This is a genomic window from Streptomyces barringtoniae, from assembly GCF_020819595.1.
GTDB lineage: Bacteria > Actinomycetota > Actinomycetes > Streptomycetales > Streptomycetaceae > Streptomyces > Streptomyces barringtoniae.
On the sequence record NZ_JAJHNP010000025.1, the window covers coordinates 1 to 109973 of the forward strand.

A 109973-nucleotide genomic window follows, 5' to 3' on the forward strand; every position below is an offset into this window, starting at 1 on the left:
AGAGTTGGTCCATGCGCTACGACCTGATCATCTTCGACAACGACGGCGTGCTCGTCGACAGCGAGCCCATCTCCAATCGGCATCTGGCCGCCTATCTGACCGAGTTGGGGCACCCGACGTCGTACGAGGACTCCATCCGGGACTACATGGGCTCGGCGATGCACCGGATCCATGAGCTCGTGCTGGAGCGGACCGGTCAGCGGCTGCCGGACGACTTCGACGACGTCTTCCACGCGCGCGTGTTCGCCGCGTTCGAGCGGGAGTTGCAGCCCGTGGCGGGCGTGGCCGGCGTACTGGAGAAACTGGCCGCGGACGGAGTGCCGTACTGCGTGGCCTCCTCGGGGAGTCATGCGCGGATCCGGGTCGGGCACCGTACGACCGGGCTCGACCGGTGGTTCGCGGAGGAGCGGATCTTCAGCTCCGAGGACGTGGGGCGTGGGAAGCCGGCGCCGGATCTCTTCCTGTACGCCGCGGAGCGCATGGGGGTGGCGCCGGAGCGGTGTCTGGTCGTGGAGGACTCTCCGCTGGGCGTCCAGGCGGCTGTGGCGGCCGGGATGACGGTCTACGGCTTCACCGCGATGACGCCGGCGGCGAAGCTGGCCGGCGCCGGCCAACTGTTCTCCTCCATGGGCGAGCTGGCCGACCTGCTGGTATGACCTGAGCCACCGGTCCAGGTCTGACAATTGTCATGCGGACGTCCGGACGATCGTTTCTACTGGGCGACTCCCCGCGGCGGCGAAGCTGAGGGCATGACGAAGAACACGGGGACCCAGGGCCGGACCGAGCAGCAGCAGAAGCAGAACCCGAGCGTGCTGGACAACTTCAAGCCGTTGCTCCTGGACGTGGCGGTGCCGCTCGGCTCGTACTACCTCCTCAAGGACGCCTTCGGGATGAGCACCTTCGCCGCGCTCGCCTGGAGCAGTGTGGTGCCGGCGCTGCGGACCGTGTGGGGCCTGGTCAAGGAGCGCAGGACGAACGCGCTGGCCGGTCTCATCCTGGTCGTCAACGTCGTCTCGTTGCTGCTGAGCTTCGTCTCCGGTGACCCGCGGCTGATGCTCGCAAAGGACAGCGGGGTCAGCAGCGTCGTCGCCTTCGGCATCCTCGTCTCCGTCTGGCTGGGCAAGCCGATGATGACCGCGGGCATGAAGCCGTTCCTGGTCAAGGGCGACGAGGCCAGGGAGGCCGCCTGGGAGCGGCTCGTCTCCGGGGCGTCGGTCCGGTCCGGGGCCTTCCGGAGCAAGGAGAGGGCGTTCTCGGTTGTCTGGGGGCTGGTGCTGCTCGCCGAGTGTGTCGCCCGGGTTGTGGGTGCGTACACCATTCCTGTGGACACGATGGTGTGGCTCGGCAGCGTCTTCCTCGTCGGCGCGATGGTGATCGGGTTCGTGGTCAGCGGTGGCCTGGCCGTCGGGCCGATGGAGGAGATGCTGGCCGCCGAGGTCGAGGCCGCCGAGGGCGATGCCGCCAGCACCGGGACACCCGAAGTCGCTGTCGCCGCCTGAGCCGCCACTCGACGAAGCGGCACTCGGTAAAGCTGAAGGAAATTCATCTTTGGCTGGATCTACCCACAGGTAGCCCGGGGCCCTACGCTCGCCGCCATGACGGATGTGCTGCGGCGCGGTAGGGCCTCGCTGGCGTTCAGCTTCTTCGCCCAGGGCGCCACCTTCGCCCTGCTGGTGACGCGGATCCCGGCCATCCAGGACCGGTACGGCGTCTCCGACGCGCTGCTGCCGGTCTTCCTGGCCGCCGTACCGATCCTCGCCGGTGTCGGCAGTGTGACCACCGAACAGCTGGTGAAGCGGACACGGCCCAGCCGGCTGCTGCGCTGGTCCCAGCCGGTCGTCCTGCTGGCGCTGCTCGGCGCCGGGGCGGGCGGGCACGTCGCGGAGCTGGCGGTGGCGCTGGGCGCCTTCGGGCTGGCCGTGGGTGCGCTGGACGCCTCCATGAACATGCTCGGGGTGAGCCTGCAGCGGTCGTACGGGCGCAGCATCATGCTCAGCTTCCATGCCGCGTACAGCCTGGGCGGGATCCTGGGTGCCTCGCTGGCGTGGGTCGGGGCGCACTGGCATCTCGCGCTGTGGGTGTCGTACCTGCCGGTGGTGGCCGTCCTGCTGCCGGCGACGCTCGTGGGGAGCCGGTGGTACGTCGACGGGGATCCGGCGCCCGTGGGGGAGGACCAGGGCCAGGCCGGGGGCCTCGTCTTCAAGCTGCTGTTGCCGCTGTGTCTGGTGATGACCTTCGCCTACATCGGGGACTCGACCGTCTCCAACTGGAGCGCGAAGTACCTGAAGGACGTGCTGGGCAGTTCGGAGCAGTTGGCGACCGTGCCGTACAACGTGTACATGGTGACGACGCTGCTGGGACGGGCCATCGGGGACCTCGGGGTGCGGCGGTTCGGGGCCGTGGCGGTCGTACGGCTCGGGACGCTGGTGGCGGCCGGCGGGTTCGCGGTGGTGGCCTCGGCGCCCGGGGCATGGGTGGGGATGCTCGGGTTCACGCTGCTGGGTCTGGGGTTGTGCGTGCTGGTGCCGCAGACGTTCGCGGCGGCGGGGCGGCTGTTCCCCGGGGCTTCGGATGCGGCCATCGCACGGCTCAATATCTTCAATTACGTGGGTTTTCTGATCGGTTCGCCGTTGGTGGGTGCTCTGGGCGATGCCTGGAGCTATCGGGGCGCCATGCTCGTGCCGATGGTGTTGGTGCTGGTGACGCTGGTGTACGCCAGGTCGTTCGCCGCTCAACCGGACCGATACGGTGGCGGTCATGAGCGGCCGCGCACAGCTGATGTGGGACGAGGCAGTAACGGGCTATGACTTCGGCCCGGACCATCCGATGGATCCGGTCCGGCTGGCACTGACCCGGAAACTGGTGGGTGCCTTCGGGCTCGACCGGGAGATGGAGGTCGTCGCGGCCAAGCCGGCCGGGGAGTCGACGCTGCGGCTGGTCCATCGGCAGGACTACATCGACGCCGTGAAGGCCGCGTCGGCCGATCCAGCGGCGGCGGACCTGTCGTACGGGCTCGGGACCCTCGACGATCCCGCGTTCGCGGGCATGCACGAGGTGTCCGCGCTGATCGCCGGGCAGTCGGTGGGTGCGGCGGAGGCGGTGTGGCGGGGGGAGGCCGAGCACGCCGTGAACTTCGCCGGCGGGCTGCACCACGCGATGCCCGGGGGCGCGTCGGGGTTCTGCGTCTACAACGACGCCTCGCTGGCCATCGCCCGGTTGCTGGAGCTGGGGGCCGAGCGGGTCGCCTACGTGGATGTCGACGTGCATCACGGGGACGGGGTGCAGGCGGCGTTCTGGGAGGATCCGCGGGTTCTGACGATCTCGCTGCACGAGCATCCCCGTACGTTGTTCCCGCAGACCGGGTGGCCGGAGGAGACCGGGGCCGGGGCGGGGGAGGGCGCCGCGGTGAACGTGGCGCTGCCGGCGGGGACCGGGGACGCGGGGTGGGTGCGGGCGTTCCACGCTGTGGTGCCGGAACTGCTCGCGGAGTTCCGGCCGCAGGTGCTCGTGTCGCAGCACGGGGCGGATACGCACTTCGAGGATCCGCTCGCGCACCTTGCGGTGTCGCTGGACGCACAGAGGGCCGTGCAGGTGGCGTGTCATGAGCTGGCGCACGAGCACGCCGGGGGGAAGTGGGTCGCGCTCGGGGGCGGCGGGTACGCGGTGGTCGACGTCGTGCCGCGGTCGTGGACGCATCTGGTGGGGATCGCGGCGGGGAGACCGGTTGCGCCGGAGGCGGTGATCCCCGAGGCGTGGCGGCAGGAGGTGTTCGCTCGGACCCGGCAGATCGGTCCGCAGCGGATGACCGATGGGCGGTGGCCGGTGAGTTGGGCGTCGTGGGAGTCGGGTTACGACCCCGCCGATCGCCTGGACCAGGCCGTACGGGCCACTCGTCGGGCGGTGTTCCCGTTGCGCGGGTTGCTTGCCTGAAGCCGGGAGCGGGCCCGCGTGGCTCGGGTGGCTGAAAGGTAGCCGTCGCCTTCGTCCCGCATTACGCCAACCGTGCGCACTTCCCCGGTTTGCACCCCCGCTGCCGCCCCCATGCGTCACCATCGCACCCATGTCGACCGGCGGAGCTCTGCGCGCGCATCTGCTGGCTGTTCGGTTTGCCGGGGAGGTGGGGACCTCCCGGGAGGACAGTCTGCGGAGTTATCGGCTGTTCGCGGCCCGGGATCCCCGGGTGCTGATCGGAATCGATCCTGAAGGTGCCTGGGGCCAGCCGGAGTTGCTTGGGCTGATGGCGGAGAAGTGCGGGGTTTCGGCCGATCCGCGGCACACTTCGGGGCCGGACGTGATCGATCCGGAGCGCACGCTGGCCGCGTTGGACGTCTTCGCGGGCCGGATCCGGGAGGCGGCCAGGCGCGGTGCGCCCGTGCTGTTCGGGACCGGGCATCCGCAGCGGTTGCTCGGGTTCTACGCCGGCTTGGCGGACGCCCTCTCGGCGGCGGGGTGTGACGTGCTCACTCCCGCGCAGGGTCGCTGTGTCGACATATTGACCCGGTTCGGTCTACGTACGTGTGCAGTGGACTACGCACGAGGGGTCGGGTTGGTGCGGGAAACCGACGGTGGGCGCCCCGGTTGTGAGCCCGGCGTGCACAGTCATTCGCCGCTGCCGGTTCGGGTCGCGCTGGAGGCCGCGGCGGAGGGCGGAGGGCCGATGCCCGAGTTGGTCGTGGGGGACCACGGGTGGGTCTGCGGCGCTGGTCAGCTGGGGTTCGAGGCCATCGGTCTGGCCGACACCGACGATCCGGCGCTGTTCGTGGGGGAGGCAGAGGGGCGCGTGTCCGTCGCCGTTCCGGTTGAGGACGCCGGGCCGTCTGATCACTACCGGCCGCTCACCCGCTACGTACTCAAACGAGCATGTCTGTCACAGTAGGCCTGCGATGGGTGCACCTCTTCCCCACTTGCATCACCCGCCCCTACATTGGGGAGTGAGCACGCAACGACGAAGAGTCACCGGAAGGGGAAGCCGGTGGCCGTCGAGTGCGGAAGGTTCAGGTGTGTCATGGCTGCAGCTGACGAGAGGCCTCTGAACGAGGTCGTGTTCCTTACCGTGGCGGAGGTCGCCTCGGTGATGCGAGTGTCGAAGATGACCGTGTACCGCCTGGTGCACAGCGGTCATCTGCCCGCTATCCGGGTCGGGCGGTCGTTCCGTGTCCCGGAGCAAGCGGTACACGAGTACCTCCGTGACAGCTATGTGGGGGTGGAGACGGCCTGACGGCAACTCCAGGGTGACCCCGGGGTGACCCGGGGCAACCCCCTCGATTACGACCTTGGCGCTCGGTTGGGTAGGCTAGCCCCTCGTAGGTCGTGTGGGCCCATGGCGCCCAAACAACCGAGTGATGAGAAGTGAGCGAGGGTAGTCGTGGGCTCTGTTATCAAGAAGCGGCGCAAGCGGATGGCCAAGAAGAAGCACCGCAAGCTGCTCAAGCGCACGCGCGTTCAGCGCCGCAACAAGAAGTAAGCGGCGCCGCGAGAGCGTGTCAGCGCGGATCTGTGGCCCCCCATCGATACTGATGGGGGGCCACAGGCGTGTTCGGCGGCCTGGCATATTCCGATGAGTGAATTTCCGTCACTTCGTGCATCGGGCGGTCATCACAGCGCAACATCGACCCGCTAGGTTGGCCGTACGCATCACGTACGAGGGAAGGCGCGGATCTTGGGGAAGGTCGTGCTCGTCACCGGAGCGGCCCGGCAACTGGGCGGCCGGTTCGTACGGCGGATCCAGCGGGATCCCGAGGTCGACCGGGTGATCGCCGTGGACGCGGTGCCGCCGGCGCACCATCTGGGCGGCGCGGACTTCATCCAGGCCGACATCCGGCAGGCGACGATCGCACGGGTGCTCGCCGAGACCGGTGCCGACACGGTCGTCCACATGGACGTGACCGGCACGGCGCTGGGCAGCGGCAACCGGGCCACGGTCAAGGAGACCAACGTCATCGGCACCATGCAGCTGCTCGGCGCCTGCCAGAAGTCGCCGACCGTGAAGCGGCTGGTGGTGAAGTCCAGCACGAACGTGTACGGCTCCGCGCCGCGCGATCCGGCCGTGTTCACCGAGACGACCCCGCCGAAGTCCCTGCCGAGCGGCGGTTTCGCCAAGGACGCCGTCGAGGTCGAGGGGTATGTGCGCGGGTTCGCCCGGCGGCGGCCGGACGTCGCCGTGTGCGTGCTGCGGTTCGCCAACATCCTCGGGCCGGCCGCCGACACCCCGCTCGCCTCCTACTTCGCGCTGCCCGTCCTGCCGACCGTGTTCGGCTACGACCCGCGCCTGCAGTTCGTGCACGAGGACGACGTCGTCGAGGTGCTCAGGATCGCCTCCCACGAGCCGCGCCGGGGCACCCTCAACAGCGGCACGTTCAACATCGCCGGGGACGGTGTGCTGCTGCTCTCGCAGTGCTCCCGGCGGCTCGGGCGGCCGACCGTGCCGCTGCTGCTGCCCGCGGTCACCTGGGCGGGTTCGCTGGTGCGTACGCTCGGTATGACGGACTTCTCGCCGGAGCAGATCCGGCTGCTCACGCACGGACGGGTGGTGGACACCGTCCAGATGCGCGAGACGCTGGGCTACACGCCCAGGTACACGACGGCGGAGACGTTCGCGGACTTCGCGCGCGGCCAGGGTCCCGGACTGGTGCCGCCGGAGGCTCTCGCGGGGGCCGTCGACCGGGTCGCCGCGCTCGCCGCGAGGGGCGGCGGCCGGCCCACGACGCACAGCGCCGACAGCACCGACTGAGGAGAGCGGCAACAATGGCGGACGCCAAGGTCATTCCGTTCGACGACGACCGGTCCCGCGGGAGCGCCGCACAGCGCCCGGCGCGGCGCCGCGGCACGGGCAGCCGGCGCGGCGCCCACACCGAGTCCGGGACCGGGACCGGGGAGATGGGTGAGGTCCAGCCGCTGCCGGGCCGGGGCCGGGCACGGGAAGATGGGCCTGTGAGCCGTGAGGAGAAGCCGGAGCAGCCGCAGGAGCGGTCGTCGGGTGCCGACGGGCCGGGCGGCGGCCTGGAGCGGCGTGTGGCGGCCGGGCTGGCCTTTCTGCGGCGCCGGCTGACCGGGGACTACGGCGTCGACGACTTCGGTTACGACGAGGAGCTGACCGACCAGGTCCTGATGTCGCTGCTGCGGCCGGTGTACGAGAAGTACTTCCGGGTCGAGGTGAAGGGCATCGAGAACATCCCGGCGAAGGGCGGTGCGCTGATCGTCGCCAACCACTCCGGGACGCTGCCGCTGGACGGGCTGATGATGCAGGTCGCCGTGCACGACCACCACCCGGCCGACCGTCATCTGCGGCTGCTGGCGGCCGACTTGGTCTTCGTGCTGCCGGTGGTCAACGAGCTGGCCCGCAAGCTGGGGCACACCCTGGCCTGCGCGGAGGACGCCGAGCGACTGCTGGCTCAGGGTGAGCTGGTCGGGGTGATGCCGGAGGGCTTCAAGGGCATCGGGAAACCTTTCAGCGAGCGGTACAAACTGCAGCGGTTCGGGCGGGGCGGCTTTGTTTCGACCGCGCTGCGGCAGGGGGCGCCGATCATTCCGTGCTCGATCGTGGGGGCGGAGGAGATCTACCCGATGATCGGCAACGCGAAGACGCTGGCGCGGGTGCTGGGCTTTCCGTACTTCCCGCTGACGCCGACGTTTCCGTGGCTGGGGCCGCTCGGAGCGGTTCCGTTGCCGACGAAGTGGACGATCCAGTTCGGGCAGCCGATTCCCACGGACGGGTATCCGGCGGAGGCGGCCGAGGATCCGATGCTGATGTTCAACCTGACCGACCAGGTGCGCGAGCAGATCCAGCACACGCTGTACAAGCTGCTCGTGCAGCGCCGCTCGGTGTTCTTCTGACCGGTGTTCTGCCGGTCTGTTCTGCTGGTCTGTTCTCTTTGAGAAAGCCGAGTGGGGGCGCCCTGCTCGGAAAGGGCGCCCCCACTGTCGTAGGCCACTGCCGTGGTCGTACCGCCGCTAGTGCGTGTCCTCGCCTTCGATGCCCAGGCCCGGAAGGAGGCCGGGGAGGAGCGGGGGGAGGGTGACGGCGGGAGGCGTTGCCGGGGGCTTGCTGGCGGACGGGGTGCTGCTGCCGGTGCCGGTCTTCGGCGGCTCCAGCAGGCCGCCCGTCGACCCGCCGAGCAGGCCTTCGCCGCTGCTGTTGGTGGCCGATCCGCTCGGGTCGCCGGAGCGTGCGTGCTTGCCGGAGGACGGGGTGGTTCCGGAGGAACTGGGTGCCGTCGACCGGTGGCCGCCGGAGGAGCCGGTGGATGCCGAGCCGGAGCCCTGCCGCTTGCCGTCGCCGCCCTGGGCGGGCGAATGCGGGAGCAGCGACTGCAGCGGGGCGACCTCTTGGTCTATGGCGTCGAACACCGACGACACCTGCTCTTTGACGTCCCCGAGCTGTACGGGCAGCCTGTCGCTGAGCGCGGTCCACGCCTCCCGGTGGGAGCGGGAGAAGGTGGACAGGGCCTGGATGGGGCCCAGGTGGTCGGGGTTCGCCTCGTAGGCCTCGTGCAGCAGGCGGTGGCCCTCGCTGACGTCCTGCTGCATGCCGGAGAGCGTGCGGCGGATCTCGCTGATGGACTCGTGGTCGAGGTGGCCGCCGCGACCGCGCTCCATCAGCCGGCGGGCCTCGCTGAGCCGGGTGGAGGCCTGGTCGAGGTAGGTCTGGCCGCGCTGGTCGTCGCCGTTGGTCAGGTAGTTGAGCTTGAAGTCCTCGATGCCGCGTTTGAGGCCGTAGAGGGAGTCACCGGGCAGGGCGCTCGAGCTGGCGGCGGCGACCCCGCCGAAGGCTCCCGCGGCCACGCCCACGCTGAGTCCGCCCGCCGCGAGCCCCTTGGTCAGCCGGGAACGCGGGCGGAGTTTGCCCAGCGGGCTCGCCCGGTGCGCGCCCCGTGACCGGGACGCGCGCTGTTCCGGTACCGACGCGTCCGCCGCCCCCGTGCCCTCCTGGAGCATGGCCTCCATCGCGGCCACCAGCTGGGCGCGCTGCACGACCTTGACCTCGGGGTCGAGCTGCGGCTTGGGCAGTGCGCCGAGGCCCACTGCCAGGGCCAGCAGCTTGCCCCGCTCGGTCTGTTCCTCGGCGGTCGGCGGGGAACCCGCCGTGCCTACGGACTGCTCGGCCGCCGTGTCCCGGTCGGACTGCTCTTCCAGGGCCTGGGCGAAGGCGTTCGCCCGCCGGTGCGCCGAAACGTTCGCGATCACTGGCGGCACCTCCTCTCGTCATGACGGTCGACTCCCCAGGGGGTCCTGAGGGTTGCACGCCCGCGACCACTTCACACGATCGAGCGATCAGGGTCGGCCAGGACGTGACCACAGGGAGCCTGTATCCCGCACAACGACTGGCGCGGCACTTGGGTTACGGACGGCGGATGCCCGGATCGGAAAGGCAACGGGCGTTCACGGAACGTGAGTTGAGTGTTGCCGAGAGTCGCCGGTCTCAGCGCGCGTCGTCCGGCAGGAGACGGGCGAGCGTGCGGACGGCGCGGTACTGGAGGGTCTTGATGGCGCCCTCGTTCTTGCCCATGACGCGGGCCGTCTCGGCGACCGAGAGGCCCTGGAGGAAGCGGAGCGTCACGCACTCCTGCTGCTGCGGGTTGAGCCGGCGTACGGCGTCCAGCAGCGCGGCGTTCGACAGGGACTCCAGGACGGAGTCCTCCGGGGAGCGCTCGACCTCGTTGGCGTCGAGCATCTCGCCGGTGGTGACCTCCAGGCGGAAGCGGCTGGACTTGAAGTGGTCGGCGACGAGGTTGCGGGCGATCGTGACCAGCCAGGCCCCGAAGTCGCGGCCCTGCCAGGTGAAGGTGCCGATCCGGCGCAGGGCCCGCAGAAAGGTCTCGCTCGTCAGGTCCTCGGCGGTCGCGCGGCCGCCGACGCGGTAGTAGATGTACCGGTACACCGTGTCGCTGTACTGGTCGTACAGCCGGCCGAAGGCCTCGGCCTCGCCCGCCTGGGCGCGCTCGACCAGGTCCATCATCCGGGCGCTGTCGCTGTCCGCGGCCGGGCGGCGGGCGGTGGCGGCGCCCCCGGCGGAGCGCCCTCGTCTGCCGACCGCGGCGCCGCCGTCGGCCAGTGCGTAGCACGGGCCCACGGGCGCGGCGCCGGCTAGGGCGGGGACGGCGTACGCGGCGGGGGCGAGGCCGCGCAGCGTCTCTTTGACCGTCGCGACCATTGCGCGCAGCGTAGCCAGGCCCGAGGCGTCAACCCCGACGTGTGGGTACACGGGACTCCCAGAGGCAGAGCTTCCATCACGTGCAGTACGGAACCATTCACCCGTCGTAGCGACGGAGGGGTACCGGTTTGCGTCTGAGGAGAATAACGCTTCGTGCAGGCACTGCTACACCGAGTTGCTCAAATCATCGATTGCGTCGCTTCTGTTACCGGTTGAGGTCCTATCAAGTGCCGCAGCCTGATCACTTGTTGACCGAAATCTGGCCGGTTTCGGTGAGGTACAGGGCGTGTTGAAATGGCCGCGGCATAATCCAGGCGCGCGGGGAAGGGCCCCGAAGGGGTGCGGGGCTGTGTCGACATGCGGATCCGCCGCGTGGGGCGCGACCAGCGCCGGGCTACCGCCGCCGCCGGCTCAAGGCGATGGCCGCCGCAGTGCCACCGGCCACCGCTCCGACGCCCGCCGCCGCCGGAATGCCGACCTTCGCCGCCTTCCGGCCCGTGCGGTAGTCGCGCAGGCGCCAGTCCTTCTCGCGGGCGTGCCTGCGCAGCTTCGCGTCGGGGTTGATGGCGTAGGGGTGGCCGACGAGGGACAGCATCGGGATGTCGTTGTGGCTGTCGCTGTAGGCGGCGCAGCGGGAAAGGTCCAGGCCCTCGGCCGAGGCCAGCGCGCGTACCGCTTCCGCCTTCGCCGGCCCGTGCAGCGGCTCGCCGACCAGCTTGCCGGTGTAGACGCCGTCCACCGACTCGGCCACCGTGCCGAGCGCGCCGGTGAGGCCCAGGCGGCGGGCGATCACCTGGGCGATCTCCACCGGGGCCGCCGTGACCAGCCACACCTTCTGCCCGGCGTCCAGGTGGGCCTGGGCCAGGGCGCGGGTGCCGGGCCAGATGCGGTCGGCCATGTACTCGTCGTAGATCTCCTCGCCGATCGACTCGAGCTCGGCGACCCGGTGGCCCTTGACGATCGACAGCGCCGAGTCGCGCGCGTCCTGCATGTGCTCGGGGTCCTCGACGCCGGCCAGCCGGAACCAGGCCTGCTGCCAGGCGAACTTGGCGAGGTCGCGCGTCTCGAAGAACTTCCGCTTGTACAGGCCCCGGCCGAAGTGGAAGAGCGCGGCGCCCTGCATGACGGTGTTGTCGAGGTCGAAGAAGGCAGCCGCCTTCTCGTCGCCGATGACGGGGAACTCCGGCTCCTTGTGGGTGACGTGCGGAGTTTCCTGCGCCTCCTGCGAGGACTTGCGGGCAGCCTCCGCCGAGGCCTCGCCTGCCAACACGCTGCGCGCCGTGGCGGAGCGCCTACGGGGAGTGAGCCATCCGAGAGCGGCCATGTCGTGAGCATAGCCAGTCTGTTCGGTGCTTCCGTCGGAAGAGAGGTTGGGTGTGTGTGAACTCTCCGCGACCGAGCCGTTAAAGACCTGATCCAAAGCGTGCGCGGCACGCGCGAGAATGGCCGGTATGAGTCCACTTTTCCGGCGCAAGGCAGACCCGACCGACCCCGTCGCCCCCCGTGTCCGGCTGGTCACGCTGATCCGCAAGCCCGGCTGTCATCTGTGCGACGACGCGCAGGCCGTGGTCGAGAAGGTCTGCGTGGAACTGGGCGTGTCCTGGGAGCGGAAGGACATCACCGAGGACAGGGCCCTGCACGATCGGTACTGGGAGCAGATCCCGGTCGTACTGATCGACGGTGAACAGCACACCTTCTGGCGCGTGAACGAGGAGCGGTTGCGCCGGGCACTGACCGAGTAGTCCAAAGAGGTCGGAAAGTCGCTTAGGATCGACGGCGGAGTGATCTCGGGGGCGGGATTCGTGAGGAGAGTGTGCGATTTTGCCCCCAGTAACGAAGGAACGTCGGTGCGTATGCGCCGGTTCCCGTCAAGGGCGCGAAGGGCGCGTGACCCCGGTCACTTCTGCCGGGCAAATCGGACACCATCTTTGTGCACGCGTTCACAAAGACATAGCCTGCTGTCAACGGGGCGGTCCGGAGACGTACGACCGCCTACAGCCCCGCTCTACCCGCAGGAGCACCGTGGCAACTGGCCGAACACACCGACCGGCGACCCGTAGCCGAGGGATTCCCGAGGCCACCGTCGCCAGGCTTCCGCTGTACCTCCGAGCCCTCACCGCGCTGTCGGAGCGCTCGGTACCCACGGTCTCCTCCGAGGAGCTCGCGGCCGCGGCGGGGGTCAACTCCGCCAAGCTGCGCAAGGACTTCTCCTACCTGGGCTCCTACGGAACGCGCGGTGTCGGCTACGACGTGGAGTATCTCGTCTACCAGATCTCCCGTGAACTCGGCCTGACCCAGGACTGGCCGGTTGTCATCGTCGGTATCGGTAACCTCGGCGCCGCCCTGGCCAATTACGGCGGGTTCGCCTCGCGTGGTTTCCGGGTCGCCGCGCTGATCGACGCCGACCCCGCCATGGCCGGGAAGCCCGTCGCCGGTATCCCGGTGCAGCACACCGACGACCTCGAGAAGATCATCAAGGACAACGGGGTGTCCATCGGCGTCATCGCCACCCCCGCCGGTGCCGCCCAGCAGGTCTGCGACCGGCTCGTGGCCGCCGGGGTGACCTCCATCCTGAACTTCGCGCCGACCGTGCTGACCGTCCCGGACGGCGTCGACGTGCGCAAGGTCGACCTCTCGATCGAACTCCAGATCCTCGCCTTCCACGAGCAGCGCAAGGCCGGTGAGGAGGCTCCCATGGAGACCGCGGTGGGCGAGGGCGCGCTGCCCGCGTCCGCTCCCCGTGGCGCAGCCGCCGACGATTCCGCAGACCAGGGGCCCGACGGGGACGTACCCGCCGTGATGCCGGCATGAGTCTCCTCGTCGTCGGGCTGAGCCACCGCAGCGCGCCGGTCAGTGTGCTGGAGCGGGCCGCGCTGAGCGTGGACGCCCAGACGAAGCTGCTGCAGGACACGGTCGCCGCCGAGCCGGCCACCGAGGCCGCGGTGCTCGCCACCTGCAACCGCATCGAGCTGTACGCCGACGTCGACAAGTTCCACGCCGGTGTGGCCGAGCTGTCCACGCTGCTCGCCCAGCACAGCGGCGTCGGCCTGGAGGAGCTCACTCCCTACCTCTACGTGCACTACGAGGACCGGGCCGTCCACCACCTGTTCTCGGTGGCCTGCGGCCTGGACTCGATGGTCGTCGGCGAGGGGCAGATCCTCGGCCAGATCAAGGACTCCCTGGCCAGGGCGCAGGAGCTGCACACCGCCGGCAAGCTGACGAACGACCTGTTCCAGCAGGGTCTGCGGGTCGGCAAGCGCGCCCACTCCGAGACCGGCATCGACCGCGCCGGCCAGTCCCTGGTCACCTTCGGCCTGGAGCAGCTGGCCGTCGGCGGAGCCGTCGAGGACTGGGCCCGGGGCAAGAAGGCGCTGGTCATCGGCGCCGGGTCGATGTCCTCGCTGGCCGCCGCCACGCTCGCGCGGGCCGGGGTCGCCGAGGTCGTCGTCGCCAACCGCACCTTCGAGCGCGCCGAGCGGCTCGCGCAGATCCTCACCGAGGCCGACGACAACGCGGTGACCGCCCGCGCGGTACGGATGGACGCCGTGCCGGGCGAGCTGACACGTGCCGACGTCGTCGTCTCCTGCACCGGGGCCACGGGCCTGGTGCTCACGGCGCAGGCGGTCGCGCAGGCGGTCGAGGGCCGCACAGGCCGGCCGGCCGTCGCCGACACCGGTGTCACGGCCGAGAAGACGGCCCCGCTGCCCAGCACCGTCGGCAACGACGAGAACTGCCCGCTGGACCTGGCCGCCGTACAGCCCGGCTTCTCCCTCATGGGCGAGGCCGCCGTCGCCGGCATGGACGCGGCCACCCTGGAGCAGCACGCGGCCTGGGCCGCAGGCAAGACGATCGACCGCTCGGGCCGCCGCAGCCCCGAGGCGGACGCCGAGCTGATCACCGCGCTCGCCGCGACCGCCGCGAGCGTGGGCCGCATCCCCGAGCGGCGCAGGCCGGAGCCGCCGGCCGAGCGTCCGGCGCCCTTCCTCTTCCTGCTCGACCTGGCCATGCCCCGGGACATCGACGCGGCCGTGCACCGGCTGGCCGGGGTGCGGCTCGTCGACATCGAGTCGCTGGCGGAGGCTTCCGCCGACGCGCCGATGGCCGCCGATGTGGACCAGGTCCGGCGTATCGTCTCCGACGAGGTCACGGCCTTCGGGGCGGCACAGCGGGCGGCGCACATCACGCCGACCGTGGTCGCGCTGCGCACCATGGCCGCCGACGTCGTCGCCGGTGAGATCGCGCGGCTCGACGGCCGCCTGCCCGACCTGGACGAACGCCAGCGCGGGGAGATCCGGCAGGCCGTGCACCGGGTCGTCGACAAGCTGCTGCACGCGCCGACCGTACGGGTCAAGCAGCTCGCGGCCGAGCCCGGCGGCGCCGGGTACGCGGACGCGCTGCGCACCCTGTTCGACCTCGACCCCGAGACGGTCGCCTCCGTCTCCCGGGCCGGGGACAGCACAGACAAGAAGGACCGACCGGCATGACTGAGAAGGCACTGAGGCTGGGGACCAGGCGCAGCAAGCTCGCCATGGCCCAGTCCGGGCAGGTGGCGGAGGCCGTCCGCCGGGTGACCGGGCGGCCCGTCGAGCTGGTCGAGATCACCACGTACGGCGATGTCTCCCGCGAGGCACTCGCGCAGATCGGCGGCACCGGCGTGTTCGTCACGGCGCTGCGCGACGCGCTGCTGAAGGGCGAGGTCGACTTCGCGGTTCATTCGCTCAAGGACCTGCCGACCGCGCAGCCCGAGGACCTGGTCCTGGCCGCCGTACCGGTGCGCGAGGACCCGCGCGACGTGATCGTCGCCCGGGACGCGCTGAAGTTCACGGACCTGCCGCGCGGGGCACGCATCGGCACCGGCGCGCCGCGCCGCATGGCGCAGCTGAACGCGTACGCCCGCGCCCACGGCCTGGACATACAGACGGTCGCGATACGCGGCAACGTCGACACCCGGATCCGGTACGTCCAGGACGGCGAACTCGACGCCGTCGTACTGGCCGCCGCCGGACTGAACCGGATAGGCCGGATCGACGAGGTGACCGACTTCCTGTCGGTCGACACGGTTTTGCCCGCCCCCGGCCAGGGGGCCCTGGCGATCGAGTGTGCCGCGGACAACGCGGACCTGATCGCGGCACTCGGCGAGCTCGACGACCCGTTCACGCGGGCCGCCGTGACCGCCGAACGGTCACTGCTCGCCGCCCTGGAGGCCGGTTGCAGCGCCCCTGTGGGCGCGCTGGCCGACCTCCTGGCCGACGGGCAGATTGTCAAGGAAATGCGCCTGCGCGGCGTCGTCGGCACTCCCGACGGCACCCGCACGGTGCAGCTGTCCACCACCGGTCCCGTGCCCCAGACGCACGACCAGGCGACAGCACTCGGTCGCGAACTCGCCACCGAGATGCTCGCCCAGGGCGCGGCCGGTCTGATGGGGGAGCGAGCACATTGAGCCCCACCGCCCTTCCTGCCGCCGGTCCGGAACACGGGCACGTCACCTTCCTGGGTGCCGGACCCGGAGATCCGGGACTGCTGACTCTGCGCGCCGTGGAGGCGCTGTCGAACGCGGACGTCCTGATCGCCGAGCACGAGGTGCTCGACGTGATCCGGACGCACGCCCGACAGGGCGTCTCCGTCGTGCAGACGGACGCCGATCCCTCTTCGGTCTCGCCGCCGGGCACGGGCACGCCCCAGCTGACGGTCGTTGACGGCACGTCAACACCCGCCGCTGCCCCGGCTGCTGCCCGGGATGCCGTTCATCTTGTCATGGAGGCTGTGCGGGGCGGCAGGCGGGTCGTCCGTGCGGTGTCCGGGGACCCGGGACTTGATACGTACGCGGCCGAGGAAATGCTCGCCTGCGCCTCCGCCGGGGTGCCCTTCGAGGTGGTCCCGGGCGTCGCGGCGGCGGTCGGCGTGCCCGCGTACGCCGGTGTGCCGCTGCGGGACGCCGAGGGCGCGGACGTCCGCTTCGTGGACGCCCGTACGGCGTCGGACCGTTGCTGGACGGAGGTCGGCGCCTCGGACGGCACGGTCGTCGTCTCCACGACCCTGGACTCGGTCGCCGCGGCGGCGGGCGAGCTGGTCTCGGCGGGGCGTAAGCCGGACACCCCCCTGTCCGTCACGATCGCCGGTACGACGACCCGTCAGCGCACCTGGACGGCGACGCTCGGCACGATCGCGCAGACCCTGAAGCAGGCGAAGGTGCTGCCGTCCCCGGACGGCGGCCGGCCGGTGATAGCCGTGGTCGGCGAGCGTTCCGCCGCCGCCCGGCGCGACCAGCTGTCGTGGTTCGAGTCCAAGCCGCTGTTCGGCTGGAAGGTGCTCGTGCCGCGTACGAAGGAGCAGGCGGCGTCGCTCTCCGACCAGCTGCGGTCCTACGGCGCGGTGCCGCACGAGGTCCCGACGATCGCGGTGGAACCGCCGCGCACGCCCCAGCAGATGGAGCGGGCGGTCAAGGGCCTGGTCACCGGCCGCTACGAGTGGATCGCCTTCACGTCGGTCAACGCGGTGAAGGCGGTACGCGAGAAGTTCGAGGAGTACGGCCTCGACGCGCGTGCCTTCGCGGGCATCAAGGTGGCCGCGGTGGGCGAGCAGACGGCCAAGGCGCTGGTCGCCTTCGGCGTGAAGCCGGACCTGGTGCCGAGTGGTGAGCAGTCGGCGGCGGGCCTCCTGGAGGACTGGCCGCCGTACGACCCGGTGTTCGACCCGATCGACCGTGTCTTCCTGCCCCGCGCGGACATCGCCACGGAGACGCTGGTCGCCGGTCTGATCGAGCTGGGCTGGGAGGTGGACGACGTCACGGCCTACCGGACCGTGCGTGCGTCGCCGCCGCCGGCGGAGACGCGGGAGGCGATCAAGGGCGGCGGCTTCGACGCCGTTCTCTTCACGTCGTCCTCGACGGTCCGGAACCTGGTCGGTATCGCGGGTAAGCCGCACAACGTGACGGTGATCGCCTGTATCGGCCCGGCGACGGCGAAGACGGCCGAGGAGCATGGCCTGCGGGTGGATGTCATGGCCCCGGAGCCGTCCGTCCACAAGCTGGCCGAGGCGCTGGCCGACTTCGGCCTGAAGCGGCGGGCTGCTGCCGTGGAGAACGGGGATCCGGTGACGCGGCCGAGCGAGCGGCGGCCGGGTGCGCGTAGGCGTCGGTCGACGACCTGAGGTGTGGCGGGTGCCCTGTCCAGGGCACCCGCACGCTCAGTGGTCAGCGGCGTACGGCAGGAAGGTCGCCCACGCGGTGGGGGTGAGGGCGAGGCGGGGGCCGGTGGGGTTCTTGGAGTCGCGGACGAGGATCTGGTCGGGGACGGTGGCCACCTCGACACAGTCGGGGCCGTCAGGCGTGCTGTAGCTGCTCTTTATCCACTCCAGCTTCATGTCTCTCCAAGCACTTTCTCGATGAAGGCCAGTGACTCCCGAGGAGTGAGAGCCTGTGCGCGGATGATCCCATAGCGGATGTCCAGCACCTGAACCTCTTTCGGGTCGGTGATCACGCGGCTGACAAGTTGCACCTCGTTGTGTCCGACAGTGCTGCCGTCCCGCAGCCGCAACAGCCTGAACGAACCCGCCAGACCGGCGTTGTCCTCCCGGTCCAAGGGCAGGACCTGCAAGTCGACGTTTCTGAACCGACCGGCGTCCAGCAGGTGTTCGAGCTGCCTTCGCATGACCATCCTGCCACCGACAGGGCGCCGCAGCGTCGACTCACATTGGACGAAGCTGAACACTCGCAGCGGCGCTTCGGCGAGGATGTCCTGGCGCGCCAGGCGGGCGGCCACCTGCTGTTGCAATTCCTCCTCCGTGAACGGTGGCCTTCGGGTGGCCATCGACGCGCGCACGTACTCCTCCGTCTGCAACAGCCCGTGGATCACGGAGTTGTTGTAGGCGCACAGCTCGACCGCCTCTGCCTCCAGCTTTTTAAGGTCCCGTACCTTCTTCGGATACCGGACCTCTGCCAAGTCCGTCTTCATGGCGGTGATCTTCCCGGCCGCGTCCAACGCCTCGTCCGCCGCGGCCAGGTACTCCGGCCGGGGAATCCGCCGTCCCCGCTCCACCGAGGAAACCAGTTCCTCCCCGTACCCGATGGCCGCCCCGAACTCGGCCTGAGTGAGGCCGGCCGCCTCCCGCCACAGCTTCAGCTGTCGTGAGACCGTCCGGATCACCGCCCCGGCCTCGTCGTCCTCCAGCCCCGGATCCCAGTCGCTCACGTAAGCCGTCCTCCCGTCACCACTCACCCCGTACGGCCCGGACGGAACCGGACACCGCACGGACAGCCCCCGTCCGCACGGGCCGCCCTTCTTCACAGGCTAAGCACGCTTGGACACTCTGAGTGACGTGAACGAGCAAATCTCCACCCCCCACATCCCGGCGCGCCAGTTCTTTGTGCCTCTCTCCGCGACCCGGCGCGGCGCCCGCCTCGGCCGGCTGCTGGCCACCGAGCAACTGCGCTCCTGGGGTCTGCCGTTGGACCCCGCGCGGCTGATCGTCGCCGAACTGACGGCGAACGCGGCGCTGCACGGCCGGGTTACCGGCCGGAGCTTCCGGCTCGCTCTCGCGGTGACGGCCGAGGGCGTTCTGCGCATCGAGGTCACCGACACACGGGGTGACGCACTGCCCGTTCCACGGACCGCCGCCACCGTACCGGCCGAGTGCGGCTACGGCCTGCTGCTGGTCGAGGAGTTGGCGGACCGCTGGGGTGTGCGGCACGGGCCGGTGCCGTGCAAGACGGTGTGGGCGGAACTCGACTCGGCCGGTGCGTCGGCGCACTTCGCACCGGAGCCGGGAAGTGCGTGATCCGGTGGTGCCGCGGCCGGGGCTTCGGGCCGTAAAAGACCAAAGAACCCTGGGAAAAAACCAACCAACCAAACCAAACCCCGCGTAGGTCACTCGCGCGGGTGAAACGGGTCGGTCCGGCTGGCGCGGCGGCGGCTCGGGCGTGCAGTCTCACCCCGAGGCAATTGCCTCTGTCACAACTCCACATGCCCACACATGCATCGGCCCCCGCCGGGACGGCAATCCCAGTGCGAGGGCCTGACCAACGAGGAAGACGAGAGCCCTTCCCCATGGCTGAGAAGAAGCGTAACGCTGCCCTGCGCCCGATTCCGGGTGTTCGGCGATCCACCACCCACTCCGGTGTCACCCACGTACGCACGTACCAGTCCGGTCAGTACGTGGTCGTAGGCAACCACCTCGCCCAGCACCGCGAGCTGTCGCTGACGGCCATCGGACTCGCGACCCACATCCTGTCGGTGCCCGAGGGCACCCCCGTCGACATCCGCAGTCTCGCGGACCGCTTCCCCGAGGGACGGGACCGGATCGCGTCCGCGCTGCGCGAGCTGGAGGCGCACGGCTATCTGGCGCGGGTCCGCGAGCACACGGAGTCGGGCCGCCTGGTGACGCGGACGTACGTCCACCACACCCCCGCCACAGGTTCCGCCGCGCCCCTTCGTGTGGCCGGGCGCCCCGCGAAGACCCGTACCCGCGACCGTCGGCCCATGGCAGGTACGAACGTACTGGCAGCGCCCGAGGAGGACGACCGGGCCTCCGTCGTCTCAGAGGCGTCCGCACCGCCGAACCCGCAGAGCCCCGAGCCCGTCTGTGGCGGTCGGCATCACGACAAGGCCGTAACCCTCCTCGCAGGTTTACGCCGCACCGACAACCGGCTCCTCCTCTCCCGCCGCGACGTGGACCAGCTCGTGCCGGCTGTCGCCGCCTGGTTCGACAGCGGGGCGACGGCGGCCGTGGTCCACCACGCGCTGACCGCTGGCCTCCCCGCCGAGGTGAAGAACCCGGCGAAGCTGATCGCCTACCGCCTCGATGAGCTGCTGCCCGTACCGCTCCCCGCCCGCCCCGCGGTCTCGCCGCCCATCGAGAGGATGGTCGGGGCCACCGGTCGGGCCGCCCCCCTCCAGAACTGCGACGGCTGCGAGCGGGCCTTCCGTGCCCCACACCCCGGCGGCCGCTGCCGCGACTGCCGTACTGACCGGACGGTGCCGAGCGGAGGCGTATGCGTCGCATGAGCCTGCCGCACCGGCCTGTGGGCCTTGCGCAAGCCGCCTCTCACAGGGGAGCCGTTCCCCTTCTTCGTCATCGCGTGTCTGCGATGCTGACCGGCATGGGTGGGGGAGAAGGACGACGTGCGGCCCGCTGGTTGCGACGGCGGGCTGCGGCGGTGGCGTTGACATGCTTCGGGTTTGCGGCCGCTGTGTTGCATGTCCTGGCACCTGGGCTGAAGATCGACGGTGTCACGGCCGCGCTGCTCGCGGTGGCGGCGATGCCGTGGCTCGGGGATCTGGTCCGCAGTATCGACGTGCCGGGCTTGGGCAGGATCGAGTTCCAGGACATGCAGCGCCAGCTGGAGGCGGCCCAGCGGACGGCGAACGCGGCTCTCGTCGGTGATGGACCGGGCGGCGGCGCCGTGGACGGCACAGCCGCGTCGGACGCGGTCCGGGAACTGGCGGCCGAGTACGTGAAGGTGCGCGACGAGCTGCGCAGCGGTCCGGCGCGGACCCACCGGATGGATCAGATCTTCGCCCGCCTGGTACGGGCGACCCAGCGAGTGCGCGACTTCGACGCGGAGGCGATGCTGCGCTCGCAGGACGCCGGGCTGCGGCTCGCGGCCTACGCGCGCCTGTACGCGCTGCCCGAGCCGGAGCGACTGGGCACGCTGGTCGAGGTGGTGACCGCTGAACCGATCGCCTTCAACCAGTACTGGGGGCTGCGGGCGGTCGGCAGAGGGGTGGAGGAGACGGGAGCGGAGCACGTTCCGCTCGGCGTGGTCCGCCGTTTGGAGGAGTTCCGCTCCCGTATGCCGCGCGACAGCGACCGGGGCCGGCTCGCCGACCGTGTGCTCACGGAGTTCGGCGGAGGATGAGCCGTCGGCCGCTGTTCGGTCAGGCCGCCGTACCGCCCGCGTAGTCGCTGTTGAACGTCGTCTCGATGGTCTGCGCCACCGGCTGGGCCACGCCCGTGCCGGTGAGGATGATGCCCAGCTCCCGGTTGTTGCTGAGGGAGTTGCTGCTGATGTTCATGGAGCCGGCCTCGACCTCCTGGGTGGTCAGGCCGTAGTCGGCGACCATGGCCTTGGCGTGGATGTAGAAGCCGTTGGGGTCGGAGTAGCCGACGACCGTGCCGCCGGCGGCCTTGACGGCGGAGACCTCGCTGGAGTAGCTGGAGGGGTTCTCCAGGACCACGCGGACCTTCACGCCGGCCTTGGCGCGGGCCACGATCGCGTTGACCACCGTGCTGTCGCTGAACTCCAGCTCCTCCACGTCGAGGCTCTTGGTCGCGGAGTTGATGAAGGACACCAGGCGGTTGCGGGAGTCGGTGGGGGACCACAGCAGGTGGTCGCCGTCGGTGGGGGTGATCGAGGTCGCCGTGTAGTCGGCGTTGAAGACCTTCTCGATGGAGGCGACGTCGCGCGTGTCGTCGGTGAAGACGCCGTAGTCGCGGCTGGTCGTGTAGTACTGCGCCGTCAGATTGCCGGTCATCACCAGGGACTTGACGCCGTCGACGGTGATCGTCTTCTGGTGGGTGTAGACGAACGCCGAGGACGACCAGACCACGCCTATGCCCGCGTTGGTCAGGGACGTGTACGCCGAGTTGTTGGCGGTCTTGTGCTGGCGGTCGAGTATGACGCGGACCGTGACGCCCTTGTTCTTCAGGGCGATGAGGTCGTTGACGGCCGTGGTGTCCTCCAGCTCGTACATGGTCATGTCGAGCGTGCTGGTGGCCGAGTCGATGAAGTCGTAGATCGTGGGCTGGCTGCCGCTCTGGGAGAAGGCGAACGCCGAGTAGCTCGCGGCGTTCGCGGGGACGGCCGTGGCGACGACGGCGGTACCGGCGGTCAGGGCGATGGCCGCGCGGGTGAGGACCTTCCGCAGCATGCGTGACTCCTAGGCTCACGGGCGAGGAGGGGTGGCGCGGGCATGACACCACGCGCGTAGAACGCTGGGGAGGGGGTGCGGAGTGAACTCGGCGTTACCACCGGGGACTAGCGGCGGGCATTCCGGACACCGCGCAGGTGGGAGCGGTTCGAAGAATGGTCGGGCTTCCGCAAAATCTTCGTCCGGGGCAGGCCGGCCGCACCGGGCGGGGGCAGCCGACAGGGCGTCGGCAAATGTGGGGACCGGGCGGGCGTAGCGTAGAGGGATGACGAAGTACGGATCGTTTCCCGGTACCCGTCCCCGGCGACTGCGGACCTCGCCCGTCATGCGGCGCATGGTCGCCGAGACGCGACTGCACCCCGCCGACTTCATCCTCCCCGCCTTTGTCCGCGAGGGCGTGAGCGAGCCCGTGCCGATCGCCACGATGCCCGGTGTCGTCCAGCACACCCGCGACAGCCTGAAGAAGGCCGCGCTGGAGGCCGTGCAGGCCGGGGTCTCCGGAATCATGCTGTTCGGCGTGCCGGAGGAGGCCAAGAAGGACGCGCAGGGCACGGCCGGCACCGACCCGGACGGGATCCTGCAGGTCGCCATCCGGGACGTGCGCGCCGAGGTCGGCGACGACCTGCTCGTCATGTCCGACCTGTGCCTGGACGAGACCACCGACCACGGGCACTGCGGGGTCCTGGACGCCGAGGGCCGGGTAGACAACGACGCGACCCTGGAGCGGTACGCCGAGATGGCCCAGGTGCAGGCCGACGCCGGCGCCCATGTCGTCGGGCCCAGCGGGATGATGGACGGCCAGATCGGCGTCATCCGCGACGCGCTCGACCAGATCGGGCGCGAGGACGTGGCGATCCTCGCCTACACCGCCAAGTACTCCTCCGCCTTCTACGGCCCCTTCCGCGAGGCCGTCGCCTCCTCGCTCCAGGGCGACCGCAAGACCTACCAGCAGGACCCCGCCAACTGGCGCGAGTCCCTGCGGGAGCTGTCCCTCGATCTGGAGGAGGGCGCGGACATGGTCATGGTCAAGCCGGCCGGGCCGTACCTCGACATCCTCGCCCGGGTGGCGGACGCCGTGGACGTGCCGGTCGCCGCCTACCAGATCTCCGGCGAGTACGCGATGATCGAGGCCGCCGCCGAGAAGGGCTGGGTCGACCGCGACCGGGCCATCTTCGAGACCCTGACCGGCATCAAGCGCGCCGGGGCCCGCAACATCCTCACCTACTGGGCGACCGAGGCGGCACAGAAGCTGCGCTGACCTGGCCGACACGGCTCGCTGCGGCGCCCACCGGTGTGGGCGCCGTGCGAAGCGGAGTCCGGCACCGGCGTCGTCGGCACTGCCCGCCGCGAACGGGCCGTCCGGATCGCGGAATTACCGGTGTAGGCGGCATGCACTTCTCTAGCCTGACGGCTCCCAGAGCCGAAGGAGAGCCGTGCCATGACCGCCGCCGAGCCCGCCCCGAGATCCGCCACGACCGTCGCCGAGCGGGACCCGATTCCCGCCCCGGCTGTCCCCGAGCCGGACGTGACGCCTGCCCCGGCTCCCGCTCCCGTCCCGCCGCTCGCCGCGCGTGGTCGCAGTGTGGGGGGTTCGCCCGTGCGGGACATCCTCGCGGTCACCGCTCGACCCGAGGTCATCAACTTCGCGGGCGGTCTCCCGGCGCCCGAGCTCTTCGACCGGGAGGGCATCGCGGCGGCGTTCCAGGAGGTGCTGGCGACGGCCCCGGAGCGGGCGCTGCAGTACTCCACGACCGAGGGCGAGCCGGCGCTCCGGGCGGGCCTGGCCGCGCGCATCAGCACCCGTGGTCCGGTCACCGCGCCCGACGAGCTACTGATCACCACCGGCTCCCAGCAGGCCCTGTCCCTCCTGGCGACGGCCCTGCTCGAACCCGGCGACACGGTCCTGGTGGAAAGCCCCTGCTATCTGGCGGCACTTCAGGTCTTCGGCCTCGCGGGAGCGCGCATGGTGGCCGTGCCGGGCGACGCGGACGGCGTGGACCCGGCCGCGCTGGAGGAGGCGATCCGCCGCGAGCGTCCCAAGCTGCTCTACCTCGTCCCCACCTTCCAGAACCCCACCGGCCGTACCATGCCCGCTCCGCGCCGCGCGGAGATCGCCGCCGTGGCCGCCCGCCGGGGCCTGTGGATCGTCGAGGACGACCCGTACGGCGAACTCCGCTACGACGGCGGGCACGTCCCCTGGATCGCCGCGCTCCCGGGGGCCGAGGACCGCACCGTCCTGCTCGGCTCCTTCTCCAAAGTGATGGCCCCCGGCCTGCGCCTCGGCTGGCTGCGTGCGCCCGCCGACCTGCGCCGGGCCTGCGTCGTGGCCAAGCAGGCGGCCGACCTGCACACCCCGACGCTCAACCAGCTCGCCGCAGCACGGTACTTGGACGTCCTGGACGCCCATGTGGCCCGGGTGCGGGCCGTGTACGGCGAACGCCGGGACGCCATGCTGGCCGGGTTGCCCGACGCGCTCCCGGCCGGGTCGGTGTGGACCCGGCCCGAGGGCGGGATGTTCCTCTGGGCGCGCCTGCCGGAGTCGTACGACACCCTCGCCCTGTTGCCCCGCGCCGTCGAGCAGAACGTGGCCTACGTCCCCGGCGCGCCCTTCTACGCCGGCACTCCCGACCCCTCCACCCTCCGCCTGTGCTTCGTCACCCAGACCCCGCAGGAGATCGCGGAGGGGCTGCGCAGGCTGGGGCGGGGGCTCGGGGGCTGACGGCGGCCGGGGATCAGTCCCACCAGAAGGACCAGGTGGGGTTACCGACCAGATGCTTGGCGTAGTCCCGCAGACTGGTCGGGCCGCTCTGGGTGAGGTTGTCCGGGCAGAAGGCGAAGTGTTCGGCGGCCAGCACCTCCGCGTCCGCGAGCGTGCTGGGCGGGGCGGCGACGGACACGACCAGGATGTCGAAGCCGAGCCCCACCACCCGTATGCCGAAGCGGTCCTCCCACGTGCGGAGGACCGCGCACAGCCGGGCCACGTCGTTGTCGTGGTTCAGCGGGCCGGTCCAGCCGATGGCCGCCGGTATGTCGGCGGACCGGCGGGCCGGCACCAGGGCGAGCCGCGCCTCCTTGAACCACCCGGAGGCGGCTTCCGTCAGCGAGTCGGCCACCTGGGCCGCGCGGGTGTCGGGATCGGCGGTCGGGGTGGAGGCGGGCGCGAGCCCCGGCCAGGCGGACCCGAACGGCGCGAGCAACTCGGCCAGCTCGTCCTCCCCCTCGCCTTCTTCCTCGGCCGCTCCCTCCTTTTCCTCCCCTTCTCCCTCTTCCTGCTCTACCTCCTCTACCTCCTCTACCTCCTCTACCTCCTCTTCCTCGTCTTCCGTCCAGTACTCCCAGTAGTCGACGAGGACGTCCTCGGCGTCGTGATCACCTGGGTAAGACGCCAACCGGGGCATCAGATCCCACTCCGTGGGACCGCCCTGCCTCCCGCCGACGTCCATGAGCACCGGCAGCAGGCCGACCCGGGCGCCCGGCGCGCCCAGTGCCTTCCACGTGCCCGGCGCGGCCGGCTTCTCCGCCTGCCACAGCAGGGGTTCGTGCCAGGGGCCGTCGTCGGTTTCGTCGATGAGCCTGCCGGGAGGCAGCTGCAGCCCCAGGGAACGGCCGCTGGGATCGGTGGCCAGCTTGGGCAGCGGATTGGGAAGAGTCGCCATACCCGTGACTGTAAGGGCCGCCACTGACAACGACGTTGGCCTGCCGTCCCGAGGAACCCACGTCCGCCGCAGCCGCTCTTACCGGGTGGTGTTGTGATGGATGCGGACACGGTGACCGGAGGGACGGAGGAACGTGCGGATCGGGCGTTACCCGGTGCGGTGGCACATCGTGCTGCTCACCCTGTGGACCGCCGTCTGGTTCGTCGTGGCCGAACGCCACGCGGCCGTGTCCTGGCACTATCTGCGTGAGGGCGAGCAACTGCTCTTCGGCCAGGGCGACGGCGGCGGCCTCGCCCTCTACGCCAACCACCCCGAGCTGCAGATCGGCCCGGTCAGCTTCCTGGTCGCCGGACTCTTCGCACCCTTCCCCGCCGACCTCGGTGAGAAACTGGCCGACGCGTTCATGTCCGGCCTGGGCCTCTACATGCTCGTCCTGGTGGGCCGTGCGGCGGCCGACCACTACCTCGGCACGGGCGTCAACCACAAACGCCTCCAGCAACGCGTCCTGGTCGCCGGAGCGGCCTTCATGCCCATGTGGGTCGAGGTCTCGGTCCGTTTCGCCCACCTCGACGACGTCCTGGCCCTGTTCTTCACCACCCTCGCGGTCCGCGCACTGGTCCGGGGCAACGCGACGTGGGTGGGCGTCTTCCTGGCCCTGGCGGTCGACTCCAAGCCCTGGGCCGTAGGTTTTCTGCCGTTGTTGCTGGCCCTGCCGCGCCCGACCCGCCTGCGCGCGGCGGCCTGGACATTCGGCCTGGTGGCGGTGGCCTGGCTGCCCTTCTACCTGAGCCACCTGGAAACCCTGCACGCGGCCCGCTTCACCATCCCCAACCAGCGGGCCTCCTCACTGCGCTGGTTCGGCGTGAACGACCCCGCGACGCCTTGGTGGGACCGCCCCGCGCAGATGGCGCTGGGCATGGGTCTCGGTGCCCTGGCGGTACGACGGGGCCGCTGGCCGGCGGTGGTCTTCCTGGCCGCCGACGCCCGCATCCTCCTCGACCCCAGCGTCTACACCTACTACAACGCCTCGGTCCTTCTCGGCACCCTCATCTGGGACTCGATCGGCCAGCGCCGCCTGGTTCCGTGGGTCAGCTGGATCGCCCTCATCTCCCTCTACGGCAGCGCCCTGCTGGTCCCGTCGGACTCCACCCGGGGCCTCATACGCCTGGCGTTCTGCGTCGGCTCGGCGGCGTACGTCCTGTTCTGGCCCCAGCGGGCGCCGCGCGGCAGACGGGGCCGACGGTCACTTCAGGGAGGCGGTGAAGGCGACCCAGGTGGCGCGCGTGAGGTGCAGGGCGGGGCTCGCGGCGGGGCTGTTCTTTGAGCCGCGGATGTGCATGGTGCAGGCGGAGACGGCGACTTCGAGGCAGGCCCGGGCGTGCCGTCGGTGCGGGCTTCCCCTGCGGCTGCGATACGACGGCGCCCTCGTCCGGGCCGAGGTGCACGACAGCGGAACCGGTGTTCCCGAAACCGCGGACGAGCCGGACGAGGGCGGGCGTGGGCTGCTGCTCGTGTCGGTGCCGGCCGACAAGTGGGGCAAGGGGAACGGCTCCCCGGCAAGCTCGTGTGGTGCGGGTTCGTGCTGCCCTAGACCAGCGTCGTGATGCAGAACGGATGCCCGGCGGGGTCCAGCAGCACCCGCCACCGCTCCTCGCCCGGCTGGAACTCCGGCTTGGCGGCGCCCAGTTCGAGCAGCCGCTTCTCGGCGGCGTCCAGGTCGTCCACGCCCAGCTCGATGTGGGCCTGCTTCTCCTGCGCCGGGTCCGGCCAGGTGGGCGGGCGGTAGTCGGCGAGGCGGTTGAAGCCCAGGCCGGTCGCGCCCTCCTTGCCGAGGAGGACGAAGTCGTCGGTGGAGAAGAGGACGGACAGGCCGAGCAACTCGCCGTAGAAGCGGGCCATTTCGGCGGGGTCGGCGCAGTCGAAGGTGATGGCGGCGAAGCGGAACGCGGGTGCGGAAGCGGTCTCCGTAGTCATGAGGAGGACCCTAGGGCGCAACTAGGACAGTTGCTGTCCTAGTTGCGCTCCCGACCCGCGCCGAGTGCCCGTCAGGAAGTCAGAGCTTCTCCGGCGTCCGGATGCCCAGCAGGGCCATGCCCCGGTGCAGGGTGCGGGCCGTGATGTCGCACAGGAAGAGGCGGTTCTCCACCTGCTGCGGCGTCTCGGCCTTCAGGACCGGGCACTTGTCGTAGAAGGACGTGTAGAGGGAGGCCAGCTGGTAGAGGTACGCCGCCAGCTTGTGCGGGGCGTACTCCGCGGCTGCCTCCGTGACCGTCTCCGCGAACGCGTCCACGTGCAGCCCGAGGGCGCGCTCCGCCTCCGCCAGTGCCAGCTCCGGGTGCGCCACCGGGCGGGTCTCGCCGGCCTTGCGCAGGATGGACCGGATACGGGCGTACGCGTACTGCAGGTACACGCTCGTGTCGCCGTTGAGCGAGACCATCTGGTCCAGGTCGAACTTGTAGTCCCGGTTCGCCGACGTCGACAGGTCCGCGTACTTCACCGCGCCGATGCCCACCTGGGCACCCCGCTCGGCGATCTCCTCCTCGGACAGGTCCTGGGCCTTCTCCCGTACGACGGCCGAGGCGCGGTCGATCGCCTCGTCGAGGAGGTCGACCAGGCGGACGGTCTCGCCCTCACGCGTCTTGAACGGCTTGCCGTCCTTGCCGAGGACCGTGCCGAAGGCCAGCTGGAAGGCGGTGACGTCCTCGTTCAGCCAGCCGGCCCGGCGCGCCGTCTCGAAGACCATCTTGAAGTGCAGGGCCTGGCGGGCGTCCACCACGTAGACGAGGTTGTTCGCCTTCAGGTTGAAGACGCGGTCGCGGATGGCGGACAGGTCCGTCGCCGCGTAGCCGTAGCCGCCGTCCGACTTCTGGACGATCAGCGGGACCGGGTTGCCGTCCGGGCCCTTGATGTCGTCGAAGAAGACGCACAGGGCGCCCTCGCTGCGTACCGCGACACCGGACTCCTCCAGGAGGCGGCAGGTCTCGGCCAGCATGTCGTTGTAGCCGGACTCGCCGACGATGTCGGGGTCGCGGACCTCCATGTCCAGCTTCTCGAAGACGGAGAAGAAGTAGATCTTCGACTCGTCCACGAACTTCTGCCAGATGGCAAGGGTGCGCGGGTCGCCGGCCTGGAGGTCGACCACCCGGCGCCGGGCCCGCGTCTTGAACTCCTCGTCGGAGTCGAACAGCTTCCGCGCGGCCTTGTACAGGCGGTCGAGGTTCGACATCGCCTCCTCGCCGGAGGCCGCCGTGTCCTCGGTGGACGCCTTGTGGTCCAGCTCGTGCGGGTGCTCGTCCAGGTACTGGATCAGCATGCCGAACTGGGTGCCCCAGTCGCCGATGTGGTGGCGCCGGATCACGTTCTCACCCGTGAACTCGAGGAGCTGGACCACCGAGTCGCCGATCACGGCGGACCGCAGGTGGCCGACGTGCATTTCCTTCGCCACGTTCGGCTGGGCGTAGTCGATCACCGTCGTGCCCGGCTCGGCGGCGGTCGGCACGCCGAGGCGGCCGGTCTCGTCCGCGTACCGCGCGGCCAGGTTCGCGGTGATCGCCCGGTCGGCGATCGTGATGTTCAGGAAGCCGGGGCCGGAGACCTCGACGTCCTTGATCAGTTCCTCACCCGTCACCACCTGGGAGACGACCTGCGTCGCCAGCTCCCTCGGGTTCGCCTTCGCCTTCTTGGCCAGCGCGAGGATCCCGTTGGCCTGGAAGTCGGCCCGGTCGCTTCGTCGCAGCAGCGGGTCCGCGCCGGCGGCCTCCGGCAGGGTGGCCGAGAGGGCGGACGCGAGGTGCTGCTGGACGGAATCGCTGAGGGACGTGACCGAGGCCATAGGAATGGGTGCCGTTCTCCTCGTGGGGATGGATAGTCCCAGCCAGTATCCCACGGCGGGTAAAGCCGTTTTCGCGGGCGCGAGCCGGTCTGTGAGAATGGAGTGTCACCCCGATCAGACGGAGTGCCACCCCGTTCAGAAAGAAGGACGTGCCGATCGTGGCTCAGAGCACCGAGACCACCGACTGGGTCTCCCGTTTCGCGGATGAGGTCATCGAGGAATCGGAGCGCCGGGCCCCGGGCAAACCGGTCGTCGTCGCGTCCGGACTCTCGCCGTCGGGTCCGATCCACCTCGGCAACCTGCGCGAGGTCATGACCCCGCACCTGGTCGCCGACGAGATCCGCCGCCGCGGGTACGAGGTCCGGCACCTGATCTCCTGGGACGACTACGACCGGTACCGCAAGGTCCCGGCGGGCATCGCCGGGATCGACGAGTCCTGGGCCGAGCACATCGGCAAGCCGCTGACCTCGGTGCCGGCGCCGCACGGGTCGTCGTACCCGAACTGGGCCGAGCACTTCAAGGCCGCCATGATCGCCTCGCTGGCCGAGCTGGGTGTCGAGTTCGACGGGATCAGCCAGACCGCGCAGTACACCTCCGGCACCTACCGCGAGCAGATCCTGCACGCCATGAAGCACCGTGGCGAGATCGACGCGATCCTCGCCCAGTACCGCACGAAGAAGGCCCCGAAGAAGCAGCAGCAGAAGGCCGTCGACGAGGCCGAGCTGGAGGCCGAGGAGGGCTCGGGCGCCGCGTCCGAGGACGACGGCAGCTCCGGCTCCGCCGGATACTTCCCGTACAAGCCGTACTGCGGCAACTGCGAGAAGGACCTGACCACCGTCACCTCGTACGACGACGACTCCACCGAGCTCGCCTACACCTGCACCGCGTGCGGCTTCGCCGAGACGGTGCGGCTCAGCGAGTTCAACCGCGGCAAGCTGGTCTGGAAGGTCGACTGGCCGATGCGCTGGGCGTACGAGGGCGTCGTCTTCGAGCCGAGCGGCGTCGACCACTCCTCGCCCGGGTCCAGTTTCCAGGTCGGCGGCCAGATCGTCGGGATCTTCGGCGGCAAGCAGCCCATCGGACCCATGTACGCCTTCGTGGGCATCAGCGGCATGGCGAAGATGTCGTCGTCGCGTGGTGGGGTCCCGACCCCCGCCGACGCGCTGAAGATCATGGAGCCGCAGATCCTGCGCTGGCTCTACGCCCGCCGCAGGCCCAACCAGTCCTTCAAGATCGCCTTCGACCAGGAGATCCAGCGGCTGTACGACGAGTGGGACAAGCTCGCGGCCAAGGTCGCCGACGGCTCCGCCCTGCCGGCCGACGTCGCCGCGTACACGCGCGCCGTCGGTACGGCCGCCGCCGAGCTGCCGAAGACGCCGCGCCCGCTGCCGTACCGCACGCTCGCGTCCGTCGCCGACATCACCGCCGGACACGGGGACCAGGCGCTGCGGATCCTCTCCGAGCTGGACCCGGAGCAGCCGCTCGCCTCCCTGGACGAGGCCCGGCCCCGGTACGACAAGGCCGAGGCCTGGATCAACACGCACGTCCCCGCCGACCAGCGGACCATCGTGCGCGACGAGCCCGACGCCGAGCTGCTGAAGTCCCTCGACGAGGCCTCCCAGCAGTCGGTACGGCTGCTGCTCGACGGGCTCGCCGAGCACTGGTCGCTCGACGGGCTGACCCACCTCGTCTACGGCGTGCCCAAGGTGCAGGCCGGCTTCCCGGCCGACGCCACGCCCAAGGAGCTGCCCGCCGAGATCAAGACGGCCCAGCGCGCGTTCTTCGCCCTGCTGTACCACCTGCTCGTCGGGCGCGACACCGGACCCCGGCTGCCCACGCTGCTGCTCGCGGTGGGGCAGGAGCGGGTGCGGCGCCTGCTCGGGGAGTAGCCGGTACGCGTAACCGGTACGCGTAAGCGGCAACGGAAAAGGGGCCCTCGAAAGGGCCCCTTTTTCATGCGGTTCCTATGCGATGTGGTTCTCTTCCAGCTCCGCGTTGAAGCGGTTGGTGAAACGCTTGACCATGCGGTCGGCCTCGCGGCTGGGGAGCTTCATGCTGTACGTCGCCTCCACCGCCTCGCTGAACTGGTGCGGGGTGGGGAAGCTGCCGTCGATCGACTGACGGAAGACCTGGTAGTACGACTCCTCGTCGGGCTCCGGGGCGCCGCCGCCCTCACCGAGCTCGCGGGTGCGGTTCGGGCCCACCGGGATGGGGAAGCTGCCGGTCTCCTCGGAGGAGGGCTGCTGGAAGTCCTCCGGCTGCTGCTCCTCGTACCAGTCCTCGTACTGTTCGTCGGGGGCGTACTGAGGCTCCTGCAGCATCGGGTCGTAGCTCGGGTCGTAGCCGCCGTGGTAGTCGACCTGCCGCGGGGCCTGGAACCAGGGGCTCTGCTCGTCCACCACAGGTTCCTGGGGGCGCTGCTCGCCGGCAGGTGCCGCCTGCTGCGGGACGGATGCCGCTCCGACGGCACGACCGCCCGCGGCCACCGCGGTCGCGTCGGCCGCCGCCAACTGCAGTTGCTGGGGCACGGCCGGCAACAGGACCGGTTCAATGCCCGCCGCCGCCAGCCCCGCCGCGGCCGTCTCCGCCAGCGGGACGCCGTACCTCGCCAGCCGCAACGGCATCAGGGACTCCACCGGGGCCTTCCGGCGCCAGGCCCGGCCGAAGCGGGAACGCAGGCGGGCCTGGTAGACGAGACGTTCCTGCTCCAGCTTGATCACCTGGTCGTAGGAGCGCAGCTCCCACAGCTTCATCCGGCGCCAGAGCAGGAAGGTGGGGACGGGGGAGAGCAGCCACCGGGTCAGCCGGACGCCCTCCATGTGCTTGTCCGCCGTGATGTCGGCGATCCGGCCGATCGCGTGCCGGGCCGCCTCCACCGCCACCACGAACAGCACCGGGATCACCGCGTGCATGCCGACGCCCAGCGGGTCCGGCCAGGCGGCGGCGCCGTTGAACGCGATCGTCGCCGCCGTCAGCAGCCACGCCGTCTGCCGCAGCAGCGGGAAGGGTATGCGGATCCAGGTCAGGAGCAGGTCGAGGGCCAGCAGGACACAGATGCCCGCGTCGATGCCCACCGGGAAGACATAGGAGAAGTTCCCGAAGCCCTTTTTGATGGCCAGCTCACGGACGGCCGCATAGGAGCCGGCGAAGCCGATACCGGCGATGATCAAGGCGCCGGTCACGACCACGCCGATGAGAATGCGGTGCAATCGAGTCAACTGCAGTGGCGCGGCCACTCGTACTCCCCTCCCCTTGCCTGTTGTTGCGCGCAACAGGGTGGCACACGCGAACGGCGAACGTGGTACCGGTCGGGGCTTCGGACCCCTTCGGACCGGTCGGTCAGTTCTTCTTCGTCGCCGACTTGGACGGAGAAGCGCTGGAAGAGGCCGACTTGGACGGGGACTTCGACGCCGACTGCGACGGGGAGGCCGAGGTCTTCGCACCGGAACCGGTCGACGAGGACGAGTCGTTGGCGGACCGCACCGCCCCGACCGCCTCCTTGATCGCGTTCTCCGCCGCCTTCGTCAGGTCGTCGGCGTCCGGGGTCTGCTCGCCCGCGAGACCGGCGCCGTTGTAGTCGAGCGTGACGACCACGTTCTCGACCCGCGCGACCACCGTCTGCTGCTTGAAGAGGCCTTCCTTCTTCTTCAGGTCGTAACGCACCGCCGTCGCCTCCGCGCCCGTGCCGGACAGCGGGACCTCCTTGGTGTTCTTCGCACCGGGCACCGACTCGGCGTCCTTGACCTGCTGGGCGAAGTACGTGTGGGCCTGCGTGTCACCGGCACCGCGCGTGGCGTCCGAGTCGAAACGGATCAGGGACACGTTCAGCCAGCGGAACTGCGAGCCCTTCACACCGTTGTTGTCCAGGCTGCTCCAGGAGCAGGAGCCACGCGACGACGGGTCGTCCGAACCGCCCTTCCTGCCCGACGTGTCCTTCGGCACCAGGCCCGTCAGGGTCTTCTTCGACAGCACCGCGCACGCGTCGGGCAGCTTCTGGTACGCGGCCGCCTGCACGGTCGGGGACGCGCTCGCCGAGGACTGCGTGCCGCCGCCCGCGGACTGCTGCGCGCTGCTGTCGGTGCCCTTGCCCTTGGAGTCGCCCGAGCCCGACGAACAGGCGGCGGTGATCAGCACCGCCGGCACGGCTGCCGCGCAGAGAAGAACACGGCTCAGGCGCTTGCCACGCATCTGTCGCTGGGCACGGTCGTCTTGCTGGGCTGCTCGCTGCATGGTTCCTTCACTCATGACGCTCGGTGGTCGTGCGGGTTCCTGCGGGGCCCCACGGTACGCGGTGAAGGAGCTGTGCGGCTTCCGTTCGGGTGCTTCGCGCGGGGCGCAGCGAGCGGCTCCCGGGGCGGTCAACCGCCCAGCGCATCGTCCAGTTGAGAGGCCAGTTTACGGGCCTTGTCCTGCATTTCCTTGCTGTCCGGGACCGTACCGACGGCCGTCGGCTGCTCCTCGTACTCGATGGTGACGACGACGTTGGACGTGCGGAACACCACAGTCACCGTCCGCTGTTCGACGGTCGAACCGGACGAACCGAGCGTGTCGTCGATATACGCCTCGTCACCGAGATCGGACAGCACCCGCGGCTGCAGGGCCGCGGCGGAATCGGAGGGGGAGCCGCTGGGGGAACCGGAGGGACTGCCGCTGGGCGCGGACGAGGAAGAGGACGCCGAGGGCGAGGAGGACGACGGCGAGGGCGAGGAGGAGGCCGAGGACGACGACGGGGAGGCCGAGGACGTCGGTGACCCGCTCGTCCCCGCGGAGCCGCTCGGCTGGGGGAGGTCGGCGGCCGACTCCTTGCCCTCGAACAGCTTCTGCGCCTGGTCGTCGTCGCTGACCGAGTTGTCGTACGACACCACGCGCTCGAAGTCGACCGAGAGACGGTCGGTGGCGTCGGCGGACTCCACCTTCCAACGGCAGCCCACCTTGCGATCGGTGTCGTAGGTGAGCGCGGCCTGGCCCTGGTAGGCCTTGTCCCGCTGGACGGGGTCGGTGATCTGCTTGATGCCGGGCAGCATCGAGTCGAGCGTGTCGTGACCGAGCGCGCCGCAGGGTTCGGGGAGCGTGCGGTACTTGCCCGGCTGGGCGGCGACCGTGGCGGTGCCGGCCTCGCCCGGATTGGCGTTGTCCGTGGGGCTGTCACTGCCCGAGCCGCTCGTGCAGCCGGCCAGCAGCGCCGCGAGGAGGGCGGCGGTGCCGGTTACGTACGCCTTCCGCTGCACGGTCGGGCTCCTTCCGGGTGTGCGCTCGCTTGGTGGTCCAGTGTCCCCGCTGGTTATTCGCTTGCCGCAGCGGGGCGTCCCCTGGAGACAATGTGTATCGCACGCACTGCCGTGACCGCCGGTCCCATGTCCTTTTTCACCGGCTTCTGCGCTGCTTTTCCGCTTTGTTGCTTATAAGCCTTGCGTAAGCCTTTGTTGTCGTTTTCGGGGGAATGAGGAACGTATGTCGTACGTGGAGATGCCGGGCGCGAAGGTCCCGATCCGGATGTGGACCGACCCCGCGACGGTCGAGGACGTGGCCCTGCGTCAGCTCCAGAACGTGGCGACCCTGCCGTGGATCGAGGGCCTGGCCGTGATGCCGGACGTGCACTACGGCAAGGGCGCGACGGTCGGCTCCGTCATCGCCATGCGGGGCGCGGTGTGCCCGGCGGCGGTCGGGGTGGACATCGGGTGCGGAATGTCGGCGGTGAAGACGTCGCTGACGGCGAACGACCTGCCCGGTGACCTGTCGCGACTGCGGTCGAAGATCGAGCAGGCGATTCCGGTGGGGCGGGGGATGCACGAGGATCCCGTGGAGCCGGGGGACTTCCATGGCTTGGCCACGGCCGGGTGGGAGGACTTCTGGGGGCGGTTCGACGGGGTCGCCGATGCTGTGAAGTTCCGGCGGGAGCGGGCGGCTTTGCAGATGGGGACACTCGGGTCGGGGAATCATTTTGTAGAGCTCTGTACAGATGTGCAGGGTGAGGTGTGGTTGATGCTCCACTCCGGCTCCAGGAACATCGGCAAGGAACTCGCCGAGCACCACATCGGCGTGGCGCAGAAGCTGCCGCACAACCAGGGCCTGGTCGACCGTGATTTGGCGGTCTTCGTCTCGGACACCCCGCAGATGGCGGCCTACCGCAACGACCTCTACTGGGCGCAGGAGTACGCCAAGTACAACCGCACGCTCATGATGGCGCTCCTGAAAGACGTGATCCGGAAGGAGTTCAAGAAGGCGAAGCCGACTTTCGAGCCGGAGATCTCCTGCCACCACAACTACGTTTCGGAGGAGCGGTACGACGGCATGGACCTGCTCGTGACCCGCAAGGGAGCGATCCGGGCCGGCTCCGGCGACTACGGGATCATCCCGGGTTCCATGGGCACGGGGTCGTACATCGTGAAGGGCCTCGGCAACGAGAAGGCCTTCAACTCCGCCTCGCACGGCGCGGGCCGGCGGATGAGCCGTAACGCGGCCAAGCGTCGGTTCTCGACCAAGGACCTGGAGGAGCAGACCCGTGGCGTGGAGTGCCGCAAGGACTCCGGCGTCGTGGACGAGATCCCGGGCGCCTACAAATCCATCGACCAGGTCATTGACCAGCAGCGGGACTTGGTGCAGGTCGTGGCCAAGCTGAAGCAGGTCGTCTGCGTCAAGGGCTGACCTGCCGAGTCACTTCGCGTGCCGGACCGCGTAGATCATCACGAACGCCACGATGTGGATGCCGAAGAGGAAGTAGCCCAGGAAGTACCAGACCTTGCGTTCGTCCCTGGTCTCCTGGGCCAGGCGGCGCTGTTCCAGGCTTTCCGGGGAGTCGGTGGAGGCGGCGGTCTCGGGGAGCTCGGGCATCACGGCTCCCTGTGGACCTTGGTGTTGGAGGCCTGGGCGCGGGGGCGGAGGACGAGGAGGTCCACGTTGACGTGGCTGGGGCGGGTGACCGCCCAGGTGATCGTCTCCGCCACGTCGTCCGCCGTGAGGGGCTCGGCCACGCCCTCGTAGACCTTGGCCGCCTTCGCCTCGTCGCCGGCGAAGCGGGTCAGGGCGAATTCGTCGGTCTTGACCATGCCGGGCGCGATCTCGATGACGCGCACCGGCTGGCCGACGATCTCCAGGCGGAGGGTCTCGGCGAGGACGTGGGCGCCGTGCTTGGCGGCGACATAGCCACCGCCGCCCTCGTAGGTGCCGTGGCCCGCGGTGGAGGAGACGACCACGATCACGCCGTCGCCGCTCGCCACCAGCCTGGGCAGCAGGGCCTGGGTGAGGTTCAGGGTGCCGATGACGTTCGTCTCGTACATCGTGCGCCAGTCCGCCGGGTCGCCGGTGGCCACCGGGTCCGCTCCGAGGGCGCCGCCCGCGTTGTTGACCAGGACGCCGATGGTCTGGAAGGCGGTCGCGAACTCGTCGACGGCCGCGCGGTCGGTCACGTCCAGCTGGTAGGCCACCGCCGAGTGGCCCGCCCTGGTCAGCTGCTCCGCCAGCGCCTCGATGCGGTCCTTGCGGCGGGCGGTGAGGACGACGCGGTAGCCGGCCTCGGCGAGCTGCCGGGCCGTGGCCGCGCCGATGCCGCTGCTCGCACCGGTGACGACGGCGATGCGGGAGGCGGGGGCCATGGGCAGCTCCTCAGGGTCTGGTGGCTAAAGGCTCCCTCCAGCGTAAGTGAGGCTCAGGCACCGTTCCTCGGGGCCCACATGATCACGGCCATACCGGCCAGGCAGATCAGCGCGCCCACGATGTCGTAGCGGTCGGGGCGGTAGCCGTCCGCGACCGCGCCCCACAGCAGTGAGCCGGCGACGAAGATGCCGCCGTACGCGGCCAGGATGCGGCCGAAGTGGGCGTCCGGCTGGAAGGTGGCGACGAAGCCGTACGCGCCGAGGGCCAGGACCCCGCCGGTCATCCACAGCCAGCCCCGGTGCTCGCGTACGCCCTGCCAGATCAGCCAGGCGCCGCCGATCTCGAAGACGGCGGCGACGGCGAAGAGGGTGGCGGAGCGCAGGATCGACATGGGCAGCAGCCTCGCATGCGGGGTGCGGGAGCCTGTGCGCGGCGTGTCACCTGATGGACGGCGCCTGCGCCGTGGTCTGCGTGGCATACCTCCGTTCGGCAGTGGGATTCGATCGCGGGTGTGGAGTGGTGAGCGGCGTGCGGATGCGGACGTGGATGGTGGCGGGGGCCCTGGCCGGTGTGCTGTCGGCGTCGGGTGCCGCGGTGGCCGCTCCGGCGCCGGTGCCCGAGGCCGATCTGGCCTTCCACGGGACGGCGGTGATGAGCGGCGGCAAGGTCGAGGTGAAGCTGACCCCGCGCAACGGCGGTCCGGCCGCCGTGCCGGACGCGACCGTGCGGCTGCGCTGGTCGGTGGCGCTGGCCGAGGCGCAGCAGCTGCCGGCGCGGTGTGCCCGGGAGGGCGAGCGGACGGTGGTGTGCGGGACGGGTGCGCTGGCCGTGCACGGGGTGGGTGGGCAGCTGGACGTGCCGGTGCGGCTGAAGGAGACGTCGTCGGAGGTCACGCTGGAGATCGACAAGGTGTGGGGCGGTGGCACGACGGACAAGGACCACACGAACGACCAGGTGCAGGTGCTGGTCCTGGCCACCGGCGACGCGTACGCCTTCTGAGGCCCGCTGAGCAGGGGGTCAGGCGGGGTTCTCCGCGTCGTAGCGTTCGCGGGCCGTTCGTACCTCCTCGAAGTGGGTCTCGGCCCAGTCCTTCACGGCGGTCAGCAGGCCGGCGAGGCTGGCGCCGAGCGGGGTGAGGGCGTAGTCGACGCGGACGGGGACGGTCGGGGTGATGGTGCGGCTGATGATGCCGTCCCGTTCGAGGGTGCGCAGGGTCTGGGTGAGCATCTTGGGGCTGACGCCGGCGATCGTGCGGCCGAGGTCGCTGTAGCGCTTGGGGCCGCCGGACAGGGCGGCGACGACCAGGCTGACCCACTTGTCGCTGAGCCGGCCGAGCAGCTGGTGGGAGGGGCACGCGCGCAGGAAGGCGTCGTAGTCGGCGCGGGCCTGTTCGCGGCGCTGGGCGGCGGTCGTGGTCGCCATGGTCCCTCTCCTTCGGGTCAGCTACGCACTCTCAGGTAACTACTTTCGGAAGGATAGTAGCTCTCCTACGGTTGGTGCTGCGGCCGGAAAGGTGCCGCGAAGTCATCAACTGCCTTGTACATGGGGAGAGTTGTCATGCGTGCTGCTGTGGTGAGGGCGTTCGGCGGGCCGGAGAGTGTGGAGATCGCGGACGTCGCGGTCCCGGAGCCGGGAGCGCGGCAGGTGCGGATCAAGGTGGCCGCGGGCGCGCTGAACCCGGTGGACGCGGCCGTGCGTGCCGGCGTCTTCGGCGGGGCGGGCAAGACCCTCGGGCTGGGCTGGGACGTGGCCGGCACGGTGGACGCGGTGGGTGCGCCCGCCTCCTGGGAGGCCGGCGACCCGGTGGTGGCGCTGGTGGCGGGGGTTGCGGATCCGCTGGGATCCCATGCCGAGTACGTGGTCGTGGACGCGGAGGCCGTGGCCGCGGCGCCCGCCTCGGCGGACGCGGCGCACGCGGGCACCCTGCCGCTGAACGGGCTGACCGCGCTGCAGGCCCTGGACCTGCTGGACCTCGCGCCGGGCGACCGGCTGCTGGTGACCGGGGCCGCGGGTGCGGTCGGCGGGTTCGCGGTGCAGCTGGCCGCGCACCGGGGGATCGAGGTGACCGGGCACGCCCGGGCGGGCGACGAGGAGCTGGTGCGCTCGCTGGGTGCCGTGCGCTTCACGGCCGGCGGGGTGGAGCCGGGGAGGGTGGACGCGGTGCTGGACGCGGCCGTGCTCGGGGCGCCGGCGCTCGCGTGGGTGCGGGACGGGGGCGGGTTCGTTGCGGTCCGGGACGGGGCGCTGCCGGAGGCGGAGCGGGGGGTGCGCACGCAGAACGTGTGGGTGCGGGCCGACGGTGCTCAGCTCGCGGAGCTGGTCCGGCTGGTGGACGAGGGTGTGCTGACCCTGCGGGTGGCGGAGGCGTACGCCCTGGAGGAGGCGGTCAAGGCGCATGCGCGGCTCGCGGAGGGCGGGGTGCGCGGCCGGCTGGTGATCGTGCCCTGAGGGGCTGGAACAAACCAGGGGTGGGGTGCTGTTCGACGGGTATAGTTGAACGGTAAACAACCTGGAGGGTGAGCGACCATGCAGTTCGGGATCTTCACGGTCGGCGACGTCACGCCGGACCCCACCACCGGCCGTGCGCCGACCGAGGCGGAGCGCATCAAGGCCATGGTCGCCATCGCGCTCAAGGCCGAGGAGGCCGGCCTGGACGTCTTCGCCACCGGCGAGCACCACAACCCGCCGTTCGTGCCGTCGTCCCCGACGACCATGCTCGGCTATGTGGCGGCCCGGACGGAGAACCTGATCCTCTCCACGTCCACCACCCTGATCACGACCAATGACCCGGTGAAGATCGCGGAGGACTTCGCGATGCTCCAGCACCTGGCCGACGGGCGCGTCGACCTGATGATGGGCCGCGGCAACACCGGGCCGGTCTACCCCTGGTTCGGCCAGGACATCCGGCAGGGCATCAACCTCGCCATCGAGAACTACGCCCTGCTGCGCCGGCTGTGGCGCGAGGACGTCGTCGACTGGGAGGGGAAGTTCCGCACCCCGCTGCAGGGCTTCACCTCCACCCCGCGCCCGCTGGACGGCGTACCGCCCTTCGTCTGGCACGGCTCCATCCGCTCCCCGGAGATCGCCGAGCAGGCGGCCTACTACGGCGACGGCTTCTTCCACAACAACATCTTCTGGCCGGCCGACCACACCAAGCGGATGGTCGAGCTGTACCGGACCCGGTTCGCCCACTACGGGCACGGCACGCCCGAGCAGGCGATCGTCGGCCTCGGCGGCCAGGTGTTCATGCGGAAGAACTCGCAGGACGCGGTGCGCGAGTTCCGGCCGTACTTCGACAACGCGCCGGTCTACGGCCACGGACCCTCCCTGGAGGAGTTCACCGACCAGACCCCGCTCACCGTCGGCACGCCCGAGCAGGTGATCGAGAAGACCCTGTCCTTCCGCAGCTATGCCGGTGACTACCAGCGCCAGCTGTTCCTGGTGGACCACGCCGGGCTGCCGCTGAAGACCGTGCTGGAGCAGATCGACATGCTCGGCGAGGAGGTCGTGCCCGTACTGCGCAAGGAGTTCGCCGTCGGCCGCCCCGCGGACGTGCCGGAGGCGCCGACCCACCGGTCCCTGCTCGCCGCCGCACAGGAGGACGCGCAGCAGGACGCACAGGAGGAGAGCGCCGCATGAAGCTCGTCGTCGTGTCCGCGGGACTGAGCGTCCCGTCCTCCACCCGGCTGCTGGCCGACCGGCTCACGACCGCCGTGGCGCGGCAGGCGGAGGTGGACGTGGAGGTGGTCGAGCTGCGGGACCTCGCCGTCGAGATCGCGCACAACTTCACCAACGGGTTCGCCGGGAGGGCGCTCGCCGCCGCGCAGGACGCGGTGGCGGGGGCCGATGGGCTGATCGTCGTCACACCGGTGTTCTCGGCGTCCTACAGCGGGCTCTTCAAGTCGTTCTTCGACGTGCTGGACAAGGAAGCGCTGGTGGGCAAGCCGGTGCTGATCGCCGCCACCGGGGGTACGGCCCGGCACTCGCTGGTGCTGGAGCACGCGCTGCGGCCGCTGTTCGCCCACCTGCGGGCCGTGGTCGTGCCGACGGGGGTGTACGCCGCGTCGGAGGACTGGGGCGAGGAAGGACTGCCCGGGCGGATCGAGCGCGCGGCGGGCGAGCTGGCCGGCCTGATGGCCGGGCTGCGGGCGGCCGCGCCCGGGCGGGAGGCCGAGCCGCTGGTCGTACCGTTCGAGGAGCAGCTCGCCCGGCTCGGCGCTCAGGCGAGGTGAGAAGACGGTAGGGCGGCGGGCCGGGTTGCCCGTGTGACGGTGAGAGGCGGGTAAAAAGCGTGATCGTAGGTCCGCCCGCCCCGACCGAACTGGTTCAGCCTTGGCAAACTGGGTGCGTGCCCCAGACTGTGCTGCTCGCTGAAGACGACCGTGCCATCCGTCATGCCCTGGAGCGTGCCCTGACCCTGGAAGGGTACGAGGTGACGGCGGTGGCCGACGGCGTCGAGGCGCTGGCACAGGCCCACAAGACGCCGCCGGACGTCCTCCTGCTCGATGTGATGATGCCGGGGATCGACGGCCTCCAGGTCTGCCGGGTGCTTCGAGCCGAGGGCGACCGCACCCCGATCCTCATGCTCACCGCGCTCGTGGAGACCGCCGACCGCATCGCGGGCCTGGACGCCGGCGCCGACGACTACGTGGTCAAGCCGTTCGACGTCGAGGAGGTCTTCGCCCGGCTGCGCGCGCTGCTGCGCCGCACCAGCCCGGTGCCCACCGGCAGCGGCGCCGCCGGCGGCGGCGACAACGGCGGCCGGGAGCCCCAGCTCTCCGACCGGCAGATCGAGGCCGCCGGTATCCGCATGGACCTGCAGGCCCGCCGGGCCTGGCGCGGCAAGCGCGAGCTGGAGCTGACCCGCACCGAGTTCGAGCTGCTGGAACTGCTCGTGCGCAACGCGGGCATCGTGCTCGACCACTCCACGATCTACGACCGGATCTGGGGCTACGACTTCGGGCCCGGCTCGAAGAACCTCGCCGTCTACGTCGGCTACCTGCGCCGCAAGCTGGACGAGCCCGGCGCGCCGCAGCTGATCCACACCGTGCGGGGCGTGGGTTACGTGCTCCGGGAGGACTAGGTGAGCCGGCTGCGGCGGCTGCTGGCGCCCGGCCGGCCCAAGCTGGTCTCCCTGCGCACCACCTTCGCCGTCTCCTTCGCGGCCGTCACCGCCGCCGTCACGATCCTGGTCGGCATCCTGTCCTACGGCAGCGCCGCGCGGCTGGTCCGGGTCGACCAGCAGTCGGTGTTCACGCAGGTCGTGCAGGACGTCCGGGACGAGGTGCGGCAGCACGAGATGGTCCCCGAGGACTTCTCCTCCTCCCGCCCCGGGCACGACCTGGTCCGGCCCGCCCGCACCGATGTCCAGGTGCTGGGCGCACAGGGCCAGATCGTGGACCACGGCAACCCGAGCCTGCCCGTCACCTCCCGCGACAAGGCCATGGCGCTCGCCGTGACGGCCGGGAAGGTGGTCGAGCACAAGGACGTACTGGTGGACACGGACCTGTTCCGCGTCGCCACCGTCTCCCTCGGTGACGGGCGGGGCGCGGTCCAGGTCGCGCAGGAGTTCAGCGACACCGAGGACCTGCTGCGCACGCTGCAACAGCGCACGCTGATCCTGATGGCGGCGGTGGTGGTGGCGGCCGGTCTGTTCGGCTGGTGGCTGGCCCGCCGGATCACCCGGCGCCTGGTGATCCTCACCTCCGCCGCGGAGGACGTGGCCCGCACCCGCCGGCTGGGCATCGAGGTGCCGGTCGCGGGCCTGGACGAGGTGGGCCGGCTCGGCCGCGCCTTCGACCGCATGCTGGGCCGCCTGGCCCAGTCCGAGGAGGACCAGCGGCGCCTGGTGCAGGACGCGGGGCACGAACTGCGCACCCCGCTGACGTCCCTGCGCACCAACATCTCCCTCCTGCGCCGCATCGACGAACTGCCGCCCGCCACCCGGGAGGAACTGGTCGCCGACCTCAGCCAGGAGGCGCGGGAGCTGACCGACCTGGTCAACGAGCTGGTCGACCTGGCGGCGGGGCAGTCCGACACCGAGCCGCCGCAGCGGGTGGACCTCGCCGACATCGCCGAGGACGTCATGGGGCTCGCCCGGCGCCGCACCGGGCGGGAGATCGTGCTGCGCACCAGCGGTGAGACGACGACCGACGGGCGGCCCGGGATGCTTCAGCGGGCCATGTCGAACCTGGTGGAGAACGCGGCCAAGTTCGACCGGGACGGCAAGGGGCCCATCGAGATCAGCATCACCGGGCCGGCGCGGGCGGGGACGGTGCGGGTGGAGGTGCTGGACCGGGGGCCGGGTATCGCCGAGGGCGACCTCATCCGGATCTTCGACCGCTTCTACCGCGCCGCGGACGCGCGCTCCCTGCCGGGCTCCGGCCTCGGCCTGTCCATCGTCCGCGAGGTCGCCATGGCACATGGCGGGGCGCCGTTCGCCTTCCGGCGGGAGGGCGGCGGAGCGGTGATCGGTTTCACGGTGGGCGGATGAGCGCCGTGGGCCTGCCGGGTGCGGGTACCGCCTGATCGACACCGCCTCCCGCCCCTTCGTCATGCGCCGAGTACGGCTGCCCGGCCCCGCCGGGCCGAGTGGTGGTGGCGTTCGCGGGGTGTCGCCGGAGCCTGCCCCGGGGTGATGATCGGGGCCGGACCTCAGGAGGGGGAGGGCGGGGATGTTCGCCGATGCGGAGGCCGCTGCGCTCGCGTGCCTGGACGAGGCCGCCGTGGGCCGGATGCTGCTGGAACTGATCTCCGTGCCGAGCGTGACCGGGTCTCCGGCCGAGTCGGAGATCCAGCATCTGCTGGCCGGGTGGCTGGAACGGCTGGGGCTGGATGTGGACCTGTGGTCCATGGATCTCGCCGCCCTGCTCGCCGACCCGGGGTTTCCGGGGGCGGAGGCGGCCCGGGAGGAGGCCTGGGGGCTGGTCGGGTACACGGCGGACGGCGGGGACGGGCCGACGCTGATCCTGCAGGGGCACGTGGACGTCGTACCGCCCGGGGACCCGGCCGCGTGGGACGGGGATCCGTTCGTGCCGAGGGTCGTCGGGGGCGACCTCGTGCACGGGCGCGGAGCCTGTGACATGAAGGCGGGGCTGGTGGCCCACCTGGCCGCGCTCGCGGCGATCCGGGCGGCCGGAGTGCGGCTGCGGGGGCGGGTCGCCGTTCACTTCGTCGTGGGCGAGGAGGACGGTGGGCTCGGCGCGTTCGGGACGCTGCGGCGCGGGCACACCGGGGACGCCTGCGTGATCACCGAGCCGACGGCGGGCACCCTCGTCACCGCCAACGCCGGGGCCCTCACCTTCCGCCTCACCGTGCCCGGCAGGGCCGCGCACGCGAGCTCGCGGGACGCGGGGGTCAGCGCGATCGACGCGTACCTGCCGCTGCACCGGGCGCTCGGCGAACTGGAGGCGGCGCGCAACCGGGACCCGTCCCCGCTGATGGCCGAGTACCCGATCCCGTACGCCCTCTGCGTCGGCACCCTGCGGGCCGGTGACTGGGCCAGCAGCGTGCCGGACCTGCTGGTCGCGCAGGGGCGGCTCGGGGTGCGGATCGGGGAGGAACCGGACGCGGCGCGGGACGAGCTCGAGCGGTGGGTGGCGAAGGCGTGCGCCGCCGATCCCTGGCTGCGCGAGCATCCCGCCCAAGTGGAGTGGACCGGCGGGCAGTTCGCCAGTGGCCGGCTCGCGGAGGGGCATCCGCTGCGGCGGACCGTGGCGGATGCCTGCGTGGCCGTGGACGGCGGCTCCCGGCCGCGTGAGCGCGGCGCGCCGTACGGCAGTGACCTGCGGTTGTACACGGCGGCCGGGATACCGGCCCTGCAGTACGGGCCGGGGGACGTGCGGGTGGCGCACAGCCCGCGGGAGTGTGTGTCGGTGCGGGAAGTGGCGGGCGTGGCAAGGGCGTTGGTGGTTACGGCGCTGCGGACGGTCGGGGTGAAGTGAGCGGCCTCCTGCGGCTCAGGACTCCCGGCCGCCCATCCCCGGCAGCGTGAGGAACCCCTCCGCCCGGGCGCTCGCCAGACCGATCCTCGGGATGTCGCTGCTCTTGGCGAAGAGCAGGAAACGCGGTTCCCACACCGGGCGGTACTTGGCGTTGGCGCGGTAGAGGGACTCGATCTGCCACCAGCGTGAGAAGAAGGTGAGGGTCGAGCGCCACAGGCGCAGGACCGGGCCCGCGCCGAGGCGGGCGCCGCGTTCGAAGACCGAGCGGAACATCGCGAAGTTCAGCGACACCCGCTGGACGCCCAACTCCTTGGCGTGCAACAGGAGTTCCACGACCATGTACTCCATCAGACCGTTCTCGCAGTCGCGGTCGCGGCGCATCAGGTCCAGCGAGAGGCCGTGCTCGCCCCAGGGCACGAAGCTGAGCAGGGCGCGCGGCTCGTCGTTCGCGTCGCGGCACTCCAGCATCACGCAGCGGCCGTCCGCCGGGTCGCCGAGCCGGCCCAGCGCCATCGAGAAGCCGCGCTCGGTGGCGCCGTCGCGCCAGCGGTCGGCGCGCTCGATGAGCAGGGCCATCTCGTCGGCGGGAATGTCCTCGTGGCGGCGGATGCGGACGGTGTAGCCGGCCCGCTTGACCCGGTTGTGGGCCTGGCGGACCACGCGCATGGCGCGGCCCTCCAGGGTGAAGTCGGCGATGTCGACGATCGCCTCGTCGCCGAGTTCCAGGGCGTCCAGGCCGTGCCGGGCGTAGATGGTGCCGGCCTCCTCGCTCGCGCCCATGACGGCCGGGGTCCAGGCATGCCGGCGGGCCTCGCCGAGCCAGGCGTCGATGGCGCCGGGCCAGGCCTCGGGGTCGCCGATCGGGTCGCCGGAGGCGAGGGAGACCGCGCCGACGACGCGGTAGGTGACGGCGGCCTTGCCGGTGGGGGAGAAGACGGCGGCCTTGTCGCGGCGCAGCGCGAAGTAGCCGAGGGAGTCGCGCGCGCCGTGCTTCTCCAGCAGGGCCCGCAGCCGGGTCTCGTCCTCCTCGGTGAGCAGCTTCCGGCCGCGCGGGGAGCGGAAGCAGGCGTACAGGACCAGGAGGAAGGCCGCAGCGAGCAGGATGTTGACGATGATGTCGGCCCAGCGGGGCGCGTGCACCGAGTCGACCCGGTCGGCGAGCGGGCCGACGCTGATGCCGCGCAGCAGGGTGTAGGCGAGTTCTTCACTCCAGGGGGCGTGGGGCAGCTTGTTGGTGGCGTGCACGAGCAGCGTGCCGATGCCGCCGGTCACCAGGAGGCCGCCGGCGCCGACGGCCAGCGCGAGCTTCGGGTTGGAGGGGTCGCCGATGGCGTTGAACTCACGGCGGCCGATCAGCAGCGCGGCCACGAAGAGCCCGGTGAGGGCGGTGGAGACCCAGTTGAAGGCGTGGTCGCGGAACGGGTGCTGGGTGAGGGCGAGGACGTAGAGCACGAACAGGGGGCCCGCGCACAGCAGGTTGACCACCCAGGCGGCCCGCTTGCCGCGCCGCATCACCAGCGCCAGGAAGATCGCCGCCGCGGCCGAGACCAGGCCCGCGGTGGCCAGGTACGGCGTGAAGAACTGGCCGGCGTGGTGCGTGTGCGCGTGGACGTGGCGGGCGGTGAAGAGCTTGCCGTCGTTGTGTTCCTGCACCTCTTTGCGGAACGGCAGCGACATGACCGCGATGATGTTGAAGACGGCGATCAGCCGCAGGTACCACACGGTGGCCGAGGCCGCCCGCGCGCGCAGGCGTGGGCCTGGTACGGGCAGCTGGGGGATGCGCCGGGGACCGCGCTGGGCGGGGACCTGCGGGGAGATCATGGTCTGCTGCTGAGCGGGCATGGTGACTGGTCACCTTGGGGTGGTGGGGGACGGGACGACCCCGGTCGGGGCCGACCCTGACCCTACAGCTTGTAGGGTAGTCCGGTCGGGTCGTCTTCCGGGGAGGAGCGTACCGACAACCGCTCTTACCCGGCCCCTTCGGTGCCGAGCCTCTTACCCGGCCCTTCCCCTGCCGCGCCGGGCCGCCATCAGATGCCAGCCCAGGTTGCCCACCGCCGCGCCGGCCGCGACCGCGGCGACGATCACCCCGCCGGTCGCGAGCCCGTCGCTGAACAGGTGCGGCCGTCTGTCGAGACTGTGCAGCCCGAACCCGCACAGTTCGTACACGCCGACGGCGGCGATGAGAAGGCTGACGGCCAGCAGGGTCAGCGTCGGCGCCAGGCTGCGCACGCAGACCTCCCCGCCGGCCTCCGTTTCCGTGTCCTGCATGGATCCCCCGATGAACAGACGAATGAACGGCCCTGCGGCCGCTGGCGGTTGGGAACCTACAGTACGTAGGGTCGGTCGGGGGGACGGTGATGGCGCGGGGGCGGGTTTTCGCCCGGTCCCGCTCAGCCTTTTTCCCCCGTGCGGCCCGTCCGGCGGGCGTAGGCGCGGGCCGCGCGGGCGCGGTCGCCGCAGCGGGTGGAGCACCAGTGGCGGCGGCCGTGGCGGAGCAGGTAGCGGTTGCAGGGGGCGGAGCCGCAGGCGGTGAGGCGGTCGGCGTCGGGGCCGGTGAGCAGGTCGGCGGCGTCGGCGGCGAGGGCGGCCAGGGCGTGCTCGACGATCTGGGTGGTCGGGTGGGCCGTGGCGCGGTGCAGGCCCTGCTCGGCCGACCAGCGCAGCAGGGAGGCGGCCGGGGCGAGGGTGAGCGCCTCGTTGACGGCGTCGAGGGCCTCGGCGGGGGCGGGGCGGCCCTCGATACGGGAGGCGAGCAGCGGGCGGACGTGCTCCCGCAGTGACCGCAGCCGGCTCGCGCACGTCTCGCGCAGGTCGGCGCCGGCCGGAGCGAGCCCGCGGTCCACCAGCCAGCGCTGTGCCCCCGCGGGCGTGCCGAGGAGGTCGACCCGCTGGCCGCCGGGCAGGACGACCGCGCTGTTGGCGAGGTCGAGGGCGGGATGCTCGGCGGCGCCGGGCGCGGGCGGCGGAACCGCGCCGGCACTCTCCTCGGCAGGGATCACGGAACTCATGCTTCTCATGGTACGGCTTGCCTCCATCCGTGAGGCCGGGATAGTGTGTATCACGGATGACACCCTTTCTATCCGTGAGGTGAGAGTTCCATGGCTGCTGCTGCCGCCCGTGCCGGTGACTCCGGCGAGCAGATCCCCGTCCGCGTCCTCGGCGGCCCCACCGTCCTTATCGAATACGGCGGACTCCGCTTCCTCACCGACCCCACCTTCGACGACCCCGGCGACTACCCGTCCCCCAGCGGCCGCACCCTCACCAAGACCGCGCCGCCCCGCACGAGCGCCGCCGAACTCGGCCCCGTGGACGTCGTCCTGCTCTCGCACGACCAGCACGCCGACAACCTCGACCACTCCGGCCGGGCCCTGCTCGCGGCGACCCCGCGCACCCTCACCACCCCCGCGGCGGCCGCCCGGCTCGGCGGCACCACCGAGCCGCTCACCCCGTGGCAGTCCGTCGAGCTGGCCCGCCCCGACGGCGGCACGGTCACCGTCACCGCCGCCCCGGCCCTGCACGGCCCCAAGGGCTCCGAGCCCCTCGTCGGCGAGGTCACCGGCTTCCTGCTGACCTCCGCCGACCTGCCCGGCGTCTACGTCAGCGGCGACAACGCCTCCCTGGAACTGGTCCAGGAGATCGCCGACCGGTACGCCCCCGTCGACACCGCCGTCCTCTTCGCCGGTGCGCCCAGGATGCCCGTCCTCGACGACGCCCTCCTCGTCCTCGACGGTCAGGGCACGGCCACCGCCGCCCGGCTGCTCGCCGCCCGCCGGGTGGTCCCGGCCCACTGCGACAGCTGGGCCCACTTCACCGAGACCCGCGACGACGTCGTGAAGGCGTTCGAAGACGCGGGCCTGGCGGACCGGCTCCAGCTGGACTGAACCGAAAGACCTCTCTCAGGGCTCCAGGCCGCGCAGCAGCACCACGAGGCCGCCGAAGAACTCCCGCTCGGCGTCGACCCGTTGGGCGTGTGCCGCGGTCTGGGCCATGAGCGGGAACTCCTCGGGGTCCAGTGCGGAGATGGCCTGCGTGCCCGCGCCCGACAGGGAGCCGAGCTGTGCCAGCTGCAGGGCGCCGTTGACGTAGGCGACCAGGCTGCGCAGGGCCACGACCCGGCGCTCGCCCGCGAAGCCCGCGTCCGTGAGGATGCCGAGCACCGTCTCCGACCAGCGCAGCACTGCGCGGGAGTGGTGCCGGTGGGCGACCGACAGCGGGATCGCCGACGGATGCGCGCGCAGCGTGTCCCGCAGCCGCCGCACCATCACCTCGACGCGCTCGCGCCACGGCAGGTCCGCCGGCGGGGCTCCCGTGTCGACCGCGCCGAGCGTGAACTCCACGACGAGCAGCTCCAGTTCCTCGCGGTCGGCGACGTACCGGTAGAGCGCCATCGTGCTCATGCCGAGCTCCTTGGCGACCGTACGCATGGACAGCGCGGTCAGCCCCTCGCGGTCGAGGACGGCGAGCGCGGCCGAGGCCAGTCGGTCGGGGGTCAGGGAGCGGGGTCGGGGCATGGCGCTTGACAGCGTACGGCATACGCTTACGCTCGTAGGTGTACGACGTACGCCTACGTTCCGTGCCCACGAGGGAGACAGATGTCCATGTCCTCGTCCACGCCCCGGCGGCCCCTCCGCCCCGGCTCCCTGCTCGGCCCCCGCGAACTCACCCCCGTCTCCGGCCCGCCGCTCCCCGTGCCCGACCCGGATCGCCTGGTCCACCTCCAGTTCCGCCGCTTCGCGGGCTGCCCGGTCTGCAATCTGCACCTGCGGTCCTTCGTACGGCGGCACGCGGAGATCGGGGCGGCCGGCATCCAGGAGGTCGTCGTCTTCCACTCGCGCGCCGAGGAACTGCGGGAGCACATGGCGGACCTGCCCTTCGCCGTCGTGGCCGACCCGGACAAGCGGCTGTACGCCGAGTTCGGCGTCGAGTCGGCACCCCGGGCACTGCTGGACCCGCGGGTGTGGGGGCCGATCGTGCGGGCGGTGCTGCGCAGCTCCTGGGCGATACTGCGCGGCCGCGAGCGCGCCCCGTCCCGACCGCACGGCGGCCGGCTCGGCCTCCCCGCGGACTTCCTGATCGCGGCGGACGGCAGCGTGCTCGCCGTCAAGTACGGCGAGCACGCGTACGACCAGTGGGAGGTGGAGGAGTTGCTGGAGCTGGCGGGAACCCTACGAGGGGGCGACGCCGCCCGGGCCTGATCCCCGCCAGGGCGGTCAGCTCCTCGCAGGTGGCTGCCCGACGCCGAGGACCTCGAGCATCGCCCGGGTCGCCGGGCTGGGGTTGAACCGGCTCCACGCCAGGTACTCCAGCCGCCGCGGCCCGTCGACCACCGGAACCAGGACCAGCCGGGGATCGTCCTCGGCGAGCGGCCGGATGAACGCCGAGGGCAGCAGGGCGATGCCGAGCCCGCGCCCGATCAGCCGGGTGATCAGCTCCACGACCCCCGCCTCGTACGCGACGTCACGGGACAGACCCGCGGCGGCGAACGCCCGGTCGGACTGGGCGCGGGCGGGCGTTCCGGCCACGAAGTCCACGAAGGTCTCGCCCGCGATCTCCGCCAGCGTGACCCGGGAGGCGCCCGCCAGCCGGTGCCCGGCCGGCACCACCAGGACATGGCGGTCGTGATCGAGTACGACGGTCTCCACCCCGGCCGGCCGCTCGCCCTCCGGCAGGCCCAGGAAGGCGATGTCCAGCTCCCCGGCGCGGATCGCCGCCGCCATCTCGTCACTGCGTCCTGACCGCAGGACGACCCGGACCTCCGGGTGCCGGGCGCGGTAGCGCTGCAGCAGCTCGGGTACGTCGACGGCGGCCGCGGTCACGATCACGCCGACCGCCAGCCGTCCGCGCACCACGCCGGTCGCGGCCGAGGCGTCGGCGACCGCGCGGTCGGCGGCGGCCAGACACTCGCGCGCACCCACGAGGAACGCCGCACCGGCGCCGGTCAGCTCGACCCGGCGGCTGGACCGGGCGAACAGCCGCACGCCCAACTCCCGCTCCAGCGAGGCGATCCGGTGGCTCAGCGCGGACTGCACCACCTGACACCGCTGCGCGGCCCGGGTGAAGTTGAGGGTGTCGGCGACGGCGACGACGTAGCGCAGCTGCTGAAGGTCCACGGATCAATCGTGATCGTTCATGGCTGTGATGACAACCATGCTTTGGAATCATGGACGTCTCCCGCCAAGACTTCCTCCATGCACCCCATGCATTCCGTGCCTCCCACGCACCGATACCGGGCCCGGGCGGCGACCGTCCTGCTCACCGGGCTCGCTCCCGCATCCTGGGGCACCACCTACGTGGTCACCACGCGGCTGCTCCCGCCCGGGCACCCCCTGTTCGCGGGCCTGATGCGGGCCCTGCCCGCCGGACTGCTCGCGCTGGCGGTCACCCGGGTGCTGCCGCGCGGCGAGTGGTGGTGGAAGACCGCGGTCCTCGGCCTCCTCAACATCGGCGCCATGCCCCTGCTGTTCGTGGCCGCCGAACGCCTGCCCGGCGGCGTGGCCGCCACCCTCGGCGCCGCCCAGCCGCTGCTGGTCGCCGGTCTCGGCCTCGCGCTGCTCCACGACCGGCCCACGGCCTGGCGGCTGGCCTGGGGTGTCCTCGGCGTGCTCGGAGTCGGGCTCGTCGTGCTCGGACCACAGGCCCGGCTGGACGCCGTCGGCGTGCTCGCCGGTCTCGGCCATACGGCGACGATGGCCGCCGGTGTCGTCCTCACCAAGCGCTGGGGACGGCCGGCGGGCGTCGGCCCGCTCACCCTGGCCGGCTGGCAACTGACCGTCGGCGGGCTGCTGTTGCTGCCGCTCACCCTGGCGGTCGAGGGAGTGCCGCAGCGGATCGACGCGGGTGCCGCCGGCGGCTATCTGTGGCTCGGCAGCATGGGCGGGCTGATCGCGTACACGCTGTGGTTCCGCGGCATCGGCAGGCTGCCGGTCTCCGCGTCCGCGCCGCTGGTGCTGCTGTCACCGCTGGTCGCGACGCTCATCGGCAGCACGCTGGGCGAGTCGCTGAGCCCGCCGCAGACCCTGGGCTTCGCCCTGGCGCTGAGCGCGCTGGTGGCCGCGCAACTCGGTCCCACGGGACCCCGGACGAAGGAGGAGAAGCCCGATGAGGACGGGTTCGATGACGACAGCCGTGCTCGGGGCCACCGGGATGGTCGGCGCCCGGGTGGCAGGCGAGGCGAGGACGCGCGGACACCGGGTGCTGGCGCTGTCCCGGAAGCCGCCGGCGAGCGACGACCCTGAGGTGACACCGGTCGCGGTGGACGCGGCCGACCGGTGCGCCGTACAGGAGGCGCTGACCGGCGCCGACGCCGTCGTAGTGACCGTACGGACGTTCCCGGCCGACCAGGGGTTCCTCGTCGGCGCCACCCGCACGGTGCTGGACGCCGCCGCCCGGCTCGGGATCCGCGTCCTCGTGGTCGGCGGCGCCGGCGCCCTGCGCAGCCCCGGTGACCGGGAGCTGCTGGTCGCCGACGACCTCGCGTACGTGCCGGAGGAACACCGGGCCGTGGCGATCGCCGGGGTGGCCCAGCTGCGCGCCTGCCGGGCCCACACCGACGCCGACTGGGTCTACCTGAGCCCGCCGGCCGTACTGGAACCCGGCGAACGCACCGGCGGCTACCGGCGCGGCACCGGCACGCTGCTGACGGATGCCCGCGGCCGGTCCTGGATCAGCGCCGAGGACCTGGCGGTCGCCGTGCTGGACGAACTCGAACGCCCCGGCGCCGAGCGCCACTTCACGGTCGTGTCGGCGGACCGCTAGTCCATGTCCACCGGACCGTCGTCCGACTTGCGGTCCTTGTTGCCCGAGTGCAGCTGGAGCAGGCCCCTGCCGGCGTCCCCCTTGTTGTCCTTGTCCTGGCCCAGGCCCTGGCGGACCGAGTCGAGGATCGTCATGCCCTGGGACACCAGGCCGGCGGCGATCTCGCCGAGGCCGTCCGCGCCGTTCAGGACGTTGACGTTGGCGCCGGACAGGCCGCCGGCGGCCTCCTTCACGATCTGCGGGAGCTGGTCGATGAGCATCCGGTCGAGCGCGACCCGGTCGTAGGAGGCCGCGGCCTCCGCCTGGATCTTCATGCGCTGCGCCTCGGCGGCGGCGAGGATCCTGACCCGCTCGGCCTCGGCCTCGGCGGGCTTGACGACCTCGGCGACCAGCTGCTGCTGGCGCAACTTGGCCTGGCGCTCGGCCAGTTCCGTCTGGGCGGCGAGCACCTCCTGCTGGGCGTGGGCCTGCGCCAGCGGTCCGGCCTGCGCGGCCTGCGCCTGGGCGCGGTCCACCTCGGCGGAGTACTCGGCCTTGACGATGGCGGTCTGCCGGGCGTACTCGGCCTGCTTACGGGCCGCCGCCTGCTCCGCCTCGACCGCGGCCTGGGTGGCCTGGGCCTGGGCGATCTGGGCCTGCCGCTGGATGGCGGCCTTGTGCGGGGCCGACATCGCGTCGATGTAGCCGGTGTTGCCGTCGTCGATGGACTGGATCTGCAGCGAGTCGACGATCAGGCCGATCTTCGCCATCTCCACCTTGGAGGTGTCCAGGACCTCGGCGGCGAGCTTCTGCCGCTCGGTGACGATCTCCTCGACCGTCATCGAGCCGATGATCGCCCGCAGGTGGCCGGCGAAGATCCGGCCGGTCAGCACCGACATCTGCTCCTGGTCAGACAGGAAGCGCTGACCGGCGTTGATGATGCTCTCGTGGTCGTTGCCGACCTTGAAGGCGATGACCGCGCGGACGTGCAGCGAGATGCCCTGCTTGGTCACACAGGTCTCGGTGACCTCGGCCTCGCACATGGAAAGGGTGAGGAACCGGACCTTGCGAAAGACCGGGAGCACGAACTTTCCGTGGCCCGTCACCACTCGGAACGGCGCGCCGCCCAGTCCCCGCCTGCCGCCCGAGATCAGCATCGCCTCGTCGGGAGCGGGAACGCGGTATCCGAACATGCTTGTACTCCTCAGCCTGCGTCGGCGGCCCCGCCGCCGAGCGCGTCCAATGGATCCACCCACTCGATGACGCCGACCTCGCGGCATCCCCGTGATTCGATCACGAGGACCGTAGCGCCCGCGGGCAGGGGATCCTCGGACCACGCCAGGAAGGTCTCGGAGCCGCCTCTGACCCGCACCAGGACCTCCCCGGGGCCCGCGGATCCGCGCGTCCCGATGAGCACCTTGCCCGTACAGCCGACCACGGCCTCGTCCTGCGGCATCACCGGCCGTCCTCCTCGTCCTGACCTGAGAATTCCGACGATAGACCGACCGCGGCCGGTTCCCAACGGGTGGGAGGGCACCCGAGGTCCGCGGGATCAGGAGCAGCGCAGCAGGATCATGAACCCGTAGTCCATGTGGAGCTGCTGGTGGCAGTGGAACAGGGACAGTCCCGGCTGGTCGGCGGTGAAGTCCAGGTCGAGGCTCTGGTAGCCGCCGAGCATGACGACGTCCTTGCGCAGGCCGTGGGTGGGGGTGCCGGCGATGTGCGTGATCTCGAAGGTGTGCCGGTGCAGGTGGAGGGGGTGGATGTCGTCGGAGGCGTTGCGCAGCCGCATCCGGTACCGCTTGCCGCGCTCGACGTCCAGTACCGGCCTGTCGGTGTCCAGGGAGAAGGGGACGCCGTTGAGGGGCCAGACGTTGAATCCCCCGTCGGCGGCGTTTCGCTTTTCCACCAGCAGGTCGATCGTGCGGTCGGGCCGCTGCGCGGCGGGGCCGGGACGGGCGAAGGCGCGGTAGTCCCAGGTGAACGCGGGCGGCGCGCTCCACCGCGGGGAACCGCTGCGGCCGGCGTACTCCACCACGGTGCCCATGCCGGCGTTCCGGTCGTCGTCCGACAGGTCTCCCAGCACCCACACACCCGGGTGGTTCATCTCCACCAGTGCCGAGACGCGTTCGGCGGTGCCGATCCACAGCACCGGCACGTCGGCCCGGCGGGGTACCGGGTTGCCGTCGAGCGCGACCACGGTGAAGGTGTGGCCGGGCAGGGCGAGGCTGCGGATCTCGGTTGCGCTGGCGTTGAGGACGTGGAACAGCACGCGCTGTCCGGTCCTGACCCTGATCGGCGGTCCGTGGCCCAGTTTGCGGCCGTTGACGCTGAAGGCGCGGTAGCCGACTTCGTAGCCGCGCGGCATGCCCCGGGCCAGGGAGCCGGCCATCGCCTGCTCGCCCCTGCGTTTCAGGTCCGGCACCGGGGAACCGGCGAGGAAGGTCTGGGGGACGTCCCCGCCGTGGCTGAGGGAGGGCTGGAACTCCTTCAGCGTCAGGAACACTTCCTGGTCGTAGGACCCCGGGTTAGCCTTCGGCTCGATGTAGACCGGGCCGGCCTGACCGGAGTACGTGGCCCGGGTCAGGTCACCGAGCGCTGTCACATGGGTGTGGTAGAAGCGGAAACCGGCCGGTCCGGGGGTGAACGACAGGCGCCGCATCCCGTGCGCGGGGATGTACGGCGTGCCCTCCTCCGCGGACCCGTCGACGCCGGCGGGAACCCGCTGGCCGTGCCAGTGCAGCAGCTCGGGGGTGGCCGTGTCGTTGTGGACGTCGACCACGACCGGGCGGCCTTCGGTGAACCGCAGGAGCGGACCGGGGAAACCGCCGTTGTACGTCGTGGTGGAGACGACCGTGTCGGGCGCGAGCTCGACCCGACCGGTCGCGATCCGCAGCGTGTGGTCCGCCTTCCGCGAGGGACCGGCCTCGCTCGTCACCGCCCGCGCGTCACAGCCGACGACCGCTCCGGCTCCCGCTCCGGCCAGCACGGAAGCCCCGGCCAGCCTGAGGGCGTCACGACGAGAGAGGGGCACGGCTCCGCCTCCCTTTCCCGCCCCTGGGGGCAACCCCGGCGGATTCGGGTCGGTTCCTGCGTACGCGCACATCCCACTATGCGGCGAATGTGCCGGAGCCGGTAAACCGGGCCCGGTAACGGGGTGAACCGGACCGGCGGCTGCCGGAGGTGGCGGCGACGGCTGCGGCCGAGGTGCCGCCCAGGACGGTGGGATCTCCTGCCCGCAGACGATCAAGGCGTCCCCCTACGGGCCGGCGGCGCGAAACGCCGTTCGAGGCCGAACGGCGCCCCCTGCCGGAGGTTGCGCCATGGGGTGGGTATCGTCCGCCCCGATGACCTGGCCTGCGGTTCAGCGGCCGGCACGGAGGAGGATCACCATGGCCGGAGGCCGGCAGGGGACCGCGTCGGACGACGGAGCCGTACCGCGGGGGCCAGGGGCTCCGGAGGCGAGCGCTCACGACTCGGTGCGCCTCGCGCTGGTGATCGGTGCCCTCGGCGTGGTCTTCGGCGACATCGGCACCAGCCCGATCTACACCCTCCAGACCGTGTTCAACCCGAGCGACCCGCACCCCGTCCCGGTCAGCACCGAGAACGTGTACGGCGTGGTGTCCCTGGTGTTCTGGTCGGTGGTGATCATCGTCCTGGTCACCTATGTGCTGCTGGCGATGCGCGCCGACAACGAGGGCGAGGGCGGCATCATGGCGCTGATCACCCTGCTGCGGCGATGGACCTCGCGGCGGGCCGGACGGACAACCGCCGTACTGGCCGCCCTGGGCATCTTCGGCGCGTCGCTGTTCTTCGGCGACAGCATGATCACCCCGGCGATCTCGGTGCTGTCCGCGGTCGAGGGACTCAAGGTCGTCCAGCCGTCGCTGGGCGGCGCGGTCGTACCCATCACCGCGGTGATCATCGTGGCGCTGTTCGTGGTGCAGCGCCGGGGAACCGCGGCCGTGGGCCGGGTGTTCGGGCCGGTCATGATCGCCTGGTTCGCGGCCATCGGAGCGTGCGGCATCGCCGGCATCGCCGACCACCCCGACATCCTCCGGGCGCTGTCACCGACGTACGCCCTGGGCTTTCTGTTCGGTCATTTCGGCACCGCCTTCTTCGCCCTGGCCGCGGTCGTGCTCGCGGTCACCGGCGCCGAGGCTCTCTACGCGGACATGGGGCACTTCGGTCGCCGGTCGATCACCCGCGCCTGGCTGTTCCTCGTCTTCCCCGCCTGCATCCTGAGCTACTTCGGCCAGGGCGCCCTGATCCTCGCCGATCCGCACAACATCAGCAGCCCCTTCTTCCTGCTGGTGCCCGGCTGGGGACAGTGGCCGATGGTCGTGCTCGCCACGGCGGCCACCGTCATCGCCTCCCAGGCGGTGATCACCGGTGCGTACTCGGTCACCTCCCAGGCGGCCCAGCTCGGTTACCTGCCGAGGCTGCGGATCGCGCACACCTCGGAATCCACCATCGGCCAGATCTACGTCCCCTGGATCAACTGGCTGCTCATGGTCTCGGTCCTCACCCTGGTCTTCGCCTTCCGCAGCTCCACGGCGCTCGCCTTCGCGTTCGGCATGGCGGTCACCGGCACCATCACCATCACCACCCTGCTGTTCTTCTACGTCGCCCGCGCGAAGTGGGGTACGCCCAGGTGGCTGATCGTCGCCGGCGCGAGTGTGCTGCTCTTCGTGGACCTGCTGTTCGTGGCGGCCAACCTGACCAAGCTCGTCCACGGCGCGTGGCTGCCGCTGCTGATCGGCCTGACCGTGTTCACCGTCATGACGACCTGGCAGCGCGGGCGCGAACTCGTCACCGCCGAGCGGGCACGGCTCGAAGGCCCGCTGCCCGAGTTCATCGACGATCTCCGCTCGGGCAAGGTGCCGACGCGCCGCATCCCCGGCACGGCCGTCTTCCTCAACCGGGGCAAGCAGACCGCACCGCTGGCCATGCGGGCCAACGTCGAGCACAACCACGTGCGCCACGACCAGGTCGTGATCCTCTCCCTGGCGACCGAACCCGTGCCCCGCGTCCCGGCCGACCAGCGGATCGTCGTCGACGACCTCGGCTACGCCGACGACGGGATCATCCACGTCACCGCCCGGTTCGGCTACATGGAGACCCCCGACGTGCCCGGCACCCTCGCGATGCTCGACCCGTCCCAGACCGAAGGGCCGCTGCACCTCGACCAGGCGTCCTACTTCCTGTCGAAGATCGAGCTGCGGCGCGGAAAGGCACCGACGATGGCCCCCTGGCGCAAGCGACTGTTCGTCGCCACCTCCTACATCACGGCCGACGCCGCCGAGTACTTCGGCCTGCCCCGCGACCGCACCGTCATCATGGGCTCACACATCGAGGTATAGGCCCGCCGGACACCGAACCGACGCCCTTGCCGTCCGCGAGCGCCCGTCGGGCCGCGGGAACGGGATCGCTGCCCGGCCGGCGCCCGACTTCAGCCGGGTGCCGGTCACAAGCTCGAACCAGAAAGCGGTCACGGTGCTCGACGGCCATGCCGCAGCCGACGGCGTCCGATCGCCACCGCATGCGTCGCCGCCGCCGGTACCGCCACACTCGACTCGGCCGGCACCTACTGCGACCTCAGGGGCCCGTAGTCGAGCCACGGGTCCTGGAGGAACTCGTCTCGACGGGAGGCGTGGTCCAGGGCGCTGATCCGGAAGTACAGCGCACGTCGCGTCTGCTCGGATGCGTAGTTGCCGCCGATGTTGTGGCCGAGGAGGTAGTGCGCGAGCAGCAGGTCCCCCGCCCGTCCCTTGATCTGCTCGGGCTCGGGCAGGTCGACCGGCGGGTAGGCGCAGAACATCTGCGGGCCGTGGTCACGGAAGTATGCGGCGTGCGTGAGATGCGTGCCCGGCCAGACCCAGAGGTTGCCGGAGTTCTCCGTGAGCTGGTCGGTCATCAGGACACCGGCGAGGAGCGTGAACGTGCCGCTGACCGGCTCGCCGGTCGGCTCGGGGTTGCCGGCATCGATGTGGGGCAGGCCGGGACGGTGTGAGTACGGCGGGATGTTCAGCGCGACCTGGACCTGCCAGGGGACCTCCAGTGTTCCGGCCCCGGCCAGTTCCTCGGCGAGAGCGAAGGCGGGGCTGCCGGTCAAAGGCGCCATCAGCGCCGGCTCGTCCTCGGTCCGCAGGAAGTAGAAGTGGCTGCCGCGCTTGTCGGCGGCGGGTGGATCGGCGGCGACGACCTCATCGATCCGCCGGGCCGCCCGGTCCAAGAGATCGTCCCGCACCACCTGCGGAACCACGACGAAGCCTCGCTCGGCGAACTCGCTTGTCTGACTGTCGCTCAACACCGGCAGCACCCTAGAGCGACAGCGCCCGCGGCAGCGACGGGATTTCTGCGGTCATGAAGGTGCCTGGGACGCCGGTTCGTGAAGCGCTGCCGGGGTCGCTGAGCCAGATCAGGGCCAGACAAGGCAATAAGGCTGATGCCCCGCCTCATGCAGCCGATGGCTGAAGTCCTGCCATTCGTGCAGCAACTGGTACACATTGAACGCATCCCGCGGCCCGCCGCGGTCCGGGACCGTCGACCAGATGAAGGCTGCCGCGCCGACCGCTTCCTCGCCGATGCCGCGCAGGGGGTCGACGACGGTCATGGGGAGCTTGACGACGGCGTAGTCGGGGTGGAGGACGACCAGTTCCAGGGGCGGGACCTTGTGCAGGGGGACGCCCTCGATGCCGGTCAGCACCATCGCGGCCATGGTCTCCGGCTTGATCTTGGTGAACATGCCGTTCATGCCCAGCTCGTCGCCGCCGAGTTCCTCGGGACGCATCGAGATGGGGACGCGAGCCGCGGTCGCGCCGTCAGGCGCGCCGAAGTATTTGTACGTCACCCCCACCCGACCACCATTCCTGCTCCCCGCCCTCAGGCGGTCGGCCCGGTGGTCGAGCCGGCGGTCCGTGGGCCGGTCGAGCTGGCTCTCCAGCTGCCGGTCGGTCCGCCGGTCGTACCGCTCGGGCTCACCCGGTACATCCTGCGTCTGACGTGCGTCGCTCTGCCGTGCTTCAGTCGATTCCTCCGCGTCGCGCCGGTGCCTTCCCCGCCGGGCACGCCGAGGACCCAGGTCATCAGTCCCCTCGCCCAGTCCGCCACCGCGATGCATATCTCCACCCGACTGCTTTTCTAGGACGCGTGGCCCCCGCCGCGCAACCCGATCATCGTGTCAGTGACCTCCCCCACGCCCGCCCGCCGAAACGTGCGGTGGAACAACAGTCCACGGGTTCTTGTCCGGCCCCTGATCATTACGTGCGTAACAGCTGTGTGTATCAGGTCTCAGTCTCGCAGATGGCGCCCCCGTGGCGCTGCGGACCGGAGGTCGGCCGCCTCGCGGTCCGCCCGCGGCCTACCCTGAGGAGGTCACCCAAGTCACCGGAGTCCGAGAAGCCGGAGAAGTCGCACGCCATGAGTGCCCTGAGCGAAACGCCCTATCCCTACGATGCGCCGGCCTCCCAGGCGCTCTTCGACCGCGCCTGTGCCGTCACGCCCGGCGGTGTGAACTCCCCGGTGCGCGCCTTCCGCGCCGTCGGCGGCACGCCCCGCTTCATGGTGTCCGGCCGCGGCCCCTACCTGACCGATGCGGACGGCCGGGAGTACGTCGACCTCGTCTGCTCCTGGGGGCCCATGATCCTCGGGCACGCGCACCCCGAGGTCATCGCCGCCGTCCAGGAGGCCGTCGCCCGCGGTACGTCCTTCGGCACGCCCGGTGAGGGCGAGGTCGCGCTGGCCGAGGAGATCGTCGCCCGGGTCGAGCCCGTCGAGCAGGTCCGGCTCGTCAGCAGCGGCACCGAGGCGACCATGTCCGCCATCCGGCTCGCCCGCGGGTTCACCCGGCGGTCCAAGGTGATCAAGTTCGCCGGCTGCTACCACGGGCACGTGGACTCCCTCCTGGCTTCCGCGGGGTCCGGTGTCGCGACCTTCGCGCTGCCCGACACCCCCGGCGTCACGGGCGCCCAGGCCGGCGACACGATCGTGCTGCCGTACAACGACCTGGAGGCCGTGCAGGAGGCCTTCCACCGGCACCCCGGCGAGATCGCGTGCGTGATCACCGAGGCCTCGCCCGGCAACATGGGCGTCGTGCCGCCGGAGCCGGGGTTCAACCGGGGGCTCAGGGACGCCTGCCACAAGAACGGCGCCCTCTACATCTCCGACGAGGTGATGACCGGCTTCCGCACCAGCCGCGCCGGGTGGTACGGGATCGACGGGGTCAAGCCGGATCTGATGACGTTCGGGAAGGTGATGGGGGGCGGGTTCCCCGCCGCCGCCTTCGGTGGGCGTGCCGATGTCATGGCACACCTGGCGCCCGCCGGGCCCGTCTACCAGGCCGGCACGCTCTCCGGCAACCCCGTCGCCACCGCCGCCGGGCTCGCCCAGCTGCGGCTGCTGGACGAGGCCGCCTACGACACGGTGAACGCGGTGTCCGCGCAGATCCAGGCCCTCGTCACCGAGGCACTGAACAAGGAGGGCGTGGCGCACCGGGTGCAGACCGCCTCCAACATGTTCTCGGTGTTCTTCACCGACCGGCAGGTGCGCGACTACGAGGACGCCAAGCGGCAGGAGTCGTTCCGCTTCACCGCGTTCTTCCACTCGCTGCTGTCGAACGGCGTCTACCTGCCGCCGTCGTCCTTCGAGTCCTGGTTCGTGTCGACGGCCCACGACGAGCGGGCCGTACAGAAGATCGCCGACGCCCTTCCGGCGGCGGCCCGGGCGGCTGCGGAGGCCACCGCGTGAGCAACAGCATCAGCAGCAGCGACAGCAGCAGGGACAAGGACGTCACCGTCGTCCATCTCATGCGGCACGGCGAGGTCGAGAACCCGACCGGGATCCTGTACGGGCGGCTGCCCGGCTACCACCTGTCCGAGCTGGGGCGGCAGATGGCCGACCGGGTCGCCGAGCACCTCGCCTCGCGGGACGTGACGTACGTCTGCGCCTCACCGCTGGAGCGGGCGCAGGAGACGGCCACCCCGATCGCCAAGGCGCACGGTCTCGACCTGGACACCGACGAGCGCCTCATCGAGGCCGGCAACGTCTTCCAGGGCAAGACCTTCGGCGTCGGCGACGGCGCGCTGCAGCGGCCGGGGAACTGGAAGCACCTGGTCAACCCGTTCCGGCCGTCCTGGGGCGAGCCGTACGTCGACCAGGTCGTGCGGATGACGGGCGCGCTGAACGCGGCCAAGGACCAGGCGCGCGGGCACGAGGCGGTGCTGGTCAGCCATCAGCTGCCGATCTGGATCGTGCGGTCCTACGTCGAGCGGCGCCGGCTGTGGCACGATCCGCGCAAGCGGCAGTGCACGCTGGCCTCTCTCACGTCCTTCACCTACCTCGGCGACAGGATCGTGTCGGTCGGCTACAGCGAGCCCGCCATCGATCTCGTCCCGGTTCACCTGCGGGCCGGTGCCAAGCCGCAGAAGGGCAAGGGCACCGCGCAGGGGAAGGCCTTCGGGGCCTGAGGTCGTCCGACCGCGGTTTTCTGACGGTCCGTTTGACGTCACCTAGGGTGTCTTTGCCGCAACTATTGCGAAAACCATAAGAATTATCGGAACCCCCCCGATCGTCGTGCCCTCTGAATGGGTGACCACCAGAAGGCGCGATGAATCGGGGATTTCCATGCGCACCGTCTCCCGGACCCTCTCCCGCCGGGGAATACTCGGCCTCGGCGCGGGTGCCGCTGCCGCCGCCACCCTCGCCGGCTGCGGGAGCCACACGTCATCGGACGGCGCCGGGCGGTCGAACGGTTCCGGCGAAGGAAAGAACGGCCAGGACGGAGGCGCGAGCGGCGCCCCGCAGGGTCGGCTCATCGGGGACGGCTCCACGTCGTACACCGGCAAGCAGCCGCACCAGCCGGCCGCGCCCGAGCCGCTGCAGCCCGGCCAGACCCCGCCGCAGTTCGTGGTCTTCTCCTGGGACGGCGCCGGCGAGGTCGGCAACGGGCTCTTCCCGCGCTTCCTGGACCTGGCCAAGCAGCACGGCGCGAGCATGACCTTCTTCCTCTCGGGTCTCTACCTGCTGCCCGAGTCGAAGAAGCGCCTGTACGTGCCGCCGAACAACAGGGTCGGCGCCTCCGACATCGGCTACCTCGCCGACGACCACATCAAGGCGACGCTGACCAACGTCCGCCGGGCCTGGCTCGAAGGCCACGAGATAGGCACCCACTTCAACGGCCACTTCTGCGGCGATGCCCACACCTCGGTCAAGTGGTGGACGCCCCAGCAGTGGCACAGCGAGATCAAGCAGGCCAAGTCCTTCGTCAAGAACTGGAAGACCAACACCGGCCTCACCGACATGCCGGCCCTGCCGTTCGACTACGACAAGGAACTCGTCGGCGGCCGTACGCCCTGTCTGCTCAACCAGGAGAACCTGCTGCCCACCGCCCGTGAACTGGGCTGGCGTTACGACGCCTCCTCGCCGGGCGGTCTGCAGATGTGGCCGGTGAAGAAGCAGGGGCTGTGGGACCTGCCGCTGCAGGAGATCCCCTTCCCCGGCAGGAAGTTCCAGGTCCTCTCGATGGACTACAACATGATGTTCAACCAGTCGCAGAACTCGACCAAGGCGCCGGCCTACAACTACCCGGCCTGGCGCGAGCAGGCGGCCGGGGCGTACATCGCCGGCTTCAAGCGGGCATACTTCTCGAACCGGGCGCCGTTCTTCATCGGCAACCACTTCGAGCACTGGAACGGCGGCATCTACATGGACGCCGTCGAGCAGGCCTTCAAGCACATCGCCCGGGCGAAGGAGAAGGGCGCCGACGTCCGGCTCGTCTCCTTCCGGCAGTTCTGCGACTGGATCGACGTGCAGAAGCCCGAGGTGCTCGCCAAGCTGCGCACGCTGGCGCCCGGACAGGCTCCGGCCGGCGGCTGGAAGACCTTCCTCGCGTAGCGTCCCGAGCGCTTCCCCGCGCGGCCTCTCGCACGGCCCCCTGCCGGAAATGTCCCGTGTAAATACGCCCTGAAATGCGGTTTTCCGCCCGGCAGGGGGGTGCCACAGATCGCCGGAACGGACATGCGAAACTTTTCACATGAGTACCCGTAGCCGCGCCGTCCTGCTCGGCGCCGTGGCCGCCGTCGCGGCCCTGACCCTGTCCGCGTGCGGCAACGGCGGCACCTCCGGCGGCGGTGGCAACACCAACTTCGTCACCGGCAAGAACGGCATCGCCACGGTCCCGGCGGGCAAGCGCGCGAGCGCCCCGGACCTGTCCGGCAAGACCATCGACGGCAGGACCCTGGACGTCGCCGACTACAAGGGCCAGGTCGTCGTCATCAACGTCTGGGGCTCATGGTGCGGGCCGTGCCGCGAAGAGGCGCAGTACTTCTCCAAGGTGTCGAAGCAGTACGACGGCAAGGGCGTGAGGTTCGTCGGCATCAACACCCGGGACACCAGCACCACTCCCGCGGTCGCCTTCGAGAAGGAGCACGGGATCAGCTACCCGAGCCTGTACGACCCCACGGGCAGGCTGATGCTCCGCTTCAGGAAGGGCACCCTCAACCCGCAACTGATCCCCTCCACGCTCGTCATCGACAGGCACGGGAAGGTCGCCGCGCGGGCCCTGGAGGCGCTCGACGACACCGCCCTGCTGAAGATGCTCAAGCCGGTCCTCGCGGAGAAGTGACGTGAGCGCACTGGTGACTCTGGCCGCGACCGGCCCGAACGAGACGGTGCGCAGCGGCGCCCTGCTGATCGCCCTGCCGGTCGCGCTGCTCGGCGGGCTCGTCTCCTTCTTCTCCCCCTGCGTCCTGCCCCTGGTCCCCGGCTACCTCTCCTATGTCACCGGCGTCGCCGGCACCGACCTGGCCGAGGCCCGGCGGGGGCGGATGGTCGGCGGGGCCGCGCTGTTCGTGCTCGGCTTCAGCGCCGTGTTCGTCTCCGGCGGGGCGCTGTTCGGCTTCTTCGGCTCCACCCTGCAGGAGTACCAAGGCACGCTGTCCAAGGTGCTCGGCGTGCTCATGATCGTCATGGGTGTCTTCTTCATGGGGCTGATGCCCTGGCTCACCCAGCGCGAGTTCCGCTTCCACAGGCGGCCGGCCGCCGGACTGATCGGCGCCCCCGTCCTCGGCGCCCTGTTCGGCATCGGCTGGACGCCCTGCATCGGCCCGACCCTCGCGTCCGTGAACCTCCTTTCCATGGACCAGTCGAGCGCCGGACGCGGCGCGGTGCTGATGATCGCCTACTGCATCGGGCTCGGCGTGCCCTTCGTGCTGGCCGCCGTCGCCTTCCGCAAGGCGCTCGGCGCGTTCGGCTGGGTCAAGCGCCACTATGTCTGGGTGATGCGCATCGGCGGCACGATGATGATCGTGACCGGTGTGCTGCTGCTGACCGGCGCCTGGGAGAGTCTGGTGCAGCAGATGCAGACCTGGTCCGACGGCTTCACTGTGGGGATCTGATCGATGAGCACAACCGAAACCGACAAGAGCCGGGACCAGGCGGGCCAGGACCAGGAGGACCTCGGCGCGGCCGGCTCCCAGCTGTCCACCGCCCCGCGCGAGGAGCTGTCCGCCGCGCCCGGCCTCGGCGTCATCGGCTGGGCCCGCTGGTTCTGGCGGCAGCTGACCTCCATGCGGGTCGCGCTGCTGCTGCTCCTGCTGCTCTCGCTCGGCGCGATCCCCGGCTCGCTCATCCCGCAGACCGGCGCCGACCTGAACAAGGTCGACGACTTCCGCAAGGCCCACAAGACGCTCGCGCCGGTCTACGACAAGCTCGGCCTGTTCCACGTCTACAGCTCGGTGTGGTTCTCCGCGATCTACATCCTGCTGTTCGTCTCCCTCATCGGCTGTATCGTCCCGCGCACCTGGCAGTTCGTCGGCCAGCTGCGCGGCCGGCCGCCGGCCGCCCCCAAGCGGCTGACCCGGCTGCCCGCCTACACGATGTGGCGTACGACCGCCGAGCCCGAGCAGGTGCGTGAAGCCGCGCTCGCCCTGCTGAAGAAGCGCCGCTTCCGCGCCCACGTCGCCGGTGACGCCGTCGCGGCCGAGAAGGGCTATCTGCGCGAGCTGGGCAACCTGGCCTTCCACATCGCCCTGATCGTGCTGCTGATCGCCTTCGCCTCCGGCCAGCTGTACAAGTCGGACGGCACCAAGCTGGTGGTGGAGGGCGACGGCTTCTCCAACGCGCTCTCGCAGTACGACGACTTCAAGTCCGGCAGCCTGTTCCAGAACGACGACCTCGTGCCGTTCAGCTTCGACCTGAAGGACTTCAAGGGCACCTACGAGCTCACCGGCCCCAACAGGGGCACGCCGCGCACCTACGAGGCGAAGATCGACTACAGCGAGGGTGCGTACGGCAAGCAGAAGTCGACCACCATCGAGGTCAACCAGCCGCTGCACATCGGCGACTCCAAGGTCTACCTCGTCAGCCATGGCTACGCGCCGGTCATCACGGTCCGCGACGGCAAGGGCAAGGAGGTCTTCCACGACGCCGTACCGCTGCTGCCGCTCGACGGAAACGTCACCTCCAACGGTGTGATCAAGGTGATGGACGGCTACCGCGACGCGCAGGGCAGGAAGGACCAGCTCGGCTTCCAGGCCTTCTTCGTGCCGACCTTCGACCCGAAGAGCGGCACGATGCTCTCCCAGTTCCCCGCGCTGGTGAACCCGCTGCTCGCGGTGAACGCCTACCACGGCGACCTCGGCGTCAACTCCGGTATCCCGCAGAGCGTGTACCAGCTGGACAAGACACACATGAAGGCGTTCAAGGACAGCAAGGGCCAGTTGCTGAAGAAGCTTCTCCTGCCGGGCGACACCCTCACGCTGCCGAACGGCGCCGGGTCCGTCACCTTCGAGAAGGACATCAAGGAGTGGGCCGGCTTCGAGATCGTCCAGGAGCCCGGCAGCGGCTGGGCACTCGGCGGTGCCCTCGCCGCGATCTTCGGACTGGCCGCCTCGCTGTTCATCCAGCGGCGCCGGGTGTGGGTGCGCGCGGTGCGCGGCGCCGACGGCGTGACGGTCGTCGAGATGGCCGGGCTGGGCCGCAGCGAGTCCGCCAAGGTGCCCGAGGAACTGGGCGACCTCGCCGGAATCCTCTACGACCAGGCGCCGGGGGCACCCGACCCCGACGACCACTCTTCAGAATCCCCCGACACCCCAGTCGTACCTGCCGAAGGGGCTGAGAAGTGACTCTCGCCGCCGCAACCGATCTCGCCGCCGCAACCAACGAACACCTGGCGAGCATCAGCAACACGCTGATCTACTCGTCGATGGCCGTCTACACCCTGGCCTTCTTCGCGTACATCGCCGAATGGCTCTTCGGCAGCCGCAGCAAGGTGGCCCGTACCGCCGCCGCGCTGACCGCGAGCACGGAGACCTCCGCGAAGGCACCCGCCGTCACCGTCAAGCAGGCCGGCGGTACGGCCGTGCTGGAGCGGCCCAAGGTCGTCGTCCGCTCGGCCTCCGGCGCCCGCGACGTACCGGACGGGCCGGGCGCGCACGGCGGGGACGCCCAGGGCGACCTGTACGGCCGGATCGCCGTCTCGCTCACCGTGCTCGCCTTCGTGGTGGAGCTGGCCGGTGTCGTCGCCCGCGCGGCCTCCGTCCAGCGGGCGCCGTGGGGCAACATGTACGAGTTCAACATCACCTTCTCCACGGTCGCCGTCGGCGTGTACCTCGCGCTGCTGGCGCTGAAGAAGAACGTGCGCTGGCTCGGGCTGTTCCTGATCACGACGGTCCTGCTGGACCTGGGCCTCGCGGTCACCGTCCTGTACACCGCGAGCGACCAGCTGGTCCCGGCCCTGCACTCGTACTGGCTGTACATCCACGTCTCCACCGCGATCTTCTGCGGCGCGGTGTTCTACGTCGGTGCGGTCGCCACGATCCTGTACCTGTTCAAGGACTCGTACGAGACCAAGCTGCAGACCGGCGGCAAGCCGGGTGCCTTCGCCACCTCGGTGCTGGAGCGGCTGCCCGCCTCGGCCTCGCTGGACAAGTTCGCCTACCGGGTCAACGCGGCGGTGTTCCCGCTGTGGACGTTCACGATCATCGCGGGCGCGATCTGGGCGGGCGACGCCTGGGGCCGCTACTGGAACTGGGACCCGAAGGAGACCTGGTCCTTCATCACCTGGGTCGCCTACGCCTGCTACCTGCACGCCCGCGCGACGGCCGGCTGGAAGGGCCGCAAGGCCGCCTATCTGGCGATGATCGCCTTCGGCTGCTGGCTGTTCAACTACTACGGCGTCAACATCTTCGTCAGCGGCAAGCACTCCTACGCGGGCGTGTGAGCCGAGGGTCGCCCACACTGGTGTCATGAGCGGTTCCATCGCACAGGGCACCAGCCAGACCCATGGGAACACGCACATACTCCACTTCCTGGTGCGGCTCCCGAGGCCCATGGAAGACGTCTGGCCGGCGGTGGCCACCCCCGAGGGACTCGGGGCGTGGTGCACCGCCGTCGACGTTCTGCAGCCCCGCCTGGACGGCGCGGTCACCCTGCGTGACCTGGGCTCCGGCCGGGTCACCGCCTGGGACGTGGACCGGGTCGCCGAGTACACCGTCGAGGGCGGCGGCCGGATCCGGTTCCATCTGGAGCGGGGCGGCGAGCGCGAGAGCGCGCTGCGCTTCACGCACGAGTTCCAGGGCGAGGCGGCGTCGGAGGCCGACTGGCGCAACAGATTCGAACGTCTGATCGAAGTCCTGGAGTCCACTCAGGGCCTTGCGGTGCCGCAGCCGCCGCAGCCGCATGAGCCCTCGGAGCCTTCGGAGCCCCTTCCCGGGCAGTTCACCTAGGGCGGCGCGGGCGGCTCAGGACACCGCGGACAGGCTGCCGTGGGTCACCGAGGCGATGTGGTCGCGCAGCCGCTCGACGTACAGGCGCAGGTTCTTCGCCGCCACGTCCGTGTCCGGATACCGGCTCGCCAGCCACAGCCCCTCGTGCAGCCGGTTCACCCACACGCACACCTGGTCCCCGTACGACACCCGCAGCAGCGCGTGCGCCCGCTGCTCGGTCCAGCGCTCGGCGCCGGGCACGGCCCGGGTGTCGACGTAGGAGACGATCGAGTACAGGTCCGGCGAGGCCGGCCGGAAGTCCGCGCCGAGCAGGCTCAGCACCCGGGCCAGCGGCATCCGGGCCAGCGAGCGGTTGGCCTGCAGCTCCGCGCGCACCGCCCGCAGGGCGTCCGGGAAGCCCGTCGTACGGCCCACCGGGACCTCGATCGGGGCGCCGCCCACGTACCAGCCGACCGAGTCGCTCCAGTGCGACTTCACCCGGGTGTGGAACGGCACCACCGTCCGGTACACCGGCTGCCCGCCCAGCTCGTGCACGATCAGCCCGGTCGCGGCCAGCAGGCCGACCAGGCTGCCGCCGTACGGCCTGCAGTACGCCTCGAACGCCGCCGCCCCGGCCGCGTCGGCCAGCGGCTCGCACAGCATCCGCTGCCTCGGCAGCGGGCCGCCCGGCTCCACGCCGAGGTCGACGGGGAAGCCCGGCAGCACGCCGTCGCAGCGCCGGATGAACGCGCGCCAGCGGCCGACGATCGCGTGCCGGGCGTCGATGCCGTCCGCGTCGGCCCGCTCCAGCTCGCAGAAGTCGACGTAACTGGCCGCCGGAGTACGGGAGTCGGGGCCGGTGCCGGTCAGGCCCGCCGTGTACAGCTCGTGGACCTCGCAGGCGATCCGGGTCAGGGAGTAGGCGTCGACGTTGCTGTGGTCGAAGGCCATGTACACGCTGGCGCCGTCGTCCCGTACGACCGCCGTGTAGATCAGGTTCGGCCAGCGCAGCGCGTCCGCGACGGTGTCGAAACGGTCCTGGAGGTGCTGGACCAGCTCGTCCGCGTCCGGGAAGTCGCCGGCCTCCTCCCGGTGCAGGGACACGTCGGCGGCGTCCAGGGTGAAGCGGCGCAGTTCGTCTCCCGCGGGGCCCGCCCAGCGGAAGCCGCTGCGCAGCGTCTCGTGCCGTACCGTCCAGCCGCGCAGCGCCTCCTGCAGCACATCGAGGTCGACCGGGCCCGGCAGGTCGAAGCCGGTGCCGAGCCAGGTCGGCACGAACAGCCCGTCCTCCCGGACGCACCTGGCGGTCCTGATGTGCGACTCCTGGATGTACGCCGGGGGCCGGCAGTCGTCCGGGAGCGCCGTCGCCGTCGCCACCGTCGCCGGGCTCAGTGTCCATTCGACGAGCCGTCCCGGCCGGACCTCGCAGCGCTGGATGTCAGTGATTCGCACGCGTCTCCCATCGCAGAAAGGGGGCCCTTGGTCGCGGGCCCCCTTCAAGGGCCAATGCCGTGGGACGCGAACGGGACATGCCCGCCGGGTTCGTTTCAGCGGAACGGGTGGCGGCTCGAACACGGGATTGACACGGAGGGGCTCGGTTCAGCCGACGGTGATCGAGTCCAGCTTCTCGCGCAGGTAGACATGCGAGTCCACCGGCGGGTACGTCACCCGGCCCACCGGCGCCGGCACGGACTCCACGAGGGTTCCCGGGGTGCACTCGCCGAAGTACACGAGCGACATCAGCTCCTCGGCGGGCGCTTCGACGGGCGGGGGCAGCACCCGGTGCCGCCCGGACCGCCACCGGTCGCCGGTCCAACGGGACAGCAGGTCACCGATGTTGATGGTGAGGGCGGCCGGGTCGTACGGCGCGTCCTCCCAGCCGCCGGCGTCGGTGTACACCTGAAGCCCGCCCTTCCCGGCCTGGCGGTCGAGGACGGTCACGGTGCCGAAGTCGGTGTGCGGCCCGATCCGGAACTGCCCGGGCAGCGGCGCGCCGACGACGTCCGTCCCCGGATACCAGTTGATGTTGAAGCCGTACGTCGGACGGTCCATGTGCCGGGAGAAGAAGTCGGGCCGGAGCCCCAGCGCGTATCCGAGCAGTGACAGCAGCTCCTTCTCCAGGGCGGCCATGCGCGACAGATACGTCCTGCACAGGCCCCTGAGCCCCGGCACCTCGGCGGGCCACACATTGGGCGCGTACCACTCGGCGTTGACGACCGGGTCCTCGAACGGCTCGTCCGTCGCGAAGGTCAGCGACTCCTTCAGGTCGGGCGGTGTCTCGGTACCCTCCGCGTACCCGTTGGCCTCGGCACCGGGCCCGAGCCAGCCCCGGCCGCCGACCTTCGCCTCGTACCGCCGCTTGACCTCGTCCGGGAGCAGGAAGAACTCCCGTGCCGCCCGCCGGATCGCGGCCCGCAGCTCCGGCTCCACCCCGTGCCCGGTGACCAGCAGGAACCCGGCGGTCTGCAGCGCCTGGTCGACGGTACGGGCGAGCGCGGCGCGGGCCTCCTCGCCGCCGGCCAGCCAGGGGCGCAGGTCGATGGTGGGAACAGGCGCGTCACTCACCGATGTCCTCATTCCACAGCTCGGGGTTGTCCTTGACGAAGGCGCGCAGCACCGCGATGCACTCGGGGTCCTCCAGAACCAGGATCTCCACGCCGTGCTCGGCCAGCCACTCATGGCCGCCGTGGAAGGTGGTGGCCTCGCCGATCACCACCCGGGAGATCCCGAACTGGCGGATCAGGCCGCTGCAGTACCAGCAGGGGGAGAGGGTGGTGACCATGGTGGTGCCACGGTACGTGCGCTGCCGTCCCGCCGCGCGGAAGGCGGCGGTCTCCGCGTGGGTGGCGGGGTCGGCGTCCTGGACCCGGCGGTTGCGGCCCCGGCCGAGGAGGGTGCCGTCGGGGGCGTAGAGGGCGGCACCGATCGGGATGCCGCCCTCGGCCAGGCCTGCGCGGGCCTCCTGCACGGCGGTGGCGAGCCAGGCCCGGGCCTGTCGTTCGTCCATGGCCCCACTGTGCTGGGCGGGGGGAGCGCGGGGCAACGGGGGGTGGAGGCGCTTGCCCGGCGCACCCTCCGCCGGCTAGCCGCCGATCATCCCGATGACCGCCCGGACCGCCTCGGCCACCGGCTGGCCGACGGCCCCCACGGTGGTGGCGATCCCGGCGATCGCCATCAGCGCCCGGTGCCGCTCCTGCGGGGGCACGGCGGCGTCGGGGCTGAGGGCGGGCAGGGACTCGTCGAGGAGCCGGGCGCTGGGCGTCGCGACCTGCGCCCGCAACTCGGCGACCAGTCCGTGCAGTTCGGCGAGGGCGGCGGCCAGGGCCTGGTCCTGCTGCCCGGCTCCGCCCGCCTGGTTCCTGACGATGCCCTGGTTGCCCTGGCCGCCGTACATGTTGACGTTGTCGCCGTAGTAGTAGTTGTTCGTGCCGCTCATGCGCCGATCCCCACGTTTCCGCTGCCGCCGTACATGTTGACGTTGTCACCGAAGTAGTAGTTCTTCGGCGAGACGGTGAGGCTCTCCACCGTGACCTTGAACTCGACGTCCGGGTGATCGATGGCGTAGGAGATCTGGCCGACGATCTGGTCCAGGTAGCGCGGGTCCTGGCTGGTGACCAGCGCGGTCGACGCGCCCGAGGTCTCGACTGCGAGGACGTGCTGCGGGGCGGCGGTCAGGACGCCGATCATCTCGATCAGGAAGTAGATCTCGGCGACGGCGGCAACGATCCAGACGAACACGACATAGCCGGCGGCGCCGGAGTTGCCCTGCCCTCCGCCCGTGTTGATGGAGGCCAGCAGTCCCGGCAGCATCGCGAGGAAACCGACGACCAGTGTCACGGCGGTGTACCGCAGGAACCGCAGCACCGCCTCCTTGCGCTTGGGGCGCAGGACGAAGGTGTAGACGCGGGCGATGTTCTGCAGCGGGTACACCGCCGCCCCGATCCACAGGATCCGCTTGCTGACCCGCAGGTCGAGCCGGACCGGCGCCGGATGCGCCGGCGGCGCGGGGACGTCCGGCATGCCCGGCGCCGCGGCGGGCGGCGCGGGGGGTGCGGATGCCGGGGCCGGCGTGGTGGGTGCGGATGCCGGCCGGGCGGGTGCGGGCGGCGGGTCCTGGGCCGGGCGCTCGGGTGGCTGGCCGTTGTCCATCTGCTTCTGTCCCCCAGAGGTCAGGCGATCCCTCGCTACTCAGTGACGACCATTAACAACACCCCTGGTGGGGGATGGCAAGTCGTCAGGGGCCGCGAAGTTGCCCGAAGCAAGGGGCAGTTGGGGGGGCGGATCAGTCGGCCACGCGCAGCAGCAGCTTCCCGGTGCTCGACCGTCCTCCCATCAGCCGGTGTGCCTCCGCCGCCTCGGCGAGCGGGAACTCGGCCGTCACCGGCAGGGTCACGGTGCCGTCGACCGCCTTCGCGAACGCGCGCTCCGACAGCCGGCGCAGCGCCTCCGGCGCGGTCCGGGCCAGGTTCAGGATGGAGAAGCCGGAGACCGACACGCCGAGCGGGTACAGCTCGGGCCGGCCCACGCTCCACGACCCGGCCCCGCTCGCGTTGCCGTAGGAGACCAGGCGTCCGAAGACCGCCAGCGAGGCCAGTCCGGCGCGCAGGGTGTCGCCGCCGACGGGGTCCAGCACCAGGTCGGCGCCCCGCCCCCCGGTCGCCGCGCGCAGCGGCTCCTGGAAGGCGCCGACGAACACCTCGTCGTAGCCGTGGCTCCTGGCGTGGGCGGCCTTCGCGGCCGAGGACACCACGCCGTACACCGCCCCGGCGCCCGCGGCCCGGGCGAGCTGTCCGACCGCCGTGCCGACGCCGCCGGCCGCGCCCTGGACGAGGACGGTCTCGCCGGGCTGGAGCCGGCCGACGGTGTGGACGAGGGCGTAGGCCGTGGGCAGCACCGTCGGCAGGGTCGCGGCGGTGCGCAGGTCCAGGCCGGAGGGGACCGGGAAGACGGTCGTCGCCTCGGCCACCGCCACCTCCGCGTACGCGCCGCCCTCGGTGAGCGCGACCACCTCCTGGCCGACGGCCAGGCCGGTGACGCCGGTGCCGAGCGCGCGGACGCGGCCGGAGACCTCCAGGCCGGGCACGTACGGCAGCGCGGGCACCCGGTAGCCCTCCGCGCGGGCCTTGAGGTCGGCGAAGTTCACGCCGGTGTAGGCCACGTCGATGCTGACCTGCCCGGCTCCGGGCTCCGGCACCTCGGCCGTCACCGGTCGCAGCACCTCGGGACCGCCGTACTCCTGGAACTCCACTGCGCGCATGCCACACCCCTGGCTCGACTCGACTGTTCAATCAAAAGCGAACACTCGCGAGTGTATGGTTTTCATCGAACACTCGGCAAGCGGAAGCGGAAGAGGGGAGCGTGGCGTGACCACCGGAAGTCACCGGGCCGCCCCGGAGCACACCCACCCCGACGACGTGCCCGTCCTCACGGCGCTCGCCGCCCTCGCCGACCCCGTGCGCCTCACCCTGGTCAGGGAGCTGGCCGGCTCCGCCGCCTGGACCCGCAGCTGCGGCAGCTTCGACGTGCCGGTCGGCAAGGCCGCCCTCAGCCACCACTTCGCGGTACTGCGCGGGGCCGGGCTGGTGGAGCAGCGGGACGAGGGGCCCCGGAGGGTCAACCGCCTGCGCCGGCCCGAGTTCGACGCCCGCTTCCCGGGGCTGCTCGACCTCGTCCTGCGCGACGACGAACCTTCCTGACGGTCCGGTCTCCCGTACCCGGTGGCCGACCTCCGGTGAACTGCGGGTATCGGCACCGCCGATGACCCCATCGGCAGCACCCCGTACTGGCGCGTGGACCGGCACCGGGGGTCCTTCGTAGCGTCGGCGTCATGACCTCAGAGACCAGGGGCACGGCCCAGCTGACCACCGCCATGATGCTCTCCGGCACCCTCGGCGTCTTCGTCGTGGAGTCGGGTGCCTCGCCCTTCGACGTCGTCTTCTTCCGCGTCCTGTTCGGCGCCCTCGCCCTCGGCGGCTATGTCGCCGCCCGGGGCTGGCTGCGCGACCACGGCTTCACCCGCCGCACCCTCGCACTCGCCGTCCTGGGCGGGGTGTTCATCGTCCTGAACTGGGTGCTGCTGTTCTCGTCGTACGAGCACACGTCCATCTCGGTGGCCACGGTCGTCTACCACACGCAGCCCTTCTACGTGGTCCTCCTCGGCGCCCTGCTGTTCCGCGAACGGCTCACCGCCGCGAAGGTCGGCTGGATCGCGGTCGCCTTCGCCGGTCTGGTCCTCGTCTCGGGCGTCACCCCCGGCGACTTCACGAGCGGAGGCTCGTACCTGCTCGGCGTCGGCCAGGCCCTCCTCGCCGCCCTGCTCTACGGCCTGTCCACCCTGGTCACCAAGCGGATCACCGGTGTCCGCCCGCACCTGATCGCCCTCGTCCAGGTCCTCGTCGGCATCCCGCTCCTGCTGCCCTTCGCGGACTTCGGCGCGATGAGCGGCACCGGCTGGAAGTGGGGCTGGCTCGTCGGGCTCGGCCTGATCCACACCGGGGTGATGTACGTCCTCATGTACGCCGCCTACGCCCAGCTGCCGACCGCGAAGATCGCCGTACTGGCCTTCGTCTACCCGGCCGTGGCGATGCTGATGGACTGGCTGGTCTACGGCCACCACATCGGGCTCGTCCAGACGCTGGGCGTCCCGCTGATCGTGACGGCGAGCCTGAAGGTCACCCTGGCCCGTCCTGCTCGGCGACCAGCCGCCGCGCCTGCTCCGCGAACAGCCGGGCGTGCGCCGAAAGCCGCTTCCCGGCCCGCCACGCCAGCTGCGTGCGAAGCGTGAACGGCGGCTCCCAGTCCAGCCGGACCAGAGAGCCCTCCGCGAGTTCGGCGGCGACCGTCACCTCGGGCAGCAACGCGATCCCGAGGCCGGCCGCCGCCGCGCGCTTGGTGGCCTCGATCGTGCCGAACTCCCTGAACTCCACGTCCCCGAAGGACCTCAGCTCCCGCTCGAACAGGTCCCGGTAGGCGCAGCCGGGCTCGGTGGCCAGCAGGGGCTGGTCCGTCAGGGCTGCGGTCGTCACCGGGGAGCCGCTCAGTGCGTGCCCCGGCGCCGCGACCAGCGCCAGCGGCTCCACCGCGAGCACGCTGCACTCCAGCCCCGGGTGCTCGGTCTCCTCCTCCATCAGGAACCCGACGTCGTAGGTGCCCTGACGCAGCGCCTGCCGCGTCTCGTCGCCGATGGTGGTGCGCAGTGCCAGCCGGACCCCGGGGTGGCGGTGGTGGAAGTACTCCAGCAGCGGCGGCAGCCGGTAGGAGGTCAGCGACTCCATGGTGCCGACGGTCAGCGTGCCGGAGGGCTCCTCCGGTTCGGTGACCGCCGTCCGGGCCTCCTCGGTCAGCTCGATGATCTGCCGGGCGTACGGCAGCAGCCGCTCACCGGCCTCGGTGAGCCGGATCCGGCTGCCGAGCCGGTCGAACAGCTCGACGCCGAGGGAGGACTCCAGGGTGCGGATCTGACCGGTCACGCTGGACTGGGCGTACGACAGCTCGGCCGCGGCCTGGGTGAAGCTCAGCACCGTGGCGACCTTCTCGAAGGTGACGAGCAGCCGGAGTTCCATCAGGCCTGCTCGGGATCGTCCTTGTTCAGGGACTTGAGGAACTCGGGGTTGTCGTCGGGTGCGACCCACTGCCCGGGCGTGGCACCGCCCGCCGGGACCGTCTGCCGCGCCCGGCCGGTGATCAGCCAGGCCACCGGGCCGACCAGGACCTCGCCGAAGAGCAGGATGATGATCACCCACATCACCTTCGGCAGGTGCCGCACCTCCTCTTCCGGGGTGTTCAGGCAGTCCACGAAGGCATGGATCCACAGGGCCAGGACCAGCAGGAACGGCAGATACCTGAGCATGGCGTGCGATCCCCCGACGAAGTGAGACGGCCCCGGTGACCGGGCCAGAGTAACGGGTGGCAGATACTGGGACACATGGCTTACGACGATCTTCGCTCCCTGCTGCGGGCGCTGGAGCGCGAGGGCGACCTCAAGCGCATCAAGGCCGAGGTCGACCCGTATCTGGAAGTCGGGGAGATCGTCGACCGGGTGCAGAAGTCCGGTGGACCCGCCCTGCTCTTCGAGAACGTGAAGGGCTCGGCGATGCCGCTAGCCATGAACGTCTTCGGCACCGACCGCCGCCTGCTGAAGGCGCTCGGCCTCAAGTCGTACGGCGAGATCTCCGAGAAGATCGGCGGCCTGCTGCGGCCCGAGCTGCCGCACGGCTTCGTGGGCGTGCGCGAGGCCTTCGGCAAGCTCGGCGCGATGACCCACGTGCCGCCGAGGAAGGTCAAGGAGGCCCCGGTGCAGGAGGTCGTCCTGCACGGTGACGAGGTGGACCTCGACCGGCTCCCGGCGCTGTTCACCTGGCCCAAGGACGGCGGCTCCTTCTTCAACCTGGGGCTGACGCACACCAAGGACCCCGAGACCGGCATCCGCAACCTCGGGCTGTACCGCCTGCAGCGGCACGACCGGCGCACCATCGGCATGCACTGGCAGATCCACAAGGACAGCCGCAACCACTACCAGGTGGCCGCCCGAAGGGGCGAGCGGCTGCCCGTCGCCATCGCCTTCGGCTGCCCCCCGGCCGTCACCTACGCCTCCACCGCCCCGCTCCCCGGCGACATCGACGAGTACCTGTTCGCCGGGTTCATCGCGGGCAGGCGGATCGAGATGGTCGACTGCAAGACCGTCCCGCTCCAGGTGCCGGCGAACGCCGAGGTCGTCCTGGAGGGCTGGCTGGAGCCGGGCGAGATGCTGCCCGAGGGCCCCTTCGGCGACCACACCGGCTTCTACACCCCGCAGGAGCCGTTCCCCGCACTGAAGATCGACTGCGTGACGATGCGGAAGCGGCCGCTGCTGCAGTCGATCGTGGTCGGCCGCCCGCCGACGGAGGACGGGCCGCTGGGCAGGGCGACGGAGCGCTTCTTCCTCCCCCTGCTGAAGATCATCGTCCCGGACATCGTGGACTACCACCTGCCCGAGGCCGGCGGCTTCCACAACTGCGCGATCGTCTCGATCGACAAGAAGTACCCCAAGCACGCGCAGAAGGTGATGCACGCGATCTGGGGGGCGCACATGATGTCCCTGACCAAGCTGATCGTGGTCGTGGACGCCGACTGCGACGTGCACGATCTGCACGAGGTCGCCTGGCGGGCCCTCGGCAACACCGACTACGCCCGTGACCTCACGGTCGTCGAAGGCCCCGTCGACCATCTCGACCACGCTTCCTACCAGCAGTTCTGGGGCGGCAAGGCGGGGATCGACGCGACGAAGAAGTGGCCCGAGGAGGGCTACACCCGCGACGGGGGCTGGCCGGACATGGTCCTGTCGGACCCGGCTACGGCGGCCCTGGTGGACCGCCGCTGGAAGGAGTACGGCCTGTGAGCAGCGCTTCCGCCGCGATCCCCCAGCCGGGACGCACGAAGGCCTTTCTGCGCCTGGTGATGATCGAGCACTCGGTCTTCGCGCTGCCCTTCGCGTACATCGCCTCGCTCACGGCGATGTACGAGTGGGACAGGAACATCCACTGGGGCCGGCTGCTGCTGGTCACCGTCTGCATGGTCGGCCTGCGCACGTTCGCGATGGCGGTCAACCGGATCATCGACCGCGAGATCGACGCCCGGAACCCCCGTACGGCTCACCGCGAGCTCGTCACCGGGGCCATGTCGGTCCGCCACGCGTGGACCGGCGCCCTGATCGCCCTGGTGGTCTTCCTCGGTGCGGCGGCCCTGCTGAACCCGCTGTGCCTGGCCCTGGCGCCGGTGGCGGTGATCCCCATGGTGGTCTACCCCTACGGCAAACGGTTCACGAACTTCCCGCAGGCGATCCTGGGTCTCGCCCAGGCGATGGGCCCGGTGGGCGGCTGGCTGGCCGTCTCCGGGACCTGGAACTGGGACGCGGCCGTCCTCGGCCTGGCCGTCGGCGTCTGGATCGGCGGCTTCGACCTGATCTACGCCTGCCAGGACGTCGAGACCGACCGCGAGATCGGCGTCATGTCGGTACCGGCCCGCTTCGGCATCCCGGCCGCGATCTGGGGCGCGCGTGCCTGCCACACGATCACCACGGCCCTGTTCGTCTGGTACGGCGTCGTCACCGGCGCGGGTGTTTTCTTCTGGTTCGGCCTGCTGATCGTCGCGGGTGCGTTCCTCTACGAGCACTCGATCGTCCGGCCGCACGACCTCTCCCGCCTGAACAGGGCCTTCTTCAGCGTCAACGGATTCATCGGCATCGCCCTGTTCGTGTGCGCGCTGCTCGACCTGCTGGTGCGGGGGCTGACCGTCTGACGGTCCGGTCCGCCGGTACGCTCAAAGTGTGAACGCAGGAGAATCGCAGCGCGTGCCTTGGATCGTGGGGGTTTCCGGTGCTTCCGGGACGCCGTATGCGGCGGCCGTGCTGCGCGCGCTGCTGGGGGCGGGGGAGGCCGTCGACCTGGTGGTCAGCCGGGCCTCGCGGCTGACCCTGCTGGACGAGACGGGCATCTCCTTCCGGGACGCCCACTGGCAGGACGACCTGCGGGAATGGCTGGCCCGGGGGGCCGACGGCAAGCCCGGGACCTTCGACGTGGACATCAGCGGGATGCGGTACTGGAGCGCGGGCGACCTCGCGGCCGGGCCGTCCTCGGGGTCGTACCCGGCGAAGGGGATGCTGATCGTGCCCGCCTCCACGGCCTGTGTCGCGGGCGTCGCGCTGGGCCTGTCCAAGGATCTGCTGCAGCGGGCGGCGAGCGTCACCCTCAAGGAGCGCCGCCCCCTGGTCGTGGCCGTACGCGAGACCCCGCTGAACGGCCAGACCCTGAGGCACCTCGTGGCGCTGGACGACGCCGGAGCGAGCGTCGTACCGGCCTCGCCCGCCTTCTACGCGGGCGCCACCCACATCCAGGACCTGGTGGACTTCGTCGCCGGGCGGGTGCTGGACGCGGCGGGCGTCGGGCACGGCCTGTACCGGCGCTGGAAGGGCGAACTGGGCGGCGGCACGGACCAGTAGCGCACAAGCAGTACCTCTCAGCACTCCCGGAACTTCTCCAGACCTCTCAAGACCCTTCAGATCTCCTAGACCTCTTCAGACCTCTTCAGACCTCTTCAGACCTCTTCAGCGGAAGGCTTCGATCGCATGGACGCGGTGGACAGGCAGCTCATCCAGGCCCTGAGGGAGAACGGCCGGGCCTCGTACGCAGAGCTGGGGCGCCTCGTCGGCCTGTCGGGCCCCAGCGTCACCGACCGCATCAACCGTCTCGAGGCGGCCGGTGTCATCACCGGCTACCGCGCCACGGTGGACGCGGCCTCCCTCGGCCTCGGCGTCGTCGCACTGATCGGCATCTCGCTCTCCGACGCCGCCGACCACGAGGACGTCGCCCAGCGGCTGCGGGACCTGTCGGAGATCGAGGACTGCTGGTTCATCGCCGGCGACGACTCCTACATGCTCAAGGTGCGGGCGACGGACGTGGACGGCCTGGAGAAGATCATCCGCCGGCTGTCCGGCACCAAGGGCGTCTCCCGGACCCGTACCACCATCGTGCTCTCCACCAAGTGGGAGAACCGGGTCGGGGAGCTGCCCGAAGAGGTCTAGGGATACCGTGGGGCGAGCTGTCGTAGAAAGGGCGTGTGGCATGGACGTCGGGCTCAAGCGCGAGCTGGAGGAGAAGGTCCGCTCCGGTGAGCGGCTGACCCGCGAGGACGGCATCGCGCTGTACGAGTCGGACGACCTGGCCTGGCTCGGTGGCCTCGCCCACGAGGTGCGCACCCGCAAGAACGGCGACGTGGTGCACTTCAACGTCAACCGGCACCTCAACATGACCAACGTGTGCACGGCCTCCTGCGCCTACTGCTCCTTCCAGCGCAAGCCGGGGGAGAAGGACGCGTACACGATGCGCATCGAGGAGGCCGTGAAGCTCGCCAAGTCGATGGAGTCGGAGAACCTCACCGAGCTGCACATCGTCAACGGCCTGCACCCGAACCTGCCGTGGCGCTACTACCCGCGCTCCCTGCGCGAGCTGAAGGCCGCCCTGCCGAACGTCTCCCTGAAGGCCTTCACGGCGACGGAGATCCACCACTTCGAGACGATCAGCGGTCTGTCCGCCTCGGAGATCCTGGACGAGCTGATCGACGCGGGCCTGGAGTCGCTCACCGGCGGCGGCGCGGAGATCTTCGACTGGGAGGTCCGGCAGCACATCGTGGACCACCGCACCCACTGGGAGGACTGGTCCCGCATCCACCGCCTGGCGCACGAGAAGGGTCTGAAGACCCCGTGCACCATGCTCTACGGCCACATCGAGGAGCCCCGCCACCGCGTCGACCACGTCCTGCGCCTGCGCGAGCTGCAGGACGAGACGAACGGCTTCCAGGTCTTCATCCCGCTGCGCTACCAGCACGACTTCGTGGACATGAAGGACGGCAAGATCCGCAACCGCCTTCAGGCCCGCACCCAGATGGCGACCGGCGCGGAGGCCCTGAAGACCTTCGCGGTCTCCCGCCTGCTGTTCGACAACGTCCCGCACGTGAAGGTCTTCTGGGTGATGCACGGCGTGCAGACCGCCCAGCTGGCCCTCCAGCACGGCGCGGACGACATGGACGGCTCGGTCGTCGAGTACAAGATCACCCACGACGCGGACAACTTCGGCACGCCGAACAAGCTGACCCGCGAGGACCTGCTGGAACTCATCCGCGACGCGGGCTTCCGCCCGGTGGAGCGGAACACGCGGTACGAGATCATCCGGGAGTACGACGGCCCGGACCCGGCGCGCAGGGAGTCCCCCCAGCCGATGCGGGTGTGAGGTCTTCCCTCCCACCCCGACCGGGTTGGTGAACACGGCGTCCTCAGGGGTACCCGGTGGCGGTGAGTTCCCGTACGACTGCCCCCGAGGACGCCTACACGGCGGAGCCCTTCGTGCCGGAGGGCGCCAGTCTCACCGCCCTGCGCAAGGCTGCGGCCGGCTGCCGGGGTTGCCCCCTGCACGAGAACGCCACGCAGACGGTGTTCGGCGCCGGCAACGCGCACGCGCGCGTGATGCTCGTCGGTGAACAGCCCGGCGACCAGGAGGACCGGCAGGGCAGACCCTTCGTCGGGCCCGCCGGCCGGATGCTGGACAAGGCGCTCGCGGAAGCCGGTATCGACCCCGGCGACGCCTATGTGACCAACGCCGTCAAGCACTTCAAGTTCACGCAGGCCGAACCGCGCAAGCGCCGTATCCACAAGGCGCCGAGCCTGAGGGAGATGACCGCCTGCGGACCCTGGCTCGCGGCGGAGCTGGCGCTGGTCGAGCCCGAGCTGATCGTGGTGCTGGGCGCGACGGCCGGGAAGGCGCTGCTGGGTTCGTCGTTCCGGGTGGGCGAGGTGCGCGGGACCGTGCTGGAGCGGGAGATCCACGGGCGACCCGAGCGGCTGGTGCCGACCGTGCACCCGTCCTCGGTGCTTCGGGCACAGGACGACGAGGACAGGAAGGCCGCGTACCAGGGGCTCGTCGCCGACCTGAAAGTGGCTGCACGCGCCCTCGGGTAATAGATACAGTGGCCCTATGCCACTTACTTTCACGTTGGACCCCGCCATCACCCCGGCCCTGCGCGACGGCATTCTCGACCTGTGGACGGACGTGTCCAACGCGGGCGGCGCCGTGGGCTTCGTGCCGCCGGTGAGCCGGGAGGACGTCCGGCCGGAACTGGTGAAGCACTTCGTGGGCATGGCCGAGGGCCGGCACCGGCTGCTCGTCGGCTGCGACGAGACCGGCGAGCCGGCCGCGACCGCGTTCTTCGCCTTCAACACCCACCGGCTCCAGACGCACTGGGTGTGGCTGTACACGGTGATGGTCCACCCGAGCCACCAGGGCAAGGGGTACGGCCGTGACCTGCTGGCGGCCGCCGCGGACGCGGCCCGCACCTTCGACGGCGTCGACGCGATCCGGCTGACCTGCCGGGGCGGTCTCGGCCTGGAGCGGTTCTACGGCTCCTGCGGATACAAGGAGGTCGGCCGCATACCCGGCGCCATCCGGGTGGCGCCCGGCGACGACCGCGACGACATCATCATGCTGCACCCCCTCCACTGACCCCGCTGCAAGATCCCTTCCCGTCCGTGCTTCACTGGACGACGACCCCTTTTGGAATCGGACGACTGGATTGAGATGCTCCGCTACACACTGATGCGCCTCGGCGTCTTCGCCGGCTGCCTCGTGGTCGTCTGGGGAGCCGTCTACTCCGGGATCTTCCCGCGAGGCTTCGGCAGTTCCAACGGCCTGTGGGTGTTGCTGCTCGCCCTGATCCTGTCGGCGCCGATCAGCTGGGTGGTGCTGCGCAAGGAGCGGGACCGGGCCTCGGTGCGGATCGTGACCAGGGTCGACCGGATGAAGGCCAACCTGGAGGCCAACCGCAGCCAGGAGGACGGCGCCGACGACGTCGCGAGGACGCAGGGCGGGGCAGCCGCGTCCAACTAGTCTTGCCCTCATGGGTGGGGCGAAGACCAAACGAATGCCGCGTGCGGTGCGGGAGCAGCAGATGCTCGACGCCGCCGTACGCATTTTCGGGCAACGCGGCTACATGGCCGCCTCCATGGACGAGATAGCCGAGCTCGCCGGCGTCTCCAAGCCCCTGGTCTACCTGTACCTGAACTCCAAGGAAGACCTCTTCACCGCCTGCATCCGGCGCGAGGCCACCGCCCTGACGGAGGCCGTCCGCGCCGGGGTGCGCACGGACCTGCCCGCCGACCGCCAGCTGTGGGACGGCCTGAAGGCGTTCTTCGCGCACACCGCCGAGCACCCCGACGCCTGGTCCGTGCTGCACCTGCAGGCCCGCACCCACGGCGACCCCTTCGCGACCGAGGTCGCCGCGATGCGCCGCGAGATCGTCGCCTTCGTGACCCGCCTGGTGGCGGTCGCGGCCCGCGAGGCACACCGGGACCCCGACCTTCCCGAACACGAGGTCGCGGGGCTGGCGGAGGCACTGGTGGGCGCGGCGGAGTCGCTGGCCGCGTGGGCCAACACCACGCCGGGAGTCACCGCCCGGCAGGCGGCGACGACCCTGATGAACTTCGCCTGGTCGGGTCTGGGCACCTTGATGTCCGGCCATTCTTGGACTCCGCCTGCCGGAGATGCCTAGGGGAGCGGGCAACCCACCGCACACCCGCACCCGGCAACGGCGAGAGCCCCCAACGGCGCTCAGCCCGAAAGCGCCCGTACCTCTCCAAGCAGGTGAACCCGACCCCCCGCACCCCGCAACTCGAACCGCCCAGACCCGTCCGCCCCGTAGGCCACCGTCCCCGGCAACAGCACCGGTGCCCGGAACTCCGCCCGCACCACGGCGGAGCCGCCCGTGCCGTGGGCGGCCAGGCAGCGGGCCACCGTCCACATGCCGTGCGCGACGGCCCGTGGGAAGCCGAAGAGGCGGGCGGTGAGCGGGTACAGGTGGATGGGGTTGCGGTCGCCGGAGGCGGCGCCGTACCGCCGGCCCACGTCCTCGGCGAGCCGCCACTCGGCGGCGACGGGCAGCGGGGCCGGCTGCTCTTTCCGGGGTCCGGCGGGCCGGTCGGTGCGATGCCGCGCGAGGTACGTGCTGCGCGACTCCCATACGACCTCCCCGCCGGCCCGCATCGCGGTGACCACCGTGGCCTGCGTGCCGCGCCGGTGCGGGGCCAGTCCCGCGATGTGCACGGCGAGTTCGTACTCCCCGGTCGCCGGAAGGGAGGTGTGCCGGGTGATCTCGATCGAGGTGTGGACGAGGCCCAGCAGCGGCAGCGGGAACGCCCCGTCGCTCATCAGCCGCATGGCCGCCGGAAAGCCGAGGACATGGGGATAGGTGACCGGGAGGGCGCTGTCGCCGGTGGGAAAGCCGCACACCCGCTCGTAGGCGGCCAGCCGGTCCTGGTCGACCCGCACCCCGGGCAGCACCAGCCGCTCTCGGGGGAAGTCCGCCTCGGGGGAGGGCCGTTTGAAGGGGGAGCGCAACACGCCGCCCGTGAGATGCAGCAACTCACCCACCATGCCCAGCTCCCATGTGCTTACTCTGGAGTAAGGTTACCGCCGGTAAGTCTACGGTACGGTCCCAACTCGAGAGCCACGGGCGAACATGAGCCCCCGTCACACAGACCCCGAGGCTGCACACCCCCGGCCCCGGACCCTCCCCGAACCCGCACGATCCCCTCACAGCGGACCCGTACGATCACCTGCCTAACCAGCGGTAACCCCTTTCTCCGTATCTATGAGGGACCACCGCAGGTGCATGTCCGCCAGAGGAGCCGCCCGTGTCCACCCCGTTCCCGAACGCCCCCGTCTCCTCCGGCACCCCCGTCTCCGCCACCGACTACGACGGCCGGCCGGTCCTCGTGGAGCCCTGGGTCCAGCGCCTGGACGGCGCCGTACGGGAGGTGTCCGTACCGCCGTTCGCGCCCCCGGTGAAACACGGCTCGCTCGCGGACCTGCCGTTCGACAACGCCGGGACCGCCCCCGCCCACACCGTGCTCAGCCGCCGGCTGCCCGACGGCCGCTGGGCGGACGTGACGGCCGCGCACTTCGCCGAACAGGTCCTCGCCGTGGCCAAGGGACTGATCGCCGAAGGCCTGGTGCCGGGCGACCGACTCGCCGTCATGGCCCGTACGACGTACGAGTGGACCCTCCTCGACTTCGCCGCCTGGGCCGCCGGCCTGGTCACCGTGCCGATCTACCCGACCTCGTCCGTCTTCCAGACCCGGTGGATCCTGCACGACTCCGGCGCGGTCGCCCTGATCACCGAGACCACCGCCCAGGCCTCCGCCCTCGGCCCCGAACTCCAGCACCTGCCCGACCTGCGCCATCTGTGGGTGATGGACAAGGACCACGTGACCCGGCTCGCCGAGGCCGGCGTGCAGGTGCCGGACGGCGAAGTGGCCGTACGGCGCGGCATGCTGGGCCCCGACACCCTCGCCACCCTCATCTACACCTCGGGCACCACCGGCCGTCCCAAGGGCTGCGCCCTCTCCCACGGCAACTTCTTCGCCGAGGTCGACAACGCCATCGAACTGCTCCACCCGGTCTTCAAGGGCCAGGACGAGGAGCCGTCCGTCCTCCTCTTCCTGCCGATGTCCCATGTATTCGGCCGCATGGTGGCCATCGCCTGCGTCCGGGCCCGCGTCCGCCTCGGCCACGCGCCGAGCCTCGCCGCCGAGGACCTGCTGCCCGACCTCGCCGCCTTCCGGCCGACCTGCCTGCTGACCATCCCGTACATGCTGGAGAAGGTGTACAACTCGGCCCGCGCGAAGGCCGAGTCGGGCGGCCGGGTCGCCGCCTTCGACCGGGCCGCGGCGGTCGCCGTCCGCTACGGCGAGGCGCTGGAGTCCCGGCAGACCGGCACCGGCGGCGGCCCGAGCCGCTCCCTGAAGACGGCCCGCGCCTTCCACGACCCGCTGGTCTACCGCAAGATCCGGGCCGCCATGGGCGGTCGCGTCCGGTACGCCATCTGCGGCGGCTCCCCGCTCGGCCGGCGCCTGGCCGCCTTCTACGCCGGTGCCGGCATCGAGATCTTCGAGGGCTACGGCCTGACCGAGACCACCGCCGCCACCACCGTCACCCCACCCCTCAAACCCCGCCTGGGCACGGTCGGCTGGCCGCTGCCCGGCACCCGCGTCCGCATCGCCGCCGACGGCGAGATCCTCGTCTCCGGCGACCACGTCCTGCGCGGCTACTGGGATCCGCAGGCCGGGGGAGTCGTGCCCGCGACCCGGGACGGCTGGCTGTCCACCGGCGACATCGGCGAACTGGACGACGAGGGCTACCTCACCATCACCGGCCGCAAGAAGGAACTGCTGATCACGGCGGGCGGCAAGTCGGTGGCCCCGGCCCCGCTGGAGAACTGGCTGCGCCAGCACCCGCTGATCTCCCAGGTGATGCTGGTCGGCGACGCCCGCCCGTACGTGGCCGCGCTGATCACCCTCGACGTCGACGGCGTCACCCACTGGCGGCAGATGATCGGCAAGCACCCGGTGCCCCCGGAGCTCCTCGTCGGCGACCCGGAGCTGGAGGCCGTCCTGCAGCGCGCGATGGACGAGGCCAACAAGCTCCTCTCCCGCCCGGAGTCCATCCGCCGGTTCGCCGTACTGCCCCGGGACTTCACCGAGGAGGCCGGTCACCTGACCCCGTCGATGAAGCTCCGCCGCGAGCAGATCATGACCGACTTCGCGAGCGAGGTGGAGGGCCTGTACGGCCCGGCCACCGGCCCCTGAAGGTCGGCACCCGCTCCTCGCGCGCGAAGCGGGTTGCCGCCTGGGTCGGCCGTGGCCCGGTATCGATCCTCGTACGGCCCCTGATTCCAGTCAATCCTTGGGTTTCCTCACCAACCCCAAGCGTTAACTTGGGAGTTATGACCCTCGACGACCTCCGTGTGTTCGTGGCCGTGTGCCGCGCCGGCAGCCTCAGTTCCGTCGCCAGGGACCTCGGCTGCACCCAGTCCGCCGTCAGCCAGCACGTGCGGCGGCTGGAGCGGGAGACGGGGGTCGCGCTGCTGGAACGGCAACCGCGAGGCGTGGTACCCACGCAGGCCGGGCGCATACTGGAGGCCGCCGCGGCCGAGGGAATCTCGGGGCTCGACCTCGCCGTACGGCAACTGCGCGACCTGGTCGACGGCCACAGCGGGCACGTCAGCGTCGCCACCGGTGCCACCACCGTCCGGCACTTCATGTCCCAGGCGGTGGTCGCCTTCCGCCGCCGCCACCCCGAGGTCAACCTGGAGTTCCGCACGGTCAGTTCGGGGCGCGGCACCTTCGACGCCCTGGCCGACGGCACCCTCGACCTGGCCTGGATCACCGTCGGCTCCCCGGTCCGGGGCATCGAGCAGCGGACGGTCGCCGAACTGCCCTGGGTGCTCGCCGTCGGCGCGGACGACCCCCTCGCCGGTCGGCCCCGCCTCGACGCGGCCGACCTGGCGGGGATCCGTCTGATCCGGCTGCCCCCGAACTCCACCTCCGCCGTCCACCTGGACGCGGCCTGCGCCGAACTGGGCGTCCGCTTCGCCTACGACACGAGCGTCGCCGACTGGGACACGGCACTGCTGCTGGCCGAGCTGGGGGTGGGCCGGGCGGTCGTCCCCGCCGTACCGGGGCTACCGATCCCGGGAGGGGGCGAGCTACGACTGGTCCCGCTGCCCGGCCTGCGCCCCCTGCCCGTCGGCTGGGCCGTCCGCCGCTGGGACTCCCTCAGCCCTCCGGCACGGGCCTTCGCCCGCACCGTCGCGGAGTTCCGGGGCGCGGCCGCTGCGGGTGCTGCGGCGGGCTGAGCGGGAGTCCGGCCCAGACCGTCCGGTCAGGCTTTCTTCCGGGCGAGCAGGAACGCCTGCGGTGCTGACTCCGCCCGCGCAACGTCCTGTTCGCGAACGGTGCCTGCTTGGAGGGCGAAACCGCCGTCGGTCAGCAGCTCCGTCATGAACTCGGGGCGGCGTCGCTCGAAGTCCAGCGTCACCGGATGCCCCCACGGCTCAGCCAGGTGGAGCGCCTCGTCGCCCGCCTGGAAGGCGAGCAGGAGATGACCGCCGGGAGCCAGCACGCGGTGGAACTCGGCGAACAGCGCAGGAAGTTCGTCCACAGGTGTGTGGATGCTGGAGTACCAGGAGACGACCCCGGCGAGCGCACCGTCGGCACAGGGCAACTCCAGCATCGACCCCTGCTCGAACCGCAGAGCGGGATGCTCACGGCGGGCGATGGCGAGCATCGACTCGGAGAGGTCGAGGCCGAACACGGTCAGGCCCAGGCTCGCGAGATGGGCCGTGACCTCGCCGGGCCCGCAGCCGAGGTCGGCCACGAGCCCGGCCGGGCCGACCAGTTCGGCGAACGCGCCGAGCAGCGCCCGCTCCAGCGGCCTGTCGGCGAGCGGGTTGCGGAAGCGGTCGGCGTAGTCCTCGGCGATGGTGTCGTAGAAGGTGCGGGTGGCGGTGAGGAAGTCGGTCCTGTCGGTCATGGGAGGGGACCGTACCGGCCCGCACCGACAGGCTCTTTAAGGTGGCTGTCCTTCGAGCTGGTCGTCGCCGATGCGGACGTTGTACCAGCGTGACTGAGCCCTCTACGCGCCTGCCCCTTCCCTGGCGGATGTCGTGACCCGGCTGGACGGTTTGAGCGGCGGATGCTGCGCCTCGGGCCGGAGTGTCGCGACCAGCACCAGATGGTCTCTGCTGTGAGCACAAGTTGACGTTTCATCAGGGAAATTGGCCGAGGGGGCAGCGCGCACGGTGACCGCTAGCGTGATCCACAAAATTCCTGGCTAATCGCTTGTCTCAGAAGGGAACCGCATGCGCCTCTCTCGTCGCGCCTTGGTCCTGCTCACCACTCTGGCCACCCTCATAGGTGCCAACCTGCTCATCTCCACTCCCGCGCAGGCCGCCACTTCCTGCTCCGGCACCATCACCTACAGCGAGTCCTTCTCCTACCCCGGAGAAGGTGTGATCGGCGAGCTGACCATCTACTACAACAGCAGCAACGGCGGCACCAACAGCGCCTGTTTCTATCACCGTGGTCGCTCCTACGGCGTTGCCACTGACACCTGGGTCTACATCATGCGATGTTCACAGACGTCGGGTGAGGGTCAGCAATGCCACAGCGTCGCTGCTGGTGGCTACGACCAAGGTAAATACGCTTACCAGGCCGGCCCCGTTGGCGTGACGGGCACGGCGAACTACTGTGTCGCGGCGGTTGGCTATATCGCATGGCACGGCGTCACGATCGGTCCGGACAGTGCCTGGACGCGGGGCTGCTGACCGTCACACCCATGACGGGGGTCATGACGGATGTCGCAGCCCGGTCGGCGCCAGGCCCTCGACAAGCCGCAATGCGGCCTAGCCCGCCCCGGCCAGCCGCAGCAGCGCGGTTGTCGCGGCCGCGCCGAGCACCACGACCACGAAAGGCGCGCGCCGCCACGCCAGGACCCCGCCGGCCAGGACTCCGGCGGGGCGGGCCCAGCCCGCGAAGCCGCCGGACTCCGTCAGCGCGCCGGTGGCCAGCAGGGCGACGAGCAGCACCACCGCCCCCGCCGAGGCCAGTTCCTGGGCCCGCGCCGGTATTTCGACCCGCCCGTGCAGTACCAGTCCCACCAGCCGGAAGGCGTAGGTGCCCAGGGCCAGTGCGAGGATCACGACGACCGAGGCGTTCATGCGGCGGCCTCCACGGGCCGGCGGCGGTGCAGGAAGAGCCCCGCCAGTGCGAGCAGCACCGGCACCCCGGCGGGTACGGCGGGCGTCACCGCGAGCGCGACGACCGCGCCGAGCAGGGCGCACCGCCGAACCGTCGCATCCGCCCGCAGCTGGGGCAGCACCAGTGCCACCAGTACTGCGGGAAACGCGGCGTCGAGGCCGTACCGGGCCGTGTCCCCCAGCGCGCCCCCGGCGAGCGCGCCCGCCAGCACCCCGGTGTTCCACACGGCGAACAGACCGAGCCCGGAGATCCAGAACGCCCTCCGCTGCCGTACCGGATCGGACTGGGCGAGGGCGAAGGCCACCGTCTCGTCGGTGACCAGGTGCGCGCCGAGCAGACGGCTCGCACGGCCGGTGCCGATGATGTCCGCCACCGCCAGACCGAACGCGGCCGTGCGGGTGTTGAGCAGCAGCCCCGTCGCCGCGGCGGCGACCGGCCCGCCCCCGGCGAGCAGCACCCCCACCGCGCTGAACTGGGCCGAGCCGGCGTACACCACCAGGGACATCACCACGGGCACCCACACCGGCAGCCCACCGGCGACCGATACGGCGCCGAAGGAGACGCCGACGATGCCGCTGGCGAGCCAGACGAGCGAGCTGTCACGTACCAGGGACATGTCATCGGGTGTTCGCTGTACCGAACGCATGTTTCCTACACTGGAACGTGAGACGCCTGTCCGTCAAGCCGAACGATCGTACCGATGGAGCGAACAACATGGCCGAGCCGCCTCCCCGGACCCCCGCCCGGCTCCCGCTGGAGTGGATCGCCGCATCGCTCAGGCGCGAGCGCGCCCGCACCGGCCTGTCCCTGTCCGAGCTGGCCAAACGGGCCGGAATCGCGAAGTCCACGCTCTCCCAGCTGGAGGCGGCGAGCGGCAATCCGAACGTGGAGACGCTCTGGGCGCTCGCGGTCGCGCTGGGGGTGCCGTTCAGCGCGCTGGTCGAGCCGCCCGCGCCGCAGGTCCAGGTGATCCGCGCCGGCGAGGGTCCGGAGGTCGCCTCGCGACAGGCGAACTATGTCGCCACCCTGCTGTCCGCCAGCCCTCCCGGGGCCCGGCGGGACATCTACCGCCTGCGCGCGGAGCCCGGCGCGGCCCGCACGTCCGAACCGCACATTCCCGGCACGGTCGAGCATCTGATCGTCGGCTCGGGCCGGGTGAAGGCGGGTCCGGCGGGGGAGGAAGCAGAACTCGGCCCCGGGGATTACATGACCTATAGGGGTGACGTTCCGCACTCGTACGAGGCGCTGGAGCCGGGCACGACCTTCGTCCTCGTCATGCAGCACACGTAGCAGCACGCGTAACACGCGCGGCGAACGCCGGGAATTCGCCCAGAATTCACACGCGGCGCGGCCGGAAAGGCAGGAGCCCCGTCGCCGGAACGGCGCGGGGCTCCTTGGGTACTTCTCTCAGGTTCTGCGATCAGGCAGTGATCAGACGGGGGTGACGTTCTCCGCCTGCGGACCCTTCGGGCCCTGCGTCACGTCAAAGCTCACCTGCTGGTTCTCCTCGAGGGAGCGGAAGCCGGAGGCGTTGATCGCGGAGTAGTGAACGAAGACGTCGGGGCCGCCGCCCTCCTGGGCGATGAAGCCAAAGCCCTTTTCGGCGTTGAACCACTTCACGGTTCCGGTAGCCATAAGCCCTCCTTGGGCTCACAAAGGGTTGCCCTGCTCCAGAACCTGCACGTGCGAAACGGTGCTGCACAACTGCATTCGTCTGAAAACGACGAGAGCCCGCGGTCACATGCTCCGCAGGCTCTGTACTGCAAGGGAAACCAAACTGCAACTTGCGGCGAGCCTAGCACGCGGGCGCCCGAAAGCAATAGAGGTCAAGATCACGTCACCCGGATGTTTGAACCCTCGCTAGGCCATTTGACGGCGCGACGGCGGTGGGGCCGGTCCCGGCACCGTACCGGACGGGGTCTAGTCTCGCGATGTGGACAATGCTCGCACCCGGCCGCGCGTCGGCCACATCCAGTTCCTGAACTGCCTGCCCCTGTACTGGGGGCTCGCGAGAACCGGCACCCTACTCGACTTCGAGCTCACCAAGGACACCCCCGAGAAGCTCAGTGAGCAGCTCGTGCGCGGCGATCTCGACATCGGCCCCGTCACCCTGGTCGAGTTCCTGCGCAACGCCGACGACTTGGTGGCCTTCCCGGACATCGCCGTCGGCTGCGACGGCCCGGTGATGTCCTGCGTGATCGTCTCGCAGGTCCCGCTCGACCGCCTGCACGGCGCCCGGGTCGCCCTCGGCTCGACCTCCCGCACCTCGGTCCGCCTCGCCCAGCTCCTGCTCGCCGAGCGCTACGACGTGGCGCCCGACTACTACACCTGCCCGCCCGACCTCAGCCTGATGATGCAGGAGGCCGAGGCGGCGGTCCTGATCGGCGACGCGGCGCTGCGCGCGAACCTGCTGGACGGCCCGCGCTACGGCCTCGAGGTGCACGACCTCGGCGCGCTCTGGAAGGAGTGGACCGGCCTGCCGTTCGTCTTCGCGGTCTGGGCGGCCCGACGCGACTACGCGGAGCGCGAGCCGGACATCACCCGCCAGGTCCACGAGGCGTTCCTCGCCTCCCGCAACCTCTCCCTGGAGGAGGTCGGCAAGGTCGCCGAACAGGCGGCCCGCTGGGAGGCCTTCGACGAGGCGACCCTGGCTCAGTACTTCACCACCCTCGACTTCAGCTTCGGCACCTCCCAACTGGCGGCCGTCGCCGAGTTCGCCCGCCGGGTCGGCCCGACGACCGGCTTCCCGGCGGATGTGAAGGTGGACCTGCTGCGGACGTGAGAAGGCGTCACTAGGCTGCTCACCACTGGATGTGGGTCGGGGGGAGCACGTCATGCAGCCGCTGGACGCGGACGAGCCGGCCATCGTCGGGCCCTACCGGCTGCTCGGCCGGCTCGGCTCCGGTGGCATGGGCCGGGTCTACCTCGGCCGCAGCGCGGGCGGCCGTACCGTCGCCGTGAAGATCGTGCACCCGCACTTCGCGCTGGACGAGGAGTTCCGCGCCCGCTTCCGGCGCGAGGTGGCGGCCGCCCGCCGGGTCGGCGGTGCCTGGACCGCACCCGTCCTGGACGCGGACCCGGAGGCCCCGGTGCCCTGGGTCGCCACGGCCTACGCGGCCGGCCCGTCCCTCGCCGCGGCCGTCACCGACACCGGCCCGCTGCCCGCCCACACCGTACGGGCCCTGGGCGCGGGCCTCGCCGAGGCGCTGACCGCCGTACACGACCTGGGTCTGGTCCACCGGGACGTGAAGCCCTCCAACGTCCTGCTGACCCTGGACGGACCGCTGCTGATCGACTTCGGCATCGCCCGGGCCATGGACGGCACGGCGTCCCTGACGTCCACCGGCGTGTCCATCGGCTCCCCGGGCTACATGGCACCCGAACAGATCCTCGGCAAGGGCGCCACGGGCGCGTCCGACGTCTTCTCCCTCGGCGCGGTGCTGGCCTACGCGGCGACCGGCGAACCGCCGTTCCGGGGGGACACGTCCGCCGCGCTGCTCTACAAGGTGGTCCACGAGGAGCCAGAACTGGGCTTCCTGGAAGGGGAGTTGCGCGAGACGGCCGCTGCCTGCCTGGCCAAGGACCCCGCCTCCCGCCCCACCCCCGCCGAGGTGAGCCACCGGCTCGCTCCCGAGGGCGCCACCCGACTGGTCACCGGCGGCTGGCTCCCGGGGCCCCTGGTGGAACAGGTCAGCCGGAGCGCGGTACGCCTGCTGAACCTGGACACGGGGGAGGCGGCGCACTCGGGGCCGGTGGCCTTCGACAGCCCGGCGGAGACGGGGCCTTCGACCCGGGGGTCGGGGGCGGGGCCGGCCTCGGCTCCGGGTTCGCGGCCGGGTCTGGGGTCGGCTTCGGGTTCGACACCGGGTCCGGAGCCGGCTTCGGGGCCGTCCGGGGTTGCGGGCTCCGCCCCGGCTTCGGGTGCGGGCCCGGTCCAGGGCTCTGCCTCCGCCCCTCCTCCGGCCGAGCCGAACTCGTTCACGGGAGCCGGGGTGTTCGGGCCTGCGCCGGTGATGAATTCAGAGGCCCTTTCTACGCCGGTTGGCGGACCAGGGGTTCCTGCCTGGCCCTTCGGCGACCCGCAACACCCCTCGGGGCCGCCCCACGGCGACCCGCAACACCCCTCGCATCCACGCCACGGCGGCGGCCCACAGCACCCCTCCACCGCAGACCTCGGCGGCCCCCAGAACCCCTCCGTCCCGAGCAACGGCACCCCGCAGAACGCCTCCTCGGGGCCGGCGACCGGCGTCGTGGACGGGACTTCCTCCGGGGCTTCCTCCGCGGCGCCGACCGTCGTGCCCGCGCAGCGTGACGCGGTGCCGCAGGGCCGGCTTTCCGTCAGCGTGGCGGCGGCCTCCGCGCCGGCCGAGGGCGGCCGTGGGCGCCGGCTGAGCTGCACGGTGGTGCTGGCCGTCGCCGGTGCTCTGGCAGCAGGAGGACTGGGGCTCGGCGTACTGCTGCAACCCTGGGCCCAACAGGACGGCAGCGGCAAGAGCGTGGGCGGCGGCCGCCCCTCGGTCTCCCCGGCGCCGAGCGAGTCCTCCGGCGGCCCCACCGGCCGAAGTGACCAGCCCGGCGCCATCCCGGCCGGCTACCTCGGTACCTGGGAAGGACAGGCCACCGGCCTCGGCGGCAGTCTGCCCGAGGGCACCTTCCGGCTCACCGTCCATCAGGCCGCCGTAGGAAAGGAGCTGGGACAGCTCCGGCAGACCGACCAGATCGGCGGCGTGTGCACCGACGTCCTCACCCTGAAGAAGGTGACGAAGACCCAGGTCCTCGCGACCTCGACCGGCGCAAAGGACAACCCCGGCCACTGCGTACCCACCCCGCACCAGGTCGAGTTGACCCCGGTCGGCGACGACCTGAGGTTCACGTCGGACAGTTCCGCCGAGGGCAACCCGGTGGCGCGCCTGTCGAAGGTCGGATGAGCACGGCGCGCGGGACGGGGAGCGGGGGGACCGGATGAGCACAGGGGCGCTGGCCGCCGTCGCCGCGCTGTGGGGTGCGCTCGTGGGCGCGCTGCTGCCCCGCGCCGCCTACCGCTTCGCCGTACCGGCCGGTGAACCCTGGCGGGACCGCTGCCCGGACGGCCATCCGATCCGCGGCTGGATCGGCCGGATCGCGTGCGGCGCCTGCGGGGGAGAGGCCCGCGGCACGGGCGTACCCCCCACCGCCGCCCTCCCCGCTTCCCTCGCCACCGCCCTGACCTGCGCCACCCTCGCCACCGCCACCGGCACCCGCCCCGAGCTGGCGGTCTGGCTGCTGCTCGCGCCGGTCGGGGTGCTGCTGGCCGTCGTCGACTTCCGGGTGCACCGGCTGCCCGACCCGCTGACCCTGCCCCTGGCCGCGTCCGCGCTCGCCCTCCTGGGCCTTGCCGCACTGCTGCCCGAGCACGCCGGTCACTGGTCCACCGCGGTGTACGGCGCTGTGGCCCTCGGCGTCGGCTATTTCATGTTGTTCCTCATCAACCCGGCCGGCATGGGCTTCGGTGATGTGAAGCTGGCCGTCGGCATGGGTGCCGTACTCGGCTGGTACGGCTGGTCCACGGTCCTGCTCGGCGCCTTCGCCGGTTTCCTGCTCGGCGCGCTGTACGGCGGAGCCCTCGTCCTCGTACGGCGGGCGGGCCGCAAGACCGCGATCCCCTTCGGGCCCTTCCTGCTGGCCGGTGCCTTCGCCGGGCTGCTGATCGGCGCGTACGCGGCCTGACGTCTGCATGGTGAAACCGCTGGCGTAGGCTGAGTCAGTCCGTCCACACCCCTTGACGAAAGGGACGCCCGGTGACCGAGAAGGCCGACCTCCAGTCCGTGCTCGACCGAGCCGCAGCGGGCGGACGCATCACGCCCGAGGAGGCGCTCGACCTCTACCGGGATGCCCCGCTGCACGCGCTGGGCGCCGCCGCCGACGCCGTACGGCGGCGGAAGTACGCCGGTATCGAGCACATCGCCACGTACATCATCGAGCGGAACATCAACTACACGAACGTGTGTGTCACGGCGTGCAAGTTCTGCGCCTTCTACGCGGCCCCCAAGGACAAGGACAAGGGCTGGACCCGCGACCTCGACGACATCCTGCGCCGCTGCGCGGAGACCGTCGAGCTGGGCGGCACCCAGATCATGTTCCAGGGCGGCCACCACCCGGACTACGGCGTCGAGTACTACGAGAAGCACTTCAAGGCCATCAAGGACGCCTTCCCGCAGCTCGTCATCCACTCCCTCGGCGCGTCTGAGGTCGAGCACATGGCCCGTATCTCCGGTGTGTCGGTCGAGGAGGCCATCACCCGGATCCACGAGGCGGGCCTCGACTCCTTCGCCGGCGCCGGCGCGGAACTGCTCCCCGAGCGGCCCCGCAAGGCCATCGCCCCGCTGAAGGAGAGCGGCGAGCGCTGGCTGGAGATCATGGAGACCGCGCACCGGCTGGGTGTGGAGTCGACGTCCACGATGCTCATGGGCACGGGTGAGACGAACGCCGAGCGCATCGAGCACCTGCGGATGATCCGTGACGTACAGGACCGCACGGGCGGCTTCCGCGCCTTCATCCCGTACACGTACCAGCCCGAGAACAACCACCTGAAGGGCCGCACCCAGGCCACCCTCTTCGAGTACCTGCGGATGATCGCGATCGCCCGCCTCTTCCTCGACAACGTCCAGCACATCCAGGGTTCCTGGCTGACCACGGGCAAGGAGGTCGGCCAGCTGTCGCTGCACTACGGCGCGGACGACCTCGGCTCGATCATGCTCGAGGAGAACGTGGTCTCCTCGGCCGGTGCCAAGCACCGCTCCAACCGCCTGGAGATCATCGACCTGATCAGGAAGGCGGGGCGGGTCCCGGCGCAGCGCGCCACGACCTACGAGCACCTGGTCGTCCACGACGACCCGGCGAACGACCCCGTCGACGAGCGGGTGATGTCCCACATCTCGTCCACGGCGATCGAGGGCGGCACGGCCCACCCCGAACTGAAGCTGCTGGCGCCCAACTAGAGCCGGCCAGGCGTTCCGTGTTGACACTTCACGTTGCCGAACGGTCGCCCGAGACGGCCGTTCTGGTCGACGGGGCGTCCGTCGCCGCCGTCGGTCAGTACCAGGAACTGGCCGACGCCGACCCGCGGGCGCGGGTGCGGCGCTGGCCCGGCATCCTGACGCCGGGACTGCTGAACCCGTACGGTCCGGAGCTGCTGGAGGCCACGTACCATCCCGACCCGCGCGAGGCCGATGCCCTCGGTACCGAGCCCATCGGCGGGGAGCGGGCGCGGGAGATCTTCCGCACCGACCCGGCCAGCCTCGGCGCGAGCGCACGGCGCGGGGTGCAGCGGATGCTGGCGCACGGCACGGTGGCGGTGGCCGGGGAGCTGCGGTCGCGGGCCGTGGTCGACGCGGTGCGCAGGGCGGGGCTCGCGATGGGACAACGCCCGGACCGCCTGCCGGGCCCGGCGGCGCTGTCCCCGACCCCGCTGATCCTGCTGCCCAAGCTGGTGCCGGGCGGTCCGGCCCGATTCGCCGTGTTCGATGTCGCGGACCGCGCCGAACTGGTCCGGCGTGGTGCCGGGACCTGCGTGGCGACCGTGATCGGCGGGCGGCTGGTGTACCGCGCCCGGTGATCACGGCCCGGGTCGGGGAGCTCCGGCTCAGCCCGCGAACGCCTCTCCGACCCCCCGAGCCCTGTTCGACCCCGCTGCAGTCGGTCGCCGCGTCGTGCTGCCCGCTCGCCCCGTCCTCGCACTGCCGGTCGCGGAAGGTGGACCACATCGACACCCAGGCGATCTCCTTCTCCTGGGCGAACATCCGCACCTGCGCGGCGTCGGCGAGGGCGAAGGTCTCCCCGGCCACGTCGTCGACCCCGCTCATCGAGGTGAGCGCCATGCCCCGCCAGGCGCCCGCGTCGGACAGCCCGAACACCTTCTTCAACTGGGCGTGCGCGGACTCGGCGGAGCTGACGGCCTCGTCGCCCATGTCACCGGTGTACGACTCGCCGTAGTTCATCGTCGTCACGTTCACCGTGGCGACCTGGACGTCGTACGTGTTCGCGGACGCCAGCAGCGCGAGGCCGTCGGAGTCGAGGCCCGAGGGCGTGACCGGCAGGGTGAAGGAGACCTTCAGTTCCGGCCGTTGCCTCTGGAGCCTCGCCATCGCCTGCGAACGCCGGGCCACGGAGGCGGAGTCGGTCAGTTCGTCGCCCTCGATGTCGAAGTCGGCCCGGCTGGAGCCGGCCGCGTCCAGCGCCCTGCCGTGGGCGGCGGCCAGGTCCACGGCGCTGTCGCAGGTCGCGGCGAGCTCCTTGCCGGAGGCTCCGCCGAAGGAGACACGGACGTCGGCACCGTCCTTCTTCAGGCGCGGTGTCCGGGACTTCACGGCCGGGTCGCCGATCTTCTCGGTGCCCTTCCACCTGGGCGTGCAGCCACCGCCGTCGGAGATCACGAAGGTCAGGTTGTACGTCGACGGCGAACCGGCGGAGTCGGTGTCCGACGCCTCGGTGGCGCTGACATAGGGGGCGTAGAGGGCGTAGGAGGCGTGGGCGGGCGTCGACTTCGGCAGCGCCCTGTGGGACCCGTCGACGTACCTCTTCTGCTGGATCCTCGGCTTCGCCCACCGCGACGGGGTGCTGCGGCGGACGAGACCGGCGCTCGTCTGCGTCCTGTCGTGCGCCGCACTGCGTTACGGCGCCTGGTACGCCTTCCCGCACCAAGCCGACTCAGGGACGTACGACCTGGACGAGAACCCCCCTCGCCGAGGCCTTCTGGTCGGCCGGTTTCGTGACGCTGCTGATGTGGGCGCAGACGTACTTCCGGATCGGCTTCGCCCGGCTCACCCGGTTCCGGCGGCTGGACCGCACGGTCACCGTCTTCAACGCGCGCGATGACGATCTAGCTCTGGAACGAGATCGCCCTGGTCCTGGCCGTCCCGCTGATCGACCGGTTCTGGAACGTGCCCGCCTTCGAGAGGTACCTGCCCCTGGACAGCCAGTGGTTCATGTTCGGCATCAGCTGGCTCCTGATCGCCGTCTTCGTCCTGTTGTGCGACTGGGTGGAGGATGTCGCGGCGCGGAGGAAGCCGAGGCTCCTGCCGTGAGACCGGGCTGCAACAATGGGCGGCGTGACCCGCGCTTCCCTGAACAAGCAGCCGCACGAAGTCGCCTCGATGTTCGACGACGTGGCGGAACGGTACGACCTGACGAACGACGTGCTGTCGCTCGGCCAGGACCGGGTGTGGCGCAGGGAGGTGGCGAAGGCGGTCGACGCGCGCCCCGCGCAGAAGGTCCTCGACCTGGCCGCCGGTACGGCCACCTCCTCGCTGCCGTTCGCGCGCACGGGCGCGTACGTCGTCCCGTGCGACTTCTCGCTCGGGATGCTGCAGGTCGGCAAGAAGAAGCACACCTGGCTGCCGTTCACGGCCGGCGACGCGACGCGGCTGCCGTTCAAGGACGACACCTTCGACGCCGTGACGATCTCCTTCGGGCTGCGCAACGTGCAGGACACGGACGCGGCGCTGCGGGAGATGTACCGGGTGACCCGGCCCGGCGGGCGCGTGGTGATCTGCGAGTTCTCGCACCCGACCTGGGCGCCCTTCCGGACCGTCTACACCGAGTACCTGATGCGGGCGCTGCCGCCGGTCGCGCGGGCGGTGTCCTCGAACCCGGACGCGTACGTCTACCTCGCCGAGTCCATCCGCGCCTGGCCCGACCAACCCGCCCTCGCCGAACGGCTGCGCAAGGCGGGCTGGTCCAAGGTGGCCTGGCGCAACCTCACCGGCGGCGTGGTAGCGCTGCACCGGGGCTTCAAGGAGAGCTGAGGCCTTTTACGGGCCGCCGCGGCGGGCTCGGCGGGCGGGGTCTCAGCGGTTGATCATCTCGAAGGCGTCACCGGGCTCACCGAGTTCGCGTTGGAGGCCACCGGCGGGCGGCCTCGGGATGCGTGGCTCGCGCACGCCCCCGCCGCCCTCTCCCTCACCGAAGTCGAACCACACGTACACCATGGACTCCCGGGGCACCTCGGCACCGGGCTGCGGGTACTGGCGTACGACGTAGTCGACGACCGCGAGGTGGAAGTCCGGGCGGTCCGGCGCATTGAGGAACAGGCCCTGCGCCCGGGCCGTTTCGCGCGCGTCCACGGCCATCAGTCCGACCAGCCGCGGCACGCGCACTTCGGGTGTTTTGGGTGTTATGCGCACAGATGTCACCCCCAGCGGTACTGGAAGGGTAACTCCCGTGAGCCCGGGCCGGAAGGAGTCGGTGTCTTTCTGTGACAGATGGCTACTCTGCGTGACGGATACGGGGTGCGTGATCGGCGTGGGGCGCGTGATCGGCGCGGGGCTCGTTATCGAGGCGGAGCCGGAAGCAGAGGGCCTGCTCGTCCAGTGTGGGGTGCGGATAGGTCTCCGCCGGTTCCATGCCGAGCCGCCGGGTCACCGCGATCGACCGCTCGTTGCCCGGCCGGACCATCGCCACCACCTCCTTGATCCCGGCCACCCGCACCCGCTCGAGCGTCTCGCGTGCGGCGGCGGTGACGTACCCCTTGCCCCAGTGCGCGCGGCCGAGCCGCCAGCCGATCTCCATCGCGCCCACCGGGCCCCAGTCCGGCCGCCAGGGCTGCGCTCCGGTGAAGCCGATGACCTCGCCGGACCCGTCCAGCATGGTCCACAGGCAGAAGCCGAGTTCCGCATCGTGCCGCCGCTGCCGGGCGGTGAGTTCCTCGTAGACCGACAGCGCGGCCGGCCTGCCGCCGTAGAACTCCATGACCTCGGGGTCGTCGAAGACCCGGTGTCAGGCGATCGCGTCCTCGTGGGTGGGAACGCGCAGCTGTACCGCGGGTAGAGGTCGGTTCACAGGGCAGCCCTTCAGCCGGGTGATCAATTCTGCTGAATAGACTGCCCATGTCCAGTGCCGGTCGGCACATACATTTCGAACTTGGGGAGATCCCGCCGTGACCGTCGAGACCGAGCCCCTCTCCGAGAACACCGCCGACGTGATCGTCGTGGGCGCGGGGCCGGCCGGCTCCACGACCGCGTACCACCTCGCCAAGGCCGGCCTCGACGTCCTGCTCCTGGAGAAGACCGAGTTCCCGCGCGAGAAGGTGTGCGGCGACGGCCTCACCCCGCGCGCGGTCAAGCAGCTCGTCGCCATGGGCATCGACATCTCCGAGGAGGCCGGCTGGCTGCGCAACAAGGGCCTGCGCATCATCGGCGGCGGCAGCCGCCTCCAGCTGGACTGGCCGGATCTCGCCGCCTACCCGAACTACGGACTCGTCCGCAAGCGCGACGACTTCGACGAGCAGCTCGCCCGCAACGCCCAGAAGGCGGGGGCGCGGCTGTACGAGCGCTGCAACGTGAGCGGCCCGGTCATCGACGACCGCACCGGCCGCATCACCGGCGTCACCGCCAAGCTCGGCGAGGAGAAGCGCGAGGTCACCTTCCACGCGCCGCTCGTCGTCGCCGCCGACGGCAACTCCACCCGCCTGTCCCTCGCGATGGGCCTGCACCGCCGCGAGGACCGCCCGATGGGCGTCGCGGTGCGCACCTACTTCACCTCGCCCCGCCACGAGGACGACTACCTGGAGTCCTGGCTGGAGCTGTGGGACCGCCGCGGCCCCCAGGACCGGCTGCTGCCCGGCTACGGCTGGATCTTCGGCATGGGCGACGGCACGTCGAACGTCGGGCTCGGCGTCCTGAACACCTCCGCCTCCTTCAAGGAGCTGGACTGGCGCGAGATCCTCAAGGCCTGGTGCGCCTCCATGCCGGAGGACTGGGGCTACACCCCCGAGAACATGACCGGCCCCATCCGCGGCGCCGCCCTCCCCATGGCCTTCAACCGCCAGCCCCACTACACGCGCGGCCTGCTGCTCGTCGGTGACGCCGGCGGTCTGGTGAACCCCTTCAACGGCGAGGGCATCGCCTACGCCATGGAGTCCGGCCAGATCGCCGCCGACGTCATCGTGCAGGCACACGCGCGTGCCACGCCCGCACAGCGCGAGATCGCCCTGCAGCGCTACCCGCGCGTCCTCAAGGACACCTACGGCGGCTACTACACCCTCGGCCGTGCCTTCGTGAAGCTCATCGGCAACCCGAAGGTCATGCAGATCGCGGCCCAGCGCGGCCTCACACACCCGATGCTGATGAAGTTCACCCTCAAGCTCCTGGCGAACCTCACCGACCCCACGGGCGGCGACGCGATGGACCGGATCATCAACGGCCTGAGCAAGGTGGCCCCGAAGGCCTGAGCCCCTACCGGGCCGGGCTCAACTCCTCCGCCCTGGCGGCCCGGCGGGCGAACACCTCGTCCCGCCGGGCGGCCATCTGCCGCAGCGCGTCCTTTTTCTCCCGCTTGGAGAGCCGATCCAGGTAGATGTACCCGTTGGTGTGGTCGGTCTCGTGGATGAGGCAGCGCGCGAAGTGCCCCGTGCCCTCGATGACCACGGGGTTGCCGTCCTTGTCCTGCCCGCGCACGACGGCCCGGTCCGGCCGCGGTACGGCCATCACGGCACCCGGCACCGAGAGGCAGCCCTCGCCCTCGTCCAGCAACCGTCGCCCGCTCGTGGGCGTTTCTAGCACAGGATTGACGATGTGTCCGACATGTCGGGCACCCCCGTCATCGGGGCAGTCATACACGAACAGCCGGATATCGACCCCAACCTGATTCGCCGCAAGTCCCGCCCCTTCGGCGACATACAGGGTGAGGAACATGTCGTCGATGAGTGCGGCGAGGTCGGGCCCGAACTCCGTGACGTCCCGGCACGGCCTGTGCAGGACCTCCTCGCCGACCTCGGTGATCCGGCGCACCGCACCGCGCCCGGCCTCGGGGGCGTGGCGGGGGTAGTGGTCGGCGGGCCTTCCCTGTACGAACACGCGTGGCATGACGCGGTCTCCTTCGCTCGTGGCCGGACCGCCGGACGGCGGCCCGAGCAGAGCATGTCAGGAGCGGCGCTGTGAGATGCCGGGAACGACGCAAGGGCCGCTGCCCCCGAGCGGCTGCGGCCCTGTGCGCGTGACAGGCGGGTGAGAGGTGCGAGGTGTGTTCAGAGCACCCGCACGGCGCCGGTCGGCGGGTCGTACGACAGCGGCTTCTCGACGATGCCGGTGGACGGGTTCTGCGCTCCGACGAACATACCGTCGCCGACGTACACCGCCACGTGGTACGCGCTGCCCGCGCTGCCCCAGTAGAGGATGTCGCCCGGCTGCAGGTTGCTCAGCGAGACCTGCGTGCCGGCGGTCGACTGGTCCTGGGAGACGCGCGGCAGGCTGACGCCGATCTGCTTGAAGGCGGACTGCACTAGGCCGGAGCAGTCGTAGGCGCTCGGGCCGGAGGCGCCCAGGACGTAGGACTTGCCGATCTGCGCCTTCACGAAGGAGATGACGGCCGCGGCCGAACCGGTGGCCGTGGACGTGCTCGTGGAGGTGCTGCCGCTGTCGGTGGCGGCGAGCGTCGTACGCGTCGCGTTGCGCGAGGCACGCTCGGCGGCGGCCCTGCGGGCGGCCTCCTCGGCCTTCTTCTTGGCCTCTGCGGCCTTCTGCTTCGCCTCGGCGAGGTCCGCCTTGGCCTGCTTCGCGGCCTTTGCGGCGGCCGCGTCGCGCTCGGCCTGCAGCTGGTAGTTCGCGGCGGCCTGCTGGGTGGCGTCCGCGGACTTGGCCGCCTGAGCGGCCAGGTCGGCCGTCAGGGTGGGCAGTTCGAGGGTCTGCGTCACCGGCTCGGCCGCGTTCGCCGAGCCGGACGCCCCGGCGACTGCCAGGGAGCTGAGGACGCCACCGGCAACTCCGGCCCGCATCGCGAGGGTCGACGCGCTGCGGCGGGGCTTCCGGTGGCTGCGTATGTGAGCGGTGTGGGACATGGGAATAACCGGTACCAGGGGCTCCTTCATATCTTCAAGAAACGTGTGCTGCGCCACAGTTGCTCAATCGAGACCTGAAATCCCGGGTGCGTCGCTCTTTATTGACGCCGTAACGGACATTGCGGACGTCGGTGATCAAGGCCTTGATCACGGCCTTTGATCATTACGTCCGAATTGCCCCACGCCTACCACCGGTTGGGGTCGTTGGCCAAGCCCGGTTCTCAGGAGCCTCTCATCAATGTGGCGGAGGTCACGGAACGGTCACCGGAAGCGCGGCGTCCTGTGCGCGCGGAGCTCGTGAATGTGTGCACGCGTCCGCACCCCCGTCCACACCGCACCCCACACCTCCCCCTGATGTGTGAACGGCTCCTCTATCAGGCGCTGACGTCCAGCGCCAATTTGCATGCACCGGAACCCTCTTGATATTGAGACGACCCCTCCGGCCTGCGGCGACGGGCGAGAATGTCACTTCTCGTGATCAACTGAACGCTTCGCGTATGAAGATCACTCATCATCCGACTTCATGATCCTTCGTCAGGTGGTGGAGATCACAAAGCTCATGCAATACGCCGTGTCGCAGATCACAGAGTGACGGGCATAAGATGCGTGGCAACTGGGCTTGTGACCTGCTTCACATGTTCTCGATCTTCGCCCGGGACGGCGGGGGCTCGTGGGACCGGTGAGGCGGAAGTGAGCTCAGTGCACCAGTGCAACCGCCAGCAGTCAGCGCCGACTGAGAGGAGCGAGGAGCGGTGAACGCGTATGCGCCCATCCTCGTACTGGGAGCCCTCGGGGCAGGCTTTGCGATCTTCTCCGTGGTCATGGCCACGCTGATCGGTCCGAAGCGGTACAACCGCGCCAAGCTCGAGGCCTACGAGTGCGGTATCGAGCCGACCCCCACGCCGGCCGGCGGCGGGCGCTTCCCCATCAAGTACTACCTGACGGCGATGCTCTTCATCGTCTTCGACATCGAGATCGTCTTCCTCTACCCCTGGGCCGTCACCTTCGACGCCCTGGGGATTTTCGGGCTCGTGGAGATGCTGCTCTTCGTGCTCACCGTCTTCGTCGCGTACGCGTACGTATGGCGGCGCGGCGGCCTGGAATGGGACTGAGGGGCCTTAGGACATGGGACTCGAAGAAAAGCTGCCGAGCGGCTTCCTGCTGACCACCGTCGAGCAGGCCGCGGGCTGGGTGCGCAAGGCGTCCGTCTTCCCGGCCACCTTCGGCCTCGCCTGCTGCGCCATCGAGATGATGACCACCGGCGCAGGCCGGTACGACCTGGCACGTTTCGGCATGGAGGTCTTCCGCGGCTCACCGCGCCAGGCCGACCTGATGATCGTCGCCGGCCGGGTCAGCCAGAAGATGGCGCCGGTGCTCCGGCAGGTCTACGACCAGATGCCCAACCCGAAATGGGTGATCTCCATGGGCGTCTGCGCCTCCTCGGGCGGCATGTTCAACAACTACGCGATCGTCCAGGGCGTCGACCACATCGTCCCGGTCGACATCTACCTGCCGGGCTGTCCGCCCCGCCCCGAGATGCTGATGGACGCGATCCTCAAGCTCCACCAGAAGATCCAGTCCTCCAAGCTCGGCGTCAACGCCGAGGAGGCCGCCCGTGAGGCGGAGGAGGCGGCGCTCAAGGCCCTGCCCACGATCGAGATGAAGGGGCTGCTGCGGTGAGCGACGCGAACGGCAACGGCACGGGCGGCGTGAACGGGTCCGCGAACGGGGTGAACCCCGAGAAGGACCTCTCCGCCTCCAACCTCCCCGGCCAGCGCGGCCAGGGCGGCGAGGAGATCCGCGTCCAGCGCGGCATGTTCGGCGCCAACAATGGCGGCGACACCTCCGGCTACGGAGGCCTGGTCCGCTCGGTCCGGCTCCCGGGACCGGCGACCCGCCCCTACGGCGGCTGGTTCGACGAGGTCGCCGACGAACTGGAGGGCGCCCTGGAGGAGCAGGGACTCCTCCCCGGCAACGCCATCGAGAAGACGGTCGTCGACCGCGACGAGCTCACCTTCCACATCGAACGCGAGCACCTGGTCCGCGTCGCCCGCACCCTGCGCGACGACCCGGCCCTGCGCTTCGAACTGTGCACCGGCGTCAGCGGCGTCCACTACCTGCACGACAAGGGCCGCGAGCTGCACGCCGTCTACCACCTGCGCTCGATCACCCACAACCGGCTGCTCCGCCTCGAGGTCAGCGCCCCCGACAGCGACCCGCACATCCCGTCGCTGGTCTCCGTCTATCCGACGAACGACTGGCACGAGCGCGAGACCTACGACTTCTTCGGAATCGTCTTCGACGGTCACCCGGCCCTGACGCGGATCATGATGCCGGACGACTGGCAGGGCCACCCGCAGCGCAAGGACTACCCCCTCGGCGGCATCCCCGTCGAGTACAAGGGCGCCCAGATCCCGGCTCCGGACCAGCGGAGGTCGTACTCGTGAGCACGCAGTCAGCATCCGCCGCGTCGGCCGCCTCGGCCCGCGAGACCACCGAGGGCACCGTCTACACGGTCACCGGTGGCGACTGGGACGAGGTCGTCCAGTCCGCGACCCGCGCCGACGACGAACGCATCGTCGTCAACATGGGTCCCCAGCACCCCTCCACCCACGGAGTGCTCCGCCTGATCCTGGAGATCGAGGGCGAGACGGTCACCGAGGCCCGCTGCGGCATCGGCTATCTGCACACCGGCATCGAGAAGAACCTCGAGTTCCGCACGTGGACGCAGGGCACCACCTTCGTCACGCGCATGGACTACCTGACGTCCTTCTTCAACGAGACCGCCTACTGTCTCGCCGTCGAGAAACTCCTCGGCATCGAGGACGACATCACCGAGCGCGCCAAGATCATCCGGGTGCTCCTGATGGAGCTGAACCGGCTGTCCTCCCACCTGGTGTGCATCGCCACCGGCGGCATGGAGCTCGGCGCCACCACGATCATGATCTACGGATTCCGTGATCGTGAAATGATTCTCGACCTCTACGAGCTCATCACGGGCCTTCGGATGAACCACGCGTACATCCGCCCCGGCGGACTCGCCCAGGACCTGCCGCCCGGAGCGGTGGACCAGATCCGCGAGTTCGTGAAGAAGATGAAGAAGAACCTCCCGGAGTACGACAAGCTCGCCACCGGGAACCCCATCTTCAAGGCCCGCATGCAGGACATCGGCTACCTCGACCTGGCCGGCTGCATGGCCCTCGGCGCCACCGGCCCGATCCTGCGCTCCACCGGCCTGCCGCACGACCTGCGCAAGGCACAGCCGTACTGCGACTACGAGACGTACGACTTCGAGATCCCCACCGCCGACAGCTGCGACGCCTACGGCCGCTTCCTGGTCCGCCTGGAGGAGATGCGCCAGTCGCTCAGGATCGTCGAGCAGTGCCTGGACCGGCTCCAGCCCGGCCCGGTCATGGTCGCCGACAAGAAGATCGCCTGGCCCGCCCAGCTCGCCCTGGGACCGGACGGACTCGGCAACTCCCTCGACCACATCAAGAAGATCATGGGCACCTCCATGGAGGCCCTGATCCACCACTTCAAGCTCGTCACCGAGGGCTTCCGCGTCCCACCGGGACAGGCCTACGCGGCCGTCGAATCCCCCAAGGGCGAGCTCGGCGTGCACGCCGTCTCCGACGGCGGCACCCGCCCCTACCGGGTCCACTTCCGCGACCCGTCCTTCACCAACCTGCAGGCCATGGCGGCGATGTGCGAGGGCGGCCAGGTCGCCGACGTGATCGTCGCCGTCGCGTCCATCGACCCCGTGATGGGAGGCGTCGACCGGTGACCACCTCTTCTTCGGAGCGGGGCGTCAGCCTGGGCATGCCCGAACTGCCCGCGCCCGCCTACCCGGACGACGTCCGGGCCCGGCTGGAGGCGGACGCGCGCGAGGTCATCGCGCGCTACCCGGACTCCCGGTCCGCCCTGCTCCCACTGCTCCACCTCGTGCAGTCGGAGGAGGGCCATGTCACGCGCACCGGAATGCAGTTCTGCGCGGACATGCTGAACCTGACCACGGCCGAGGTCACCGCCGTCGCCACCTTCTACACCATGTACCGGCGCAAGCCCTCCGGTGACTACCAGGTGGGCGTGTGCACCAACACGCTGTGCGCGGTGATGGGCGGAGACGCGATCTTCGAGACCCTCCAGGAGCACCTGGGCGTCGGCAACGGCGAGACCACCGACGACGGCAAGGTCACCCTGGAGCACATCGAGTGCAACGCGGCCTGCGACTTCGCGCCGGTCGTGATGGTCAACTGGGAGTTCTTCGACAACCAGACGCCGGGCAGCGCCAAGCGCCTGGTCGACGATCTGCGCGAGGGACGGCCCGTACAGCCCACGCGCGGGGCGCGGCTGTGCACGTTCAAGGAGACCGCGCGGATCCTGGCCGGCTTCCCCGACGAGCGGCCCGGGGCCGTCGAGGAGGGCGGCAGTGCGGGACCCGCGTCGCTGGTGGGCCTTCGCCTGGCAAGGGGAGAGGCCGCACCCGCGCGCGTGGTCCATCCGCGCGGAGGTCCCCGTGAGGAACCGCAGGACAGGGTGCACGAGCCGTCGCCGGCCGAGCACCTCAGTTCCCATGACGCGCCGCTGGACACATCGGCCTCCGACCCAGCCCACCCGGCAGGGCCTACCGCCGAGGAGGGGGAGTGATGACCGTGGTACCCGAGGTCAAGGACACGAGCCCCGAGAAGCTGCTCGCACCCGTGCTGTCGGCCTTCTGGGACGAGGACCGGTCCTGGACTCTGGACGTCTACCGGAGGCACGAGGGGTACGAGGGGCTCCGCAAGGCGCTCGCCATGTCACCGGACGACCTGATCGCGTACGTCAAGGAGTCCGGTCTGCGCGGCCGCGGCGGCGCGGGGTTCCCGACCGGAATGAAGTGGCAGTTCATTCCGCAGGGTGATGGAAAACCGCACTATCTAGTTGTCAACGCCGACGAATCGGAGCCCGGGACCTGCAAGGACATCCCGCTCCTCTTCGCGAACCCGCACAGCCTCATCGAGGGCATGGTGATCGCGTGCTATGCCATCAGGTCGTCGCATGCCTTCATCTATCTGCGTGGTGAAGTCGTCCCCGTTCTGCGGCGGTTGCACGAGGCCGTGCGCGAGGCCTACGCGGCGGGCTACCTCGGCGAGAACATCCTGGGCAGCGGGCTCGACCTCCAGCTCACCGTGCACGCGGGCGCCGGCGCGTACATCTGCGGTGAGGAGACCGCACTGCTCGACTCGCTCGAAGGCCGCCGTGGTCAACCGCGGCTGCGTCCCCCCTTCCCTGCGGTGGAAGGCCTCTACGCCTGTCCGACTGTTGTGAACAACGTCGAGTCGATCGCCTCGGTTCCCGCGATCCTGAAAAACGGGAAAGACTGGTTCAGGTCGATGGGCAGCGAGAAGTCGCCGGGCTTCACGCTCTACTCGCTCAGCGGCCACGTCGCGAGCCCCGGCCAGTACGAGGCCCCCCTCGGCATCACGCTCCGCCAGCTCCTCGACATGAGCGGCGGCATGCGGCCCGGCCACCGCCTGAAGTTCTGGACGCCCGGCGGCTCCTCGACGCCGATGTTCACCGACGAACACCTCGACGTCCCCCTCGACTACGAGGGCGTCGGCGCCGCCGGCTCGATGCTCGGCACCAAGGCCCTGCAGTGCTTCGACGAGACGACCTGCGTGGTGCGGGCGGTGACCCGCTGGACCGAGTTCTACGCCCACGAGTCCTGCGGCAAGTGCACGCCCTGCCGCGAAGGGACGTACTGGCTCGTGCAGTTGCTGCGGGACATCGAGGCCGGCAAGGGCACCATGTCCGACCTCGACAAGCTCGCCGACATCGCCGACAACATCAACGGCAAGTCCTTCTGCGCCCTCGGCGACGGCGCCGCGTCCCCGATCTTCTCCTCGCTGAAGTACTTCCGCGAGGAGTACGAGCAGCACATCACGGGCCGGGGCTGCCCCTTCGACCCGGCCAAGTCGACGGCCTGGGCGGACCGCCCGGAGGTGAACGCATGACCGTGACCACCAGTGCTCCCACGGGTGGGGGACAAGCGGCGGTCCCGCCGGAGGACCTCGTCACCCTGACGATCGACGGCATCGAGATCAGCGTGCCCAAGGGCACCCTGGTCATCCGGGCCGCCGAGCAGCTCGGCATCGAGATCCCCCGGTTCTGCGACCACCCCCTGCTCGACCCCGCCGGCGCCTGTCGCCAGTGCATCGTCGAGGTCGAGGGCCAGCGCAAGCCCATGGCGTCCTGCACCATCACCTGCACCGACGGCATGGTGGTGAAGACCCAGCTGACCTCGCCGGTCGCCGAGAAGGCCCAGCACGGTGTGATGGAGCTGCTGCTCATCAACCACCCGCTGGACTGCCCGGTCTGCGACAAGGGCGGCGAGTGCCCGCTGCAGAACCAGGCGATGTCGCACGGCAACGCCGAATCCCGCTTCGACGGCAAGAAGCGCACCTACGAAAAGCCCGTACCGATCTCCACGCAGGTACTGCTCGACCGCGAACGCTGCGTTCTGTGCGCCCGCTGCACCCGGTTCTCCAACCAGATCGCGGGCGACCCGATGATCGAGCTGATCG

112 protein-coding genes and 5 pseudogenes (1 of these 117 running past the window's edge) are annotated in these 109973 nt (G+C 70.7%); 72 read left to right on the forward strand and 45 right to left on the reverse strand.

The features are described from left to right. Positions 1-11 precede the first annotated feature (11 nt). From LMU33_RS34285 to LMU33_RS34325, 9 genes are all read left to right on the forward strand, one after another. Positions 12-656, forward strand: coding sequence for an HAD family hydrolase (locus LMU33_RS34285; RefSeq protein ID WP_228625039.1), 645 nt, complete (start codon positions 12-14; stop codon positions 654-656). Between the two features lie 93 nt (positions 657-749). After that, positions 750-1499: a VC0807 family protein gene (locus LMU33_RS34290; RefSeq protein WP_228624798.1), complete on the forward strand. Its 750-nt coding sequence runs from the start codon at positions 750-752 to the stop codon at positions 1497-1499. Positions 1500-1595: 96 nt separating this feature from the next. Further along, positions 1596-2807 carry an MFS transporter gene (locus tag LMU33_RS34295; protein ID WP_228624800.1) on the forward strand — a complete coding sequence of 404 codons (1212 nt, stop codon included), beginning with the start codon at positions 1596-1598 and terminating at the stop codon, positions 2805-2807. Continuing rightward, a complete protein-coding gene (locus LMU33_RS34300; RefSeq protein WP_228624802.1) occupies positions 2758-3930 on the forward strand; it encodes an acetoin utilization protein AcuC in 1173 nt (390 codons plus the stop codon). Before LMU33_RS34295 ends, LMU33_RS34300 begins: the two co-directional genes overlap by 50 nt. 130 nt (positions 3931-4060) lie before the next feature. After that, the gene (locus tag LMU33_RS34305) at positions 4061-4876 is read left to right on the forward strand and encodes a phosphatase (protein ID WP_228624804.1); all 816 of its coding nucleotides are present in this window, start codon (positions 4061-4063) and stop codon (positions 4874-4876) included. A gap of 129 nt (positions 4877-5005) precedes the next feature. Then, positions 5006-5218 (forward strand): helix-turn-helix domain-containing protein, encoded by a 213-nt coding sequence (locus LMU33_RS34310; RefSeq protein ID WP_159045602.1) that lies wholly within the window; start codon positions 5006-5008, stop codon positions 5216-5218. A 147-nt stretch (positions 5219-5365) separates the two neighbouring features. After that, positions 5366-5464, forward strand: a complete 99-nt coding sequence (locus LMU33_RS34315; protein ID WP_003948845.1) for a 30S ribosomal protein bS22 — start codon at positions 5366-5368, stop codon at positions 5462-5464. Between the two features lie 195 nt (positions 5465-5659). After that, entirely contained in the window at positions 5660-6730 is a 1071-nt protein-coding gene (locus tag LMU33_RS34320; RefSeq protein ID WP_228624806.1) for an NAD-dependent epimerase/dehydratase family protein, read from the forward strand. Positions 6731-6744: 14 nt separating this feature from the next. Further along, on the forward strand, positions 6745-7833 hold the full coding sequence (locus tag LMU33_RS34325; protein WP_228624808.1) for a lysophospholipid acyltransferase family protein: 1089 nt from the start codon (positions 6745-6747) through the stop codon (positions 7831-7833). Between the two features lie 117 nt (positions 7834-7950). On the opposite strand, the gene LMU33_RS34330 is transcribed toward LMU33_RS34325, so the two are convergent. The 3 genes from LMU33_RS34330 to LMU33_RS34340 all read right to left on the reverse strand — a co-directional run bounded on the left by LMU33_RS34330 (position 7951) and on the right by LMU33_RS34340 (position 11474). After that, entirely contained in the window at positions 7951-9183 is a 1233-nt protein-coding gene (locus LMU33_RS34330) for a DUF5667 domain-containing protein (RefSeq protein ID WP_228624810.1), read from the reverse strand. 235 nt (positions 9184-9418) lie between these two features. Then, a complete protein-coding gene (locus LMU33_RS34335) occupies positions 9419-10201 on the reverse strand; it encodes an ECF subfamily RNA polymerase sigma factor, BldN family (RefSeq protein WP_228624812.1) in 783 nt (260 codons plus the stop codon). A gap of 343 nt (positions 10202-10544) precedes the next feature. Next, positions 10545-11474, reverse strand: coding sequence for an HAD family hydrolase (locus LMU33_RS34340; protein ID WP_228624814.1), 930 nt, complete (start codon positions 11472-11474; stop codon positions 10545-10547). 118 nt (positions 11475-11592) lie between these two features. Here LMU33_RS34340 and LMU33_RS34345 point away from each other — a divergent pair, with 118 nt between their 5' ends. The 5 genes from LMU33_RS34345 to LMU33_RS34365 all read left to right on the forward strand — a co-directional run bounded on the left by LMU33_RS34345 (position 11593) and on the right by LMU33_RS34365 (position 17299). Then, entirely contained in the window at positions 11593-11892 is a 300-nt protein-coding gene (locus LMU33_RS34345; RefSeq protein ID WP_228624816.1) for a glutaredoxin family protein, read from the forward strand. A gap of 280 nt (positions 11893-12172) precedes the next feature. Continuing rightward, positions 12173-12961 carry a redox-sensing transcriptional repressor Rex gene (locus tag LMU33_RS34350; protein ID WP_228624818.1) on the forward strand — a complete coding sequence of 263 codons (789 nt, stop codon included), beginning with the start codon at positions 12173-12175 and terminating at the stop codon, positions 12959-12961. Continuing rightward, positions 12958-14634: a glutamyl-tRNA reductase gene (locus tag LMU33_RS34355; RefSeq protein WP_228624820.1), complete on the forward strand. Its 1677-nt coding sequence runs from the start codon at positions 12958-12960 to the stop codon at positions 14632-14634. Before LMU33_RS34350 ends, LMU33_RS34355 begins: the two co-directional genes overlap by 4 nt. Next, complete coding sequence (gene hemC, locus LMU33_RS34360) at positions 14631-15590, forward strand: hydroxymethylbilane synthase (RefSeq protein WP_228624822.1); 960 nt, start codon at positions 14631-14633, stop codon at positions 15588-15590. The genes LMU33_RS34355 and hemC overlap by 4 nt, the downstream gene beginning before the upstream one ends. After that, on the forward strand, positions 15587-17299 hold the full coding sequence (locus LMU33_RS34365; RefSeq protein ID WP_228624823.1) for a bifunctional uroporphyrinogen-III C-methyltransferase/uroporphyrinogen-III synthase: 1713 nt from the start codon (positions 15587-15589) through the stop codon (positions 17297-17299). The genes hemC and LMU33_RS34365 overlap by 4 nt, the downstream gene beginning before the upstream one ends. Positions 17300-17335: 36 nt before the next feature. Here LMU33_RS34365 and LMU33_RS34370 read toward each other — a convergent pair whose 3' ends face one another. Both LMU33_RS34370 and LMU33_RS34375 read right to left on the reverse strand, forming a co-directional pair. Further along, a complete protein-coding gene (locus tag LMU33_RS34370; protein WP_228624825.1) occupies positions 17336-17512 on the reverse strand; it encodes a DUF397 domain-containing protein in 177 nt (58 codons plus the stop codon). Further along, a complete protein-coding gene (locus tag LMU33_RS34375) occupies positions 17509-18339 on the reverse strand; it encodes a helix-turn-helix domain-containing protein (protein ID WP_228624827.1) in 831 nt (276 codons plus the stop codon). The genes LMU33_RS34370 and LMU33_RS34375 overlap by 4 nt, the downstream gene beginning before the upstream one ends. Positions 18340-18466: 127 nt before the next feature. Here LMU33_RS34375 and LMU33_RS34380 point away from each other — a divergent pair, with 127 nt between their 5' ends. From LMU33_RS34380 to LMU33_RS34390, 3 genes are all read left to right on the forward strand, one after another. Beyond that, positions 18467-18925, forward strand: coding sequence for an ATP-binding protein (locus LMU33_RS34380; protein ID WP_372478107.1), 459 nt, complete (start codon positions 18467-18469; stop codon positions 18923-18925). Between the two features lie 269 nt (positions 18926-19194). Continuing rightward, positions 19195-20151, forward strand: coding sequence for a helix-turn-helix domain-containing protein (locus tag LMU33_RS34385; protein ID WP_228624829.1), 957 nt, complete (start codon positions 19195-19197; stop codon positions 20149-20151). Positions 20152-20336: 185 nt separating this feature from the next. Further along, the gene (locus LMU33_RS34390) at positions 20337-21005 is read left to right on the forward strand and encodes a hypothetical protein (RefSeq protein ID WP_228624831.1); all 669 of its coding nucleotides are present in this window, start codon (positions 20337-20339) and stop codon (positions 21003-21005) included. A 19-nt stretch (positions 21006-21024) separates the two neighbouring features. Here LMU33_RS34390 and LMU33_RS34395 read toward each other — a convergent pair whose 3' ends face one another. After that, complete coding sequence (locus LMU33_RS34395; RefSeq protein WP_228624833.1) at positions 21025-22017, reverse strand: phospholipase D-like domain-containing protein; 993 nt, start codon at positions 22015-22017, stop codon at positions 21025-21027. 265 nt (positions 22018-22282) lie between these two features. On the opposite strand from LMU33_RS34395, the gene hemB reads away from it, so the two are divergent. Then, entirely contained in the window at positions 22283-23275 is a 993-nt protein-coding gene (gene hemB, locus LMU33_RS34400; protein ID WP_228624835.1) for a porphobilinogen synthase, read from the forward strand. 180 nt (positions 23276-23455) lie between these two features. Continuing rightward, complete coding sequence (locus LMU33_RS34405) at positions 23456-24736, forward strand: aminotransferase-like domain-containing protein (protein WP_228624837.1); 1281 nt, start codon at positions 23456-23458, stop codon at positions 24734-24736. Positions 24737-24749: 13 nt separating this feature from the next. On the opposite strand, the gene LMU33_RS34410 is transcribed toward LMU33_RS34405, so the two are convergent. Beyond that, positions 24750-25673: a DUF4253 domain-containing protein gene (locus LMU33_RS34410; RefSeq protein ID WP_228624839.1), complete on the reverse strand. Its 924-nt coding sequence runs from the start codon at positions 25671-25673 to the stop codon at positions 24750-24752. Between the two features lie 133 nt (positions 25674-25806). Between LMU33_RS34410 and LMU33_RS34415 the strand changes: the two are divergent. Beyond that, positions 25807-26946 (forward strand): annotated as a pseudogene (locus LMU33_RS34415) (hypothetical protein); the annotation flags it as partial. Here the strand turns inward: LMU33_RS34415 and LMU33_RS41260 are convergent. The 3 genes from LMU33_RS41260 to argS form a co-directional block, all read right to left on the reverse strand. Further along, complete coding sequence (locus tag LMU33_RS41260; RefSeq protein ID WP_249814633.1) at positions 26917-27012, reverse strand: DUF397 domain-containing protein; 96 nt, start codon at positions 27010-27012, stop codon at positions 26917-26919. The pseudogene LMU33_RS34415 and the gene LMU33_RS41260 sit on opposite strands and share 30 nt — an antisense overlap. Before the next feature lie 248 nt (positions 27013-27260). Beyond that, the gene (locus LMU33_RS34430; RefSeq protein ID WP_228624842.1) at positions 27261-27647 is read right to left on the reverse strand and encodes a VOC family protein; all 387 of its coding nucleotides are present in this window, start codon (positions 27645-27647) and stop codon (positions 27261-27263) included. A gap of 79 nt (positions 27648-27726) precedes the next feature. Beyond that, positions 27727-29505 carry an arginine--tRNA ligase gene (gene argS, locus LMU33_RS34435; RefSeq protein ID WP_228624844.1) on the reverse strand — a complete coding sequence of 593 codons (1779 nt, stop codon included), beginning with the start codon at positions 29503-29505 and terminating at the stop codon, positions 27727-27729. 149 nt (positions 29506-29654) lie between these two features. Here argS and lysS point away from each other — a divergent pair, with 149 nt between their 5' ends. Then, entirely contained in the window at positions 29655-31394 is a 1740-nt protein-coding gene (gene lysS, locus LMU33_RS34440) for a lysine--tRNA ligase (protein WP_228624846.1), read from the forward strand. Positions 31395-31469: 75 nt separating this feature from the next. Here lysS and LMU33_RS34445 read toward each other — a convergent pair whose 3' ends face one another. From LMU33_RS34445 to LMU33_RS34455, 3 genes are all read right to left on the reverse strand, one after another. Then, positions 31470-32714, reverse strand: coding sequence for a DUF2637 domain-containing protein (locus tag LMU33_RS34445; RefSeq protein WP_228624849.1), 1245 nt, complete (start codon positions 32712-32714; stop codon positions 31470-31472). A gap of 130 nt (positions 32715-32844) precedes the next feature. After that, positions 32845-33735: a DUF3558 domain-containing protein gene (locus tag LMU33_RS34450; protein ID WP_228624851.1), complete on the reverse strand. Its 891-nt coding sequence runs from the start codon at positions 33733-33735 to the stop codon at positions 32845-32847. 128 nt (positions 33736-33863) lie between these two features. Continuing rightward, on the reverse strand, positions 33864-34733 hold the full coding sequence (locus LMU33_RS34455) for a DUF3558 domain-containing protein (RefSeq protein WP_228624852.1): 870 nt from the start codon (positions 34731-34733) through the stop codon (positions 33864-33866). Positions 34734-34956: 223 nt separating this feature from the next. Between LMU33_RS34455 and LMU33_RS34460 the strand changes: the two genes are divergently transcribed. Further along, positions 34957-36150, forward strand: coding sequence for an RtcB family protein (locus tag LMU33_RS34460; RefSeq protein ID WP_228624854.1), 1194 nt, complete (start codon positions 34957-34959; stop codon positions 36148-36150). Between the two features lie 9 nt (positions 36151-36159). On the opposite strand, the gene LMU33_RS34465 is transcribed toward LMU33_RS34460, so the two are convergent. Genes LMU33_RS34465 through LMU33_RS34475 form a run of 3 tightly spaced genes read right to left on the reverse strand, consistent with a single transcriptional unit; the run spans position 36160 to position 37489 of the window. Continuing rightward, positions 36160-36336, reverse strand: a complete 177-nt coding sequence (locus LMU33_RS34465; RefSeq protein ID WP_228624856.1) for a hypothetical protein — start codon at positions 36334-36336, stop codon at positions 36160-36162. Further along, on the reverse strand, positions 36336-37097 hold the full coding sequence (locus tag LMU33_RS34470) for an SDR family NAD(P)-dependent oxidoreductase (RefSeq protein WP_228624858.1): 762 nt from the start codon (positions 37095-37097) through the stop codon (positions 36336-36338). The genes LMU33_RS34465 and LMU33_RS34470 overlap by 1 nt, the downstream gene beginning before the upstream one ends. 53 nt (positions 37098-37150) lie before the next feature. Beyond that, positions 37151-37489 (reverse strand): YnfA family protein, encoded by a 339-nt coding sequence (locus tag LMU33_RS34475; RefSeq protein WP_228624860.1) that lies wholly within the window; start codon positions 37487-37489, stop codon positions 37151-37153. 143 nt (positions 37490-37632) lie between these two features. On the opposite strand from LMU33_RS34475, the gene LMU33_RS34480 reads away from it, so the two are divergent. Beyond that, positions 37633-38097, forward strand: coding sequence for a hypothetical protein (locus tag LMU33_RS34480; RefSeq protein ID WP_228625045.1), 465 nt, complete (start codon positions 37633-37635; stop codon positions 38095-38097). An 18-nt stretch (positions 38098-38115) separates the two neighbouring features. On the opposite strand, the gene LMU33_RS34485 is transcribed toward LMU33_RS34480, so the two are convergent. Continuing rightward, positions 38116-38520 carry a winged helix-turn-helix transcriptional regulator gene (locus LMU33_RS34485; RefSeq protein ID WP_228624862.1) on the reverse strand — a complete coding sequence of 135 codons (405 nt, stop codon included), beginning with the start codon at positions 38518-38520 and terminating at the stop codon, positions 38116-38118. A 135-nt stretch (positions 38521-38655) separates the two neighbouring features. Between LMU33_RS34485 and LMU33_RS34490 the strand changes: the two genes are divergently transcribed. The 6 genes from LMU33_RS34490 to LMU33_RS34515 all read left to right on the forward strand — a co-directional run bounded on the left by LMU33_RS34490 (position 38656) and on the right by LMU33_RS34515 (position 45041). Further along, positions 38656-39546, forward strand: a complete 891-nt coding sequence (locus tag LMU33_RS34490) for an NADP-dependent oxidoreductase (protein ID WP_228624864.1) — start codon at positions 38656-38658, stop codon at positions 39544-39546. A gap of 78 nt (positions 39547-39624) precedes the next feature. Then, positions 39625-40737: an LLM class flavin-dependent oxidoreductase gene (locus tag LMU33_RS34495; RefSeq protein ID WP_228624866.1), complete on the forward strand. Its 1113-nt coding sequence runs from the start codon at positions 39625-39627 to the stop codon at positions 40735-40737. Next, a complete protein-coding gene (locus LMU33_RS34500) occupies positions 40734-41330 on the forward strand; it encodes an FMN reductase (protein WP_228624868.1) in 597 nt (198 codons plus the stop codon). Before LMU33_RS34495 ends, LMU33_RS34500 begins: the two co-directional genes overlap by 4 nt. 116 nt (positions 41331-41446) lie before the next feature. Beyond that, positions 41447-42181 carry a response regulator transcription factor gene (locus tag LMU33_RS34505; RefSeq protein WP_228624870.1) on the forward strand — a complete coding sequence of 245 codons (735 nt, stop codon included), beginning with the start codon at positions 41447-41449 and terminating at the stop codon, positions 42179-42181. Continuing rightward, complete coding sequence (locus LMU33_RS34510; protein ID WP_228624872.1) at positions 42182-43591, forward strand: sensor histidine kinase; 1410 nt, start codon at positions 42182-42184, stop codon at positions 43589-43591. Positions 43592-43772: 181 nt separating this feature from the next. Further along, on the forward strand, positions 43773-45041 hold the full coding sequence (locus LMU33_RS34515) for an ArgE/DapE family deacylase (protein WP_228624874.1): 1269 nt from the start codon (positions 43773-43775) through the stop codon (positions 45039-45041). 15 nt (positions 45042-45056) lie between these two features. Here the strand turns inward: LMU33_RS34515 and LMU33_RS34520 are convergent, their stop codons facing one another. The 3 genes from LMU33_RS34520 to LMU33_RS34530 all read right to left on the reverse strand — a co-directional run bounded on the left by LMU33_RS34520 (position 45057) and on the right by LMU33_RS34530 (position 48061). Continuing rightward, entirely contained in the window at positions 45057-46883 is a 1827-nt protein-coding gene (locus LMU33_RS34520; protein ID WP_228624876.1) for a phosphatidylglycerol lysyltransferase domain-containing protein, read from the reverse strand. Between the two features lie 153 nt (positions 46884-47036). Beyond that, positions 47037-47312, reverse strand: coding sequence for a hypothetical protein (locus LMU33_RS34525; protein WP_228624878.1), 276 nt, complete (start codon positions 47310-47312; stop codon positions 47037-47039). A gap of 122 nt (positions 47313-47434) precedes the next feature. Continuing rightward, positions 47435-48061, reverse strand: coding sequence for a CGNR zinc finger domain-containing protein (locus tag LMU33_RS34530; protein ID WP_228624880.1), 627 nt, complete (start codon positions 48059-48061; stop codon positions 47435-47437). Positions 48062-48142: 81 nt separating this feature from the next. Between LMU33_RS34530 and LMU33_RS34535 the strand changes: the two genes are divergently transcribed. Further along, positions 48143-48925, forward strand: coding sequence for an MBL fold metallo-hydrolase (locus LMU33_RS34535; protein WP_228624882.1), 783 nt, complete (start codon positions 48143-48145; stop codon positions 48923-48925). A 15-nt stretch (positions 48926-48940) separates the two neighbouring features. Here LMU33_RS34535 and LMU33_RS34540 read toward each other — a convergent pair whose 3' ends face one another. Then, positions 48941-49555 (reverse strand): TetR/AcrR family transcriptional regulator, encoded by a 615-nt coding sequence (locus LMU33_RS34540; protein ID WP_228624884.1) that lies wholly within the window; start codon positions 49553-49555, stop codon positions 48941-48943. Between the two features lie 87 nt (positions 49556-49642). Between LMU33_RS34540 and LMU33_RS34545 the strand changes: the two genes are divergently transcribed. After that, a complete protein-coding gene (locus LMU33_RS34545) occupies positions 49643-50239 on the forward strand; it encodes a peroxiredoxin-like family protein (protein ID WP_228624886.1) in 597 nt (198 codons plus the stop codon). A gap of 15 nt (positions 50240-50254) precedes the next feature. On the opposite strand, the gene LMU33_RS34550 is transcribed toward LMU33_RS34545, so the two are convergent. Beyond that, the gene (locus tag LMU33_RS34550; RefSeq protein WP_228624888.1) at positions 50255-51154 is read right to left on the reverse strand and encodes a LysR family transcriptional regulator; all 900 of its coding nucleotides are present in this window, start codon (positions 51152-51154) and stop codon (positions 50255-50257) included. A gap of 87 nt (positions 51155-51241) precedes the next feature. Between LMU33_RS34550 and LMU33_RS34555 the strand changes: the two genes are divergently transcribed. After that, a complete protein-coding gene (locus LMU33_RS34555; RefSeq protein WP_228625047.1) occupies positions 51242-52279 on the forward strand; it encodes an EamA family transporter in 1038 nt (345 codons plus the stop codon). Continuing rightward, positions 52188-52799 carry an NAD(P)-dependent oxidoreductase gene (locus tag LMU33_RS34560; protein ID WP_249814645.1) on the forward strand — a complete coding sequence of 204 codons (612 nt, stop codon included), beginning with the start codon at positions 52188-52190 and terminating at the stop codon, positions 52797-52799. The genes LMU33_RS34555 and LMU33_RS34560 overlap by 92 nt, the downstream gene beginning before the upstream one ends. Here the strand turns inward: LMU33_RS34560 and LMU33_RS34565 are convergent. From LMU33_RS34565 to LMU33_RS34575, 3 genes are all read right to left on the reverse strand, one after another. Further along, the gene (locus LMU33_RS34565; protein ID WP_228624890.1) at positions 52796-53971 is read right to left on the reverse strand and encodes an SPFH domain-containing protein; all 1176 of its coding nucleotides are present in this window, start codon (positions 53969-53971) and stop codon (positions 52796-52798) included. The genes LMU33_RS34560 and LMU33_RS34565 overlap by 4 nt on opposite strands. A gap of 11 nt (positions 53972-53982) precedes the next feature. Beyond that, on the reverse strand, positions 53983-54234 hold the full coding sequence (locus LMU33_RS34570) for an NfeD C-terminal domain-containing protein (protein WP_228624892.1): 252 nt from the start codon (positions 54232-54234) through the stop codon (positions 53983-53985). Positions 54235-54330: 96 nt separating this feature from the next. Next, positions 54331-55812 (reverse strand): multicopper oxidase family protein, encoded by a 1482-nt coding sequence (locus tag LMU33_RS34575; protein WP_228624894.1) that lies wholly within the window; start codon positions 55810-55812, stop codon positions 54331-54333. A 358-nt stretch (positions 55813-56170) separates the two neighbouring features. On the opposite strand from LMU33_RS34575, the gene LMU33_RS34580 reads away from it, so the two are divergent. Further along, complete coding sequence (locus tag LMU33_RS34580; protein ID WP_228624896.1) at positions 56171-58141, forward strand: potassium transporter Kup; 1971 nt, start codon at positions 56171-56173, stop codon at positions 58139-58141. Between the two features lie 224 nt (positions 58142-58365). Here LMU33_RS34580 and LMU33_RS34585 read toward each other — a convergent pair whose 3' ends face one another. Continuing rightward, entirely contained in the window at positions 58366-59091 is a 726-nt protein-coding gene (locus LMU33_RS34585; protein ID WP_228624898.1) for a phytanoyl-CoA dioxygenase family protein, read from the reverse strand. 108 nt (positions 59092-59199) lie between these two features. Next, positions 59200-59637 carry a hypothetical protein gene (locus LMU33_RS34590; RefSeq protein ID WP_003974483.1) on the reverse strand — a complete coding sequence of 146 codons (438 nt, stop codon included), beginning with the start codon at positions 59635-59637 and terminating at the stop codon, positions 59200-59202. Positions 59638-60209: 572 nt separating this feature from the next. On the opposite strand from LMU33_RS34590, the gene hemL reads away from it, so the two are divergent. From hemL to LMU33_RS34630, 8 genes are all read left to right on the forward strand, one after another. Continuing rightward, the gene (gene hemL / locus LMU33_RS34595) at positions 60210-61526 is read left to right on the forward strand and encodes a glutamate-1-semialdehyde 2,1-aminomutase (protein ID WP_228625051.1); all 1317 of its coding nucleotides are present in this window, start codon (positions 60210-60212) and stop codon (positions 61524-61526) included. 59 nt (positions 61527-61585) lie between these two features. Beyond that, a complete protein-coding gene (locus LMU33_RS34600; protein ID WP_228625053.1) occupies positions 61586-62245 on the forward strand; it encodes a histidine phosphatase family protein in 660 nt (219 codons plus the stop codon). A gap of 157 nt (positions 62246-62402) precedes the next feature. Next, complete coding sequence (locus LMU33_RS34605; RefSeq protein WP_228624900.1) at positions 62403-63671, forward strand: polysaccharide deacetylase family protein; 1269 nt, start codon at positions 62403-62405, stop codon at positions 63669-63671. A gap of 139 nt (positions 63672-63810) precedes the next feature. Beyond that, positions 63811-64401 (forward strand): TlpA family protein disulfide reductase, encoded by a 591-nt coding sequence (locus LMU33_RS34610; RefSeq protein ID WP_228624902.1) that lies wholly within the window; start codon positions 63811-63813, stop codon positions 64399-64401. A gap of 1 nt (position 64402) precedes the next feature. After that, positions 64403-65173 carry a cytochrome c biogenesis CcdA family protein gene (locus tag LMU33_RS34615; RefSeq protein WP_228624904.1) on the forward strand — a complete coding sequence of 257 codons (771 nt, stop codon included), beginning with the start codon at positions 64403-64405 and terminating at the stop codon, positions 65171-65173. Positions 65174-65176: 3 nt separating this feature from the next. Then, entirely contained in the window at positions 65177-66901 is a 1725-nt protein-coding gene (gene resB, locus LMU33_RS34620) for a cytochrome c biogenesis protein ResB (protein WP_228624905.1), read from the forward strand. Further along, complete coding sequence (gene ccsB / locus LMU33_RS34625) at positions 66898-67998, forward strand: c-type cytochrome biogenesis protein CcsB (RefSeq protein WP_228624907.1); 1101 nt, start codon at positions 66898-66900, stop codon at positions 67996-67998. The genes resB and ccsB overlap by 4 nt, the downstream gene beginning before the upstream one ends. A gap of 25 nt (positions 67999-68023) precedes the next feature. Further along, positions 68024-68503 (forward strand): SRPBCC family protein, encoded by a 480-nt coding sequence (locus LMU33_RS34630; RefSeq protein WP_228624909.1) that lies wholly within the window; start codon positions 68024-68026, stop codon positions 68501-68503. Positions 68504-68518: 15 nt separating this feature from the next. Here the strand turns inward: LMU33_RS34630 and LMU33_RS34635 are convergent, their stop codons facing one another. From LMU33_RS34635 to LMU33_RS34660, 6 genes are all read right to left on the reverse strand, one after another. Beyond that, positions 68519-69934: a condensation domain-containing protein gene (locus tag LMU33_RS34635; RefSeq protein WP_228624911.1), complete on the reverse strand. Its 1416-nt coding sequence runs from the start codon at positions 69932-69934 to the stop codon at positions 68519-68521. 147 nt (positions 69935-70081) lie between these two features. After that, the gene (locus tag LMU33_RS34640; RefSeq protein WP_372478110.1) at positions 70082-71059 is read right to left on the reverse strand and encodes an isopenicillin N synthase family dioxygenase; all 978 of its coding nucleotides are present in this window, start codon (positions 71057-71059) and stop codon (positions 70082-70084) included. After that, positions 71040-71489, reverse strand: coding sequence for a nucleoside deaminase (locus tag LMU33_RS34645; RefSeq protein WP_228624915.1), 450 nt, complete (start codon positions 71487-71489; stop codon positions 71040-71042). Before LMU33_RS34645 ends, LMU33_RS34640 begins: the two co-directional genes overlap by 20 nt. Before the next feature lie 75 nt (positions 71490-71564). Continuing rightward, positions 71565-71918 carry a hypothetical protein gene (locus LMU33_RS34650; protein WP_228624917.1) on the reverse strand — a complete coding sequence of 118 codons (354 nt, stop codon included), beginning with the start codon at positions 71916-71918 and terminating at the stop codon, positions 71565-71567. Next, a complete protein-coding gene (locus LMU33_RS34655; protein ID WP_228624919.1) occupies positions 71915-72631 on the reverse strand; it encodes a DUF6232 family protein in 717 nt (238 codons plus the stop codon). The genes LMU33_RS34650 and LMU33_RS34655 overlap by 4 nt, the downstream gene beginning before the upstream one ends. 133 nt (positions 72632-72764) lie before the next feature. Beyond that, positions 72765-73739, reverse strand: a complete 975-nt coding sequence (locus tag LMU33_RS34660) for a quinone oxidoreductase family protein (protein ID WP_228624921.1) — start codon at positions 73737-73739, stop codon at positions 72765-72767. Between the two features lie 55 nt (positions 73740-73794). On the opposite strand from LMU33_RS34660, the gene LMU33_RS34665 reads away from it, so the two are divergent. Together LMU33_RS34665 and LMU33_RS34670 are read left to right on the forward strand one after the other, a co-directional pair. Further along, positions 73795-74178, forward strand: coding sequence for an ArsR/SmtB family transcription factor (locus LMU33_RS34665; protein WP_228624923.1), 384 nt, complete (start codon positions 73795-73797; stop codon positions 74176-74178). Positions 74179-74309: 131 nt separating this feature from the next. Then, positions 74310-75266, forward strand: a complete 957-nt coding sequence (locus LMU33_RS34670; RefSeq protein WP_228624925.1) for a DMT family transporter — start codon at positions 74310-74312, stop codon at positions 75264-75266. Here LMU33_RS34670 and LMU33_RS34675 read toward each other — a convergent pair. Next, positions 75154-76044, reverse strand: a complete 891-nt coding sequence (locus tag LMU33_RS34675; protein WP_228624927.1) for a LysR family transcriptional regulator — start codon at positions 76042-76044, stop codon at positions 75154-75156. The genes LMU33_RS34670 and LMU33_RS34675 overlap by 113 nt on opposite strands. Positions 76045-76058: 14 nt before the next feature. Further along, positions 76059-76331: pseudogene (locus tag LMU33_RS34680) on the reverse strand (PLD nuclease N-terminal domain-containing protein); the annotation flags it as partial. Between the two features lie 75 nt (positions 76332-76406). Between LMU33_RS34680 and LMU33_RS34685 the strand changes: the two are divergent. From LMU33_RS34685 to LMU33_RS34725, 9 genes are all read left to right on the forward strand, one after another. Further along, the gene (locus LMU33_RS34685; RefSeq protein ID WP_228624931.1) at positions 76407-77858 is read left to right on the forward strand and encodes a menaquinone biosynthesis decarboxylase; all 1452 of its coding nucleotides are present in this window, start codon (positions 76407-76409) and stop codon (positions 77856-77858) included. Next, a complete protein-coding gene (gene mqnP / locus LMU33_RS34690; RefSeq protein WP_228624933.1) occupies positions 77855-78757 on the forward strand; it encodes a menaquinone biosynthesis prenyltransferase MqnP in 903 nt (300 codons plus the stop codon). Before LMU33_RS34685 ends, mqnP begins: the two co-directional genes overlap by 4 nt. 28 nt (positions 78758-78785) lie before the next feature. Beyond that, positions 78786-79457, forward strand: coding sequence for a UbiX family flavin prenyltransferase (locus LMU33_RS34695; RefSeq protein ID WP_504967726.1), 672 nt, complete (start codon positions 78786-78788; stop codon positions 79455-79457). Between the two features lie 126 nt (positions 79458-79583). After that, positions 79584-80039 (forward strand): Lrp/AsnC family transcriptional regulator, encoded by a 456-nt coding sequence (locus LMU33_RS34700; protein WP_228624936.1) that lies wholly within the window; start codon positions 79584-79586, stop codon positions 80037-80039. A 40-nt stretch (positions 80040-80079) separates the two neighbouring features. Continuing rightward, entirely contained in the window at positions 80080-81243 is a 1164-nt protein-coding gene (gene mqnE, locus LMU33_RS34705; protein ID WP_228624938.1) for an aminofutalosine synthase MqnE, read from the forward strand. 62 nt (positions 81244-81305) lie between these two features. Beyond that, the gene (locus LMU33_RS34710) at positions 81306-81968 is read left to right on the forward strand and encodes a UdgX family uracil-DNA binding protein (RefSeq protein WP_228624940.1); all 663 of its coding nucleotides are present in this window, start codon (positions 81306-81308) and stop codon (positions 81966-81968) included. A 16-nt stretch (positions 81969-81984) separates the two neighbouring features. Next, complete coding sequence (locus LMU33_RS34715) at positions 81985-82509, forward strand: GNAT family N-acetyltransferase (RefSeq protein WP_228624942.1); 525 nt, start codon at positions 81985-81987, stop codon at positions 82507-82509. A 75-nt stretch (positions 82510-82584) separates the two neighbouring features. Next, complete coding sequence (locus LMU33_RS34720) at positions 82585-82893, forward strand: DUF4229 domain-containing protein (RefSeq protein ID WP_228624944.1); 309 nt, start codon at positions 82585-82587, stop codon at positions 82891-82893. Between the two features lie 10 nt (positions 82894-82903). Continuing rightward, a complete protein-coding gene (locus tag LMU33_RS34725; protein ID WP_228624946.1) occupies positions 82904-83554 on the forward strand; it encodes a TetR/AcrR family transcriptional regulator in 651 nt (216 codons plus the stop codon). A gap of 59 nt (positions 83555-83613) precedes the next feature. Here LMU33_RS34725 and LMU33_RS34730 read toward each other — a convergent pair whose 3' ends face one another. Continuing rightward, on the reverse strand, positions 83614-84435 hold the full coding sequence (locus LMU33_RS34730; RefSeq protein WP_228624948.1) for a MaoC family dehydratase: 822 nt from the start codon (positions 84433-84435) through the stop codon (positions 83614-83616). 260 nt (positions 84436-84695) lie between these two features. Between LMU33_RS34730 and LMU33_RS34735 the strand changes: the two genes are divergently transcribed. Next, positions 84696-86648 carry an AMP-dependent synthetase/ligase gene (locus LMU33_RS34735; protein ID WP_372478112.1) on the forward strand — a complete coding sequence of 651 codons (1953 nt, stop codon included), beginning with the start codon at positions 84696-84698 and terminating at the stop codon, positions 86646-86648. Between the two features lie 137 nt (positions 86649-86785). Then, positions 86786-87697: a LysR family transcriptional regulator gene (locus LMU33_RS34740; RefSeq protein ID WP_228624950.1), complete on the forward strand. Its 912-nt coding sequence runs from the start codon at positions 86786-86788 to the stop codon at positions 87695-87697. A 26-nt stretch (positions 87698-87723) separates the two neighbouring features. On the opposite strand, the gene LMU33_RS34745 is transcribed toward LMU33_RS34740, so the two are convergent. Further along, positions 87724-88374 carry a class I SAM-dependent methyltransferase gene (locus LMU33_RS34745; RefSeq protein ID WP_228624952.1) on the reverse strand — a complete coding sequence of 217 codons (651 nt, stop codon included), beginning with the start codon at positions 88372-88374 and terminating at the stop codon, positions 87724-87726. A gap of 328 nt (positions 88375-88702) precedes the next feature. On the opposite strand from LMU33_RS34745, the gene LMU33_RS34750 reads away from it, so the two are divergent. Continuing rightward, positions 88703-89167, forward strand: a complete 465-nt coding sequence (locus tag LMU33_RS34750) for a hypothetical protein (protein ID WP_228624954.1) — start codon at positions 88703-88705, stop codon at positions 89165-89167. A 78-nt stretch (positions 89168-89245) separates the two neighbouring features. Here LMU33_RS34750 and LMU33_RS34755 read toward each other — a convergent pair whose 3' ends face one another. Together LMU33_RS34755 and LMU33_RS34760 are read right to left on the reverse strand one after the other, a co-directional pair. After that, a complete protein-coding gene (locus tag LMU33_RS34755) occupies positions 89246-89560 on the reverse strand; it encodes an AzlD domain-containing protein (RefSeq protein ID WP_228624956.1) in 315 nt (104 codons plus the stop codon). After that, complete coding sequence (locus tag LMU33_RS34760) at positions 89557-90246, reverse strand: AzlC family ABC transporter permease (protein ID WP_372478113.1); 690 nt, start codon at positions 90244-90246, stop codon at positions 89557-89559. Before LMU33_RS34760 ends, LMU33_RS34755 begins: the two co-directional genes overlap by 4 nt. Before the next feature lie 68 nt (positions 90247-90314). On the opposite strand from LMU33_RS34760, the gene LMU33_RS34765 reads away from it, so the two are divergent. Continuing rightward, positions 90315-90890, forward strand: coding sequence for a helix-turn-helix domain-containing protein (locus LMU33_RS34765; RefSeq protein WP_228624960.1), 576 nt, complete (start codon positions 90315-90317; stop codon positions 90888-90890). A 141-nt stretch (positions 90891-91031) separates the two neighbouring features. Here LMU33_RS34765 and LMU33_RS34770 read toward each other — a convergent pair whose 3' ends face one another. After that, entirely contained in the window at positions 91032-91235 is a 204-nt protein-coding gene (locus LMU33_RS34770) for a cold-shock protein (protein ID WP_003992177.1), read from the reverse strand. Positions 91236-91533: 298 nt separating this feature from the next. On the opposite strand from LMU33_RS34770, the gene LMU33_RS34775 reads away from it, so the two are divergent. The 5 genes from LMU33_RS34775 to LMU33_RS34795 all read left to right on the forward strand — a co-directional run bounded on the left by LMU33_RS34775 (position 91534) and on the right by LMU33_RS34795 (position 97194). Continuing rightward, on the forward strand, positions 91534-92382 hold the full coding sequence (locus LMU33_RS34775) for a menaquinone biosynthetic enzyme MqnA/MqnD family protein (protein WP_228624962.1): 849 nt from the start codon (positions 91534-91536) through the stop codon (positions 92380-92382). Between the two features lie 52 nt (positions 92383-92434). Then, positions 92435-94528, forward strand: a complete 2094-nt coding sequence (locus LMU33_RS34780) for a serine/threonine-protein kinase (protein ID WP_228624964.1) — start codon at positions 92435-92437, stop codon at positions 94526-94528. 34 nt (positions 94529-94562) lie between these two features. Beyond that, positions 94563-95306 carry a prepilin peptidase gene (locus LMU33_RS34785; protein ID WP_228624966.1) on the forward strand — a complete coding sequence of 248 codons (744 nt, stop codon included), beginning with the start codon at positions 94563-94565 and terminating at the stop codon, positions 95304-95306. Between the two features lie 71 nt (positions 95307-95377). Continuing rightward, positions 95378-96577 carry a cyclic dehypoxanthinyl futalosine synthase gene (gene mqnC / locus LMU33_RS34790; RefSeq protein WP_228624968.1) on the forward strand — a complete coding sequence of 400 codons (1200 nt, stop codon included), beginning with the start codon at positions 95378-95380 and terminating at the stop codon, positions 96575-96577. Positions 96578-96594: 17 nt separating this feature from the next. Further along, positions 96595-97194 (forward strand): hypothetical protein, encoded by a 600-nt coding sequence (locus tag LMU33_RS34795; RefSeq protein ID WP_228624969.1) that lies wholly within the window; start codon positions 96595-96597, stop codon positions 97192-97194. Positions 97195-97221: 27 nt separating this feature from the next. On the opposite strand, the pseudogene LMU33_RS34800 reads toward LMU33_RS34795, so the two are convergent. Continuing rightward, positions 97222-98167 (reverse strand): annotated as a pseudogene (locus LMU33_RS34800) (chitinase). Between LMU33_RS34800 and LMU33_RS34805 the strand changes: the two are divergent. Both LMU33_RS34805 and LMU33_RS34810 read left to right on the forward strand, forming a co-directional pair. Then, a pseudogene (locus LMU33_RS34805) lies at positions 98121-98662 on the forward strand (acyltransferase family protein); the annotation flags it as partial. The pseudogenes LMU33_RS34800 and LMU33_RS34805 overlap by 47 nt on opposite strands. A 24-nt stretch (positions 98663-98686) precedes the next feature. After that, positions 98687-99382 (forward strand): demethylmenaquinone methyltransferase, encoded by a 696-nt coding sequence (locus LMU33_RS34810; RefSeq protein WP_228624971.1) that lies wholly within the window; start codon positions 98687-98689, stop codon positions 99380-99382. A 42-nt stretch (positions 99383-99424) separates the two neighbouring features. On the opposite strand, the gene LMU33_RS34815 is transcribed toward LMU33_RS34810, so the two are convergent. Continuing rightward, a complete protein-coding gene (locus LMU33_RS34815) occupies positions 99425-99733 on the reverse strand; it encodes a PASTA domain-containing protein (protein ID WP_228625056.1) in 309 nt (102 codons plus the stop codon). Positions 99734-99842: 109 nt separating this feature from the next. Continuing rightward, positions 99843-100415, reverse strand: a pseudogene (locus LMU33_RS34820) (GNAT family N-acetyltransferase). Between the two features lie 97 nt (positions 100416-100512). On the opposite strand from LMU33_RS34820, the gene LMU33_RS34825 reads away from it, so the two are divergent. Then, positions 100513-101805: a geranylgeranyl reductase family protein gene (locus tag LMU33_RS34825; protein WP_228624973.1), complete on the forward strand. Its 1293-nt coding sequence runs from the start codon at positions 100513-100515 to the stop codon at positions 101803-101805. Between the two features lie 4 nt (positions 101806-101809). Here LMU33_RS34825 and def read toward each other — a convergent pair whose 3' ends face one another. Both def and LMU33_RS34835 read right to left on the reverse strand, forming a co-directional pair. Continuing rightward, positions 101810-102439 (reverse strand): peptide deformylase, encoded by a 630-nt coding sequence (gene def / locus LMU33_RS34830; protein WP_228624975.1) that lies wholly within the window; start codon positions 102437-102439, stop codon positions 101810-101812. A 161-nt stretch (positions 102440-102600) separates the two neighbouring features. Further along, positions 102601-103410 (reverse strand): C40 family peptidase, encoded by an 810-nt coding sequence (locus LMU33_RS34835; RefSeq protein WP_228624977.1) that lies wholly within the window; start codon positions 103408-103410, stop codon positions 102601-102603. Between the two features lie 752 nt (positions 103411-104162). On the opposite strand from LMU33_RS34835, the gene LMU33_RS34840 reads away from it, so the two are divergent. The 7 genes in view from LMU33_RS34840 to LMU33_RS34870 are tightly spaced (at most 13 nt apart) and all read left to right on the forward strand, a layout consistent with a single transcriptional unit that may run on beyond the window. Next, positions 104163-104522, forward strand: a complete 360-nt coding sequence (locus LMU33_RS34840) for an NADH-quinone oxidoreductase subunit A (protein WP_003992243.1) — start codon at positions 104163-104165, stop codon at positions 104520-104522. Between the two features lie 13 nt (positions 104523-104535). Further along, the gene (locus LMU33_RS34845) at positions 104536-105090 is read left to right on the forward strand and encodes a NuoB/complex I 20 kDa subunit family protein (protein WP_007383964.1); all 555 of its coding nucleotides are present in this window, start codon (positions 104536-104538) and stop codon (positions 105088-105090) included. Beyond that, positions 105087-105857, forward strand: coding sequence for an NADH-quinone oxidoreductase subunit C (locus tag LMU33_RS34850; protein ID WP_228624979.1), 771 nt, complete (start codon positions 105087-105089; stop codon positions 105855-105857). The genes LMU33_RS34845 and LMU33_RS34850 overlap by 4 nt, the downstream gene beginning before the upstream one ends. Beyond that, positions 105854-107194, forward strand: coding sequence for an NADH-quinone oxidoreductase subunit D (locus tag LMU33_RS34855; RefSeq protein ID WP_228624981.1), 1341 nt, complete (start codon positions 105854-105856; stop codon positions 107192-107194). Before LMU33_RS34850 ends, LMU33_RS34855 begins: the two co-directional genes overlap by 4 nt. After that, positions 107191-108057 carry an NADH-quinone oxidoreductase subunit NuoE gene (gene nuoE / locus LMU33_RS34860; RefSeq protein ID WP_228624983.1) on the forward strand — a complete coding sequence of 289 codons (867 nt, stop codon included), beginning with the start codon at positions 107191-107193 and terminating at the stop codon, positions 108055-108057. Before LMU33_RS34855 ends, nuoE begins: the two co-directional genes overlap by 4 nt. After that, positions 108057-109403 (forward strand): NADH-quinone oxidoreductase subunit NuoF, encoded by a 1347-nt coding sequence (gene nuoF, locus LMU33_RS34865; RefSeq protein ID WP_249814637.1) that lies wholly within the window; start codon positions 108057-108059, stop codon positions 109401-109403. The genes nuoE and nuoF overlap by 1 nt, the downstream gene beginning before the upstream one ends. After that, positions 109400-109973: the start of an NADH-quinone oxidoreductase subunit G gene (locus LMU33_RS34870; protein WP_228624987.1), read on the forward strand. Its footprint extends 1931 nt past the window's final position; 574 of the gene's 2505 nt are visible here — the first part of the coding sequence; it begins with the start codon at positions 109400-109402; its stop codon lies beyond the right edge, outside the window. Before nuoF ends, LMU33_RS34870 begins: the two co-directional genes overlap by 4 nt.

What these genes read in the sequence shown, in the direction of transcription:
- LMU33_RS34285 (WP_228625039.1), top strand. Translation starts at nt 12, where the DNA reads ATGCGCTACGACCTGATCATCTTCGACAACGACGGCGTGCTCGTCGAC.
- LMU33_RS34290 (WP_228624798.1), top strand. Translation starts at nt 750, where the DNA reads ATGACGAAGAACACGGGGACCCAGGGCCGGACCGAGCAGCAGCAGAAG.
- LMU33_RS34295 (WP_228624800.1), top strand. Translation starts at nt 1,596, where the DNA reads ATGACGGATGTGCTGCGGCGCGGTAGGGCCTCGCTGGCGTTCAGCTTC.
- LMU33_RS34300 (WP_228624802.1), top strand. Translation starts at nt 2,758, where the DNA reads ATGAGCGGCCGCGCACAGCTGATGTGGGACGAGGCAGTAACGGGCTAT.
- LMU33_RS34305 (WP_228624804.1), top strand. Translation starts at nt 4,061, where the DNA reads ATGTCGACCGGCGGAGCTCTGCGCGCGCATCTGCTGGCTGTTCGGTTT.
- LMU33_RS34310 (WP_159045602.1), top strand. Translation starts at nt 5,006, where the DNA reads ATGGCTGCAGCTGACGAGAGGCCTCTGAACGAGGTCGTGTTCCTTACC.
- LMU33_RS34325 (WP_228624808.1), top strand. Translation starts at nt 6,745, where the DNA reads ATGGCGGACGCCAAGGTCATTCCGTTCGACGACGACCGGTCCCGCGGG.
- LMU33_RS34340 (WP_228624814.1), bottom strand. Translation starts at nt 11,474, where the DNA reads ATGGCCGCTCTCGGATGGCTCACTCCCCGTAGGCGCTCCGCCACGGCG.
- LMU33_RS34345 (WP_228624816.1), top strand. Translation starts at nt 11,593, where the DNA reads ATGGCCGGTATGAGTCCACTTTTCCGGCGCAAGGCAGACCCGACCGAC.
- LMU33_RS34355 (WP_228624820.1), top strand. Translation starts at nt 12,958, where the DNA reads ATGAGTCTCCTCGTCGTCGGGCTGAGCCACCGCAGCGCGCCGGTCAGT.
- hemC (WP_228624822.1), top strand. Translation starts at nt 14,631, where the DNA reads ATGACTGAGAAGGCACTGAGGCTGGGGACCAGGCGCAGCAAGCTCGCC.
- LMU33_RS34370 (WP_228624825.1), bottom strand. Translation starts at nt 17,512, where the DNA reads ATGAAGCTGGAGTGGATAAAGAGCAGCTACAGCACGCCTGACGGCCCC.
- LMU33_RS34385 (WP_228624829.1), top strand. Translation starts at nt 19,195, where the DNA reads ATGGCTGAGAAGAAGCGTAACGCTGCCCTGCGCCCGATTCCGGGTGTT.
- LMU33_RS34395 (WP_228624833.1), bottom strand. Translation starts at nt 22,017, where the DNA reads ATGCTGCGGAAGGTCCTCACCCGCGCGGCCATCGCCCTGACCGCCGGT.
- hemB (WP_228624835.1), top strand. Translation starts at nt 22,283, where the DNA reads ATGACGAAGTACGGATCGTTTCCCGGTACCCGTCCCCGGCGACTGCGG.
- LMU33_RS34405 (WP_228624837.1), top strand. Translation starts at nt 23,456, where the DNA reads ATGACCGCCGCCGAGCCCGCCCCGAGATCCGCCACGACCGTCGCCGAG.
- LMU33_RS34410 (WP_228624839.1), bottom strand. Translation starts at nt 25,673, where the DNA reads ATGGCGACTCTTCCCAATCCGCTGCCCAAGCTGGCCACCGATCCCAGC.
- LMU33_RS41260 (WP_249814633.1), bottom strand. Translation starts at nt 27,012, where the DNA reads ATGCACATCCGCGGCTCAAAGAACAGCCCCGCCGCGAGCCCCGCCCTG.
- LMU33_RS34430 (WP_228624842.1), bottom strand. Translation starts at nt 27,647, where the DNA reads ATGACTACGGAGACCGCTTCCGCACCCGCGTTCCGCTTCGCCGCCATC.
- argS (WP_228624844.1), bottom strand. Translation starts at nt 29,505, where the DNA reads ATGGCCTCGGTCACGTCCCTCAGCGATTCCGTCCAGCAGCACCTCGCG.
- LMU33_RS34450 (WP_228624851.1), bottom strand. Translation starts at nt 33,735, where the DNA reads ATGCAGCGAGCAGCCCAGCAAGACGACCGTGCCCAGCGACAGATGCGT.
- LMU33_RS34460 (WP_228624854.1), top strand. Translation starts at nt 34,957, where the DNA reads ATGTCGTACGTGGAGATGCCGGGCGCGAAGGTCCCGATCCGGATGTGG.
- LMU33_RS34465 (WP_228624856.1), bottom strand. Translation starts at nt 36,336, where the DNA reads ATGCCCGAGCTCCCCGAGACCGCCGCCTCCACCGACTCCCCGGAAAGC.
- LMU33_RS34470 (WP_228624858.1), bottom strand. Translation starts at nt 37,097, where the DNA reads ATGGCCCCCGCCTCCCGCATCGCCGTCGTCACCGGTGCGAGCAGCGGC.
- LMU33_RS34475 (WP_228624860.1), bottom strand. Translation starts at nt 37,489, where the DNA reads ATGTCGATCCTGCGCTCCGCCACCCTCTTCGCCGTCGCCGCCGTCTTC.
- LMU33_RS34480 (WP_228625045.1), top strand. Translation starts at nt 37,633, where the DNA reads ATGCGGACGTGGATGGTGGCGGGGGCCCTGGCCGGTGTGCTGTCGGCG.
- LMU33_RS34485 (WP_228624862.1), bottom strand. Translation starts at nt 38,520, where the DNA reads ATGGCGACCACGACCGCCGCCCAGCGCCGCGAACAGGCCCGCGCCGAC.
- LMU33_RS34490 (WP_228624864.1), top strand. Translation starts at nt 38,656, where the DNA reads ATGCGTGCTGCTGTGGTGAGGGCGTTCGGCGGGCCGGAGAGTGTGGAG.
- LMU33_RS34495 (WP_228624866.1), top strand. Translation starts at nt 39,625, where the DNA reads ATGCAGTTCGGGATCTTCACGGTCGGCGACGTCACGCCGGACCCCACC.
- LMU33_RS34500 (WP_228624868.1), top strand. Translation starts at nt 40,734, where the DNA reads ATGAAGCTCGTCGTCGTGTCCGCGGGACTGAGCGTCCCGTCCTCCACC.
- LMU33_RS34515 (WP_228624874.1), top strand. Translation starts at nt 43,773, where the DNA reads ATGTTCGCCGATGCGGAGGCCGCTGCGCTCGCGTGCCTGGACGAGGCC.
- LMU33_RS34520 (WP_228624876.1), bottom strand. Translation starts at nt 46,883, where the DNA reads ATGCCCGCTCAGCAGCAGACCATGATCTCCCCGCAGGTCCCCGCCCAG.
- LMU33_RS34525 (WP_228624878.1), bottom strand. Translation starts at nt 47,312, where the DNA reads ATGCAGGACACGGAAACGGAGGCCGGCGGGGAGGTCTGCGTGCGCAGC.
- LMU33_RS34530 (WP_228624880.1), bottom strand. Translation starts at nt 48,061, where the DNA reads ATGAGAAGCATGAGTTCCGTGATCCCTGCCGAGGAGAGTGCCGGCGCG.
- LMU33_RS34535 (WP_228624882.1), top strand. Translation starts at nt 48,143, where the DNA reads ATGGCTGCTGCTGCCGCCCGTGCCGGTGACTCCGGCGAGCAGATCCCC.
- LMU33_RS34540 (WP_228624884.1), bottom strand. Translation starts at nt 49,555, where the DNA reads ATGCCCCGACCCCGCTCCCTGACCCCCGACCGACTGGCCTCGGCCGCG.
- LMU33_RS34545 (WP_228624886.1), top strand. Translation starts at nt 49,643, where the DNA reads ATGTCCTCGTCCACGCCCCGGCGGCCCCTCCGCCCCGGCTCCCTGCTC.
- LMU33_RS34555 (WP_228625047.1), top strand. Translation starts at nt 51,242, where the DNA reads ATGCATTCCGTGCCTCCCACGCACCGATACCGGGCCCGGGCGGCGACC.
- LMU33_RS34560 (WP_249814645.1), top strand. Translation starts at nt 52,188, where the DNA reads ATGGTCGGCGCCCGGGTGGCAGGCGAGGCGAGGACGCGCGGACACCGG.
- LMU33_RS34565 (WP_228624890.1), bottom strand. Translation starts at nt 53,971, where the DNA reads ATGTTCGGATACCGCGTTCCCGCTCCCGACGAGGCGATGCTGATCTCG.
- LMU33_RS34570 (WP_228624892.1), bottom strand. Translation starts at nt 54,234, where the DNA reads ATGCCGCAGGACGAGGCCGTGGTCGGCTGTACGGGCAAGGTGCTCATC.
- LMU33_RS34580 (WP_228624896.1), top strand. Translation starts at nt 56,171, where the DNA reads ATGGCCGGAGGCCGGCAGGGGACCGCGTCGGACGACGGAGCCGTACCG.
- LMU33_RS34600 (WP_228625053.1), top strand. Translation starts at nt 61,586, where the DNA reads ATGCGGCACGGCGAGGTCGAGAACCCGACCGGGATCCTGTACGGGCGG.
- LMU33_RS34605 (WP_228624900.1), top strand. Translation starts at nt 62,403, where the DNA reads ATGCGCACCGTCTCCCGGACCCTCTCCCGCCGGGGAATACTCGGCCTC.
- LMU33_RS34610 (WP_228624902.1), top strand. Translation starts at nt 63,811, where the DNA reads ATGAGTACCCGTAGCCGCGCCGTCCTGCTCGGCGCCGTGGCCGCCGTC.
- resB (WP_228624905.1), top strand. Translation starts at nt 65,177, where the DNA reads ATGAGCACAACCGAAACCGACAAGAGCCGGGACCAGGCGGGCCAGGAC.
- LMU33_RS34630 (WP_228624909.1), top strand. Translation starts at nt 68,024, where the DNA reads ATGAGCGGTTCCATCGCACAGGGCACCAGCCAGACCCATGGGAACACG.
- LMU33_RS34640 (WP_372478110.1), bottom strand. Translation starts at nt 71,059, where the DNA reads ATGAGGACATCGGTGAGTGACGCGCCTGTTCCCACCATCGACCTGCGC.
- LMU33_RS34645 (WP_228624915.1), bottom strand. Translation starts at nt 71,489, where the DNA reads ATGGACGAACGACAGGCCCGGGCCTGGCTCGCCACCGCCGTGCAGGAG.
- LMU33_RS34650 (WP_228624917.1), bottom strand. Translation starts at nt 71,918, where the DNA reads ATGAGCGGCACGAACAACTACTACTACGGCGACAACGTCAACATGTAC.
- LMU33_RS34655 (WP_228624919.1), bottom strand. Translation starts at nt 72,631, where the DNA reads ATGGACAACGGCCAGCCACCCGAGCGCCCGGCCCAGGACCCGCCGCCC.
- LMU33_RS34660 (WP_228624921.1), bottom strand. Translation starts at nt 73,739, where the DNA reads ATGCGCGCAGTGGAGTTCCAGGAGTACGGCGGTCCCGAGGTGCTGCGA.
- LMU33_RS34665 (WP_228624923.1), top strand. Translation starts at nt 73,795, where the DNA reads ATGGTTTTCATCGAACACTCGGCAAGCGGAAGCGGAAGAGGGGAGCGT.
- LMU33_RS34670 (WP_228624925.1), top strand. Translation starts at nt 74,310, where the DNA reads ATGACCTCAGAGACCAGGGGCACGGCCCAGCTGACCACCGCCATGATG.
- LMU33_RS34675 (WP_228624927.1), bottom strand. Translation starts at nt 76,044, where the DNA reads ATGGAACTCCGGCTGCTCGTCACCTTCGAGAAGGTCGCCACGGTGCTG.
- LMU33_RS34685 (WP_228624931.1), top strand. Translation starts at nt 76,407, where the DNA reads ATGGCTTACGACGATCTTCGCTCCCTGCTGCGGGCGCTGGAGCGCGAG.
- LMU33_RS34700 (WP_228624936.1), top strand. Translation starts at nt 79,584, where the DNA reads ATGGACGCGGTGGACAGGCAGCTCATCCAGGCCCTGAGGGAGAACGGC.
- mqnE (WP_228624938.1), top strand. Translation starts at nt 80,080, where the DNA reads ATGGACGTCGGGCTCAAGCGCGAGCTGGAGGAGAAGGTCCGCTCCGGT.
- LMU33_RS34715 (WP_228624942.1), top strand. Translation starts at nt 81,985, where the DNA reads ATGCCACTTACTTTCACGTTGGACCCCGCCATCACCCCGGCCCTGCGC.
- LMU33_RS34720 (WP_228624944.1), top strand. Translation starts at nt 82,585, where the DNA reads ATGCTCCGCTACACACTGATGCGCCTCGGCGTCTTCGCCGGCTGCCTC.
- LMU33_RS34725 (WP_228624946.1), top strand. Translation starts at nt 82,904, where the DNA reads ATGGGTGGGGCGAAGACCAAACGAATGCCGCGTGCGGTGCGGGAGCAG.
- LMU33_RS34730 (WP_228624948.1), bottom strand. Translation starts at nt 84,435, where the DNA reads ATGGTGGGTGAGTTGCTGCATCTCACGGGCGGCGTGTTGCGCTCCCCC.
- LMU33_RS34740 (WP_228624950.1), top strand. Translation starts at nt 86,786, where the DNA reads ATGACCCTCGACGACCTCCGTGTGTTCGTGGCCGTGTGCCGCGCCGGC.
- LMU33_RS34745 (WP_228624952.1), bottom strand. Translation starts at nt 88,374, where the DNA reads ATGACCGACAGGACCGACTTCCTCACCGCCACCCGCACCTTCTACGAC.
- LMU33_RS34750 (WP_228624954.1), top strand. Translation starts at nt 88,703, where the DNA reads ATGCGCCTCTCTCGTCGCGCCTTGGTCCTGCTCACCACTCTGGCCACC.
- LMU33_RS34755 (WP_228624956.1), bottom strand. Translation starts at nt 89,560, where the DNA reads ATGAACGCCTCGGTCGTCGTGATCCTCGCACTGGCCCTGGGCACCTAC.
- LMU33_RS34760 (WP_372478113.1), bottom strand. Translation starts at nt 90,246, where the DNA reads ATGCGTTCGGTACAGCGAACACCCGATGACATGTCCCTGGTACGTGAC.
- LMU33_RS34765 (WP_228624960.1), top strand. Translation starts at nt 90,315, where the DNA reads ATGGCCGAGCCGCCTCCCCGGACCCCCGCCCGGCTCCCGCTGGAGTGG.
- LMU33_RS34770 (WP_003992177.1), bottom strand. Translation starts at nt 91,235, where the DNA reads ATGGCTACCGGAACCGTGAAGTGGTTCAACGCCGAAAAGGGCTTTGGC.
- LMU33_RS34780 (WP_228624964.1), top strand. Translation starts at nt 92,435, where the DNA reads ATGCAGCCGCTGGACGCGGACGAGCCGGCCATCGTCGGGCCCTACCGG.
- LMU33_RS34785 (WP_228624966.1), top strand. Translation starts at nt 94,563, where the DNA reads ATGAGCACAGGGGCGCTGGCCGCCGTCGCCGCGCTGTGGGGTGCGCTC.
- def (WP_228624975.1), bottom strand. Translation starts at nt 102,439, where the DNA reads ATGCCACGCGTGTTCGTACAGGGAAGGCCCGCCGACCACTACCCCCGC.
- LMU33_RS34835 (WP_228624977.1), bottom strand. Translation starts at nt 103,410, where the DNA reads ATGTCCCACACCGCTCACATACGCAGCCACCGGAAGCCCCGCCGCAGC.
- LMU33_RS34845 (WP_007383964.1), top strand. Translation starts at nt 104,536, where the DNA reads ATGGGACTCGAAGAAAAGCTGCCGAGCGGCTTCCTGCTGACCACCGTC.
- nuoF (WP_249814637.1), top strand. Translation starts at nt 108,057, where the DNA reads ATGACCGTGGTACCCGAGGTCAAGGACACGAGCCCCGAGAAGCTGCTC.